81 protein-coding genes and 4 tRNA genes (1 of these 85 running past the window's edge) are annotated in these 86,321 nt (G+C 64.2%); 41 read left to right on the top strand and 44 right to left on the bottom strand.

Features of this window, described 5'->3' with window-relative positions:
• Positions 1 to 101: 101 nt before the first annotated feature.
• The 3 genes from dnaA to mutM form a co-directional block, all read right to left on the bottom strand.
• Complete coding sequence (dnaA, locus tag B8446_RS03870) at positions 102 to 1,547, bottom strand: chromosomal replication initiator protein DnaA (protein WP_048847334.1); 1,446 nt, start codon at positions 1,545 to 1,547, stop codon at positions 102 to 104.
• Between the two features lie 313 nt (positions 1,548 to 1,860).
• Positions 1,861 to 2,130 carry a 30S ribosomal protein S20 gene (gene rpsT, locus B8446_RS03865; protein ID WP_048847331.1) on the bottom strand — a complete coding sequence of 90 codons (270 nt, stop codon included), beginning with the start codon at positions 2,128 to 2,130 and terminating at the stop codon, positions 1,861 to 1,863.
• Between the two features lie 171 nt (positions 2,131 to 2,301).
• Positions 2,302 to 3,165, bottom strand: coding sequence for a bifunctional DNA-formamidopyrimidine glycosylase/DNA-(apurinic or apyrimidinic site) lyase (mutM, locus tag B8446_RS03860; protein ID WP_048847329.1), 864 nt, complete (start codon positions 3,163 to 3,165; stop codon positions 2,302 to 2,304).
• 30 nt (positions 3,166 to 3,195) lie between these two features.
• Here mutM and B8446_RS03855 point away from each other — a divergent pair, with 30 nt between their 5' ends.
• From B8446_RS03855 to dut, 4 genes are read left to right on the top strand one after another with little or no spacing between them, the layout of a single operon-like run.
• The gene (locus B8446_RS03855) at positions 3,196 to 3,966 is read left to right on the top strand and encodes a class I SAM-dependent methyltransferase (protein WP_048847327.1); all 771 of its coding nucleotides are present in this window, start codon (positions 3,196 to 3,198) and stop codon (positions 3,964 to 3,966) included.
• A gap of 4 nt (positions 3,967 to 3,970) precedes the next feature.
• On the top strand, positions 3,971 to 5,188 hold the full coding sequence (gene coaBC, locus B8446_RS03850; RefSeq protein WP_048847325.1) for a bifunctional phosphopantothenoylcysteine decarboxylase/phosphopantothenate--cysteine ligase CoaBC: 1,218 nt from the start codon (positions 3,971 to 3,973) through the stop codon (positions 5,186 to 5,188).
• Between the two features lie 53 nt (positions 5,189 to 5,241).
• Positions 5,242 to 6,297, top strand: a complete 1,056-nt coding sequence (locus B8446_RS03845; RefSeq protein WP_048847463.1) for an L-dopachrome tautomerase-related protein — start codon at positions 5,242 to 5,244, stop codon at positions 6,295 to 6,297.
• Positions 6,298 to 6,334: 37 nt separating this feature from the next.
• Complete coding sequence (gene dut, locus B8446_RS03840) at positions 6,335 to 6,790, top strand: dUTP diphosphatase (protein ID WP_048847323.1); 456 nt, start codon at positions 6,335 to 6,337, stop codon at positions 6,788 to 6,790.
• Between the two features lie 7 nt (positions 6,791 to 6,797).
• Here dut and B8446_RS16220 read toward each other — a convergent pair whose 3' ends face one another.
• On the bottom strand, positions 6,798 to 6,947 hold the full coding sequence (locus tag B8446_RS16220) for a hypothetical protein (RefSeq protein WP_158507519.1): 150 nt from the start codon (positions 6,945 to 6,947) through the stop codon (positions 6,798 to 6,800).
• A gap of 166 nt (positions 6,948 to 7,113) precedes the next feature.
• Between B8446_RS16220 and B8446_RS03835 the strand changes: the two genes are divergently transcribed.
• Positions 7,114 to 8,859, top strand: coding sequence for an ABC transporter permease (locus tag B8446_RS03835; protein ID WP_048847321.1), 1,746 nt, complete (start codon positions 7,114 to 7,116; stop codon positions 8,857 to 8,859).
• Entirely contained in the window at positions 8,856 to 10,202 is a 1,347-nt protein-coding gene (locus tag B8446_RS03830; RefSeq protein WP_048847319.1) for an ABC transporter ATP-binding protein, read from the top strand. The genes B8446_RS03835 and B8446_RS03830 overlap by 4 nt, the downstream gene beginning before the upstream one ends.
• Here B8446_RS03830 and B8446_RS03825 read toward each other — a convergent pair.
• Complete coding sequence (locus B8446_RS03825) at positions 10,192 to 10,404, bottom strand: helix-turn-helix transcriptional regulator (RefSeq protein WP_048847461.1); 213 nt, start codon at positions 10,402 to 10,404, stop codon at positions 10,192 to 10,194. The genes B8446_RS03830 and B8446_RS03825 overlap by 11 nt on opposite strands.
• Before the next feature lie 55 nt (positions 10,405 to 10,459).
• Positions 10,460 to 10,879, bottom strand: a complete 420-nt coding sequence (locus B8446_RS03820; RefSeq protein ID WP_048847317.1) for a hypothetical protein — start codon at positions 10,877 to 10,879, stop codon at positions 10,460 to 10,462.
• Between the two features lie 156 nt (positions 10,880 to 11,035).
• Here B8446_RS03820 and B8446_RS03815 point away from each other — a divergent pair, with 156 nt between their 5' ends.
• Positions 11,036 to 11,797 (top strand): SDR family oxidoreductase, encoded by a 762-nt coding sequence (locus tag B8446_RS03815; protein WP_048847316.1) that lies wholly within the window; start codon positions 11,036 to 11,038, stop codon positions 11,795 to 11,797.
• Positions 11,798 to 12,351: 554 nt separating this feature from the next.
• Here B8446_RS03815 and B8446_RS03810 read toward each other — a convergent pair.
• The 3 genes from B8446_RS03810 to B8446_RS03800 all read right to left on the bottom strand — a co-directional run bounded on the left by B8446_RS03810 (position 12,352) and on the right by B8446_RS03800 (position 16,341).
• On the bottom strand, positions 12,352 to 13,710 hold the full coding sequence (locus tag B8446_RS03810; protein WP_048847314.1) for a DUF2252 domain-containing protein: 1,359 nt from the start codon (positions 13,708 to 13,710) through the stop codon (positions 12,352 to 12,354).
• Positions 13,711 to 13,713: 3 nt separating this feature from the next.
• A complete protein-coding gene (gene msrA, locus B8446_RS03805; protein ID WP_048847312.1) occupies positions 13,714 to 14,265 on the bottom strand; it encodes a peptide-methionine (S)-S-oxide reductase MsrA in 552 nt (183 codons plus the stop codon).
• Positions 14,266 to 14,385: 120 nt separating this feature from the next.
• Complete coding sequence (locus B8446_RS03800; protein WP_148505829.1) at positions 14,386 to 16,341, bottom strand: CocE/NonD family hydrolase; 1,956 nt, start codon at positions 16,339 to 16,341, stop codon at positions 14,386 to 14,388.
• A gap of 109 nt (positions 16,342 to 16,450) precedes the next feature.
• On the opposite strand from B8446_RS03800, the gene B8446_RS03795 reads away from it, so the two are divergent.
• Together B8446_RS03795 and ilvD are read left to right on the top strand one after the other, a co-directional pair.
• On the top strand, positions 16,451 to 16,618 hold the full coding sequence (locus tag B8446_RS03795) for a hypothetical protein (RefSeq protein WP_048847456.1): 168 nt from the start codon (positions 16,451 to 16,453) through the stop codon (positions 16,616 to 16,618).
• 136 nt (positions 16,619 to 16,754) lie between these two features.
• Positions 16,755 to 18,608, top strand: a complete 1,854-nt coding sequence (gene ilvD / locus B8446_RS03790; RefSeq protein WP_048847310.1) for a dihydroxy-acid dehydratase — start codon at positions 16,755 to 16,757, stop codon at positions 18,606 to 18,608.
• Positions 18,609 to 18,630: 22 nt separating this feature from the next.
• Here ilvD and B8446_RS03785 read toward each other — a convergent pair whose 3' ends face one another.
• From B8446_RS03785 to B8446_RS03770, 4 genes are all read right to left on the bottom strand, one after another.
• The gene (locus B8446_RS03785) at positions 18,631 to 19,479 is read right to left on the bottom strand and encodes an alpha/beta hydrolase (protein WP_048847307.1); all 849 of its coding nucleotides are present in this window, start codon (positions 19,477 to 19,479) and stop codon (positions 18,631 to 18,633) included.
• 3 nt (positions 19,480 to 19,482) lie between these two features.
• A complete protein-coding gene (locus tag B8446_RS03780; RefSeq protein WP_048847306.1) occupies positions 19,483 to 22,167 on the bottom strand; it encodes a valine--tRNA ligase in 2,685 nt (894 codons plus the stop codon).
• Positions 22,168 to 22,252: 85 nt separating this feature from the next.
• On the bottom strand, positions 22,253 to 22,930 hold the full coding sequence (locus tag B8446_RS03775; RefSeq protein ID WP_053053677.1) for a DUF2497 domain-containing protein: 678 nt from the start codon (positions 22,928 to 22,930) through the stop codon (positions 22,253 to 22,255).
• 39 nt (positions 22,931 to 22,969) lie between these two features.
• Positions 22,970 to 24,427: a TolC family outer membrane protein gene (locus B8446_RS03770; RefSeq protein WP_048847304.1), complete on the bottom strand. Its 1,458-nt coding sequence runs from the start codon at positions 24,425 to 24,427 to the stop codon at positions 22,970 to 22,972.
• A 172-nt stretch (positions 24,428 to 24,599) separates the two neighbouring features.
• Here B8446_RS03770 and B8446_RS03765 point away from each other — a divergent pair.
• A tRNA-Cys gene (locus B8446_RS03765) sits at positions 24,600 to 24,673 on the top strand.
• Positions 24,674 to 24,686: 13 nt separating this feature from the next.
• On the opposite strand, the gene glk is transcribed toward B8446_RS03765, so the two are convergent.
• Complete coding sequence (glk, locus tag B8446_RS03760) at positions 24,687 to 25,679, bottom strand: glucokinase (RefSeq protein WP_264921736.1); 993 nt, start codon at positions 25,677 to 25,679, stop codon at positions 24,687 to 24,689.
• Between the two features lie 130 nt (positions 25,680 to 25,809).
• Entirely contained in the window at positions 25,810 to 26,601 is a 792-nt protein-coding gene (locus tag B8446_RS03755; protein ID WP_048847299.1) for an SDR family NAD(P)-dependent oxidoreductase, read from the bottom strand.
• A gap of 127 nt (positions 26,602 to 26,728) precedes the next feature.
• Here B8446_RS03755 and B8446_RS03750 point away from each other — a divergent pair, with 127 nt between their 5' ends.
• Together B8446_RS03750 and B8446_RS03745 are read left to right on the top strand one after the other, a co-directional pair.
• On the top strand, positions 26,729 to 27,919 hold the full coding sequence (locus tag B8446_RS03750) for a hypothetical protein (protein ID WP_048847452.1): 1,191 nt from the start codon (positions 26,729 to 26,731) through the stop codon (positions 27,917 to 27,919).
• Between the two features lie 15 nt (positions 27,920 to 27,934).
• Entirely contained in the window at positions 27,935 to 28,570 is a 636-nt protein-coding gene (locus B8446_RS03745) for a CatB-related O-acetyltransferase (RefSeq protein ID WP_048847297.1), read from the top strand.
• Here B8446_RS03745 and thiL read toward each other — a convergent pair.
• The 3 genes from thiL to nrdR are packed head-to-tail and all read right to left on the bottom strand — an operon-like array spanning position 28,536 to position 30,520.
• On the bottom strand, positions 28,536 to 29,501 hold the full coding sequence (thiL, locus tag B8446_RS03740; protein ID WP_048847295.1) for a thiamine-phosphate kinase: 966 nt from the start codon (positions 29,499 to 29,501) through the stop codon (positions 28,536 to 28,538). The two genes, B8446_RS03745 and thiL, sit on opposite strands and share 35 nt — an antisense overlap.
• Positions 29,494 to 29,991, bottom strand: a complete 498-nt coding sequence (gene nusB, locus B8446_RS03735; RefSeq protein ID WP_048847293.1) for a transcription antitermination factor NusB — start codon at positions 29,989 to 29,991, stop codon at positions 29,494 to 29,496. Before nusB ends, thiL begins: the two co-directional genes overlap by 8 nt.
• Before the next feature lie 34 nt (positions 29,992 to 30,025).
• Positions 30,026 to 30,520 (bottom strand): transcriptional regulator NrdR, encoded by a 495-nt coding sequence (nrdR, locus tag B8446_RS03730; protein ID WP_048847291.1) that lies wholly within the window; start codon positions 30,518 to 30,520, stop codon positions 30,026 to 30,028.
• Between the two features lie 169 nt (positions 30,521 to 30,689).
• On the opposite strand from nrdR, the gene B8446_RS03725 reads away from it, so the two are divergent.
• Positions 30,690 to 31,232, top strand: a complete 543-nt coding sequence (locus tag B8446_RS03725) for a copper chaperone PCu(A)C (RefSeq protein ID WP_148505828.1) — start codon at positions 30,690 to 30,692, stop codon at positions 31,230 to 31,232.
• Between the two features lie 22 nt (positions 31,233 to 31,254).
• Here B8446_RS03725 and recQ read toward each other — a convergent pair whose 3' ends face one another.
• From recQ to B8446_RS03685, 8 genes are all read right to left on the bottom strand, one after another.
• On the bottom strand, positions 31,255 to 33,120 hold the full coding sequence (gene recQ / locus B8446_RS03720; RefSeq protein ID WP_048847289.1) for a DNA helicase RecQ: 1,866 nt from the start codon (positions 33,118 to 33,120) through the stop codon (positions 31,255 to 31,257).
• 19 nt (positions 33,121 to 33,139) lie between these two features.
• Positions 33,140 to 33,541 (bottom strand): OmpA family protein, encoded by a 402-nt coding sequence (locus B8446_RS03715; RefSeq protein ID WP_048847287.1) that lies wholly within the window; start codon positions 33,539 to 33,541, stop codon positions 33,140 to 33,142.
• A 134-nt stretch (positions 33,542 to 33,675) separates the two neighbouring features.
• Positions 33,676 to 35,349, bottom strand: coding sequence for a thiol reductant ABC exporter subunit CydC (cydC, locus tag B8446_RS03710; RefSeq protein WP_048847284.1), 1,674 nt, complete (start codon positions 35,347 to 35,349; stop codon positions 33,676 to 33,678).
• Entirely contained in the window at positions 35,346 to 37,037 is a 1,692-nt protein-coding gene (gene cydD, locus B8446_RS03705) for a thiol reductant ABC exporter subunit CydD (RefSeq protein WP_048847447.1), read from the bottom strand. The genes cydC and cydD overlap by 4 nt, the downstream gene beginning before the upstream one ends.
• Before the next feature lie 70 nt (positions 37,038 to 37,107).
• Positions 37,108 to 38,799, bottom strand: coding sequence for a sensor histidine kinase (locus tag B8446_RS03700; protein WP_148505827.1), 1,692 nt, complete (start codon positions 38,797 to 38,799; stop codon positions 37,108 to 37,110).
• A 168-nt stretch (positions 38,800 to 38,967) separates the two neighbouring features.
• Positions 38,968 to 39,153 (bottom strand): NepR family anti-sigma factor, encoded by a 186-nt coding sequence (locus tag B8446_RS03695; RefSeq protein ID WP_048847280.1) that lies wholly within the window; start codon positions 39,151 to 39,153, stop codon positions 38,968 to 38,970.
• 296 nt (positions 39,154 to 39,449) lie between these two features.
• The gene (locus B8446_RS03690) at positions 39,450 to 40,025 is read right to left on the bottom strand and encodes a sigma-70 family RNA polymerase sigma factor (protein ID WP_048847277.1); all 576 of its coding nucleotides are present in this window, start codon (positions 40,023 to 40,025) and stop codon (positions 39,450 to 39,452) included.
• A 154-nt stretch (positions 40,026 to 40,179) separates the two neighbouring features.
• On the bottom strand, positions 40,180 to 40,695 hold the full coding sequence (locus B8446_RS03685) for a sigma-70 family RNA polymerase sigma factor (RefSeq protein ID WP_241767615.1): 516 nt from the start codon (positions 40,693 to 40,695) through the stop codon (positions 40,180 to 40,182).
• Positions 40,696 to 40,826: 131 nt separating this feature from the next.
• Here B8446_RS03685 and B8446_RS03680 point away from each other — a divergent pair, with 131 nt between their 5' ends.
• Both B8446_RS03680 and B8446_RS03675 read left to right on the top strand, forming a co-directional pair.
• The gene (locus B8446_RS03680) at positions 40,827 to 41,561 is read left to right on the top strand and encodes a PhyR family response regulator anti-anti-sigma factor (protein ID WP_048847275.1); all 735 of its coding nucleotides are present in this window, start codon (positions 40,827 to 40,829) and stop codon (positions 41,559 to 41,561) included.
• Between the two features lie 55 nt (positions 41,562 to 41,616).
• Positions 41,617 to 43,413 (top strand): ABC-F family ATP-binding cassette domain-containing protein, encoded by a 1,797-nt coding sequence (locus B8446_RS03675; RefSeq protein ID WP_048847273.1) that lies wholly within the window; start codon positions 41,617 to 41,619, stop codon positions 43,411 to 43,413.
• On the opposite strand, the gene B8446_RS03670 is transcribed toward B8446_RS03675, so the two are convergent.
• Positions 43,410 to 44,417 carry a Gfo/Idh/MocA family protein gene (locus B8446_RS03670; RefSeq protein WP_048847271.1) on the bottom strand — a complete coding sequence of 336 codons (1,008 nt, stop codon included), beginning with the start codon at positions 44,415 to 44,417 and terminating at the stop codon, positions 43,410 to 43,412. The genes B8446_RS03675 and B8446_RS03670 overlap by 4 nt on opposite strands.
• A 171-nt stretch (positions 44,418 to 44,588) precedes the next feature.
• Here B8446_RS03670 and secD point away from each other — a divergent pair, with 171 nt between their 5' ends.
• Positions 44,589 to 46,124: a protein translocase subunit SecD gene (gene secD, locus B8446_RS03665; protein ID WP_048847269.1), complete on the top strand. Its 1,536-nt coding sequence runs from the start codon at positions 44,589 to 44,591 to the stop codon at positions 46,122 to 46,124.
• A gap of 14 nt (positions 46,125 to 46,138) precedes the next feature.
• A complete protein-coding gene (secF, locus tag B8446_RS03660; RefSeq protein ID WP_048847443.1) occupies positions 46,139 to 47,074 on the top strand; it encodes a protein translocase subunit SecF in 936 nt (311 codons plus the stop codon).
• A 19-nt stretch (positions 47,075 to 47,093) separates the two neighbouring features.
• Here the strand turns inward: secF and B8446_RS03655 are convergent, their stop codons facing one another.
• The gene (locus B8446_RS03655; protein ID WP_048847267.1) at positions 47,094 to 47,447 is read right to left on the bottom strand and encodes a hypothetical protein; all 354 of its coding nucleotides are present in this window, start codon (positions 47,445 to 47,447) and stop codon (positions 47,094 to 47,096) included.
• Between the two features lie 128 nt (positions 47,448 to 47,575).
• Entirely contained in the window at positions 47,576 to 48,055 is a 480-nt protein-coding gene (gene mscL, locus B8446_RS03650) for a large-conductance mechanosensitive channel protein MscL (RefSeq protein WP_048847265.1), read from the bottom strand.
• Between the two features lie 245 nt (positions 48,056 to 48,300).
• Between mscL and rpmE the strand changes: the two genes are divergently transcribed.
• The 6 genes from rpmE to B8446_RS03620 all read left to right on the top strand — a co-directional run bounded on the left by rpmE (position 48,301) and on the right by B8446_RS03620 (position 52,023).
• On the top strand, positions 48,301 to 48,531 hold the full coding sequence (gene rpmE / locus B8446_RS03645) for a 50S ribosomal protein L31 (RefSeq protein WP_048847262.1): 231 nt from the start codon (positions 48,301 to 48,303) through the stop codon (positions 48,529 to 48,531).
• Between the two features lie 242 nt (positions 48,532 to 48,773).
• Positions 48,774 to 49,256 (top strand): Hsp20 family protein, encoded by a 483-nt coding sequence (locus B8446_RS03640; protein WP_048847440.1) that lies wholly within the window; start codon positions 48,774 to 48,776, stop codon positions 49,254 to 49,256.
• Between the two features lie 230 nt (positions 49,257 to 49,486).
• A complete protein-coding gene (locus tag B8446_RS03635; protein WP_048847260.1) occupies positions 49,487 to 50,068 on the top strand; it encodes a DUF1013 domain-containing protein in 582 nt (193 codons plus the stop codon).
• Positions 50,069 to 50,168: 100 nt separating this feature from the next.
• Positions 50,169 to 50,369: a DUF465 domain-containing protein gene (locus B8446_RS03630; RefSeq protein ID WP_048847257.1), complete on the top strand. Its 201-nt coding sequence runs from the start codon at positions 50,169 to 50,171 to the stop codon at positions 50,367 to 50,369.
• Entirely contained in the window at positions 50,366 to 50,902 is a 537-nt protein-coding gene (gene purE / locus B8446_RS03625) for a 5-(carboxyamino)imidazole ribonucleotide mutase (protein WP_048847254.1), read from the top strand. The genes B8446_RS03630 and purE overlap by 4 nt, the downstream gene beginning before the upstream one ends.
• Positions 50,899 to 52,023 carry a 5-(carboxyamino)imidazole ribonucleotide synthase gene (locus tag B8446_RS03620; protein ID WP_048847252.1) on the top strand — a complete coding sequence of 375 codons (1,125 nt, stop codon included), beginning with the start codon at positions 50,899 to 50,901 and terminating at the stop codon, positions 52,021 to 52,023. The genes purE and B8446_RS03620 overlap by 4 nt, the downstream gene beginning before the upstream one ends.
• Here B8446_RS03620 and radC read toward each other — a convergent pair.
• Positions 52,018 to 52,794, bottom strand: a complete 777-nt coding sequence (gene radC / locus B8446_RS03615) for a RadC family protein (RefSeq protein WP_306301100.1) — start codon at positions 52,792 to 52,794, stop codon at positions 52,018 to 52,020. The genes B8446_RS03620 and radC overlap by 6 nt on opposite strands.
• 60 nt (positions 52,795 to 52,854) lie before the next feature.
• Here radC and B8446_RS03610 point away from each other — a divergent pair, with 60 nt between their 5' ends.
• Positions 52,855 to 53,556, top strand: a complete 702-nt coding sequence (locus tag B8446_RS03610) for an HAD hydrolase-like protein (RefSeq protein WP_048847251.1) — start codon at positions 52,855 to 52,857, stop codon at positions 53,554 to 53,556.
• Between the two features lie 129 nt (positions 53,557 to 53,685).
• Here the strand turns inward: B8446_RS03610 and B8446_RS03605 are convergent, their stop codons facing one another.
• Entirely contained in the window at positions 53,686 to 54,357 is a 672-nt protein-coding gene (locus tag B8446_RS03605; RefSeq protein ID WP_241767613.1) for a JAB domain-containing protein, read from the bottom strand.
• A 49-nt stretch (positions 54,358 to 54,406) separates the two neighbouring features.
• Here B8446_RS03605 and B8446_RS03600 point away from each other — a divergent pair, with 49 nt between their 5' ends.
• The 8 genes from B8446_RS03600 to B8446_RS03565 all read left to right on the top strand — a co-directional run bounded on the left by B8446_RS03600 (position 54,407) and on the right by B8446_RS03565 (position 64,357).
• A complete protein-coding gene (locus B8446_RS03600; RefSeq protein WP_048847437.1) occupies positions 54,407 to 56,680 on the top strand; it encodes an ATP-dependent helicase in 2,274 nt (757 codons plus the stop codon).
• Between the two features lie 2 nt (positions 56,681 to 56,682).
• Positions 56,683 to 57,588: a 50S ribosomal protein L11 methyltransferase gene (locus tag B8446_RS03595; protein WP_048847435.1), complete on the top strand. Its 906-nt coding sequence runs from the start codon at positions 56,683 to 56,685 to the stop codon at positions 57,586 to 57,588.
• A 4-nt stretch (positions 57,589 to 57,592) separates the two neighbouring features.
• Complete coding sequence (locus B8446_RS03590) at positions 57,593 to 58,126, top strand: GNAT family N-acetyltransferase (RefSeq protein ID WP_306301099.1); 534 nt, start codon at positions 57,593 to 57,595, stop codon at positions 58,124 to 58,126.
• Positions 58,123 to 59,883 carry an aminopeptidase P family protein gene (locus B8446_RS03585; RefSeq protein ID WP_048847247.1) on the top strand — a complete coding sequence of 587 codons (1,761 nt, stop codon included), beginning with the start codon at positions 58,123 to 58,125 and terminating at the stop codon, positions 59,881 to 59,883. The genes B8446_RS03590 and B8446_RS03585 overlap by 4 nt, the downstream gene beginning before the upstream one ends.
• A 25-nt stretch (positions 59,884 to 59,908) precedes the next feature.
• Positions 59,909 to 60,931, top strand: coding sequence for an isocitrate/isopropylmalate dehydrogenase family protein (locus B8446_RS03580; protein ID WP_084712038.1), 1,023 nt, complete (start codon positions 59,909 to 59,911; stop codon positions 60,929 to 60,931).
• Positions 60,932 to 60,974: 43 nt separating this feature from the next.
• A complete protein-coding gene (locus B8446_RS03575) occupies positions 60,975 to 61,787 on the top strand; it encodes a lytic transglycosylase domain-containing protein (protein ID WP_053053672.1) in 813 nt (270 codons plus the stop codon).
• 383 nt (positions 61,788 to 62,170) lie between these two features.
• Complete coding sequence (locus B8446_RS03570) at positions 62,171 to 63,910, top strand: putative bifunctional diguanylate cyclase/phosphodiesterase (RefSeq protein ID WP_084712037.1); 1,740 nt, start codon at positions 62,171 to 62,173, stop codon at positions 63,908 to 63,910.
• 12 nt (positions 63,911 to 63,922) lie between these two features.
• Entirely contained in the window at positions 63,923 to 64,357 is a 435-nt protein-coding gene (locus tag B8446_RS03565) for a BLUF domain-containing protein (protein ID WP_053053668.1), read from the top strand.
• Positions 64,358 to 64,514: 157 nt separating this feature from the next.
• On the opposite strand, the gene B8446_RS03560 is transcribed toward B8446_RS03565, so the two are convergent.
• From B8446_RS03560 to gatC, 4 genes are all read right to left on the bottom strand, one after another.
• Positions 64,515 to 64,607: transfer RNA gene (locus B8446_RS03560), tRNA-Ser, on the bottom strand.
• A gap of 91 nt (positions 64,608 to 64,698) precedes the next feature.
• Entirely contained in the window at positions 64,699 to 66,156 is a 1,458-nt protein-coding gene (gene gatB, locus B8446_RS03555) for an Asp-tRNA(Asn)/Glu-tRNA(Gln) amidotransferase subunit GatB (protein WP_048847243.1), read from the bottom strand.
• Positions 66,153 to 67,631 (bottom strand): Asp-tRNA(Asn)/Glu-tRNA(Gln) amidotransferase subunit GatA, encoded by a 1,479-nt coding sequence (gene gatA, locus B8446_RS03550; protein WP_048847241.1) that lies wholly within the window; start codon positions 67,629 to 67,631, stop codon positions 66,153 to 66,155. The genes gatB and gatA overlap by 4 nt, the downstream gene beginning before the upstream one ends.
• The gene (gene gatC / locus B8446_RS03545) at positions 67,631 to 67,918 is read right to left on the bottom strand and encodes an Asp-tRNA(Asn)/Glu-tRNA(Gln) amidotransferase subunit GatC (protein ID WP_048847240.1); all 288 of its coding nucleotides are present in this window, start codon (positions 67,916 to 67,918) and stop codon (positions 67,631 to 67,633) included. Before gatC ends, gatA begins: the two co-directional genes overlap by 1 nt.
• 70 nt (positions 67,919 to 67,988) lie before the next feature.
• On the opposite strand from gatC, the gene ruvX reads away from it, so the two are divergent.
• Complete coding sequence (gene ruvX, locus B8446_RS03540; RefSeq protein WP_048847238.1) at positions 67,989 to 68,459, top strand: Holliday junction resolvase RuvX; 471 nt, start codon at positions 67,989 to 67,991, stop codon at positions 68,457 to 68,459.
• Between the two features lie 28 nt (positions 68,460 to 68,487).
• Here the strand turns inward: ruvX and B8446_RS03535 are convergent.
• Positions 68,488 to 68,562 (bottom strand) — tRNA-Val (locus B8446_RS03535).
• 103 nt (positions 68,563 to 68,665) lie between these two features.
• Between B8446_RS03535 and B8446_RS03530 the strand changes: the two genes are divergently transcribed.
• The gene (locus B8446_RS03530) at positions 68,666 to 69,562 is read left to right on the top strand and encodes an N-formylglutamate amidohydrolase (protein WP_048847236.1); all 897 of its coding nucleotides are present in this window, start codon (positions 68,666 to 68,668) and stop codon (positions 69,560 to 69,562) included.
• 46 nt (positions 69,563 to 69,608) lie between these two features.
• Here the strand turns inward: B8446_RS03530 and B8446_RS03525 are convergent, their stop codons facing one another.
• The 3 genes from B8446_RS03525 to B8446_RS03515 form a co-directional block, all read right to left on the bottom strand.
• The gene (locus tag B8446_RS03525; RefSeq protein WP_048847234.1) at positions 69,609 to 70,139 is read right to left on the bottom strand and encodes a hypothetical protein; all 531 of its coding nucleotides are present in this window, start codon (positions 70,137 to 70,139) and stop codon (positions 69,609 to 69,611) included.
• A complete protein-coding gene (locus tag B8446_RS03520; RefSeq protein ID WP_084712036.1) occupies positions 70,136 to 71,497 on the bottom strand; it encodes a glycoside hydrolase family 68 protein in 1,362 nt (453 codons plus the stop codon). The genes B8446_RS03525 and B8446_RS03520 overlap by 4 nt, the downstream gene beginning before the upstream one ends.
• A 179-nt stretch (positions 71,498 to 71,676) precedes the next feature.
• A tRNA-Val gene (locus B8446_RS03515) sits at positions 71,677 to 71,751 on the bottom strand.
• Positions 71,752 to 71,892: 141 nt separating this feature from the next.
• Between B8446_RS03515 and B8446_RS03510 the strand changes: the two genes are divergently transcribed.
• Positions 71,893 to 73,050, top strand: a complete 1,158-nt coding sequence (locus B8446_RS03510) for an acyltransferase family protein (protein ID WP_148505826.1) — start codon at positions 71,893 to 71,895, stop codon at positions 73,048 to 73,050.
• On the opposite strand, the gene B8446_RS03505 is transcribed toward B8446_RS03510, so the two are convergent.
• Positions 73,032 to 74,909: a hypothetical protein gene (locus B8446_RS03505; protein WP_048847232.1), complete on the bottom strand. Its 1,878-nt coding sequence runs from the start codon at positions 74,907 to 74,909 to the stop codon at positions 73,032 to 73,034. The genes B8446_RS03510 and B8446_RS03505 overlap by 19 nt on opposite strands.
• Positions 74,910 to 74,950: 41 nt before the next feature.
• Positions 74,951 to 75,925, bottom strand: coding sequence for a mitochondrial fission ELM1 family protein (locus B8446_RS03500; RefSeq protein ID WP_048847229.1), 975 nt, complete (start codon positions 75,923 to 75,925; stop codon positions 74,951 to 74,953).
• Between the two features lie 76 nt (positions 75,926 to 76,001).
• Between B8446_RS03500 and B8446_RS03495 the strand changes: the two genes are divergently transcribed.
• Entirely contained in the window at positions 76,002 to 77,156 is a 1,155-nt protein-coding gene (locus tag B8446_RS03495; RefSeq protein WP_048847228.1) for a DEAD/DEAH box helicase, read from the top strand.
• On the opposite strand, the gene B8446_RS16525 is transcribed toward B8446_RS03495, so the two are convergent.
• Entirely contained in the window at positions 77,145 to 79,463 is a 2,319-nt protein-coding gene (locus tag B8446_RS16525) for a glycosyltransferase family 4 protein (protein WP_241767612.1), read from the bottom strand. The genes B8446_RS03495 and B8446_RS16525 overlap by 12 nt on opposite strands.
• A gap of 120 nt (positions 79,464 to 79,583) precedes the next feature.
• Here B8446_RS16525 and argE point away from each other — a divergent pair, with 120 nt between their 5' ends.
• The gene (gene argE, locus B8446_RS03485; protein WP_048847226.1) at positions 79,584 to 80,780 is read left to right on the top strand and encodes an acetylornithine deacetylase; all 1,197 of its coding nucleotides are present in this window, start codon (positions 79,584 to 79,586) and stop codon (positions 80,778 to 80,780) included.
• Positions 80,777 to 81,790: a M14 family metallopeptidase gene (locus B8446_RS03480; protein WP_084712035.1), complete on the top strand. Its 1,014-nt coding sequence runs from the start codon at positions 80,777 to 80,779 to the stop codon at positions 81,788 to 81,790. The genes argE and B8446_RS03480 overlap by 4 nt, the downstream gene beginning before the upstream one ends.
• A 101-nt stretch (positions 81,791 to 81,891) precedes the next feature.
• Here B8446_RS03480 and glyA read toward each other — a convergent pair whose 3' ends face one another.
• On the bottom strand, positions 81,892 to 83,184 hold the full coding sequence (glyA, locus tag B8446_RS03475; protein ID WP_048847223.1) for a serine hydroxymethyltransferase: 1,293 nt from the start codon (positions 83,182 to 83,184) through the stop codon (positions 81,892 to 81,894).
• Positions 83,185 to 83,366: 182 nt separating this feature from the next.
• On the opposite strand from glyA, the gene B8446_RS03470 reads away from it, so the two are divergent.
• Genes B8446_RS03470 through B8446_RS03460 form a run of 3 tightly spaced genes read left to right on the top strand, consistent with a single transcriptional unit; the run spans position 83,367 to position 86,236 of the window.
• Positions 83,367 to 84,812 (top strand): amino acid permease, encoded by a 1,446-nt coding sequence (locus B8446_RS03470; protein WP_048847221.1) that lies wholly within the window; start codon positions 83,367 to 83,369, stop codon positions 84,810 to 84,812.
• Positions 84,813 to 84,839: 27 nt separating this feature from the next.
• Positions 84,840 to 85,838 (top strand): porphobilinogen synthase, encoded by a 999-nt coding sequence (gene hemB / locus B8446_RS03465; protein WP_048847219.1) that lies wholly within the window; start codon positions 84,840 to 84,842, stop codon positions 85,836 to 85,838.
• A gap of 2 nt (positions 85,839 to 85,840) precedes the next feature.
• Positions 85,841 to 86,236 carry a YraN family protein gene (locus B8446_RS03460; protein WP_084712034.1) on the top strand — a complete coding sequence of 132 codons (396 nt, stop codon included), beginning with the start codon at positions 85,841 to 85,843 and terminating at the stop codon, positions 86,234 to 86,236.
• Here the strand turns inward: B8446_RS03460 and B8446_RS03455 are convergent.
• Positions 86,227 to 86,321, bottom strand: partial view of a hypothetical protein gene (locus tag B8446_RS03455; protein ID WP_148505825.1) — the 3' end only. 220 nt of this gene lie beyond the right edge of the window; 95 of the gene's 315 nt are visible here — the last part of the coding sequence; its start codon lies off the right edge, out of view; the stop codon is at positions 86,227 to 86,229. The genes B8446_RS03460 and B8446_RS03455 overlap by 10 nt on opposite strands.

The following is an 86,321-nucleotide window of genomic DNA, read 5'->3' as shown; positions in this document are numbered from 1 at the left end:
CACATCACCAACGAGTCAGCAGCTATGCCCTTTGGTATTAGGCCATTGGAGAGCTGCTGAATGGTGCGGAGGCGTGACAGGCTCCTGCCGAGCGAGCTGCCTCAGCTTTCCAGCATCCGCTGCATCAGCTCCACATCTTCGGCGAATGCGGAATCACGTTCCATCAGTGCCGCAATGCTCTTGCAGGCATGCATCACCGTCGTGTGGTCGCGATTACCGAACTTGCGGCCGATTTCCGGAAGCGAGCGGCTGGTGAGCTGCTTCGCCAGATACATTGCCACCTGACGCGGGCGCGCGACGGCCCGGGCCCGCCGCGCGGACGACATGTCCGTCAGACGGATGTTCCAGTGTTCCGCAACCTTGCGCTGGATTTCCTCGATCGTCACACGGCGATCGTGCGCCTTCAGGATGTCGTGCAGGACTTCCTGCGTGCTTTCGAGGGTAATGGGCCGGCCGAACAGGTTTGCATGGGCGATCAGGCGATTGAGCGCGCCTTCGAGCTCACGCACGTTGGACGTGATCTTGTGCGCCAGGAATTCCAGAACCTTGGCCGGCACGATGACGCCCGATGCCAGGGCCTTGGCTTCCAGGATCGAGATACGCAGCTCGAATGTCGTCGCGTGAATATCGGCGACCATGCCGCAGCCGAGACGCGTGCGCAGACGATCCTCGAGGCCGGACAGGTCGGACGGGCTCTTGTCGGCACTGACGACGATCTGGCGTCCGGCGTCGACGAGCGCGTTGAACGTATGGAAGAATTCTTCCTGCGTGTTGTCCTTGCCGATCAGGAACTGCAGATCGTCGATCATCAGGACGTCGACCGAGCGCAGCTGCTCCTTGAATTCCATGGTCGACTGCGACCGGATTGCCGCGATGAAGCGGTACATGAACTTCTCGGCCGACATGTAGGCGACCGAAACACGGCCGCCGCGTGTCAGCTCTGATCCGATCGCGTGCATGAGATGCGTCTTGCCCAGGCCGACACCGCCATAGAGGAACAGCGGATTGAAGCCGGGGCTCGATGGCTTCTCGGCGACCCGGCGTGCGCAGGCGTAGGCGAATTCGTTGGGCTTGCCGACGACAAAGCTGTCGAACGTGAACCGTGGATCGAGCGGCGCTGCGAGATCGGACGTCTTGTCGGTGGCAGCCGCACGCACAGGCTCTTCGACAACGGCCTCGATCCGCGCGGCAGGCATGACTTCGCCGTCATCGGCCACCACGGCCTTGTTCCGCTGGACCTGCAGTTCGATCCGGCGGACGAAACCCGTCTCGCCTTGCCAGAGCTGCTGAAGCCGGTCGCCATACTGCCCACGGACCCAGTCCCGCAGAAAGCGTGTCGGCAGAAACAGGACGAGCTCGTCCTCATCCAGAGGGCCGAGCGTGATCTGGCGCAGCCACGTTCGGTATTCGACCTCGCCGACTTCCGTCTTCAGGCGTCCGCTGATTGCAGCCCAATGTGACCCCAGCACGGCATCCGAAACCGTATCCGATGCATCCGCGACCGTTGCTCCGAATGGTGCGCCGTGCGTTCCGCCTTCATCCGCCATTCACGCCCCCTCTTTCCAGCAGACAAGACAAAGCCACGAGCTTCTGGCAGGCGGAAAAGTCTCCACCGTGCCGTATCCCCTTGGGCAATTCCGATCGTTCGACGATGGGGCCAAGATAGAAGAGCTGCCCGTCCGAGGCAAGGATATCATCGCATCATCCGCCCGAATTCTGCCAAACTTGGAACAAGAGGCGAACTAAATACGTGGCCTATAAATGCAAAAAAGCCGGTAGCAACTTGAAATCAAGTTACTCCGGCTTTTACTTGACTTGCGAAAGTCATAACCGGGGCAGAAAAGCCCCAGTATCGCGCAATCAGGCGCTCGCGAGTGCCTTCACGCGCGCAGAGAGGCGCGAGATCTTGCGGCTGATCGTGTTGGCGTGAACGACGCCCTTGCCGACCGCGCGCTGCATCTCGGGTTGTGCCGCACGAAGAGCCTCGGCTGCCTGCGTCTTGTCGCCGCTGGAGATTGCCAGCTCGACCTTCTTGATGAAGGTGCGCATGCGGGACATGCGAGCCGTGTTCCGAGCGTTGCGGCGTTCGTTCTGACGGATGCGCTTGCGCGCTGAAGCGGTGTTGGCCATGTCTTCTCAGTCGGTCCAGTGTAATGCGTTGTGCGATCTGTCGCGTGATCTTTCGGGCCGGACGATCCGGCTTCAGGACCGCATTGAGCAGGTCGAGAGCCTTGGCATCGGCAATAGAGCGCCGGGTCTAGTCCAGGCGGTGCCCCGACGTCAAGCGCGGAAATCCTTGGCTCATGGAGTCTGTCGCCTGGGGCAGAAGAATGTGGATCGACCGGACTGGACGATCCGCTGAACGCCGGGACAGTCGGGCATTCCGGGACATGTCGGGCATCCTTCGCCTTCCCGGCCATAGACGCGCCAGGCCGTCTGAAAATAGCCCAGTTCGCCATCGGGTTGCCTGTAGTCCCGCAAGGACGATCCACCGGCGCTGATGGCTTCCTGCAACACGGGCGGCACGGCCTTGGCAAGGGCCTGTACCTCCTGCGGGGCCAGTGATCCTGCGAGGCGGGCGGGATGAATGCCCGCACGGTACAGGGCCTCGCAAACATAGATGTTACCAAGGCCCGCGATCAGCCGCTGGTCCAGCAATGCTGCCTTGATGGGGGTTCGTCGTCCGGCCAGAAGCGCGCCCAACGCTTTTGCATTGAAGTCCCGGCTGAGGGGCTCGATCCCCAAGGGCGCCAGAAGCTTGTGTGTCTCCTCCCCGGCCGTCGTCACGAGGTCGACCGCGCCGAAGCGACGGGGATCCGTCAGCCCGACACGCGTGCCCTCGACCGTCCGCAGGACGACATGCTCATGTGTCAGCGCTTGCGCATCCTTTCCATCAGGATTGGGCGTGGTCACGTCCGACAGGCCGATCCGGCCGGACATGCCGAGATGCCAGAGCATGGTCTGGCCGCCCGCTATGCGCATGAGGATGTATTTCCCGCGCCGTGCGAATCCCTCGATCCGGCGACCGGTCAGGACGCCTGGCAGGGCCGGCGGGATCGGCCAGCGCAGGTCGGCCCGTCGCAGCAGGACATGGGCGACCTCCTGGCCTTCGAGACGGGCACGCATGGCGCGCATGATGGTTTCGACTTCGGGGAGCTCTGGCATCGCAGCGCCTGAGCCTATATCGGTGGTGCCATGACCGACAACGCCCCCATCGCTCCCCGCCCGTACGACGACACGACCGATTTCGGATACCGGGACGTCCCGACCGCCGACAAGAAATCTCTCGTGCGCGGCGTGTTCGACAGTGTCGCCAAGCGCTACGATGTCATGAACGACGTGATGTCGCTGGGTGTGCACCGGGTCTGGAAGCGGATCTTCGCGACGCAGCTCGCGCCCGCGCCGCATCTACGGCTGCTGGATCTGGCCGGGGGCACCGGCGACATCAGCTTCGGCTGGCTCGCCGGTGGTGGCGGGCCCGCGATCCTTTCCGATATCAATGCAGCCATGCTGTCGGTCGGGCGCGACCGGGCTGCGACACGTGGCTATCTCCCGGATCTCGAGTTCTGCGTGATCGACGCGGAGGCCATTCCGCTTGCCGATTGCAGCGTCGATCGTGTGTCGATCGCATTCGGCCTGCGCAACTGCACGGACAAGTCGGCCGTGCTGCGCGAGGCGCGTCGCGTCCTTCGCCCGGGCGGCAAGTTCCTGTGTCTGGAATTCTCGAAGGTGCAGGTCGCGGCCCTCGCGCCGATCTACGACGCGTGGTCTTTCGGTGTCCTGCCTCGGATGGGCCAGATGATCGCAAAGGACAGCGAGAGCTATCAGTATCTCGCGGAAAGCATCCGGATGTTCCCAGATCAGGAGACGCTGGCCGAGATGATGCGCGAAGCCGGCCTCGAGCAGGTGCGCTATCGCAGCCTGTCCGGCGGTATCGCTGCGATCCATTCCGGCTGGCGTCTCTGATCCGATGACCAGGGCGCAGCCCGCGCGCGTCCTGCTGATCGTCGGTGGGGGCATTGCGGCCTACAAAAGCCTCGAACTGATCCGGCTGCTCCGGGCGCGATCCGTCGATGTGCCATGCGTCATGACGGATGCGGCCGAGCAGTTCGTCACCCCGCTTTCGATTCAGGCCCTGTCCGGCGAGCCGGTGCACCGGGCGCTGTTCTCCCTGTCGGAAGACAGCGAGATCGACCATATCGCGCTGTCGCGTTCGGCCGATCTGCTCGTCGTCTGCCCGGCCAGCGCCAACCTGCTGGCCCGCATGGCGGCCGGCATCGCCGACGATCTTGCAACGACCGTTCTCCTTGCGACCGACAAGCCCGTGCTCGTGGCCCCCGCCATGAACGTGCGCATGTGGCTCCACCCGGCAACACAAGCCAATGTCGCCCTGCTGAAAGCCCGCGGCGTGCGGTTCGTGGGGCCCGAAGATGGCGGCATGGCATGCGGGGAATATGGGCCCGGGCGTCTGTCGGAACCGGCCGCCATTCTCGAGGCCATCGTCGGATTGCCGAAGCAGCCCCTGAAGGGGCGACATGTGCTCGTCACCGCCGGCCCGACACGCGAGCCCATCGATCCCGTCCGCGCCATCACGAACCATTCGTCCGGCCGCCAGGGCTATGCGATTGCCGAAGTTCTTGCCGAAGCCGGTGCGCGGGTCACGCTGGTCAGCGGGCCGACGGCCCTGCCCGCCCCACCCGGTTGCACGCGGATCGATGTCGAGACGGCACGCGAGATGCTTGCCGCCTGCGAAAGCGCGCTGCCGGCGGACGCGGCCATCTGCGTGGCGGCAGTGGCCGACTGGCGCGTGCGCGAGGCCAGCGCCACGAAGCTGAAGAAGCGTCCGGATGCGTCTCCGCCAACGCTCACGCTCGAAGCTAATCCCGACATTCTGGCAACGCTTGCGGCCCACATTGAGCGTCCGTCCCTTGTGATCGGCTTTGCCGCCGAAACCGGCGATGTCGTGCGGGAGGCCACGGCCAAGCGCGCGCGCAAGGGATGCGACTGGATCGTGGCGAACGACGTCAGCCCGGGTACGACGACATTCGGCGGCGCGCGCAATCAGGTCGATGTGATCGACGAGAACGGTTGCGAAGTGTGGCCGGAGCTGGACAAGCACGCCGTGGCGCGGAGACTGGTCGCCCGAATGGTGGAGTGGTTCGCCAGCAGGAAAGGACAGCGGATTTGAAGAGAAAGCGGCGCTGGATTGCCTTCGCTCCGTTCGCAGGAGCTGTCGCACTGATGCTTCTCTCTTCGGCCCGCGCGGCCCCGGCCCTTCAGACGATCATCACCTCCGATCGGGTCATGAACGCTGTCACCGTATCGGATGACGGACGGATCTTTATCTCGTTTCCCTACTGGGGCGGCGGCAAGGCAACAGGGCCCTCCGTCACCGAGCTGGACCATCGAAACCGGCCTCACCCTTATCCCGATGCGAACTGGAATGCCTGGCCCCGGACGCATGATGCGGCCCACAGTTTCGTTCGGGTCAATGCGATCCGGATCGGGCCGGATGGCAAGCTCTGGGTCGTGGATTCCGGTGAAGCCAATGTCGGTGGCAAGGAAAACCCACCTGATGGTGCCAGGCCGAAGCTCGTGGCGATCGATCTTTCGCACAATACTGTCGACCATGTGATCCCGCTGGATCGGGCCGTCACGCCACACTCCTACATCGATGATCTGCGGTTCGCAGGCCCATTCCTTTTCCTGACGGATGCAGGCGATCCGGCGCTGGTCGTCATCGATACGCGCGACGGATCTGAACGCCGTGTCCTGCAGCATGCCCGTTCAACGACGGACGAGCGGGACATGATGGCTGAAGGCCACGTCCTGACGACCGGCGGCAAACCGGCCCGTATTCAAGCCGACCAGATCGAAACGGCGCCGGATGGTCACACAGTCTATTTTCAGCCGAGTTCGGGACCACTGTTCGCAGCCCCCGCCGCGGCCCTCGAGGACCCGAACCTGTCGGAGGCCCAGCTCGAGGCGCAGGTGCGTCAGGTCTATGACACGCCGACGACCGGCGGGACCGCCATCGATGGAAACGGCAACCTCTACGTTTCGGACGTGGACCATCTGAAGATCCTGAAGATTTCACCGGACGGGCGCGCTTCGACGTTGATTGCCGACCCGCGTCTGGTCTGGGCGGATGCAATGTGGATCGACTCCCACGGGCGGCTGTGGATACCGGCGGTCCAGCTCGACCGGACGGCAACGTTTCAGCCGGACGGCCAGTCCCGGGTGAAACTGCCGGTTGCGATCTATCGCATGGACATGCATCTCAAACCCGCCCGATAGGCTTGCAGCCGGCCGGTCTCCGAGGCAGACAGACGCGATGACTGCTCCGACAATTCCGGTCCGTGTTTCCCGTCTGGCACATGCGCACGACCTGCCCTTGCCGGCCTATGCGAGCGATGGCGCGGCCGGCATGGATCTGCTGGCGGCTGTCACAGATGCGCTCGAGCTTGCCCCCGGTGCCCGCGCGCTGGTGCCGACCGGCCTGCGGATCGCGCTGCCGCCGGGCTACGAGCTTCAAATCCGCCCGCGTTCGGGGCTCGCCCTGAAGAACGGCATCATGCTCCCTAACAGCCCCGGCACGATCGACGAGGATTATCGCGGCGAGCTCGGTGTGATCGTCTTCAACGGGGGTAGCGAGACGTTCGTCATCACGCGGGGGCTGCGGATCGCGCAGGCCGTCATCGCGCCCGTGATGCGCGTATCATGGGACGAGCGCGATACGCTCGATGACACCGTCCGGGGTCAGGGCGGCTTCGGCAGCACGGGCCGATAACGCAACCTCAAAGGTGCGCGATGAAATGGGCCATGGCTCCGACCAGCACCCAGGCGAGCGGCCAGAGCATCCAGCCTGCCCGCTCGAACAGGTAATGAACCGTGGGATTGACGCCGGGCGCCCCCCGGTCGGACGCGTCGGCATGAAGATCGTTCATCGCGGCTAACTCCTGTCAGAACCTGCTTTCCGGTAGCAGCTGCCGAAACCCGGCCGTAGTGATCGATGTCACCACGCGGGCATGATGTCGGACTCGCGCGATTGCCGATCCTGCTCGGGCCGAGCTAGGGTGCTGTCACAGTCGAAAACGATAGCTTGGGGAGAGGATGACGACGCAGGGCCTGACCATGAGGGTGGCTGCCCCCGCGCGCCCTAACCTCGCCGATCTGGCCGCGTTTCTCTGCCTGCTGGTGCTGGCGCTGTCGTTCGCGGACGTTGCGCGCCACACGCTCGCGCCGATCGCGCCGGCCGGCATGTCCACGATCCGCCTCTCGCCGCTTTACCTGCCGGAATACGCCCTGCGCACGACCTTGCGCATGTTCACGGCCCTCGGCGCATCGCTCGTCTTCACCTTCACCTATGCGGTGATCGCAGCGAAAAGCCGGCTTGCAGGCCGGATCATGATCCCGCTGCTCGACATCCTTCAGTCGACACCGATTCTCGGCTTCCTGACATTCACCTACGTGTTCTTCATGGGGTTGTTCCCGGGCCGGATTCTCGGCGCGGAATGTGCTGCGGTTTTCGTGATCTTCACGAGCCAGGCCTGGAATATGGGCTTTGCGATGATCCAGTCGCTCAGAACGGTGCCGCCGGACCTGATCGAGGCGGCCCGTGGCTTCGGCCTCACGTCATGGCAGAGATTCTGGCGGCTCGAAGTGCCGTCGGCGGTGCCTTCTCTGGTCTGGAATGCCATGATGTCCATGTCAGGCGGCTGGTTCATGCTGGTGGCCGCCGAGACCATTGCCGTAGGCCACACGACGGTCGCCCTTCCCGGCATCGGCTCATATGTCGGAGAGGCGATCGCCCGGCGCGACGGGCTTGCGATCGTCTATGCCATCATTGCCATGGCGCTCGTCATCTTGGCCTACGATCAGCTTATCTTTCGTCCGCTGGTCGCCTGGTCGGGCCGGTTCCGTGTCGGGCAGTCGCCCGAGGGTGCGGCCCCGGATCCATGGGTGCTGACGGCATGGCGCCGGACCCGGCTCCTGCGTCAGTTCGGCGAGCGGATCGCGGAAAGCCTTGCAAGTCTCGGAACACTTCGTATTGGCGGCAGCCCGCGCTGGACGGCGCCTGATGCGTTGGAGACGCCTGTTGGCCGCAACCTCTGGCGCATGGGCATCGCCCTGCTCTGCGTGATCTGCGCCTACGGGGTCTGGACGCTGGCCGATGGTCGCGTGGCGCCGGCGGATTTCTGGAATGCGGCAATCTGTGGCGCGCTGACGCTGGCACGGGTCGTCAGCATGGTGGTCCTCGCCTGTGCCGTCTGGATCCCGGCGGGTGTGTGGCTTGGCCTGCGACCGCGCTGGGCGCGCCGGGCGCAGACGCTTGCACAATTCATGGCCGCCTTCCCCGCCAACCTTTTCTTTCCCGTCTTCGTGGTCGTCATCGTACGCTTCCACCTCAACGCCAACATCTGGCTGACGCCGCTCATGGTGCTCGGCACGCAGTGGTACATCCTGTTCAACGTGGTGGCCGGCACATCTGTGTTCCCGTCGGAACTCCTCGAAGCCGCCCGCAATCTCGACCTGCGCGGCACCCTGTGGTGGCGCTCGGTCATGCTGCCGGGCATCGCGCCCTATATTGCGACCGGCGCCGTGACAGCCGCAGGTGGTGCATGGAATGCATCGATCCTGGCCGAAATGGCGCGCTGGGGAGACGTGACGTTGCATGCCAAGGGTCTGGGCGATTTCATCGCGACCGCCACGCAGGATGGGAATACGGCGCATGTGGCGCTCGGCGTTGCGATGATGGCGGCCTATGTGGTTGCCATCAATCAGCTGGTCTGGCTGCCCTTGCAGACCTATGTCGGCCGACGCTTCGCCAATCGCGATCCGTCCGGGGGCATTGCATGAGCGCGTCGATATACGAGGAGCGTCGCATGGATGCCGCCACGCGTGAGGAACTGGTCTCTCTGCGTCACTGCCGGCAGGCCTATCACAAGGAGAGCGCCACGGACCTCGTGGTGCTGGACGACGTGAACCTGACGCTGGACGCGGGCGAGATCGTGGGCCTCCTGGGCCGTTCGGGTTCGGGGAAGTCCACGCTCCTGCGGATCATATCGGGCCTGATCGCGCCGACGTCCGGCGAGGTGTCATGGCGCGGACGCGTGCTCGACGGGCCGGTTTCCGACGTCGCGATGGTGTTCCAGTCGTTCGCCCTGTTTCCGTGGCTGACGGTGCGGGACAACGTGGAACTCGGCCTCAAGGCGCGCGGCATGAAGCGGAGCGAGCGCGAGAAGCGTGCGAACGACGCCATCGATCTGATCGGGCTCGGCGGTTACGAGAACGCCTATCCGCGCGAGCTCTCGGGTGGCATGTGCCAGCGCGTCGGTCTTGCCCGTGCGCTCGTCGTGCACCCCGATCTTCTGCTGATGGACGAGCCGTTCTCCTCACTCGATGTGCTGACGGCCGAGAACCTGCGCACCGATCTCATCGAGCTGTGGTCGGAACGCAAGCTGCCGATCAAGTCGATGCTGATCGTGACGCACAATATCGAGGAGGCCGTGCTGATGTGCGACCGCATCCTCGTCTTCTCGTCCAATCCGGGCCGGGTTTCCCATGAGCTCGTGGTGCCGTTCGCCCATCCCCGCAACCGGGCCGATCCGGCGTTTCGCCAGTTCGTGGACGAGATTTATTCGCTTATGACCCGTCGCGCGCCGATTGTGTCTGAAGCGACCGGAGCCGTGTCCCAGGCACCGCCGCCGCTGTCCGTCGTCCTGCCGGATCTGCCGATCAACGTGATGGTGGGATTGCTGGAAACGCTCGCGGCGGCACCGCTGAATGGCCGCGCCGACCTGCCGCTGCTGGCCGAGCGGTTACAGATGGCGCTCGACGACCTGTTTCCGCTGTGTGAGTCGCTCGAGCTGCTCCAGCTCGCGGAGCTGGAAGACGGCGACATCCTGCTGACCTCGGAAGGCGCGCGCTTCGTGCAGGCCGAACTCGACGAACGCAAGGAGATCATGCGCGCAGCCTTGCTGCATTACGTGCCGCTGGTGCGTGCGATCCGGGCCGTGCTCGACGAACGACCGAACCACAGCGCCGATGCCGACCGCTTCCGCAGCGAGCTGGAAGACACGATGTCGCCCGACTACGCGCAGCAGACGTTGCACACGGCGATCAACTGGGCACGCTATGCCGAACTGTTCGATTTCGACGAGGAAGCCGACCAGTTCGAGCTGGAAGAGGTCAAGGAGTAGACTCGATCCTGAACAGCGCCTCGACCGGCCGGTCGAGCGCTGCCGCAAGCTTCAGCGCAAGGATCGTGGACGGAACGAAGACCCCGTTCTCCACCGTATTGATCGTTTTGCGGCTGACGCCGCAGCGCTCCGCGAGTGCGGCCTGTGTCAGTCCCAGCCGGTCACGTTCAGACCTGAGCGTATTGAGAAGTGTCTCGGCCATCAGCGGCTCGGCACCATCTGACGGTCCGGCAATGCGCGGTCCGCGCGTTCGGGCATCATGCGGCCCGAAGTTCCAGCGTTGCATTGGCAATCAAGGTGGCGGCGATCCCAGCCCCCGTCACGATGCGAAGCGCCTGAAATGCGGAGAGAGGCACAATGAAGCCGTCGACACAGACCAGTGCACCCGCGGATGCGAGTGATGCCCAGAACCCGACCGCCAATGCATCGCGCCTGAAATCCCGGGCCGTCTCGTCATAAAAGAAATGGGACCGTGACGCCGGCATGATGCGGTGCGGCAGCCCTGAGAAAATGAATGCGTAGGTCGCGCTGATCGTCATGAACGAGGCGATCAGCGCAGGGCTCGCCGTCTCGTTGAATGCCGACACTTCCATGAGGACGATGGCTACCGCGCAGATGTAGAACGTGATCGCCATGGTCGTCCGCCCCCGCTCCGCCCGTTCGATCTCCGTGAGCATGCCTCTCTCCATTACCCGGCCAATAAAACACAGGGTGTAACCCTCAGGTGACATGTAACCTTGAGGTATCACACGAGACAAGTGAATTCATGCCTCATGAACCAATCGCCATGCGCCGCTTTCTGTCCTCGTCTTTGAACGGACAGGAGCAGCCCCATGAGCAAGAGTATCGCTGATCAGGCCATTCCACCGGTTGCCCTTGTAACGGGAGGCTCGCGCGGGATCGGACGCGCGATCTGCGACCGTCTGGCGCAGGACGGTTATGCGGTCGGCGTCGGCTATGGCAGCAGCCGCGCCAAGGCCGAGGAAGTCGTGGACCGGATTCGCGAAGCCGGCGGCATGGCGGCCGCGTTCCATGCGGATCTTGGCGACCACGCGGCAATCCCGGGCCTGTTCGTCCAGGTCGAACGTGAGCTGGGGCCACTCCGGGCGCTGGTTGCCAATGCCGGTATCCTCGGCACGCAGGCCAGGGTGGACGAGCAGACGGCGGAAGATCTGACCGCGCTGTTCAATGTCAACGTGCTTGGCGTGATGCTGTGCGCGGGGGAAGCCATTCGTCGGCTCTCGACCCGTTATGGCGGCCCGGGCGGCGGTATCGTGCTTCTGTCGTCAGTAGCGGGCCGTCTGGGCGGGCTCGGTGGGCTGGTGCCCTACGCCGCCACCAAGGGCGCTATCGATACGCTGGCCAAGGGACTGGCAGCCGAGGTTGCGCGGGAAGGCATTCGTGTGAACGCGGTGGCTCCCGGCATTGTGGAGACCGGCATGACGTCGGATCACATGCGCGAGACTGCGGAAAAATCCGTTCCGATCGGCCGCGTCGGTCAGCCCGACGAGATCGCGGAAGCTGTTGCATGGCTCCTGTCGCCAGCCTCCTCCTTTGTGCTTGGCACGACACTGACGGCCTCCGGGGGGCGATAAGCGGCACCCGTCATATGCGAGCGGACAGCTTCCTGTCTGAACGCCTGATATGACGAGTGCCGACAGACCCTCGTGCTTCCAGACAATCCGCATATGCTCCCTCACCCTGTCCGGCGCGATGCCGGATCGGTAACCGGCGGTCGGCCTCATGATACGCAGCCGGACCAGCATCACGCCGGACAGCAAAAAACCGGACGCGACGTGCGTGACAGTTCTTGACCGGCAGATGACGTTCGACACTACACTGCAGCGAATGACTGTCGGCAGCCGGGATGTTCCAGGGGGCCATGCAGTGGCCAGTGCAGATCGCAGGGCAATCCGGCTTAAGCTATCGTTAATGTGGACAGCTCAGAATGGCCAGGTCTAATGCCGAAGAGAGGCGGTCCGTGCGCGGTCGTGGCCGCCCGCTCCACCTGTATATGTCTTGCAGCGTTCAGGCGTGTGCCCTCAAGCAACACGACGCGCGCAACGCTTTTGGACAATGCGCCTGCAATGAACAGGCCGCGTCTGAAAGCTGCCCCGGGACGACTGGACGCTGGCTGCGATATAGCCGCCTACAGCCGCCCATGCTCACAGGCAGCAATGAACTGCTTGTAATCGCGTTCCGTCTGGTCGGCATAAAGAACCGCGAAACTTGCAATCGCATCGGAAAACGACCGGCCGCGCCCGAGATAACCGGACAACAGCGCAGTATCGCCCGATCTGGCATGCGCGCGTCCCAGCGCCCGACCGCACAACGGAGCATAGACGTCGAGCAGATCGGCCTCGATCTGCTCGCTCAGGGAGGCCAGGCGTGAATCCTTGGCCTGTCGCACGTAGAACTCCCGGCCCGCGCCGGCGCTGTCCTTCGTCTGTGTCTTCGTGCCCTGACTGCGCGTCCATCCGAGAAAGACGTCCGAGGCCGCCTGCATCACGCGCTGCCCCGTAACCACGCGCTCGCCCATGTTCGAAAAATCGGATGGCGCTGTGTAAGGCTCCAGCACGGAATGCTGCGCTTCCTTGATCTGCAGGATCAGCGACTGCCCATCTTCCGTCGTATAGAGCCCCAGCGCACAGAACGTGCCGACGCTGCCGACGCCGACCACCTTGAACACGATGTCCCGCAGCCGGTAGCGCTCGACCACCATTCGGCGCTCCGGGGGAAGCTGGGCAACGTAACGAGCAAATGCCGCGCGCAGTGTCTCGTCATGGCTCGGCAGGCGTTCGATCAGCGGTGGCCGGTCGACCAGCCGGGGCAGCCGGCCATGATCGACGATGCCGAACTGACCGCGGACGCTTGCGATCTGCTGACTGAACCGACGCTGCAGATGCGTGCGGACGCGATGCTTCGGGATAGCCTCGATAACCGATTCGAGATCGATGCGCGTGTACCAGGCGGCCAGCGGAGACAGGCCGGCCAATCGCCTGATCTCGGCGACATAGGCGTGCGCCGCCGACAGGGCCAGATCCCGTGCTCCGCGGGATGAAGCCCCGGCCTGACGTCCCGCCAGGACGAGACTGGTTGCGAGCCGCTTGAGATCCCATTCGAACGGCGCCGGATGCGTCTCGTCGAAATCGTTGATATCGAAAACAGCTATGCCTTCCGGCGTGGCATAGCTCCCGAAATTGTTGAGATGGCAGTCGCCGCAAGCCTGAACCGGGATGCCGGCTACCGGCGTCGTGGCGAGATCGGACGCCATGACCGCCGCAGCTCCGCGCAGGAAGGCCAGCGGCGATGTCTGCATGCGGCCATAGCGGATCGGCAGCAGCTCCGCGATCCGGCTCTCGCCCTGTCTGATCAGGATATCGATCGGGTCGCGGCGCCCGGGGGCCGCCAGCCAGTCGGCGTTCTCGCGCCGCCGCACCGCGCCGCGCAGCGCACGGCCGCGTGTCCTGCGTTCGTCGCGGGTTTCGAGCTCACGGCGCAGGATCACGCCTCAGGCCGCTTTCAGGCGGTCGCGATAGAGCTTGCGCGCCTTCGCCACCTTCGGCGCCACCACGACCCGGCAGTAACCGGACTCCGGATTGCGCGCGAAATAGTCGTGATGCTTGGCTTCCGCCTCCCAGAAATGTGCGGGTCCCGCAATTTCGGTCACGATCGGCGCAGGCCAGATGCCTTCCGCATCGATTTCGTCCCGTACGCGCCGGGCCGTCTCGGCCTGACCGTCGTCGAGCGCGAAGACAACGGAGCGATACTGCGGCCCGATGTCGTTGCCTTGGGCATCGACCGTCGTCGGATCGTGCGTCGTGAAAAACACCCGGAGCAGATCGGCATAGGATATTTCGTCCGGGTCGAAGGCGATCTCGACTGCTTCGGCATGTCCGGTACGACCAGTGCAGACGGCCTCGTAGCTCGGGTGATCCACATGACCCCCGGCATATCCCGGCTTGACGCTGCTGACACCGCGCAGGTCCTTGAAGACGGCTTCGACACACCAGAAGCAGCCGCCACCGAATATCGCCCGTGCAGGCGCCGTGTTGTTTGTCATGCGGGTCAGATCCTCTTGTGCGATGTCAGACGCACCCACCGTCACGCGGCGTGCCGGGCGCAGATACAGGAACAGCGAACGCGCAGCGGTTTTCGCCGCACGTCCGCATGCCCAGCACTATTACGGGACGACCGGCAGGTCGATCGCGCTGGCCTGCGCGCCGCCACGATGAATCGTCTGGGTCGCAGATATGTAGTCGGCCGGTTTGGCATCAAAGATGTTCGGCACGAACTTTTGGGGGTTGCGATCATAGAGCGGGAACCAGCTCGACTGGATCTGCACCATGATCCGGTGGCCCGGCTGGAAGACGTGATTGATGGCCGGCAGCGTGAAGCGATATTCCTGAACGCTGTTGGACGGGATGGCTGCTGGATGCGCGAAATCATGCGCATAGCGGCCGCGGAAGATGTCCATCGACATCGGCAGTTCATAGCCGCCCATCGCAGGCGTATCGGGCGTCACGCCGGGATAGACATCGATGACCTTCACCACCCAGTCCGCATCCGTCCCGGTGGTCGCGGCAAACAGGTCCGCTGTCGGCACACCGCTCACGTGTACGGGATGATCGAGCACCGGCGTTTCATATGTCAGCACATCGGGGCGTGATTCCGCGAAACGCTGGTCCGATGTCAGCCAGGGCTTCCAGCGGGCACTGTTCGCGAACGCATAGGGGCGCGTCACGAACGGCACCGGGTGCGCCGGATCCGAGACATAGCTGTCCGCGCCTTCGGTCGCGTTGCCGAAACCGAGGCCATGATCGGCCTGCAGATAAAGCCTGCGGCCCTCGCCGATGCAGGTCGTGGTGCAGTGATCGAGCCAGTGCGGCAGGAAATCCCAGTGATCCGCGCCGGGGTTGTAGATGATCGCCTGCGGGAAGGACGCCTGCTTCGAGCCGGGCTTCAGATAGGTGTCGAAGAACGGCCGCATGACGTTCCTGCGATACCAGAGCGCCGTGTCGCCCGAGAAATGGAGCGGGCCGAGTTCGCTGCCGTTGTAGTTGACCTGGCTGTGGCGCCACGGTCCCATGACAAGAATGTTCGGCACTGACGGGTGGTTGGCCTTGATCGCGAGCCAGGAATGGATCGCACCCCACATGTCTTCCTGATCCCACAGCCCCTGTTCCCAGATCGTGGGCACGGTCAGCGGCCGCCTGGCGATCAGGTGATCCAGCGCCTGCTCCTGCCAGAACGCGTCGTATGACGGATTGGCGTGAACGCGTTGCCACCACGGGAACTGATCGAGGCCGACGCGCTTTGCGAAACCTTCGGCCGAGCCGTCACGCAGGAAGGTCGTGTAATCGTCCGCGTCGTCGCGCGGGATCGGGTCGCCACTTCCCGCCCGCATCATCTGCATCGAGAAATAATCGAAGCTCGCCTGGCGATAGGCCCCGTAATGGAACCAGTCGTCGCCCATCCAGCCGTCCACCATGGGGCTCTCGGGTGCGGCCACCTTCAGCGCCGGATGCGGATTCAGCAACGCCATGACGACCGTCCAGCCCTCATAGGACGATCCGGTCATCCCGACGCGGCCATTGCTCTGGTGCACGTTCTTCACGAGCCAGTCGATCGTGTCCCACGCATCGGTCGTGTCGTCGGTCTTCGAATGATTGAGCGGCCCGATCGGCGGCCGGGTCATCACATAGTCGCCCTCCGAACCGTACTTGCCGCGCACGTCCTGAAACACGCGGATGTAGCCCTCGTCCACGAATACGCCATCACCTTCCGGCAGGATGGACCGGATCGAATTGGCGCCCGGGATACGCTCCGCGCGCTCGGACGCATGATAGGGCGTGCGCGTCAGCAGGATTGGCGCATCGTGTGCGTTCTTAGGGATGACGATGACGGTGTGCAGTTTCACGCCGTCCCGCATCGGGATCATGACGTCCTGCTTGATATAGTCCCGTGCATCGGTCGGCAGGGCTGCGTGCTGCGGAATGTCGCTGCCGTCCTGCATCATCGAGGGATCGACCTGCCCTTGGGCGGGAGCGGACCAGCCGGCGGCGCCCAACGCCACCGAACAGAGGAGAGCGAGAACGCCTGAGCGTTTGCGACGGGATGCAATCATGAGAATGAGCATGCCATGCGTCCGCGTGATCGACCAGCACCTCCGGACTGAACCGCAACCGACGCGAGGTCGCATCGTTCCCATCTCGGGACATCTGTTCAGAGGAGCTTGTCTTTCGATGATTCGCCTGTTGATCGCACTCCTGGTGCCGTGGCTCCTATTCTTCACCATCGGGCGCCCGTTCGCCGGGATCCTGTGTGTGCTTCTTCATCTGACGATCATCGGCTGGCTGCCGGCCGCGGTCTGGGCGGTGCTTGCCTGGCGCGATTACGAGGCGAAAATGGCCTGACCTCCTCGTATTCGCACGATTGTTTCGTAGAACATGGATCGGCCTTGCTGAAAATTACTTGATCGGTCCGGGAATCGGCACTACCTCCCGGCACTCGCAGATTCGATAGCCAATCCGAAACGAGAGTGTCAGGACCATGCCGCAACTTCGCTCCCGCACGACGACCCACGGCCGCAACATGGCGGGCGCGCGGGCCCTCTGGCGCGCGACCGGCATGACGGACGGCGATTTCGGAAAGCCGATCGTCGCCATCGCCAATTCGTTCACGCAGTTCGTCCCGGGCCACGTCCATCTCAAGGACATGGGCCAGTTGGTCGGCGAGGCGGTGGCGGAGGCCGGCGGTATCGGGCGCGAGTTCAACACGATCGCGGTCGACGACGGCATCGCCATGGGCCACGGAGGAATGCTCTATTCCCTGCCCTCGCGCGAGCTGATCGCGGATTCGATCGAATACATGGTCAACGCCCATTGTGCCGATGCGCTGGTCTGCATCAGCAACTGCGACAAGATTACGCCGGGCATGCTGATGGCGGCGCTGCGCCTGAACATTCCGACCGTCTTCGTCTCGGGCGGCCCCATGGAAGCCGGCAAGATCGACGGACCGGGCGTGGACCGCAAGCTCGACCTTGTCGATTCCATGGTTGCCGCCGCGAACCCGAACGTGACGGACGCTGAATCGGAACAGATCGAGCGATCCGCCTGTCCGACCTGCGGGTCGTGCTCGGGCATGTTCACCGCCAACTCGATGAACTGCCTGACGGAAGCGCTTGGTCTCGCCCTCCCGGGCAATGGCAGCCTGCTGGCGACCCACGCCGCCCGGCGCGAGTTGTTCCAGAAGGCCGGCCGTCTGTCTGTTGAGCTCGCGCGCCGGTGGTATGAGCAGGATGACGCAACCGCCCTGCCCCGCGGCATCGCAACGCGCAGCGCCTTCCGCAACGCCATGACGCTCGACATCGCGATGGGCGGATCGACGAACACAGTCTTGCATCTGCTGGCCGCGGCGCGCGAGGCTGAAGTGGATTTTGCGATGGTCGATATCGACCGTCTGTCGCGGGAGACGCCCAACCTCTGCAAGGTCGCCCCGGCAAAAGCGAACGTGCATATGGAAGACGTGCACCGCGCCGGTGGCATTCCTGCAATTTTGGGCGAACTGGACCGCTGCGGCCTGCTCGACACGACGGTGCCGACTGTCCACGCGCCGACCATGGCTGCAGCTCTTGCCAAGTGGGACGTGATGAATGGCGACGCCGAAGCGGAGGCGCTGTTCCGCGCGGCGCCCGGCGGCGTTCGGACCACACAGGCATTCTCTCAGTCGAGCGTGTATCACGAGCTTGATCGCGACCGCATGGCGGGGGTCCTGCGCGACCGTGCCAATGCCTTCAGTCAGGATGGCGGTCTGGCCGTGCTCTACGGCAATCTCGCGGAAGACGGCGCGATCGTGAAGACCGCGGGCGTCTCGGACAAGGTGCTGACATTCACCGGAACCGCGCGGGTGTTCGAGAGCCAGGACGATGCCGTGTCCGGCATCCTCGGTGGGCGGATCGCCGCAGGCGATGTCGTCGTGATCCGGTATGAGGGCCCGCGTGGCGGACCGGGCATGCAGGAAATGCTCTATCCAACGAGCTATCTGAAGTCGAAGGGGCTTGCGGAGTCCTGCGCACTGATCACCGATGGCCGCTTCTCCGGCGGATCATCCGGGCTGTCGATCGGCCATATCTCTCCGGAAGCTGCCGAGGGCGGACTGATCGGCCTGATCGAGGATGGCGATGCGATCGAAATCGACATTCCGTCGCGCCGCCTCCACCTCGCGGTTGACGGTGCGGAGATTGCGCGTCGTCGGGACGTCATGTCCGGTCGGGGCGAGGCAGCCTGGATGCCCGATCGCGTGCGTTCGGTGTCGCCGGCCCTGCGTGCCTATGCAGCAATGACCACCAGCGCGGCGCATGGTGCTGTGCGTGACGTCAGCCAGGTTTCGAAGCGCGCGCGCTGAAAGCCACGCGCGCGGCAGGTTTTCAGGGGCTCCTGAAAACGGCGCGTGCGATATCCCTCATCTGGGATGACGCAAACATCGCGGCGGCATCGTGCCCGACACCTGGCACGATCGCCTTTTGCCATGCGCATGGGCGCCCGATCCGTCGGGCTGCCGCCTGACCCAGCGCAAAGGCCGTCTGACCACGTGTCAGGCGGTTTGATCCTTGTGCCCGAGCCTGAGGTGTTTCCGACAGGTGATGGTTGTCGGTTACGTCATTTGCCCCCAACACGATGAAAATTGGCCGTGATAGATAGGCGGCAAGCCAGCCGGGGTCAGGCGATGTGAACCCGCCGCCAAAGGGTGCCGCAACAGCCGGATCGGGCATGACATAAGTGGATGGATCGGCCAGCACGATGGCGCGCGCCGCGGTGGGCACGTAAGCTGCAACGCGACTAAGAAACTGCGCACCTGCCGAATGCCCCACCAGCATTGTGGGCAGCGGCGAGCCCGATCGGGCCTGCGCCCAACGGATCAGGTCCGGGACCATTGCCACCGGGGCCGATGTCAGCGTCGCCCGATCCGGTGTCACGCCGCCATGCTGATAGGCGGAAGACGGAAACCGGGTGGCATCGAACTGTGGCGCATAGACGAGCGCGCAAGCCGCATCCGCAAGCGGGATCGTCGCATCCCGATAGTGCCGCGCATTCCGCGCTATGCCGTGGAACACCAGAATGATGCCGCGCGGCTCGCAACTCGGACGATACGTAAAGACGGTCAGCGACGTACCGTCCACATGTGCGGTCAATCGCTGCTTCGCAGACGTGTGTGCATGCGCGGCTGGAGAGAAGATGGCGAGCAGCAGCAGAACAAGCGCTGCTCGCCATGTCATAAGTCAGGCGTCCGTAATGCGCGCAAGTGCTGCACGAAGGCGCGTGAGATCTGCGCTGAACGATGCGAGACGCTCGCGATTTTCCTCGACGACCTCGGGCTTCGCGCGCGCCACGAAGTCTGCATTGCCAAGCTTGCGTTCCACCTTGGTGATTTCTCCCTCGATCTTCGCACAATCCTTCTCCAGACGTGCACGCTCTGCCGCGAGATCGATCAGGCCCTCAAGCGGAAGGACAAGGGTGGCTTCGTCGAGCACGGCCTGGGCCGATGCCTTGGGCGCCGCGCCGTTTAGCGGCCCGATCTCGCTGACGCGCGCCATCCGGCCGATCGCTTCCGACCATGCCGTTGCGCGCGCGAGCGAGATAGCGTTGGCATCGCGCAGCCAGACCGGGGCCTTCTGCGCCGGCGGGACGTTCATTTCGGAACGAACCGCGCGCACCTCGCCAATCAGCCGGATCACCCAGTCGAGTTCCGCGCCGGCGTCACCGACCTCTGTCTTCTGCGGAAGGCTCGGCCATTTCGGTCCGTCGATGGCGTCGCTGTAACCGAAGGATTCCCAGAGTGTTGCGGTCACGAACGGGATGACCGGGTGCATCAGCCGCAGGATGACGGCGAACACGTGGGCTGCCACATCACGGATTTCCTGTGCTTCGGCATCCTCCGCACTCAGGACCGGCTTTGCGAATTCAAGGAACCAGTCGCAGAACCGGCTCCAGACGAAGCGATAGCAGCACGATGCATACTCATCGAACCGATGTGCGGCGATGGCGCGCTCGGCCTCGGCGACAGCCTGCGCCGCTTCTTCCAGGATCCAGCGGCCGAGCGTTGATGTCACGGCATCGGGCGAGAACGAACTGCTTGGCCGCACATTGTTCATTTCGCAGAACCGGGCCGCGTTCCACAGCTTGGTGACGAACGCGCGGTGTTCCTCGACCCGCTTCGGGCCGAGCTTGATGTCGCGGCCGGGTCCGGTCGCCGCACAAATAGTCAGGCGCAGCGCATCGGCGCCATATTCCTCGATCAGATCGATCGGATCGAGCCCGTTGCCCTTGCTCTTGGACATCTTCTGCCCGCGCTCGTCGCGCACCAACCCGTGCACCAGCACCGTGCGGAACGGTACATCGCCCATGAAGTGCAGGCCCATCATCATCATCCGGGCAACCCAGAAGAAGATGATGTCGAACCCGGTCACCAGGATCGAAGTCGGGTAATAGCGCGAAAGTTCGGCCGTGCTGTCTGGCCAGCCCAGCGTCGAGAAAGGCCACAGGGCGGACGAGAACCAGGTGTCGAGAACGTCCGCGTCCTGCGTCAGCGTCACGTCGTCGCCGAACTGCGCACGTGCCTGCTCGAGCGCGCCGTCCTCATCGTGTGCAACGAACACCGTGCCATCAGGTGTGTACCACGCCGGAATGCGATGCCCCCACCAGAGCTGGCGGCTGATGCACCAGGGCTGGATGTCACGCATCCACGCGAAGAACGTGTTCTCCCAGGATTTCGGTTCGAAGGCGACGCGTCCATCCTCGACCGAGGCGATTGCGGGGCCTGCCAGCGTCTTCGCATCGCAATACCATTGCGTGGTCAGCCTCGGCTCGACGATGGCGCCCCCACGTTCGGCATGCGGCACCTGCAATGTGTGTGCCTCGACCTTTTCCAGCAGGTCGAGCGTCTCAAGTTCGGCGACAATGACCTTGCGCGCCGCGTCGCGCGGCTGACCGGCGAGGGATTCCACGAACTGCTGCGATGCGACGCCGGGCACGTCGCGCAGATCGGCTCCGATGTCATCGAGGTTGATGCACGCTGTCTCGTCCAGCATCGTCAGCTGCGGAAGATCGTGACGCTTGCCGACCTCGAAATCATTGAAATCATGGGCAGGCGTGATCTTGACGGCGCCAGTGCCCTTCTCGGGGTCGCAATAGCTGTCGGCTATGATCGGGATCTGCCGCCCGACCAGCGGAACGGTCGCGAATTTGCCGATAAGCGCCGTGTAGCGTTCATCTTCAGGGTGAACGGCAATCGCCACGTCGCCCAGCATCGTCTCGGGGCGGGTCGTGGCGATCGTGATCGAGTGGCCGCCCTCGACGGGATAGCGAATGTGCCACATATGGCCGCGCGTCTCGCGGTTCTCGACCTCGAGATCGGAAATCGCGGACCGGAAAGCCGGATCCCAGTTGACCAGACGGCGATCACGATAGATCAGCCCTTCACGGTGAAGCGAGACGAACACTTCCCGCACGGCGCGGGACAGTCCCTCGTCCATCGTAAAGCGCTCGCGCGACCAGTCCGGCGACGCGCCGAGGCGGCGAAGCTGCTGCGTGATCTGGCCACCGGATTCGCGTTTCCAGTCCCACACGCGTTCGACGAACGCCTCGCGGCCAAGCGCCTTGCGGCTGACGCCTTCCTTGTCGAGCGCACGCTCCACGACCATCTGCGTCGCAATACCGGCATGATCGGTTCCCGGCTGCCACAGGACATTATCACCGGCCATCCGGTGCCATCGCACGAGGATATCCTGCAGCGTGCTGTTGAGCGCATGGCCGAGATGCAGCGAACCCGTAACGTTCGGCGGCGGGATTACGACCGAGAACGGGTGGCCGTTTGCCGAAACGTCGGCCTTGAAAGCGCCGCCGGATTCCCAACGGGCGTAGAGGTCCGCCTCAGCGGCGCCGGGGGTAAAGCTCTTATCCAGCATCGGTTCGCACTCCGGGTCCTTGCAATCCTTGGCGTGCGCTTGTGTCCCAGCCGGCGCAGAATTGCCACCCCCAGAAGACTCTCTCTCAGCGCTGCGCCATCTTCGAAATCTCTGCGCGGACCATGATCTCGACGAGAGATGGAAGATGAGCATCGAGCCAGGTGCGCACCATGGCGCGGACCTCTTGCCGCACCATGTCCTCGATCGTGATGCTTCCGACGCTAACGGGGGTCGCCCCTGTAATGGTCGTCCGGCGCTCGTGGCGGGAGAGCGCTTCGTGCAGGGCATCCAGCGAACGCTCGGCCGCGGCTCGCGTCTCATCGCCGATCAGACGATCGTCCGGGATCTGCTGCTTCGGCAGATCGTCCGGTGCGTCGAAACGCGTTGTCGGCGGCTCAGGCTGTACCGCCGACGCAGCGGATATCGGCGCAGAGGAACTGGCTAGCTCCGGATTTGTCTCGGGTCTGCCCAGCGCAGGCGGCCGCTCGCGCTCCTGCGCGCGTTGGGCAATTGCGAGAAGGCTGTGATCCGGCTTGGACATCGGGGACGCGTCCGAAGCCGGTTCATCGGGTGCAACGAGCATGGATCGATCAAGCATAAGCGTGTCGCCGTCCGGCTCGCGATCCGTATCAATGTCATTGGCGACATCGTCACGCGCGGGCTGATCTTCTTTCAGAATCCGGCGGATCGAGTGCAGAACGCTTTCGATCGACTGCTCGTCCGAATCCGTATCGCTGCCGATCGTCTTTGGCTGCACCGTCATTAAATGTCGACCTTTCCAGAATTGCCTGCAGTTAGCCCGTCAACGGCCCGGCTGTCCCACCGCATAGTCGTTGATGCCCCAGAGACGGTCTTTCACCGCCTTGTAATAAGCCTTCTCGTCATAGAGAGGTACCTGGAGCTGGAGATCGACTGCTGTCAGTCGCCCGATCGCGGCCGCAACATTGTAGGACGCCTGAACAAGACTGCTGAGGCTCTGTACCAGCGCAATCTGTGACTGGAGCAGCGTCTCCTGCTGCTGCAGAACAGCAAGCGTCGTGCTCGTGCCGACGATTGCCTGGCGCTCGACGCCATCCAGCGCGACCACATTGGCGGAAATCGCAACGCGGTTGCTGGAGATGGCGGCCTGATAGGCCATCATCTGCTGCCAGTTGGAGGCTGCGAGCTGAAGAGCCGCACGACGCTGGACATCGACGTCGCGATGCGAAGCCATCGCCTGCTGGCGCGCCTGACGCACCGCCGCGTATTCGGATCCACCCTGATAAATCGGAATATTGAAGTTCAGCAGGGCGTATTTGTTATCCGTTCCATAGCCCGAATAGCCTTGGTTGATGGAGTGCGTGTAAGCTGCTTCAGCGGATATCTTGGGCATGATCGCGGACACGGCCACGGCGACAGCATCTTTCTGGGACGCCTCGGTAAACAGCGCGTTCACGACGTTCGGATTGTTCTGGACGGCCAGACCCACAGCTTCCTGCTCGGACTTGACCGGCAATGCGAGCGGCTGCGGCGGAATGAGATTGGGCGGCGGCGCCTGGCCTACGATCTGCAGATAGGTCGCCTGCGCCGTCTGAAGCGTGCCTTCCGCCTGCTGACGCGTGGCGCGCGCGCTGGCAAGCGCCGCGCGGGCCTGTGCCACATCCGTCTGGGTAATCTCGCCTGCGTGGAACCGGGTCTCGGTTGCCGCAACCTGCTGTTCGAGCACGTGCTCGTTGTTGATATCGAGCTGGAGAAGCTGCTCGTCCTCGACCACGCCGATATAGGCCTGAACGACGTTGCTGAAGACCTGCTGTTCGGTCGCGATCAGCCGCGCCCGTTCGGCCATGACGCGATTGACCGCCTGATGGGTCGCGGCCGTCGTATGGCCGCCACTGTAAAGCGGCTGGGTGATGCTGAGCTGACCGGCGTATCCGGGCGTCGCATACGTACGCGGAGGCTGAACGACCCCACCATATGTGCCGTAGCTCGTCGAGCCCTGATAATAAGACAGCGCCATGCTGCCCTGGATTGTCGGGCGCCAGCCCGCAAGGGCCGTCGGTACCTGTTCGTCCGTCGCGCGCAGCGTCGCGCGTTCTTCCTGCAGGGTCGGATTGGTCAGGTAGGCATTGGCCAGAGCCTGCTGCAGCGTATGGGGAATCGCCGTCGGCGAGCCCGAGCCGTCATATTTCTGGGCCAGGGCCGTGGAACCGCAAAGCCCGGCAGCCAGTCCGATGCCTGCCGGGGCATAGCGCGCAAAGATGCGTCCTGCGGAAGAAGTCATGCCGATCCCTGTCGATAGCAGCGCCGAGGATGGCGCAATCCGGTGAACCGGACGTTAACAGGCTGGCGCAATCTCGAAAAGAAACTACAGCGAGACGCCTGTGAGCATCAGATCGATCGGAGTGACTTGACCTCTTCTGCGGGACAGTCGATATAGCCACCGGCCTCGCTCCGGTCCGGTGGCAGAATGGTGATGTAGCGGACTGCAAATCCGCGAATGTGGGTTCGATTCCCGCCCGGACCTCCAGCGATGGCCGCCTTCAGCTATGCGCCTCGGCGTAAGCTGCCGCTGCGCCGAAGAGACCCGGCTGCGGATGCGTGATGATCTTCACGGGCATGTCCGTCATCATCGCTTCGAAACGCCCCTTCGCGACGAAGCGCTCTGCAAATCCTGAATTCGCAAGCTGATCCGCCAGGCGCAGACCCAAGCCTCCTGCAATCACGACGCTATGCGCACCATGAGCCAGGGCCAGATCGCCGGCGATGGACCCAAGGCTCAGACAGAAACGCTCGAGAGCCGCTTCCGCCAACGTATCGCGACGTTCCAGCGCCATGGTCCAGAGCTGCCGGTTGTCGCGCACCGTGATTGGCAGCGACTGGATGTCGGCAATGATCTCGTAAAGATTGCTGAGGCCGGGTCCCGACACGACCCGCTCGGCCGACACGCGGCGGAACCGCTTGCGCAGGGCGGAGAGGATCTTGTCCTCAAGCTCGTCAACTGGCGGGAAGTCGATGTGTCCGCCTTCCGTCTCCATGACAAAATACCGGCTTCCGCGACGCAGCAGGCACGCGGCGCCAAGCCCGGTTCCCGGCCCGACAATGGTCGTCGCACCTGACGAGGGCATCGCGCGGTCAGGGCCGCAGAGATGCTTGAGATGCTCCGGGCCGACCTGCGCCACGGCATGACCGACAGCACCGAAATCGTTGACGAGGACGAAGTGGTCGAGATGCAGTCGGGATGCGAGCTGACCGGGCTGGATGATCCACGGATTGTTGGTCATCTTCAGGACTTCGCCCTGGATCGGACAGGCGACCGCGATCCCGGCTTCACGCGGAAGAGGACGTCCGAGACGGCGGCCGAACGCCTCCCAGGCAAGTGCGAAGCTCGCATGTTCCGCACAGCGCAGCGTGGTTTCTTCCGCAAGGCTCAGCACCTTGCCATCCTCGACTTCGGCCAGCGCGAAACGCGCATGAGTGCCGCCAATATCGACCGCTACGATTTCTTTCATGATACTGACGTCCTTGGCATCGATTGAGCGGGCCCGTGGCCCGAGAGACCTTTTCCACCCTGATCATCACGGAATGATGATCAGGTTGAAACATTCATGCGCGATCACTCGCAGTCTCTCACGAACGCGTCAAGAAGCGTCGGGATCGTATCGGTCAGGGACTTTGGGTCACCTTCACGCGCCCAAGAAGAGCCGCGCGGAGCCGATAGGGCGCCAGCATGTCGATGATGCGCAACACGTGGAACGGCCATGGGAAGACGATGTGCCGTTTCCCCTGCGCACTCGCTTCCACGATCAGTCGCGCCGCGCGCGCCGGCTTGACAAGGAACGGACGCGCACCGCTGAGCCGCCGGCTCATGGGGGTATCGATGAAGCCGGGCGAGACGAGAAGAACCGGCACGCTGCGCGGACGCGTGTAGAGGTCGAGCGCCGTCGAGAACCGGGCGAGACCCGCCTTGGATCCTGAATAGGCCGTCCCGAATGGGAGGTCGTGGAATGCCGCGACAGAACCGATCATGATGATGCGTCCGCCGCGCGGCAGCATCTTTCCGGCGGCGACGGTCGCGAGCACGCTGGGCGTCACGTAGTTGACCAGGCCCAGTGCCCGCACACGCTCCGGATCTTCGGTCAGTGCATCGGGCGCGCGAATATCCGAAAGTCCGGCGTTGAAGATTGCGATGTCGACCGGATCGCGCGCGTCATCTTCCAGATAGGCATGCTCGGCGGCCGTCGGGTTCTCCAGGTCGACGATGCGCGTAACGACCATGGCGCCAAGCGCCCGGCAGGAACCGGCCACGGCGTTCAGCCGCTCCTCGTTTCGCCCCCAAAGCGTCAGGCGATGGCCAAGCGCTGCATGGTGGCGGGCAAGTGCCGCTCCAAGTCCGCCTGATGCCCCTGTGACCAGGACGTGTGGTTCCCGGGTCTGCGACCGCTGTGCGCCGTTCATGCTGTCGCCTCCTTTGCGAATCCGTTCGTGACGTGACATCTATCGCGGCTTGGCCAAGCTGGAAAACAGCCGCCCCTCCCGATCATGGAAGTTCGAGACCACCGTGCCACAGCCCGAATCTGACCTCGTGCGCTCCGACTCCCCCGCTGATGCGGTGTCGGTGACCCCGGTTGCGGACAAGGCTGGTATCGCGCTCTTCATCAGTCTTCCGCGGCGCCTGTATGCGGGACTTGCAGGCTTCGTGCCGCCCCTCGACCTGGAACAGGCCGATCTCCTGCATCCCGCGAAATCGGCGTTTTACCGGCATGCATCGGTCCAGATGTTCATCGCATGGCGCAGCGGCGCGCCGGTGGGCCGGATCTGCGCGCAGGTCGATTTCGTGGCACAGTCGCAGGACGCAAACGCGCCCGGATATTTCGGTGCGCTCGATGCGATCGACGATCGTGCTGTCGTTCATGCGTTGCTGGACGCGGCGCAGGACTGGCTGAGGGCTCAGGGAATGCGCGGGATGCGCGGCCCCCTCACGCCTAGCCCGAATGGCGAATCGGGCCTGATGATCGAAGGACAGTCCGAGCCGGCGATGATTGCCATGCCGTGGCACCCTGTATGGCTTGCGGATCATGTTGCCGCCTTCGGGTTCGACGAGACCAACGATCTTCTGAGTTACCGCATGCCGTTGGACGGGACGACCGAGCTGGCGCACGCGGTCCCGGACGGCATGAAGCCGGGCCAGGGTGCGTTGCGCAACATCGCCATCAAGAGCCTGTCGAAGAAGGAAATCGCCCAGCAGGGCGAGGTCCTGCGGACGCTGTATAATGACGCGTGGAAGAACACTTGGAATTTCGTGCCGCTGCAGTCCTACGAAATCGAATCGATGATCAAGCAGCTTGCTCCCCTGCTGCGGTCGGAACATTACGTTCAGATCGAACAGAACGGCGTTCCGGTCGCCATGGCGCTCGTCGTGCCCAATCTCTATGACATTGCCGGCGATCTCGGCGGGGCTCCCTCGCCTTTCGGGTGGGCCCGGCTCGGCATACGGCTGCTGCGACACCGCTTCACATCGGCCCGGGTGATCCTGCTGGGCGTGTCATCCAGGCTGCAGGGGACACTGCTCGGCGCGCTGATGCCGGGCGTCGCGATCGCGGAACTGTTTCAGCGCGGACACAGCCTGCCCTACAATCATGTGGATCTGGGCTGGATCCGCGAACATGATATGCCGATGCGGCGGCTGATCGAGCGCATCGCGCCTCTGCCCAACAAGCGGTATCGCGTCTACGAGCGCGCCATCGAACGCCCGGCGCCCGACACTGGCCCCTGAAGCCCGGAGCACCGGATGGAACACGTGTCCTCGCCTCGTCGTCCCAAACCGGTCTTCGCGGCGCTGACGCGTTACCAGCTGGCAGCCGACATCGAACAATGGGGTTGGCGCATCGGGCCGCACACCTATGGCCGCCCCCGCGTGCTGGAGCCTGAAATGGCACCACTCGAAATCGGCGATTTCTGCTCGATCGGTCCCGACGTCACAATCATTCTCGGCAATCACCGCATGGATACGGCGACGACCTATCCGTTCGGCGTGCTCGGATCGTTCTGGGGCCTGACCGGCGAAGCACCGCGCGACCATGAGGGGCGCGGTGCCGTCTCGATCGGACACGATGTCTGGATCGGGCTCGGTGCGACCATTCTTCCCGGCACGCGGATCGGTACAGGCAGCGTCATCGGTGCGCAGACCACGGCGCGCGGCGACATTCCGCCCTACAGTATCGTGGCGGGCAATCCAGGCCGCATCGTCCGACGCCGGTTCGACGAGCAGACCATCACGCGCCTGCTCGCGCTGGGCTGGTGGGATTGGCCCGAGGACAAGATCCGTGCGGCGTTGCCGCTGATGACGGGCGACGATCTGCAGGCGTTTCTTTCGGCTTATGAAACGCCCGTCAGAAGTGCTGCCAGCCCGGACGGGCAAAGCTGATGCCCCGTCCTGCCTGATCCAGCACCACGACACCCTGCCCCGGCTCGACGGCACCGATGCGGGTCAGTGCGGTGCCACTGGCGGACGCAGCCGCCAGAAGCGCATCGGTTCGATCGGCGGGACATGTCAGCAGGAGTTCGTAGTCGTCTCCACCGGTCAATCTGGTCTCGAGCCAGTCGCCGCCGGCCGCCCGTGCTGCCGCTGACGAGGGCACGCAATCCGCATCGATCGTGATCCGGACGTTGCTTGCACGTGCGAGATGGCCCGCGTCCTGCACCAGGCCGTCAGAGATATCCATGGCGGCATGGGCAATGTCGCGGACAGCGAGACCCAGGCCCATCCGCGGATGCGGCAGGAGATAACGGTCGCGCAGCATGCCATCAGGATCGGGCAGCTTCCCTTGCCGTGCCAGCAGCCCCAGCGCAGCATCGCCGATCGTTCCGCTGGCCCAGACCGAATCGCCTGGTCGAGCGCCGGATCGGCGAAGCGCGGCGCCCGCCGGGACATCGCCGAGGATTGTCAGCGACAGCACCAGAGGTCCGGTAGAACGCGTCGTATCGCCCCCGAACAGGGTAAGACCGAATGTCGCCTGGTCAGTCGCAAGACCGCGAGCGAACTCTGAAAACCATGCGTCATGCAGACGATCGGGTTTTGCAATCGCAAGCAGATAGCCCCGAGGTACTGCGCCCATGGCCGCAAGGTCGGACAGATTGCATCGGAGCAGTTTGCGGGCGATCAGGTCGGGCGGATCGTCCGGGAAAAAATGAACCGCCTCCACCATCATGTCGGCGGAAATGACCGTTTCCATGCCGGCGGATGGTCGAAAGAGGGCGGCGTCATCGCCGAGCCCGAGCCCCTCCGGGCCGGCAAGCGGCGCGAAGTGCCGGGCGATGAAGCCGAATTCGCCCGGCGCCTGCGGATCGTCAGTCATCCGTGTCCGGTGTCTGAAGGGCGCGCGCCTTGGCCAGAGCGTCCAGCACCCCGTTCACCAGCTTGGGTTCGTCGCCCGAGAAGAAACCGTGCGCGACATCCAGATACTCGTTGATGACCACGCGCGGCGGCGTATCGCTGCCGAATTCGAAGACGGCCGCGCGCAGGAGCGCACGCAGGACCGGATCGAGGCGATGGAGCGGCCAGGCTTCCGGCAGCGCGCCGGAAAGCTCGGCATCGATACGGTCCTGCGCCACGGTCGTGCCACGCACGATCATGCCGAACAGGCGGAAATCCGCATCGGGCATCTGCCCTTCGTCGATGTCTTCGGTGCTGGTTCCGCCAAGGCGATGGCGCGTGAATTGGTCGGCAACGGTCTCTGCGGTCTCGCCGGCCTGCTCGCACTGGAAAAGCGCCTGAACGGCGGCGACGCGCGCGGTCGTGCGCGAACGGGCTTTCGGCGGGCGTCCGGGCGCAGTTGAATCGGTCATGGGGGCGTCCTCTCAGCCTGTATGGGCCAGCGTGTCAGTCCAACGGATCCGCGCGGTCGGGCAGCCGTTCGGACACGCCTTCGGGCTGCATGTCCGTCAAGATGTCCGAGAATTCGCCGATCTCGTGGAAGTCACGGTAGACGCTGGCGAAGCGGACATAGGCCACCCCGTCGATGTCATGCAAGGCGTCCATCGCCAGCTCGCCAATTCGCTTCGATGCGATCTCGGGCTCACCGGAGGCTTCGAGCTGTCTGACAAGGCCGTTGACCACACGCTCGATACGTTCCTCCTGAACCGGACGCTTGCGCAGGGCGATGCGGATCGAGCGCATCAGCTTGTCCCGATCGAACGGGACCCGGCGGCCATCGGCCTTGATGACGACGAGTTCGCGCAACTGGACCCGCTCGATCGTCGTGAAACGCTGCGCGCATCCGGCGCAGACGCGGCGCCTGCGGATGGACGCGCCGTCGTCGTTCGGGCGGCTGTCTTTGACCTGGGTGTCTTCGTGGCCGCAAAACGGGCAACGCATCGCGAGGGGTATCTCCTGGAACCGACCGGACAAACCGGCCTAGCCCGATTATCCCACAGATCACAGCGTCGCGCCAAAGCATCGTGGCAGTCGGAAACGGCGCGAACATTGAGCCTGATGATACAATACCGCATGATGTCATGAAATCAGAGGCTTCGGAGTTCGCAGAGTGACGAAACACCCCCGCCCGGCTGGCATGATCCACCGGGGTACGATCCGCGCCGGGTATATCGGTGCCCTGTTTTCGGGATTGGCACTTCTGGTCTCAGCCGCCGCCTTGGCACAGACGCCTCGACCCGACGCGGACACCGATCTGCCGGGACAGCGCAACGCCGGTGCCGACATCTCGGTGACGGCGCCGAGCTTTCAGCTCGTGCCGGGACATTCGGATCTGGCGGATGGCTATTTCACGATCGAGAACCACAGCAGCCAGACCCATCTTCTGACGGGGATCACGGCACCCGCGTGCCAGCAGATCATCGCGCGCCATACCGATCAGGAGCCGACGGAAAAGACGAGCGCGCTGTTCACGCACCTTGCCCTGCCGAAGCACACGGCCATGGTGTTTTCAGTCGGTGGCTATCATTTCGTCTGTCTCGGCCTGAAGTCCGGGATCCTGCCTGGCGGTTCGGTCCCGGTGACGTTCGTGTTTCTCGGCGGCTCAAGCAGAACGCTGCAGTTTCCCGTCGAACAGGCCGCCCGTCAGGAGTGACGGCGGACGCATCAAGGGCGGCTCAGAGAGCGCCCAGTGCGGTCAGGATCGCGTCCGCATAGCGATCGAGCTTGGATGCGCCGACGCCCTTGATGCGGCCGAGCGAGGCCCGGTCCTGTGGATTGTCCCGCGCGATGTCCCGCAGGACGCTGTCGTGAAAGATGACGTAGGGCGGGATCGTCTGTTCCCGCGCCTCCGACAGACGCCATGCGCGCAAGGCATCGAACAGCGCCTCGGACGCAGGATCGAGCGCAGGCTCGGTATCGCGACCGCCGTCTCGCGCAGTGTCACGCCCGCGCGACGAACGTCCACGGGCTAGTGCCGCCGTCTGGTCGTCACGCAGGAGAACGGGCTCTTCTCCGCGCAGAATGGGGCGTGCGACGTCAGGATCGAGCGCCAGGGCACCATGTTCGCCGACCGTGCGAATGGCGCCGCGTGCGATCAGTTGCCGGATCACGCCACGCCACCATGTCGCATCGTGATCCTTCCCGACCCCGAATACGGACAGGTGCTGGTGCGCGTTGCGCGTGACCGCGTCGTCCGCCTTGCCGCGCAGCACGTTGGTAAGATGAACGGCGCCGAACCGTTGCCCGGTTCGATAGATGGCAGAGAGCACCTTCTGTGCGGCCTGCGTTCCGTCGAACGTCGCGACCGGATTGCGGCAGTTGTCACAATGGCCACATGACTCCGCCAGCGTTTCCCCGAAACAGGCCAGGAGCGCGCGCGTGCGGCAACCCGTCGTCTCGGTGAGCGCGATCATGCTTTCCAGCCGCTGGCCCATGATGCGGCGTTCGCTCTCGGGCGCGTTGGACTGCTCCAGCCAGTGGCGCGCGCGAGCCATGTCCTCGCCGCCGTAGAGCAGGACGGTGTCGGCCATAGCCCCGTCGCGGCCCGCGCGTCCGATCTGCTGATAATACGCCTCCGGCGAACCCGGCATGTCGAGATGGACGACGCAGCGCACGTCCGGGCGGTCGATGCCCATGCCGAAGGCGATGGTCGCCGCGATGACCATCGGCTCCCCTGCACGAAAGCGCGTCAGCGCCGCACGCTTTTCCATCGGCGACAGACCGGCATGAAACGCAAGTGCCGTGATGTTGCGCTGTCGCAGGGAATTGGCGACCCGTTCGGTCTTCGCGCGCGACCCGCAATAGACGATGCAGGCGCCCGTCGCTCCAGGTCCCGTGTGAGCGGCGAGCGCATCCTGAAGCTGTCGTGTCTCGCCGGTTTTCGGCAACGCCGCGATCATCAGGTTGGGGCGGTGAAAGCTCGCCGTCAGTACACGCGCGTGACGCATGTCGAGGGCTGCAAGAATGTCGTCGCGTGTTCGTGGATCGGCAGTTGCGGTCAGGGCAATGCGCGGAACGCCGGGGAAGATGTCGCGTAGCGTGGACAGGCCGCGATATTCCGGCCGGAATTCATGGCCCCATGCGGAGATGCAGTGCGCCTCGTCGATCGCGATGACCGAGAGCTTGCGGCGGGCGAGCCAGTCGCGCGTTCCGGGCGACAGCAACCGCTCGGGCGAGACATACAGGATGTCGATGCGATCGTTCGACAGATCGGCCCGGATCTGGGCCGCCTCGTCGGTTTCCAGCTCGGAATGAAGTGCAGCCGCACGGACGCCCACCTGCCGGAGAGCTGCCACCTGATCGTCCATCAGGGCGATCAGGGGGGAGACGACAAGGCCCATGCCGGGGCGGCAGAGCGCCGGAACCTGATAGCAGAGGCTCTTGCCTCCACCTGTTGGCATCAGGACGAGCACGTCCTCGCCGCGCATGACACTTTCGACCGCGTCTTCCTGCAGGCTCCGGAATGCCGGAAAGCCGAACACGCGGGCGAGCACCGCCTGCGGTGTCTCCCGTCCGGCCTGAAGAATGTCGCTTTCGGTCAAGGGTTACGGAACGTCCGTATCAGGGATCGACGTCAATCATCACGCGGCGTGCGGCGACCGCGGCTTCGGCGTCATTCCTGGGCGCATGCGCCGTCTGGTGAATGACGGCCGATCCGACGCCGTCCTGCCGCAGCGTGTCGGCCACGAGCTTCGCCCGCTGCATGGCCAGCATTTCGTCAGCCGACAGATTGCCGTGGGCCGCGGCATAGCCTTCGACCTCGATCGAGCTCGAATGCTTCGTGCGCGCGTCGGCAGCGGCGGCGGCAACCGTGTTGGCGGCAGCACTCTCGAGCTGGGTGGACCCCGTCGTGAAGAACACCACGAACTTGTCCCGATCGGACCCCGTCGTCGTGCAGCCAGCGACAGACAATGCCGCGATGCTGGCGAAACCGAACAAGGCGGCGGGAGACAGACGGAACATCAAAGCTTCCTCAGTTCTTGCGGCCGGACCGGCCTGGCGTGGCGCCGCAACCGTCGAAGGTTCGCGCGTCTGAGGGTTGGTGCCTCGCGCGGTGGCAGCCGTCAATCCCGCGAACCGGCAACCGAGCCATCCGCTCATACGGGTTGTGCTGCAAGATGGCCGTTCTGCAGCAGCCAGACCTTGTCGAGGCGCTCCGCCCCGGTCAGCCGGTGAGCGATCAGAAGCACCGTGCGACCGGTCGTCGTCTCGTAAAGTGTGGTCAGGAACGCCCGTTCAGTTTCGGCATCGAGTCCGGTCGCCGGCTCGTCAAGGATGAGAATCGGCGCATCGGAAAGCAGCGTGCGCGCCAGAGCGATGCGTCGCCCCTGCCCGCCCGAGAGCGTCATGCCGCCCTCTCCGAGCCAGGTATCGAGACCTTCGGGCAGGCTCCGCACCACGTCGCCCACAGCCGCCCGGTCAAGCGCTGCAAACAGGGCGTCGTCGGACATATCGGGCCGACCGAGCGTGAGGTTGCGCCGGATCGTGTCGGCGAACAGATGCGTATGCTGCGACAGCCAGGCGACGCGGCTGCGCAAAGCATCATCATCGAGAGCCGCAATATCCACGCCGTCGAGCAGGATCCGACCCGATTGCGGGGCTGCGGCCTTGAGAAGCAGAGCCGCGAGACTGGACTTGCCGGCACCCGACGGGCCGATGATTGCAAGCCGTTCGCCCGGCGCAATTGTCAGGGACAGATCGTCGAACACCGGCGCCCGGTCGGCTGCCCATCGGAACGTCACATGCTCGAGTGCAAGAGCCGTGCCGCTCGGCAGGGGCGCAGTTCCCTTCGCGGCGGGGGCCTCATGTGCGATTTCGACGATCCGCTGGGCCGCATGAGAGACTTCGCCCGCCAGAACGCCTGCGCGGACCAGGCCGGACACGCTCTCGAACGCCGCAACCGTCAGGAACAGGAGCGCGATCGTGGCGAGTGGGGAGGTTCTCGGCAGGCCCAGTCCGAGCGCCGAGAGCACCACGGCAATCAGGGCGATTTGACCGATGAGATAGGAAAAGCCGCCGGCCAGCGCGAGCTGCCCAGCCCTTGTGCGCTGGGCCGCGAACAGACGCTCCTGCCGTTGCGTGACAGCCCGGGCCAACATGCGTTCGGCACCGAAAGCCCGCGCTTCACGCAGCCCTTGCGCAAGGTCAAGCGCGCTTTCCCGAAGCGCGCTCTCGCGCGTCAGGATCAGTTCGCCCGACGGACGCGTTGCGCGGGCGGCGACGTAGGGCGCAACAAACGCGGCCAGGATGAACAGGATTACGACGACGATACCGATCGCAGGTCCTGTCGTGAGACCAACCCACATCAGGATCGGCAGGGTGATGACGGCGCCTGCCAGCGGGATCGCCAGGCGCAGATAGAGGTTATCCAGCGTTTCGATATCGGAAACGAGACGTGTCAGGAGATCGCCTGTACGACGAAAGCCCAGACCTGCCGCCGCTCCGCGGGCCAGTTGCCGAAAAAACCAGACGCGCAAGGCTGCCAGCGCCCTGAACGTCACGTCATGTGTATAGAGCCGTTCGGCATAACGCAGGATGATCCGACCCAGGCCGATGGCGCGAAGACCGTAGAATGCCAGTCCGGCCCCGAGCGCCATGCCGCTCAGCCGTGCGCCGGCATTCGCCATCAGCGCAAGACCTGCAGCAACGGCCGCGAGCGACAGGATCATGCCGAAGGCAAGGCGCCCGAAGAAAGGCCGCCAGACCTCGAGAATTTCCCGCAGTGGACCCTGCGACGGCGCGTTTCCGCGCGAGCTCACGTGCTCGCTCATGCCACTGCCCTCAGCTCTGACATACGCCCATGCGACAGTTCCAGAACCTGGCCCCCAAAGCCGCGCGTCGCAGCGGAATGGCCGCACAGGATGACCGTCCGCCCGGCAGCAAGTGTATGCAGCGTGACCAGAATCTCGGCTTCCGTCTCGGGATCCAGATGAGCCGTCGGCTCATCCAGCAGCAGCAAGGGGGCATCTTTCAGAAATGCGCGCGCAATGGCGACACGCTGCGCCTGACCGCCGGACAACCCGAACCCGCCTTCTCCGAGGTGCGTGTCGAGCCCCTGAGGCAACAGCTCGATGACCCTGTCGAGTGCCGCAGCCGAGACGGCGGCCCGCAGTTCGGCGTCGGTTGCGTCAGGGCGCGCAAAAAGGATGTTTTCCCGCACGGTCGCGGCGAACAGCATAGGCCGCTGACCGACCCAGGCGCTTGCAGTGGCGATGTCGCGCGGCTGGAGCGTCGCAAGATCCGTGGTGTCGAACAGGATCTGGCCATGGTCGGGCCGAATGAATCCGAGCAGCATCTCGATCAGCGTTGATTTGCCCGAGCCCGAGGGCCCTGTCAGGATCAGTGTCTGACCGGCAGGAATCTTGACGTCTATATGCTCGAGTGTCGGCCCGCGTTTCTCGTCCCACGAAAAGGCGACATCCCTGAGCGTCACGGACAATCCGGCACGTGCCCGGACGGGCTGCGCAGGCTCGGGAATGCTTGCCTCGGGCCCGAGATCCTGCATCGCCTCCGCGGCATTCGCAGCCTGTGCACGGTCCTGATAGGCAAGAGCCAGCGAACGGAGAGGCGCGAAAAACTCCGGTACGAGCAACAGCGCAAATAATGCGGATGCTACGGCCTCGACATCGGTCGTGCCCGTTTCGGCCAGAACCAGCAACGTCCGGCCCTGCGAGATCACGATGGCGACGATTGCAATCACCATGGCGGCATCGATCGCAGCCGACGACAGGAAGGCGACACGCAGAATCCGCATTGTGCGGCGGCGCAGCTCGTCAGCCGCTTCAGCCAGCGCTTCGGCTTCGCGCTCCGCAGCGCCCGAAAGGACGATGGTCGCGATGCCCCTGATACGATCGAGAAAGCGCGACTGAAGCCGTGTCAGCGCCTGAAACTGATTGCGCGACGCGACCCCCGCCCCGATCCCGAAAACGGCCTGCGCGACCGGTACCACGAACCCGCAGACGGCAAGCACGAGTGCCGCATCGATGTTGCGGGTCGCAACGCCGATCAGAATGATGGCAGGTGATGCGATCCAGAGGACGGATGCAGGGACCCAGCGGGAAAAGTAGCTGTCGAGCGCCTCGATACGGTCGACCAGCACCGCTGCGATTTCAGCGCTGTGCTGCCGACGCAGCAAGGCCGGCCCCTCGCCCGTGATCCGGCCAAGGACGCGCTCGCGGAGGCTTCGCCGCGCACGAATTCCGGCGGCAGCGGCTGCCCGCTCCTGCGCATAGGTCAGGCCCGCGCGAATGAATGCGAAGAACGCGAACATCATGATCGCGTGCGTTGCATTGCCACGATGCAGCAACGCGTCTGCCAGGCTCTCGGCAAGAGCATAGGCCTGCCCCAGCGCCATGACGCTGCCACACAGTCCAAGCATCATCACGGGACCGGCCGCGCGTCGCGCTGCCTTCGATTCAGCGCGCGTCCACGCGCGAACCACGGATCTGTCAGCCTTCATGAACTGGCCATATAGGCCCCGAACGCTGCCAGACATAGTGCGATGCGCGATTGTTGCTGAACATTTAAGTTCAGGTAATGTTTTCGGTCCGCCGTACATTTTCAGGGGTGAACCGGAGCCGATAACGGGTCCCGTGTTCTGTCTCGATATCCAGAGACGCCCGGATCTGGCGCGCAAATCCCCGGATGAGTTGCAGGCCAATGCCCGGTCGTCGCCCGTCATCCGTTCGGGTCGCCGCAATGCCGACGCCATTGTCGGCAACGATCAACTCGGCCTGATCACCGTCCATGGCGAGCCGCACCAGCACGCGTCCCGTTCCGTCATCCGGATAGGCATGGCGCAGTGCGTTACTGAGCACCTCGGTCACGATCAGGGCGAGCGGCACGGCCTGATCGGGTGAGATCGCAACCGTCTGGACGTCGAGGTCCAGGCGAACACGGCCGGTTTCAGTAAAGCCATTGGCCGTGAAAATCTGTCGGCAGAGTTCATCCATGAACGACCGGACGTCGAGCTGAGAAATGCCGCCATCAGGGTAGAGATAGCGATGCAGCGTTGCCAGTGCCCGGACACGGTCGCGCACGAGCCGAAACTCCTCGCGCGCTTCCGGGGATCGCACGCGGCTGGCCTGAAGGTTCAGAAGCGAGGCGACAACCTGAAGGTTGTTTTTGACCCGATGATGGATCTCCCGGATCAGCAGCGTCTGGTTCTGGGCGGCGCGCCGCAGCCGCGCTTCATGCCGGTTCAGCCGCATCGTGGCACGCGTCATGGCGCGTTCCAGATGACGAAGCTCCAGCGGCACGGCGCGCCCGAGATCCGGCGCGAAAGCCCCGCCCCGTCGCCATTCCATGACGGCGCTGGCCAGCGTCTCCATGGGATCGACGAGGAACGCATGCGCCGCGATGGCCACAAGGACGAGTTCGAGCGCCAGAAATGTCGTGATCAGGAAAACACGCCAAACGAACAGGCGCAGCGCATGCGCTTCGTCCTGTGTGGGCATGGTTGCGACCACGACCCGGGCCGGGCCGAAGGCCGGTCCCATCGCCCACGTGCCGCCATGTGTTTTCGTGTAGACGATTTCGCCGGAATGCTGCTTGCGCGCTTCCTGTCGCTCGAGCCTGGCCACGACGCCCGGATCCAGGGCATCTCCGCCGGCCTGGTTGATAATGACCGGAAACGGAGCGTTGCCTGGAGTAACGAACCACGCATGCCCGGCGAGAGCTGTCAGCAGCGTATGACGTGAGTCATCGCGCGGCAGAGCGTCGTTCTGCCAGCCGAGCGTCCTGATGCCGAGCATGACACCGCGTGCATCGTGCCCCGCGTTGTCCCGATAGTGGCAAGGTAGTTTCACGAGGGACAGCAGCTGACCGCGAACGTTGATGATGCCCGTCTGTCCTACCGAGCCGGTCATGGGCTCGGAGCCGGTCAGGCCGCCCGGACATCCGTCGGAACTGGTTCCGCGAACCGAGACGAGCGGCACGCCACTCTCGTCACGCAGTTCCATCAGGCAATACCGATGTAGCGTCACCGACTGGATCAGCGCGAACTGTCCAGCCATGGCACTGGTGTTTGACGCCATCTCCGAAATAACGGTCAGTGTGTCGGTCGTGCGATCGATATCGCGCTCGATCTCGCCGTTGATCTGCGAGGCAAGTCCGACAGCGGAGCCGGTCGCCTGGCTTGCAACCGACACGTAGGCTCTCCAGGCAAGCAGGGCTGCGATGATGGCAAGCGGCATGGTCGCGCCCAGCATGAGGCTGACCACGCGCGATCCGACCGTATCAAACCACGCAGCCGACTTTAGCGGCCATTTGGACCAGGGCCACCGCCGGGCGCTACCGTTCAAAAGAATACGGTCCTTACTTAGCTGATTATGACATGCCGAAAGAGCAGATTGGACTGCAGGCGCCCACGCGTGCAGCCCGGAGACTGTTCAGGACTGGGTCTTGTCCCTGTCATCCTCGATCAGACGCAGTAACTCCTCCGGGATCGGCTCGTTGGCGACGTCGTCAAACAACTGATGCAGACCGCGCCTTAGCCACAACCCAAATGCAGTTTCGTCCTCCGGCGCGTCGGAATTGGGAGGATCAGGCTGTTCGCCGCCAGGTCCCCGGTTCATCGCATCACCCTGTCTTCAAAAACCGATATTCAAACAACCGCTGATCGGACCGATGGTTGCCCTTGCCAATATGGCGGATCGGGACCGAGCGTCGATGAAGGCAGAATTCGCACAGGCATCGAATGACGAGCCTTCGGAACTGCCACGGTGCTGGCTTACCCGGATAACGTTTCAAAACCGGCTTTATATCAGCATCGTTTCTGATTGTGTCGTCAAATTCGGACGCATACACGCAAAAAACCGGACGCCACTGCACGGCGCCCGGCTTGTTGCTGTTTTATGTCGATCGTAACAGATCAGCCCAGCAGATCTTCACCCCGCTGACCTGAACGCTGGCGTGCGTCCATTGCGGCCCGCAGAGCGGACACCTTGACGCGAAGCTTGTCATTGGCCGGAAGATCGCCGGTCATCCAGGCTTCAAGCTGACGACGGGCACGGAACACACGACTCTTCGCCGTGCCGACTGCACAGCCAGTCGCTTCGGCCAGCGCCTCGTAGCTCATGCCCTGGACCACGACCATGACGAGCGCTTCGCGCTGGTCGGCCGGGAGACGGGACAGCGCCATCGAGAGGTCCTTCAGCGCGAGGTTGTCCTCGTGCGTCGGGTTGGTTGCGAACGATGCCGCGGGCACATCGTCGATGTCCGTGGTATCACGACGCTTGCGGAGATCCGAGATGAACCGGTTGCGCAGGATGCGATGCATCCATGCCGAGAAATTGGTGCCGGGAATGAAACTATCCTGCGCGGCGAGCGCATTGCAGACAGCGTCCTGCACCAGATCTTCAGCGGCTGCGCGATTGCGGGTCAGAGAAAGGGCCTGAACCCGCAGCTTCGGCAGAATGGCAATGACCTGGCTGTGGAAGGTCGTCATGTCTTTGTCTCCCGTGTTTCTGCCCAATCAATGAACGGCAGAAAAAAAGGGTTGCCGGGAAGACGAAAAAATCGCGCGAAAAAAGCGGATGCGGTGAAGGCGTGGCGGAATTCCGCCGATTTTTTGCGAAAGAAAATCTGTGCAGGCGGAAGATTCAGCCCGTAGCGAGCTGCGGCGCTGCCAGTTCCGCAAGCTGCGCCCGCGCCCGCGAGACACGGGCTTTCATGGTGCCGACGGGCACGCCGCAGACCGTGGCCGCCTCTTCGTGCGTCATTTCCTGGGCGCCGACCAGAATGAGTGCTTCGCGAAAGATGTCAGGCAGTTTCCATAGAAGGGTCGTCAGATCGGAGACGTCGTCATGGCGGCCGGGCTCGGAGAGCGGATGACCGGCAAGGCTGCCGTCCTGTCCCATCCCATCGAGAATTTCGTCTTCACGTTTGCGTCTGCGGCGCTGCTCGTAAAACGCATTGCGTTGAATTGTGAAGAGCCACGCCTTCAGACTGGTACCGGGACGAAACTGGGCCTGCGATGCAAGAGCACGCACAATCGTCTCCTGCACGAGATCGTCCGCCGCAGAGACGTCGCGCGTCAGGAAACGGGCAAAACCACGGAGATCCGGCAGTATGGCCACGAGCCCACGCCGCACTGTCACCGGTGCATCGGTCGGCACCGGCTTCGGATCCTGGACATCGGTTATCAGAGGAACATCCCTATACTTGCCACGTCCCTTTTCGGCGATGCCGGGTCGTGGCATTGTCACCTCATGCATGTGGACCGTCTTTGCCTGGAGTCAACCGGATCATGATCGATATGAGGCGACAGGATCTGGTCCGCGCCCTTCCGATGGCGCGGCGTTTCGCCCGTGCCCTTTCAGGCGACCAGCCCGCCGGCGATCGGCTGGTTGCCGCCGCCATTCCCGAACTTCTGGCAGAAGCTTCCTCCGACACCCCGGCGCGCCAGGCGCTCTATGCACACATCATTGCACGCTATCGCGACAATGCGACGGTTGCCGAGGGTACACTTGGTTTTGACCAGCGTGTGCTTCTTCTGCTGACCGGCCTCGAGGAACTGACGCTGCCGACGGCCGCGGCCATTCTCGACATTCCCGTCGAGACTGCCGAACTCGAAATCGCCAAGGCGCGAACGGGTCTCCGGTCGGTTGCCGAGACCTCCGTTCTCATCATCGAGGACGAGCCGGTCATCGCCATGGACATCCAGGATCTGGTCGAGCAGTGCGGTCACAATGTGGTGGGCATCGCACAGACCGAGGCGGAAGCCGTTGCCCTCGCGGAGGAGCACAAGCCGGGGCTCATCCTTGCCGACATCAATCTCGGACACGGCAACGATGGCATGCAGGCAGTTGGACGCATCATGAAGACGCACCGGGCGCCGGTGATCTTCGTAACCGCCTATCCGGAGCGTCTGTTGACGGGTGCAGCCGAGGAGCCGCCGTTCGTCATCACCAAGCCGTTCGAGCCGATGATGCTTGCCATCACGACCTATCAGGCGGTGACCGGGGGCATCCCGACGATCTAGGCGTCGAAGGACGCCCGGCTTGCACGGCGCTGTCCATCGCGCGACATAGCGGGGCATGGCCGCTCCGATCCTGCTTCTCTCAGACATTACTCTTACTCTCGGCGGAAAGCCGCTCCTGGACGGCGCCGAACTCGGCGTCACACAGGGCGAGCGGCTCTGCCTCGTGGGCCGCAACGGCTCCGGCAAATCCACGCTCCTGCGCATCGCTGCAGGACAAATTGTGGCTGATTCAGGTACGCGCTTCGTCCAGCCGGGCACGAAAGTCGTTTATCTTCCGCAGGATCCCGACCTGTCCGCCTTTCCGACGACCTTGGCGTATGCGTCCCAAGGGCTTGCAGAGGACGAAACTTATCGTGCCCGCGCCATGCTCGCCGAGCTGGGGCTGACCGGCGAAGAGCCGACTGCGACACTTTCCGGTGGCGAGACCCGTCGGTGCGCGCTGGCCTGGGCACTTGCCGCGGAGCCCGACCTGCTCCTGCTGGATGAGCCGACCAATCACCTCGATCTCCCGAGCATCGAATGGCTCGAACGCGAGCTTCTGGCGTCGCGGTCCGCCATGATCGTCATCAGCCACGACAGGCGCCTGCTGGAGACGTTGTCTCGCGGGGTGGTCTGGCTGGATCGCGGTATCACTCGCAGGCTCGATCAGGGCTTCGCGCGTTATGAGGCCTGGCGTGAGGAGATCATCGAGCAGGAGGAACTGGCTGCTCACAAGCTCGATCGCCAGATCGCGCACGAGGAAGACTGGATGCGCTATGGCGTCACGGCCCGGCGCAAACGCAACGTCCGCCGTGTGGCCGAACTGGCTGCCTTGCGTCAGCAGCGGCGTGACACGCGTTTCGCGAGCACCGATGGTCCGAAGATGGACGCGCAAGGCGCATCGGGCGCTGCCAAGATCGTGGTGACGGCAGAGCACGTGGGACGCTCGTTCGGCGAACGCACGGTCATCGACGATCTGAGCCTGCGCGTTCTTCGTGGCGATCGCCTTGCGATCGTCGGGCCGAACGGTGCGGGAAAGACGACGCTTCTGCGCCTGCTCACCGGCGTGGACGCTCCTGACCAAGGCAGGATCGAGATCGGGGCCTCCCTCTCGACCGTCTCTCTCGATCAGCGGCGCGCTGAGCTCGACCTGTCAAAGACGCTGGCCGACACCTTGACGGGTGGTGCTGGCGACATGGTTCAGGTTGGCGACCAGAAGCGGCATGTGATCGGCTACATGAAGGACTTCCTGTTCCGCCCGGAGCAGGCGCGGACACCGGTCGCCCATCTGTCCGGCGGAGAGCGGGGCCGACTGGCACTCGCATGCGCACTGGCGAAGCCGTCCAATCTCATGGTGCTCGACGAGCCGACCAATGATCTCGATATCGAAACGCTGGACCTGCTGCAGGAGATGCTGGACGAATATCCGGGTACCGTCCTTCTCGTCAGCCATGATCGCGATTTCCTTGATCGTGTAGCGACGTCCGTTCTGGTTTCCGAAGGTGATGGTCATTGGCAGGATTATGCCGGCGGCTATTCCGACATGCTGGCGCAAGGCGGAGCCGGCGTCAAAGAACGTACGGCCGATGTTGCGGCGACTGAAAAGAAAAATACTGCAAAACCAAAGAGCGACAGTCGAAAGCTCACCTACAAAGACAAGCTTGCGCTGGAAAAGCTGCCACAGCGTATGGCTGAACTCGAAGAGACAATCGTCAAGACGCGGGCGAGCCTTTCGGATCCCGGCCTGTATGCCCGCGACCCCAAGATGTTCACGCGCCAGACCGATGCGTTGACCGAGGCCGAAGCCGCGCTCACGGCGGCAGAGGAAGAATGGCTGGAACTCGAGATGAAGCGGGAAGCGATCGAGAGCTAGGCGCCGATCAGGCCCGACAGCTCCATACGCGCGCGACTATCCGCGATGCTGGCATGAACGCGGAGCGCTGCATCGAGCGCCCGGCGCCCGGCCTCTGCATCTACAAGCACGGGCGCACCATCGAGACAGGCTGCGGCGAAGGTGAGATGCTCGGCGGCCAGATTGTCGTGATCCTGCCAGGACACGGCTTCGCGCCGGAACCCACCGGTTCCGGGCAGTGGCAGGCCACGCTCGCGTCCGATGAAGCTCAACTCACGAGCCATGAAATCGGCCGAGAGATAGCCCTCTTCCGAGAACAGGCGCATCCGGCGCTCGGTTTTCAGTGAAATCCGGCTGGCCGTGATGGTGCAGACGCAGCCATTCTCAAACCGAACGCGGGCGTTGGCGATATCCTCGTGCTGGCTGGATACGGCCGCCCCGAGCGCATCGATGCTCTCGATCGGACTGTCCACGATAGCCAGCACGAGATCGAGATCATGGATCATCAGATCCAGGATCACCGAAACGTCGGTGCCGCGTGGCTTATAGGGCGCGATTCGGGTGGCTTCGATGTAAAGCGGCCGACCGATGCGTTCGGTGATCGCCGCGTGTTCCGCCGAATAGCGCAGCAGGTGCCCGACCTGCAGCACGCATTGTGTTCTACGCGCCGTTTCGGCGAGAGCGGTCGCTTCATCCAGCGTGGCCGCGATCGGCTTTTCCACCAGAACGTGTCGGCCCGCATTGAGGCATGCCGTCGCAAGCGGGAAGTGTTGCTCGGCGGGTGCCGCAATGATGACGGCATCCACTGCCTCGATCAGTGCATCGAGACTGGGGACGACGTCGCAGCCAGCTTCCAGGGCCACCTGCTGCGCCCGTGCCGAATCGGGGTCATGGAGTGCGACGAGCGTTTCGCGCGGGCAATCGCGTGCCTTGAGCGCATGAAAGCGCCCGAAATGCCCTGCGCCCACGATACCCACCCGAAGCGTTCGAGCCTCGGTCTGGGTCCGGCGTGTCCCGAAGATCATCAGCGTCTCTCCCCTGCTCCCGTCCTAGCCTCCGGACCGCGCGCGGCCAAGGTTGCATCGCGGGCTGCATGACGGCATGTTCCGCGACCGATAACGACTTGGTGTGAACGTGGGGCGAGAGGCCGGAGACAACGGGCTCGACGTCCGCGAGAGGCGACCCGATCCGACATGATGTATTATAGCCGGCTGAGGATGCTTGGGACGGTGGGCATATGCCTGCTCGGGCTTCTGCTCTGCCTGCCCAATGCCCTGAACCGGCCCATGCCGTCCCTGCCCTGGCGACAGATCCATCTGGGGCTCGACCTTCGTGGCGGCTCCTATCTGCTGCTGCGGATCGACCTGCAGAGCCTGACGGCCGCCCGGCTGCAGTCCCTGGAGGACAATGCCCGCCGCACCCTGCTCGACAAGGGGCTCGGGTATCGCGATTTCCAACGTGATGCCGCTTCGGCGCGCCTGACCTTCCTGCCGCGCGATACGGGCGAGCGTGAGGCCGATATCGCAGCATTGTCCGACATGCCTCGCGCCGTGCCGGGCGAGTTCTCGGTGCAGACGGGCGCCGATGGCCGTATCGCGGTCGTTCTGTCTCATGATGCGATGGTGCAGCGCGGACGCGACGCGATCGGCCAGTCGATCGAGATCGTGCGCCGCCGCATCGACGCGACAGGCGCAATCGACCCGAGCATCACTCGCCAGGGTGATGACCGTATTGCAGTCGAGCTGCCGGGCATTTCGGACCCCGAGCGCATCAAGGCGCTGCTTGGAACCACCGCCCGCATGACTTTCCAGCTCGTGGGTGAAAGCGGCAGCGGGACCACCATGCTGCCGATGGTCAACAATCCCGAGCAGCAGCTGCCGATCTCCAATCACGTCGATGCCGATGGCGCGGACCTGACCAATGCGGGCGCCGTGATCGACCAGCAGAGCGGCCAGTGGGCGGTCACGCTCACGTTCGACCGTGTGGGAGCCGCGGAGTTCGGCGCCCTGACGCGCGCCAATGTCGGCAAGCGTTTCGCGATCGTCCTCGACAACAAGGTCATCGAAGCACCCGTGGTCCAGAGCCCGATCACGACCGGCACCGGACAGATCACCGGCAGCTTCACCGCCCAGCAGGCGACCGATCTGGCGCTCCTGCTCCGCGCAGGCGCCCTGCCCGCGCCGCTCGCGGTCATCGAGCAGCGGTCGATCGGGCCGTCGCTCGGAGCCGACTCGATCCGGGCCGGTGCGATCTCGCTGGCGGTCGGGTTCGTGCTGGTCGTCATCTTCATGGCGCTGTTCTACGGCCGCTTCGGGCTCTACGCCGACATCGCCCTGCTCGCGAACCTGATCCTGATGATGGCGATCCTGTCGCTCTTCGAGGCAACGCTGACGCTGCCGGGCATGGCGGGCATCCTGCTCACGCTCGGCATGGCGGTCGATGCGAACATCCTGATCAACGAGCGCATCCGCGAGGAGGTCAAGCGCGGGCGCGGGCCGCTTCAGGCCATGCAGGTCGGCTTCGAGCGCGCGACCGGTACCGTCATCGACAGTAACGCGACGGCCTTTCTGGCCCATGTCATGCTGTTCGTCTTCGGGGCCGGACCCGTTCGCAACTTCGCGCTGACGATCACGATCGGCATTGCCACCACGCTGTTCACGACGCTCGTGCTGTCGCGCCTGCTGATGGTGCGCTGGTATGCCAACACCCGTCCGCAAACCCTTCCCGTCTGATGTCGAGCACAGCCATGTCCCCCCGCTTCCGCTTCGTGCGCGACGATCACCGCATCGGCTTCATGCGCGGTCGCAAGGCCGGTCTCGCGACCTCGGCCGTTCTCTCGGTCCTGTCGCTGATCCTGTTCTTCTACCCCGGCCTGTCGCTGGGCCTGGATTTTCGGGGCGGAATCGTCATCGAGGCCCGCACGCAAGGCCCCGCCGATTTCGGCAAGCTGCGCACGGTGCTGGCGGAACATCATGTTTCGGCGGCCGGCATCCAGAAATTCGGCGCCGATAACGACGTCCTGATCCAGATCGACGCACCGCGCGAAGGTCCGGATCACGAGGCCCAGACACAGAACATCGAGCACGCCGTGCGCGATGCTGTGGCACAGGCGCAGCCGGGTGCCGAAGTGGTGCGCGCCGATGCTGTCGGTGCGTCCGTCTCGTCGGAGCTGTTCCGGGACGGGATCCTGGCGCTGGTGTGCAGCCTTGCCATGATCCTCGTCTATATCTGGGTCCGCTTCGAATGGGAGTTCGCGGTCTCCGCCGTGATCACGCTCATCCTCGATCTGACCAAGACGATCGGATTTCTCGCGCTGACCCGCTTCCAGTTCGATCTGGTGATGGTGGCCGCGATCCTGACGATCCTCGGCTATTCGACCAACGACAAGGTCGTGGTCTATGACCGCGTGCGCGAGAATCTGCGTAAATATCGCACCATGCCGCTGCGTGAACTGCTCGACCTCTCGATCAACGAGACGCTGAACCGCACGCTCGGCACGTCATCGACCGTGTTCCTCGCGGCCCTGCCGCTGGCGCTGTTCGGCGGTCATTCGCTGTCGGGATTTGCGACCGTCATGCTCTTCGGCATCGTCGTCGGCACGTCGTCATCGATCTTCATCGCAGCCCCGCTCCTGCTGCTCATGGGCGAAAAGCGCCTGCGTCGGGACGCGGCACGCCCCTGACGAGACGCACCGTGGCCCGTCAGCGTGGGCCGCGGTGATCGACGGTCGGTGCCGTGTCCGGCGGCGTGACGGCCGCAATCAGCCTGTCGACGGCCCCGTTCGCCTGAGCGAGATGTCGGTTGCTGGGTGCCTTGAGTTCGTTGAGAACCAGCATCCAGGCATTGTGGTCGAGCGCCACGAGAATGTTCAGATTAGGCGTGTTCGGGCCGCTTGCCATCACGTACCCGTAAGCCATGCCGTGCGCCATGAGATACGTGTAGACGAGGCTGTGCGGCGATGTGGGCTCCGTCGCCACGCGTTCCGCGCCCGGCGCGGCACATCCCGAGAGCCCGATCAGTGTGGCGATCAGGGTCAGGATCCTGCGCGATGCCATGGGGCCTCCTGAAGGTGCTGTAGCAGATGGAATGATGGCCGACACAATTCGCCCGGCCCCCGCGAAATGCAAGGACCGGGCGCATGCGGGCCTGTGCCGCACCATGCGGTGCGGCGATCGACTGGCGATCAGACGCGCGGCGGGAGCGTCTCGCCCGTACGGGTCGCGAGCAGGTCGCGGATTTCGCTGAGGAGCACTTCGCTCTTGCTCGGCTCCGGCGGCGTCGCGGGCGCGGGCTGCGGCTTGGCGCGGGCCATGGACACGAGCTTCACCAGCCAGAACACCACGAAGGACACGATCAGGAACTGGATCACCGCATTCAGGAAGACGCCGACATTGACGGTGACGGCGCCGACCTTCTGGGCATCCGCGAGCGTCGCGGCGTGCGGCCCCTTCAGCGTGATAAAGATGTTCGAGAAGTCGATGCCGCCGGTGAGGAGACCGATGAACGGCGTCAGGATATCCTTGACGAGGCTCGAGACGATCGCAGTGAACGCCGCGCCGATGATGATACCGACGGCGAGATCGACCACGTTGCCGCGGACGAGAAACTTCTGGAATTCTCCAACCCAGCCGGGCTTCTGGATATGGTGACTGTGTCCACTCATGCGTGGGTCCTTACGCTGCTTGCGGCGCTGTGTTGGCCGCATGTTTCGATGATCAAAAGGTTGCCGTGTTCCCTTTCGGGGGCCAAGCGAAATAACGCGGCAAAAGTTCAGTGGCCCGACGCCCGCCGGTTTTCGACGTCTATCCTGTCGTTCCTGTTTGATCCGGCGACGGAGTTCCGTTATAGGCCGCGTCTTCTGCTCCGGTCGGCATCGGAGCCCTCCAAGGCCAGAAGGTTCGAGATTCCATGAAGTCCGGCATCCACCCCGATTACCACGACATCACCGTCATCATGACCGATGGCACCGAATACGTCACACGGTCCTGCTACGGCACACCGGGCGCGACCCTGCGCCTCGACGTGGACCCGAAGTCCCATCCCGCGTGGACCGGCGTGCAGCGCATCCTCGACACGGGTGGCCAGATCGCGAAGTTCAACAAGCGCTTCGCCGGCATCAGCGGCCGCGGCTCGAAGTAAGTCTTCGCCCGGCCCCGCGCCTGCAGGAACGCCGATCCGGTCTCCGGGTCGGCGTTTTTTGTTGTCCGGACTTAGGAAAATAATCCGAAATCCCGGGTTGTGGGCCTTGAAAGGGTCGTTGCCTGTGAACATGTCCTGTCTGTCGCGGTGCCATACCGGGCCGTGACAGAATTCAAGAAGCGCGTCTTGCCGGAATGCCGGGAGACGCCAGCAGCAAGACCTGCCTGAAGGAGGTTTTTATCATGACCTATGATTTCGCACCCCTCTTCCGCACTGCAATCGGCTTTGATCGCCTTGCGCGCCTTGTGGACACGGCATCCCAGAGCCAGGGGTCGTCCGGCTATCCGCCCTACAACATCGAGAAGACCGGTGATGCGACCTACACGCTCACCATGGCGCTCGCGGGGTTCGGCCCCGATGATGTGGAACTGACGCTTGCCGACAACACCCTGACGATCAAGGGCAGCGTCCCGACACAGTCGACGACCGGCGAATGGCTGCATCGCGGGATTGCCACGCGCGCCTTCGAGCGCCGCTTCGTGCTCGCGGATCACATCGAGATCGGCGATGCGCAGTTGGTGAACGGACTGCTGACCGTGTCCGTCCGTCGGGTGACGCCCGAGGCTCTCAAGCCGCGTCGGATCCCGGTGACCGTCGGTGAAGCGCCGCGTGTCGAGACGACAGCGCCGTCCGAAGCGCCGGCGGAGCTTGACCACGCCGCCTGAGGGTTCGGTGACAAGGGAAAGGGCCGCCTTCGGGCGGCCCTTTTTCGTCCGGTGCTCCGATCAGGCTTGACCGGCACACGTGCCGCGCTCCATATGACCGCCATATCGCTTGTGCATCTGCAGGTGCCGCGATGGTCGGTCTGGTCAGGCTGGCCGCTCTTCCCTCGGAGTCGGGATAAGGTCCGGTGCCTGCGCGTCAGTCGCAAAGCATCCTGGCACATAGGACCATCATGACCCTGCCTCTCATGCCGAAAGCCACCGCAGTGTGGCTGATCGAGAAGACCGGCCTCACTTTCACGCAGATCGCGGAATTCTGCGGGATGCACCCGCTCGAGATCCAGGCGATTGCGGATGGCGAAGTGGCAGCCGGCATCGTCGGATACGATCCGGTCAAGAACCACCAGGTCTCGCAGGACGACATCGCCCGCTGCGAAAAGAATCCCGACCTGCGTCTGAAGATGCTGGCCAACCACAGTCCGGTTGCACGCCGCTCCAAAGGGGCGCGGTATACCCCGATTGCCAAGCGCAATGACCGTCCCGACGCGATCGCGTTCCTGCTGCGCCAGTTCCCGCAGCTGTCGGAAGCGCAGATCATCAAGCTTCTCGGCACGACGAAGGATACCATCGCGAAGGTTCGCGATCGCCAGCATTGGAACTCGGCCAACATCAAGCCGCGCGATCCCGTGATCCTGGGCCTGTGCAGCCAGACCGATCTCAACGCTTCGGTGCAGTCGGCCAACGAGCGCCTGACGCGTGAGGGTCAGGCCGTTCCGGTCAGCATCCCCGACAGCTTCGAAGACGCCGACGTCTGATCGGCATCCTCGAAGTGATGAACAGGCCGTGCTATGCGGCCCGTAAGGCTTCGGCGTCCTCGCGCCGGATCGACTGACCGATTGCAATCATAGGGTGGCGATGCTGACAGACCGCGAGACCATGCTGCGCAAGCTGCACGAGCTGCGCAGCGAGCATCGCGACCTCGATACGGTGATCGAGCGGCTGGTGACCCATCCGCTCAACCAGCTCCAGCTCCAGCGTCTGAAGAAGCGCAAGCTGCTGCTGAAGGACGAGATCTCCTGGATCGAGACCCGCATGATTCCGGATGACATCGCATGAGCGAAACACAGACCCTGTCCGACCCCGCTGATCCCACGATCGATGGTGATGTCACGCCGCTTGTCGGCGTGATCATGGGATCCCAGTCCGACTGGGAAACGATGCGTCACTGCGTGGGTGTTCTGGATGAACTCGAGATCGCGCATGAGCGCCGGATCGTCTCGGCCCATCGCACGCCTGACCGGATGATGAGCTATGCCCGCGATGCGCGTGGCCGCGGTCTTCGTGTCCTTATCGCCGGTGCCGGGGGTGCCGCCCACCTGCCGGGCATGTGCGCGGCCTGGACTCATCTGCCGGTGCTTGGCGTGCCCGTTGAGAGTGCGGCATTGAAGGGTATGGACAGCCTGCTGTCGATCGTCCAGATGCCCGGCGGCGTTCCGGTCGGCACGCTTGCCATCGGCAAGGCCGGCGCGATCAACGCGGCCCTGCTGGCGGCATCCATCCTGTCGCTGTCCAACCCTGTGCTCGAGGCCCGTCTCGAGGCCTGGCGCGCCATGCGCACGGCATCCGTTGCGGACGAACCCGAGGCGTGACGTCGACTGTTCGCACCATCGGGATTATCGGTGGCGGTCAACTGGGACGTATGTCGGCGGTCGCTGCCCAACGGCTGGGCCTGCGTGTGCATATCCTGACGCCCGAAGCCGATGCACCTGCCCTGCAGGTCGCCTCCAGCGCGACGATCGGCGCTTATGACGACCCTGACGTGCTGCGCCGGTTCGCGGAAGCGGTCGATGTCGTGACGTTTGAATTCGAGAACATCAGCGCAGAAGGGCTCGAACTGCTCGAGACCATGCGTCCGGTGCGGCCCGCAGGCCGGATCCTTGCGCTCAGCCAGGATCGGATCATCGAAAAGCAGTCCCTGGAAGCAGCGGGTCTTCGGATCGCGCCATGGAAGCCGGTCCACGAAGAAGCCGACATCGACACTGCAGTGGCGACACTGGGCCTGCCGCTGATCCTGAAGTCGGCGCGTGGCGGCTACGACGGAAAAGGGCAGTTCCGCATTCGCTCGGCGGATGATCTGGCCTGCCTCGATCACGGCGCGCTGCCTTACCCGATGGTGGCCGAGGCCGTCGTCGATTTTGCCCGTGAACTGAGCGTCATGGTGGCCCGAGGAACGGACGGCAATTGCCGCACATTCGCCGTCACCGAGAACCATCACGCCAATGGAATTCTCGACCTGAGCCTGGCACCGGCTCAGGTGACGAACGACGTCGCGGCCGATGCCGCTGCACTGGCCATGCAGTTGGCCGTGGCACTCGATCTGGTCGGCATCATGGGCGTCGAGATGTTCCAGACGTCGGACGATGCCCTGTTGGTCAACGAGATCGCGCCGCGTCCGCATAACTCCGGACACTGGACGATGAATGCCTGTCTCATCGACCAGTTCGAGATGCATGTCCGGGCCGTTGCCAATCTGCCGATGCCCGATCCGTCGCGTTTTGCCGACGCAGCGATGAAAAACCTGGTGGGGCCGGATGCGATGGCCTTGTGCCCGGAAATCCTTCAAACCGAAGGACTTGCGCTGCATCTTTATGGCAAGGACTCAGCAAGGCCGGGGCGCAAGATGGGCCATGTCAATCTGATCTTCCCAAAAGGCGGATTGCCGGGACTGTTCGGCATCGCTGATGCGCTGGGTCCGCTCGCGGCGCTATAATGCGCCGAGTTCGCGGAAGCTTACATGGCGGCCGTTGCCGATGATCAGGTGATCGACGACTTCGACACCGATGGTATCGGCTGCGTTTCGGACCATGGTCGTCATCTGGAAATCCGCCTCCGAGGGTGTCGGATCGCCGCTAGGGTGGTTGTGGACCAAGACGATGCTGGCCGCATTCAGCTCCATTGCCCGGCGCGCGACTTCACGGGGATAGACCGGCGTGTGGTTCACGGTGCCTCGGGCCTGTGCCTCGTCGGCGAGAAGCGCGCCGCGTGCGTCGAGAAACACGATCCGGAACTGTTCGACGCTTTCGCGTGCCAGACGTGCAGTCAGATAATCCAGCAAGGTCTGTGGGTTGGACAGGATATCCGATGCGTCCAGACGTGCCCGGTTGTACCGGAGTGCTGCCTCCTGCAACAGGCGCAGTCCCGGCACGACGTGACGCCCAAGTTGGCTGACGCCTGCCAGCGCCTGCTCGCTCGCGGATAACGTGCCGGCCGCCGAGCCGAACCGCTCGAGAAGCGTGCCGGCCAGAATTTCCGGAGACTGTGAGGTGCTGCGCGCGCTCGCAGTCACAATCTCGAGCGTCAGGGCCAGGATGTCTGCGTCATCCAGATAACGCGCGCGTCCGGTCAGCAGGGCCTGTTTCGGATCAGGCGGCGGTGCCTCGTCAGGCAAGGCCGCCTGCAGGGTCGTGATATTGCCGCGAAAGCCGCCCGCATCTCGAAAGCCGCTGGCGGGGACCGGTCGATCGGGAGGTGTATCGCTCAAGATTCGGCTCTGCTGTCGGGCACTGGCGCAAGATCAGATCATGCGTGCTAGGATGGCATCATGACAATATTTACGTCGCTGCCCGAGCGGACAGCCGTTCTGTTCGATCTCGATGGCACGATCATTGATAGTCGCGCAGGAATCATCGCGACCATTCATCGTGTGATTGCGGAACTCGGTCATGAGCCGGACCGCTCCGTGGACCTCACCTGGGTCGTTGGGCCACCGCTGGCCGATTTGATCGGTCAGGTCATCGCGCATTACGGCGATACCCGGACTGACCACGCTATCGCACTCTACCGCGCGTTCTATCAGGATGTCGGCGTTCCGAGCACGCCGCTGTTCCCGCACATGGCAAGCTATCTCGAAGCACTGTCCGCCTCGGAGACCAAGCTTTATCTTGCGACGTCGAAGCCGGCGGTGCTGGCGCGCCAGATCCTGGCCCGGCATGGCCTCGATGCCTGTTTCGACGCCATCTGCGGAGCGAACCCGGACGATACGGGTGCCGAAAAGCCGGAAATGATCGCAGGCATCCTGCGCGATCACGACCTGCGCCCGGAGCGCTGCGTCATGATCGGCGATCGTCGCTTCGATATCTCCGGCGCGCATGCGAACGCTATGCGCGCGATCGGTGTCCTGTGGGGCTATGGTGGGGAAGCGGAGCTTACCGAGGCCGGGGCGGATGCGATCGTCACGGTGCCCGACGGCCTGCCCGATGCGATCGAGCGGCAGTTGCGGCTGTCTGCGGCGCACACCGCCTGAGAGCCGTTGCGAAGGCCGATTCGTCGTTGGCCGCTTTACTGCCGGACCACACGCATCATCGCTGCCTGCTGACGAGACGGTTTGTTGGCGGACCGGTCTGCCAGGTCGCACCTGTCCTGTCGGGGCGTCCTACAGGCGGCCTTCCTGCCGCAGGCTGAGCCAGTTTCCCGGTCCGACGATCATGACGTCATGGACCGTGATCGACAGCGCCCCGGACCGCAGTGCCATCTTCGAGACGAGGTCGGCGCGGGCATCAGCCTGATCGGACAGATCCGTGCCGTCGCTCGGCTGGATTGCAATCAGGGCCGTTGCATGCAGCGCCAGCGCACGCCGGAAGATCGCACGGGTCATGTCGTCCCGATCGGCCTCGGCAATCGCCTCATCGGCCAGCAGCATGTTCCGGTTGTCAAGGAACAGGACCCGGAACTGACCAGAGACGGCGCCCTGCAACGCCAGATCGAGATAGCCGAGCAACTGGTCCCAGTTGCCGAGAGGCGGACGGGCGCGGGCCTCCGCGCCGGCAAGGCGCTCGGCCATGACCGGAACCAGCCTGAGGGCCCGGATCGCATCGTCCGACAGGGACGCCGCCCTGAGCGCGCGTGTCGGCGCCCGCAATACGGCGAACAGGCTGCCGAATTCATTGATCAGCGCCTTGGCCAGCGGCTTGGTGTCGCGCCGGGGAATGCCGAAGAACAGCAGCATTTCCAGCACTTCATAGTCGGCAAGCGACTGGGCGCCTGCGGCAAGGACGCGTGCGCGCATCCGGGCACGGTGGCCTTGCGGGCCGGTATTGCTGAACATGCTTGCAGCCGATCCTGCGTTGGCCATGCGGGCGGGTGCCTCTATGATGATGGGCGTGACCCAACTTTCCGACATCTTCTCCGGCCTGACCAGTCAGGATCCGGCTCCGGCGCCAGCCAGCGACTATCTCGATCGGCTGAATCCCGAGCAGCGTCTCGCGATCGAGACGACCGAAGGCCCGCTCCTGATTCTCGCAGGTGCCGGCACCGGCAAGACTCGCGTGCTGACGACGCGTTTCGCCCACATCCTGCTGACCGGACGCGCGCGGCCGAACCAGATCCTGGCCGTGACCTTCACGAACAAGGCAGCGCGCGAGATGCGCGAGCGCGTGGGCGCTCTTCTCGGTACGCCGCCGGAGGGGCTTTGGCTCGGCACGTTCCATGCGATCTGCGCGCGCATGCTGCGGCGTCATGCCGAATACGTAGGCCTGCGCCAGAACTTCACGATCCTCGACACCGACGATCAGATCCGCCTGCTCAAGCAGATCATGGAGCCCTATCGGATCGATACCAAGCGTTGGCCTCCGCAGGGTTTGCTTGGTGTCATCCAGCGCTGGAAGGACCGTGGCCTGACGCCTGCGCGGATCACGCCGGCCGAGGATACGGATTACGCGGGCAACGGCATCGCGCGGCGGATCTATGGTGAATATCAGGACCGGCTGGTTGCGCTGAATGCGTGCGATTTCGGCGATCTGATGCTGCACATGCTGGAGATCCTGCGGACACAGCCGGATGTGCTGGCACAGTATCACCGCTATTTCCGCTATATCCTGGTGGACGAGTATCAGGACACCAACACGATCCAGCATCTGTGGCTGCGTCTTCTGGCGAAACGCGACCAGGGCCCGTCCAATATCGCCTGCGTCGGCGATGACGACCAGTCGATCTATTCCTGGCGCGGGGCCGAAGTCGAAAACATCCTGCGGTTCGAGCACGACTATCCGGGCGCGAAGATTGTCCGTCTGGAGCGCAATTATCGGTCGACCGAGCAGATCCTTGCCGCTGCGGCCGGGCTGATCGCCCACAACGACGGACGTCTCGGCAAGACGCTCCGCTCCGGACGCGAGGACGCGACCGGCGAGCGCGTGCAGGTCATCGGGGTCTGGGATTCGGATGAGGAAGCGCGGATCGTGGCGGGCGCCATCGAGCAACTGCGCGCCGATGGCCATCCTCTGTCCGAGATTGCGATCCTGATGCGGGCCGGTTTCCAGACGCGCCCCTTCGAGGAACGGCTGATGACGCTCGGCTTGCCCTATCGCGTCGTCGGGGGCCTGCGGTTCTATGAGCGTGCCGAAATCCGCGATGCGATGGCCTACATGCGCGTCCTTGCTCAGCCGGCGGACGATCTTGCGTTCGAGCGGATCATCAATGTGCCGCGTCGGGGCGTCGGCACCGCCGCGCTGCAGAAACTCTACGTGCAGGCGCGCGCGCTTGGCGTGCCGCTGAGTGCCGCTGTCGCGCATCAGCTCGAGACCAACGCAATCAAGGGCAAGGCCCGCGAGGCGCTGCGCGAACTCATGGATGTCTTCGATCACGCACGCGACCGGCTGTCGTCCGACGGGCATGTCGTCGTGGTCGAGCGGATGCTGGAGGATAGCCAGTATCTGGCCATGTGGCGCAACGACAAGTCGCCCGAAGCGCCGGGGCGGCTGGACAATATTCGCGAACTGATCCGCGCCCTGACCGATTTCGGCTCGCTGGCGGGCTTTCTCGAGCATGTCTCCCTCGTCATGGACGCCGAGGACAACTCGGGCAACGACAAGATCAGCCTGATGACGCTGCATGGTGCCAAGGGCCTGGAGTTCGACACCGTGTTCCTGCCCGGCTGGGAGGAAGGCGTATTCCCGTCCCAGCGCACGATGGATGAAGGCGGCAACAAGGGCCTCGAGGAAGAACGCAGGCTCGCCTATGTCGGCCTGACGCGTGCCCGCAAGCGTGCGATCATTCTTCATGCTGCGAACCGCCGCATCTATGCCAACTGGCAGAGCGCGATCCCCTCGCGTTTCATCGAGGAAATTCCGTCCGAGCATGTCGAGCATCGCGGCCAGGCGATGACCGAGCGGCGTCAGCTTGCCAATGCCCCTTCGGTCTTCACGGCCGGGCCGATCCATGCGCGGGCCGCAAGCCGGAACGAACCGCGCATACCGCGCGTGACCGACGTGCTGCCGAAACCCTCCACAAACATTCCGCTTGGCGCACGTGTGTTTCATCAGAAATTCGGCTACGGCGTCGTCATCGGGGTCGATGACGACCGGTTGGCAATCAATTTCGAGAAGGCGGGTGAGAAGCGGGTGATGGCGGGTTTCGTGGAGCTGGCATCGTGAGGCTGCTCGGCCCGGGGGAAGTGCGACGGCACGCCTCGGCTCTGGAGACGATATCGGTCACCGTGCTGGAAGCGGCCGTGCCCCTGTTCGAGGAGGCGTTGTCGGTCGCCTGCACGACGATCGGCATTTTCGAGGCGGACGACGCCCAGAAATACTGGCGCATCGAGGGCGTGAAGGACATCGGCCACGGCGAGGAGCTACTGGCCGACGCGCTGTCCATCGCGCGCACCATCACGGGCGAAGATGCCGAGCTGACCCGCACGCGCACCGAGGCCGAAGGCTGGCTGGCACGCACCTATGATGCCTTCCCGCAGCAGGATGTCGGCCGCAGATTTGCCATACGCGGCACGCATCTGCCACCCGAGCGTGCCTCACGCCGACTGACGATCGTGCTGGATGCGGGTGTCGCCTTCGGCTCGGGCGAGCACGGTTCGACGCGCGGCTGCCTCCGCGCGCTCGAGATGGTGGCATATCGCAATCCGTCGCGGATTCTCGACATGGGCTGCGGCTCGGGCATTCTCGCGATGGCTGCCGCGATGTTCCTGCGCAAGCCGGTGCTCGCGGTCGACATCGAACCATGGTCGGTTCGGGTCGCACGCAGCAACGCCCGCCTGAATGGCATCGGAACGCTGGTGCGTGCGGAACTCGGGAACGGGTGGCGGACGCAGGCGGTCGCGCAGAACGCGCCCTATGATCTCGTGTTCGCAAATATCCTCGCGCGCCCGCTGTGCCGCATGGCGGCCGACCTCGCGCAGCACTTGGCGCCCGGCGGCACGGCGATCCTGGCCGGGCTTTTGCGCAGTCAGGGACGCATGGTGCTGGCCGCCCATCGCAGGCAAGGGCTCGTGCTGGAACGCTGGCTGCACGAAGGGGAATGGAGCACGCTCGTGCTGCGTCGCCGTGGCTGATGCCGTGATTGGCACCGTAATCCTGCGCGCTGCCCGTGATGGGGATCTGGATGCGATCCTCACTATTACGAACGATGCGATCGCCCATTCCGATGCAATCTGGGCGATCAGCCCTATGACGCGTGACCAGCGGGCCGCGTGGTTTGCCGACCGCACAAAGGCGGGGCTGCCGGTTCTGGTCGCAACCGACGCGGCTGAGACGGTTCTCGGCTTCGGATCCTACGGTCCGTTCCGGTTGTACGAGGGTTATCGCCGCACGATCGAGCATTCGGTCTATGTCGCGGCCAATGCGCGCGGATGCGGCATCGGGCGAATGCTGCTGGACGCCCTGATCGCGGAGGCGACGGCACAGGGTTTTCACATCATGATCGGGGCGATCACGGCGGACAACGCACCGTCCATCGCATTGCATCGCGCGGCAGGCTTCACCGAGTCGGCCGTCCTGCCTCAGGTGGGCCAGAAGTTCGGCCGTTGGCTCGATCTTCTCTTGATGTATCGTCTGCTCGATCAGTCACAGCCGGAGCCACATCAGCCATGACCCAGCTTGCCGAACGCCCTGCCCTGGTGCGCGACCGGCTCGCCGCAGCCGGTGTCGACGGATTCATCCTGCCGCGCGGCGACGAGCATCTGGGCGAGTACGTCCCGGCCTGCGCCGAGCGCCTTGCGTGGCTGACGGGCTTCACCGGCAGCGCGGGCCTCGCGATCCTCCTGCGCGATGCCGGCGCCGTATTTTCGGACGGCCGCTACGTGACGCAGATGGCGGATCAGGTGGACGATGCGATCTGGCAGCGACGCCATGTCACGCTGGAGCCGCCGTCGGCATGGCTTGCGGAACACGCGAAGGGCCTGAAGGTCGGCTACGATCCGAAGCTCATGAGCGAGTCCATGCTCGATATCGTTCGAGCACCCGGGGTCGAACTCGTGCCGCTCGATGCGAACCCGATCGACGCCGTGTGGGCGGACCGCCCTGCGCCGCCCGCCAGCCGGGTCACGTTGCAGCCGGACGACCTCAGCGGCGAATCGAGTGCATCCAAGCGGGCGCGACTGGCTGGAGAACTCAAGGCCGCAGGAGAGCAGGCCTTCGTTCTGTGCGACACCACGTCGGTCGCGTGGCTCCTGAATATCCGCGCCGACGATGTGCCCTGCACGCCCGTCGCGCTGGCCTTCGCCATCCTGCGCGACGATGCCTCCGTGGATGTGTTCATCGACCGCAACCGTCTCGATGAGGACGTTCTCGCGAGCTTCGGCGACAGCGTACGCGTCCATGCACCGGACCATCTGGAGCTGTCGCTGGACGCCCTGTGCCACAAGACCGTGCGCCTCGATCGCGCGACGACGCCGCAATGGTTCGCGCATCGCCTGGAAACGGCTGCGGCCCATCCCAAGGCAGGCGGCGATCCGTGCACCCTGCCGAAGGCCCGCAAGAATGCCGTCGAACAGGAAGGCGCCCGTGCGGCCCATGCACTGGACAGCGTGGCCCTGGTGCGGTTCCTGTACTGGTTTGAACGGCATGGCACCGGGCAGCACGAGACGGCACTGTCGGCGAAGCTCAACGCATTCCGGGCCCAGTCGCCGCGGTATCTAGGCGAAAGCTTCGAGGCGATCTCGGGCGCGGGGCCGAACGGCGCCGTGATCCATTACCGGGCGGCAGAAGGTCGTGACCGGGTGCTGGCCGAGAACGAGATCTATCTGATCGACAGCGGCGGCCAGTATCGCAGCGGCACGACCGACGTCACACGCACCCTGTGGTCGGGTCCCGGTCTGCCCGGCAACGATGTGCGGGAGGCCTATACGCGCGTGCTCAAGGGCAACATTGCCCTGTCACGTGCGCGCTTCCCGGCCGGCACGACCGGACACCGTCTCGATACGCTCGCCCGCATGGCGCTGTGGCAGGCCGGCCTCGACTATGATCATGGCACGGGTCACGGGATCGGGTCGTATCTCTCGGTTCACGAAGGGCCGTGCAACATCTCGGCCGTGCCGAGGCCGGTCGCGCTTGAACCGGGCATGATCATCTCGAACGAGCCGGGTTTCTACCGCCCCGGCGCGTTCGGCATGCGCATCGAGAACCTGCTGCTGGTGCGCGCCTCGAGCGTGGCACCGGAGAAGTTTCTTGAGTTCGAGACGCTGACTTTCGCGCCGTTCGCCCGAATTCTTATTGCGCCCGAACTGCTGTCTCCGGACGAGGTCCAGTGGATCGACGCCTATCACGCGCAGGTGCAGCGCCATCTTGCCGGGACGCTCGAGCCCGACGTCGCGGAATGGCTTGCCCGCGCCTGCGCTCCCCTTGCCTGACTGACCATCGATAGGACCGACACTGATGACTGATCGTATCCCCGCAACATTGATCGAAGGCGACGGCATCGGGCCGGAGATCATGCAGGCAACGCTGGCCGTCCTCGATGCGCTGGACGCCCCGTTCACCTGGGATCGTCAGGCAGCAGGCATGGCGGGCGTGGATGCGGCCGGCGATCCGCTGCCTGGTGCCACGATCGACAGCATCGCCCACACCGGGCTTGCCCTGAAAGGGCCGCTGACGACCCCGGTCGGCGGTGGTTTCAAGTCGATCAACGTGACGCTGCGTCAGCGCTTCGGCCTGTACGCGAATTTGCGTCCGACGCGCACCGTGGTGCCTGGCGGCCGGTTCGATAATGTGGATCTCGTCGTGGTGCGGGAGAACATCGAGGGGCTTTATGCCGCGATGGAGCACTATCTGCCGTGCGGCGACGACCCGCGCGGCCTGGCGTATGGCGCAGGCTTCAACAGCCGCGCGGAATGTCGCCGCATTGTGCGATTCGCGTTCGAGCACGCCGTGGCGAACGGCCGCAAGAAGGTCACGCTCGTTCACAAGGCCAATATTCTCAAGATCCTGAGCGGCATTTTCCTGGAAGAAGGTCGCAAGGTCGCTGCCGAATATGAAGGACGCGTGGCCGTCGACGAACGGATCGTCGATGCCTGTGCCATGCAGCTCGTCATCGCACCGCAGTCCTACGACGTGATCGTCACGACCAACCTGTTCGGCGATATTCTCTCCGATCTCGCGGCGGGTCTCGTGGGCGGGCTCGGCATGGCGCCGGGAGCGAATATCGGCGAGAAGGCGGCCATTTTCGAGGCGGTTCATGGCTCCGCTCCCGATATTGCGGGCCAGGGCATCGCCAATCCACTGGCGCTTCTGATGGCGGCAAGCCTGATGCTGGCCCATGTCGGCCGGCAGGATCTCGCGACGCGTCTGGATTCGGGTATCGACAAGGTAATCCGCAAGGATGGACTGCGGACGCGCGACCTCGGCGGTCAGGTCAACACGCATGAACTGACCGCAGCACTGGTTCAGGCGGTTTCCTGAGCCCTTAACTTCCAGTCAAGGTTCTTCGGGCAGAACAGCATGAATGACGCTGTTCTGCCGACTTCTCGGTCTCCTGACCTGCCTTGCGCTCCTGCTGCGTACTGCGTCGGCACACGACAGCAGCAGCATGATCGCAGCTGTGCCGCTGGGCGACCCCGCAGCACAGTGCGCCCGCGCTGCGGCGACTGCCGAGAGCGCGTTCCAGATCCCGACACGGCTGCTTGATGCGATAAGCCGGATAGAAAGCGGCCGCCGTGATCCCGAAAGCGGTGCGCTTCGCGCCTGGCCGTGGACCATCGATGCAAACGGACACGGCTACTTCTATGAAACGAAGGAAGAAGCGATTGCCGCCGCACGCGATTTCCTGAATCGCGGCGTCACATCGCTTGATGTCGGCTGCATGCAGATCAACCTGCGCAATCACCCCGACGCATTTGCGTCCCTCGACGCGGCGTTCGATCCCATGGCCAATGCCCGGTACGCAGCGGAGTTTCTGGGAACGCTTTTTCGAAAAAAGCACGGCTGGCCGGCAGCGGCCGGTGCCTATCACTCCCAGACACCGGGCATCGGCGATGACTACGCGCGGCGGGTCATGGCCCTGTGGACAGGAGGTGCCCTGCCCGGCTTCAGCCACATCATACCGCTTTCCGCCGGATTCCGGCCTGCGGAGCAGACGCCCCTTGGCTCGCCGTTCACGCCTCATCCGCCAACGGCTATCGCCTATGGTCCTCCTCCACGGATCATCCGGCGCGCAACTGCGCCCGGCAGTGCTTTCGGAGGCATGGCGGCATCCAGCGGCCGGACGTTGGCGGCCTACCGTGCCATGCCCGTCAGGATGGCGTGGCGGGGACGCTGACATTGCGCCTGGCCATCCCGATTGCTGCGGGGTTTTGGCAGGCTCACTGTGGAACAGATTCCTCGCCGGGCACATTTATGCTCATGCCTTGCAAGCAGGAAGACGTCGTTACTTCACGGTAACCGGCTGACAGGGCTGTTTCACAAACATCATCGAAAGATAAAAATCCGGCTTTTCTGGTAAATGTGTCTACAAAACGTTGGCAATATTATTCCCGAATATAATTGTTTTCACAATAAACAATCGAAGTTATCTCAGTAAATCGAGAATACGATCAAGTATCCGTGACCGAGCGTGGCCGCCTGTTAACGATTCTTCCATAAAACCGGTGTCTATTGCGCTGCAACACAGCCTAAAAAACCAGAAGGCGGAGCAGCTTGATCATGACGGTGTCGTTGTTGCAGCCCACGCAGGATACTCACGGCAGACCACGCCGTCCTGCTGCGATCATGCATCTGCGATCAGCGTTGAATGGCCTGCATCTGGGTCTGTTTACTTTCGACGACGCCTTGTGCGTCCAATTCATGAACGAGCAGCTCAGGATTGTGCTGGACCTGTCAGACGATGCTGCCGGAGCTGGCAGCGATTTGCAGACATTCATCGAAAGCAGCCCGATCCTCGCTTCGACCGCCGTTCAGCAGGTGCTGGCAGCCTGTCACGACGCGGTCCTCACGCGGCGGCTGAAGTTGCTGGAAATCAGCTCGAACGAAAAAGGAATTTTCTATTTTTCGATCAGGATTGAGCCCCTTCCCGATCAGACATTCCTCGCGACGATCGTCGACATGACCGCGCAGCGCGTCGCCGAAGCTCGCGCCGTCGAGGAGGCAATGTGTGATCCGCTGACCGGTCTGCCGAACAGGACGCTCTTCGAGGATCGGGTCGTCGCGGCGCTGGATCGCAATGCATCAGAGGGCGTCGATGGCCCCGCCGTCATGGTAATCGATCTCGATCGCTTCAAGAACGTCAACGACACGCTGGGTCATCTGACCGGAGACGGGCTGCTTCGACTTGTATCGAAGCGCCTTCAGGGCATGATGCGTCAGACCGACATTATAGCCCGGTTCGGCGGCGACGAGTTCGCAGCCCTTATCTCGCCGGCACCGGATCTTCAGTCCGTTTCCCTGCTTGCGTCGCGAATCGTCGACGTGCTCAGCCGCCCTTATCTGGTGGATGGTCACCTTGTGAATATCGGTGCCAGCGTCGGCGTCGCGGTAACCCCCCTGCGCGGGAGCACCTACGCGATCCTGCTGCGGAGCGCCGACCTGGCCCTCTATGATGCGAAATCCCGAGGGCGCGGGACCAGCAGCCTGTTTCAGCCGACCATGGACGTACGGGCGGCCGCAAGACGCCAGAATGAGAACGATCTGCGCAAAGCCTTGGCGCTGCGTGAATTCTCTCTTCACTTCCAACCTCAGATCGATCTTCAGAGAAACGTCATCGTCGGGTTTGAAGCGCTGCTACGCTGGCACCACCCGGAGCGCGGTCTCATCTCGCCCATGGAATTCATCCCTCTGGCTGAAGAGATCGGGCTGATCGTGCCTTTGGGAGAATGGGTTCTCTCGCAGGCCTGCCTCGCGGCAAGCTGCTGGCCAAGTGATATCTCTATTGCGGTCAACGTATCGCCTTGCCAGTTCGGGGATACAGATCGCCTGATCGACGCGGTCGCCGAGGCCCTTGCCGCGGCAGACATGCCAGGCAGCCGGCTTGAGCTCGAGATTACCGAAAGCGTTCTTCTTCAGGATGCCGACCGGGTGCTGGACGCTCTGCATCGCCTGCGTGCCATGGGTGTCCGTGTCGCGATGGACGATTTCGGGACGGGCTATTCGTCACTGAGCCAGTTGCACAGTTTTCCCTTCGACAAGATCAAGATCGATCGCTCCTTCGTGAAAGACCGCGCGGATGACCGTGGTCAGGATGCTGTCATCCGCGCGATCGCCGCGCTGGGCGGGAGCCTGGGCATGGCGACCATCGCCGAAGGCGTAGAGACACCTGAGCAGCTTGCCCGTATCCGCGAAGGCGGTTGCAAGATTGTTCAAGGCTATCTGTTCAGTCGCCCCATCCCTGTGGAGGAGGTCGATCTGATGATCGCTCGCCACAACAGCAAAAAAAACACTGATAACTGACAAGGAATAGCGATGTCCGCACTCTATCAGGTTCTCTATTGCAGTCGGAACCGCATGTCGGGCGGCTCGAAGCTGGTTTCCGACAATATAGAGACGATTCTGGCGATATCGCGCCAGAACAATGCGCGCGATCAGGTGCCGGGTGGGCTCATCTTCAGCGACGGATGCTTCGCCCAGGTTCTGGAAGGTCCGATGGATGCCGTGGTGGCGGCCTTCGAGCGCATCCAATGCGATGAGCGCCACAGCGAAGTCATTGTATTGCGGTCCGGCCCTATCCAGGCCCGGAGTTTCGCCGACTGGTCGATGGCTTTTACAGGCTCGAGCGACACCACGCTGTCGTCGCAACTGCCAATTTCAGCGGTATCGGAAGACGGCGATGCCGTTCTGGCGCTGCTGAAATCGGTGGTGGTCCGGGAGACGGAATGGCTGCGACGACGCGTCAACTGACACGTGCCACGACGATCGCACATACGCCAAACGGATGCTGACACGGTCCATAACGCGATGCCGACGCAAAATTAGCAATCGGACAGGCAGCAGGCCTGACAAAGCACGTTCAGGCGGCCTCTATCAGGGCGGCAGACGTTCGGAAATTTCGGTTTGTTGGCGGAGGGGATGAGATTCGAACTCACGGTACGGCTTGACACCGTACAACGGTTTAGCAAACCGCCGCCTTCAGCCACTCGGCCACCCCTCCGCCGGAGAGACGCAGTTTAACACGGCGTTTGCAGGGTGCTTTTACGAGGGAACGACGGCTGCGTAAAGAGCCGCCGCTCCCTTTTTCGCGGCTATTCCGCGAGCTGCTTCTTCAGTGCGTCATTCACCATGGCCGGGTTCGCCTTGCCCTTCATGGCCTTCATGGTCTGCCCCACGAAGAACCCGAACAGCTTGTCCTTGCCCGAGCGGTATTCCGCGACCTTGTCCGCATTGGCCGCCAGAATGTCGGCGATGGCGGCATCGATCGCGCCCGTGTCCGTCACCTGACGCAGACCCTCGCGATCCACGATCTGGAGCGGCGCCTCGCCCGTCTCGACCATGATTTCCAGGACGTCCTTGGCAATCTTGCCGTTGATGGTCTGATCCGAGATCAGCCCCAGCAGCTCGCGCAGGGCCTGAGCGCTGACAGGGCTGTTCTCGATCGAACGACCGGTCCGGTTCAGGGCTGCGAAGAAATCGCCGAGGATCCAGTTGGTCGCGAGGCGTGCGTCCGCATCACGGGCCACTGTTTCGTAGAAGTCAGCAACGGCCTGTTCGACCGTCAACACACCCGATTCGTAGCGTGTGATGCCATATTCGGCCTCAAGACGGGCTCGTTTGGCCTCCGGCAATTCCGGCAGGGCCGCTTTCAGCGCGTCGATCCATGGCTGCTCGATCACGAGCGGCAGCAGGTCCGGATCCGGGAAATAGCGGTAATCGTGCGCGTCTTCCTTGCTGCGCAGCGAGCGTGTCTCGCCCCGCGCGGAATCGAACAGGCGCGTTTCCTGATCGACCGTCCCGCCCGACTCCCAGACCTCGATCTGCCGCGCGGCTTCGACCTCGATCGCCTGCATGACGAAGCGAATCGAATTGACGTTCTTGATCTCGCAGCGTGTGCGGAATTCTTCGCCCGGCTTGCGCACCGAAACGTTCACGTCGGCCCGCATGGAGCCTTCTTCCATATTGCCGTCGCACGTGCCGAGATAACGCAGGATCTGACGCAGCTTGCGCAGATAGGCGCCCGCTTCCTCCGGCGAGCGAATGTCCGGCTCGCTGACGATCTCCATCAAGGCAACGCCTGCACGATTGAGATCGATGAAGGATCGCGTCGGATCCTGGTCATGCATCGACTTGCCGGCATCCTGCTCGAGATGCAGTCGTGTCACGCCGATGTGGCGCACGGTCCCGTCGGCGAGTTCGATCTCGACCGTGCCCGTGCCGATGATCGGATGCGCGAACTGGCTGATCTGATAGCCGGTCGGCAGATCAGCATAGAAATAGTTCTTCCGGTCGAACCGGCTGAACAGGTTGATTTCCGCATTCAGACCAAGACCCGTGCGGACGGCCTGTGCCACGCATTCGGCATTGAGCACCGGCAGCATCCCGGGGAAGCCCGCATCGATCAGACTCACATGGGTGTTCGGCTCACCGCCATAGGATGCGGACGCGCCCGAAAACAGCTTGGCCTGGCTGATGACCTGCGCGTGAACCTCGAGACCGACGACGATCTCCCAAAGCCCCGTGCTGCCTTCGATCCGATACCCGCTCATGCCGCTGCTCCTGCCCACAAGGCCGGAACATGCGTAAAGCCCGCGGAGCGCTCCAGCACGCGCGCTGCCGCATAAAGCGTTTCCTCGTCGAAGAACTTTCCGATCAGCTGCAGACCCAGCGGCAGCCCCTGCCCGTCCAGACCGGCCGGCACAGAGATCGCCGGCACGCCGGCCATGCTTGCAGGCACCGTGAAGATGTCGTTGAGATACATCTGCACCGGATCATCCGGCACTTCGTTCGTCGCGAACGCAGCGGACGGCGCAGTCGGCGTCAGCAACACATCCACGTTCTCGAAAGCGCTCAGGAAGTCACGCTGGATCAGCGTGCGGACCTTCTGGGCGCGCAGGTAGTAGGCATCGTAATACCCGGCCGACAGCACATAGGTGCCAAGCAGGACACGACGGCGCACCTCGGCACCGAAGCCTGCCGCGCGCGTCGCCTCATACAGCGCATCCAGCGTTTCGGCAGGAACGCGCTTGCCGAACCGCACACCGTCGTATCGGGCGAGGTTGGAGGACGCCTCCGCCAGCGCCACGATATAATAGGTCGGCAGGCCGTATTTCGTGTGAGGCAGCGAAACGTCCACGATTTCGGCGCCCTCGGCGCGCAGCCAGTCGATACCTTGCGTCCACAGCGCCTCGATCTCCGGCGACATGCCCGGCGCGTGATATTCCTTGGGAATGCCGACACGCATGCCGCGCACGCCGCGCTCGAGTGCCGCGCGATAATCCGGCACTGCCCGGTCGACGCTCGTCGAATCGCGAGGATCGAAGCCTGCCATCGCGCCCAGCATGATCGCGCTGTCCGTCACGTCGCGCGTCATCGGGCCCGCCTGATCGAGCGAGCTTGCAAACGCGATCGTGCCGAAGCGCGAGCAACGGCCATAGGTCGGCTTCATGCCCACGATGCCGCAAAACGACGCCGGCTGCCGGATCGAACCGCCGGTATCGGTGCCGGTCGCACCCAGAACCAGGCCGCCCGCGACGGCCGCCGCCGACCCGCCCGATGAGCCGCCCGGCACCAGAGCCGCCTCCGAGCCGGTGCGCTTCCACGGGTTCTGAACCGGGCCGAACGCGGACGTCAGGTTGCCCGATCCCATCGCGAACTCGTCGAGATTGGTCTTGCCGGCGAAGACCGCGCCGGCGTCGAGCAGGTTCTGCGTGACCGTGCTCTCATATGGCGGCACGAAATCGCCCAGGATCCTGCTTGCAGCCGTCGTACGGACACCCGTCGTGCAGAACAGGTCCTTGATGCCAAGCGGGATGCCGAGCAGCGGGCCCGTCTTGCCCTGTGCACGCGCGTCGTCCGCTGCCTTGGCATGGGCGCGACCCTGCTCGAGCGTCGGCGTGATGAAGCTGTTCAGCGTCCCGTCATGCGTTGTGATCGCGTTCGCACATGTGTCGAACAGCCAGGAGGCGGTTATCTCGCGCTTGTCGAGTGCTTCGAGTGCCGTTGCGATAGTAAAGCCGCGCATCACTCGACCACCTTTGGCACCGTGAAATAGGCGTCGACCCGGTCGGGCGCATTCGACAGCACGTCCTCGCGCCGGTTGCCGTCGGTCACCGCATCCTCGCGCAGGCGCGGCATCGCAAGGCCGGTGCCGATCATGGGCGGCACACCGTCGACGTCCACTTCCCCGAGTTGTTCGACCCAGCCGATGATTCCGTCGAGCTCGTGGCCAAGGGGGACGAGTTCGTCGTCCGCGACACCTATTCGCGCCAATCTGGCGATGCGACGGACCGTCTGCGCGTCGAGCGGCATGAGGCGGTTTACTCCTGCTTGTCGGGAAAAATCTGGCGTTCCAGCCGTTGCCTCAGCATAACGCGGACCCATGGCCCTGTTCAATCCGCACGAGCTTCGTGCGTCCCTCGCTCCGAACGCACGCCTGCTCGGGCTCGATCCGGGCAGCCGGACGATCGGGCTCGCGCTGTCCGACGTCTCGCTGATGCTTGCCTCGCCGTTCGCTACCGTGAAGCGGGACAAGCTCGGCAAGGTCGCGGATGCGCTTGCGAAGATCGTTCGTGCCCAGGATGTCGGAGGGATTGTGACGGGGCTTCCGCTTTCGCTCGATGGCAGTTTCGGGCCGGCGGCGCGGGCGGCACAGGACTGGACGGAGGCTCTGAGCGATCGTCTGGGCGTGCCGGCCTGCGCCTGGGACGAGCGGCTGTCCTCGAGCGCAGTCAATCGCTTCCTGATCAGCGACATGGACATGACGCGCAAGCGTCGCGCAGAGGTCGTGGACAAGATGGCAGCGGCTTACACGCTCCAGAGCTATCTGGACGCGACACGCGAAACGATCTGATTTTTTTGGGGAGTTTCGCCGGACCAGATGGTGGGCGCAACAGGGATTGAACCTGTGACCCCTACCATGTCAAGGTAGTGCTCTACCGCTGAGCTATGCGCCCATCCGGTCCGGTGACGCGCTTCTAGCGTCGTGCGATCGGGCTTGCAAGAGCCTAGCGGACCAAAAAAATTGCAGCGTGGGTTCGCACGGGTTACCAGCAAAAAATGGATGCCGGCCCAATCTCTGCTCCGCCGCCGATGCGGATTGCCTATCCGCCGGCTTTGACACCGGTGGTGGTCGCATCTCCTCATTCGGGCATGCACTATCCGGCGGCGTTTCTGGAAACAGCCAGGCTCGATCTGGCGATGCTGCGTCGATCCGAGGACTGCTTCGTCGATTCGCTGCTGGCCGATGCGCCGGCCTGCGGTGCGCCGCTGATCGCAGCGACGTTCCCACGTGTGTTCTGCGACGTGAACCGCGCGAAATGGGAACTCGACCCTGCGATGTTCGATGGCCGTCTGCCGGTCGATGCCATCACCGATTCGCCCAAACTGCGCGCCGGATTCGGGATGATGGCGCGGCGCGCGGGTCCCGGTCGGGACATCTACCGCAAGCCGCTCCCGGTAGCCGAGGCAGCCTATCGGCAGACCATGTTCTGGCAGCCCTACCACGACGCCCTGCGTTCGCTGATCGATCGCGCACTCGACCGGTTCGGGCGCTGCCTTCTGCTGGACGGGCATTCGATGCCGAAAAGTCCCTTCCGGAACGCGCCCGACATCGTGCTGGGCGACGCCCATGGCACGGCCTGCGACCCCAGGCTGGTCGCGATCGTCGAGAATGCGCTCCGGGCAAGGAACTACACGGTCGCACGAAACAATCCGTATGCCGGTGGCTACGTCACACGTCATTATGGACGACCGCATTTCGGCGTTCATGTGCTGCAGATCGAGATCAGTCGCAGTCTTTATATGGATGAGGAAACACTGCTGCCACTGTCGTCTTTCGAGCGTGTCCGTCATGACCTGACGAGCGTGATGGCCGAAGTCGTGGATGCGGCGGAAGCGATGCACGCACTGGGTCTGGGTCGATCAGCCGGGCGCAGTATCCCCGGCGCGGCATGAGATGGCTGGCATCGCGTGGAAGCACGCGATGCCAGCCTGTTCCTGGTCAGAGACCGCGCGCAATGATCGCACGCGCCTGCGGCGCCGAGAATATCGGCGCGGCAGGCTTGGCGCTTACCAGTTCGACAGCGGCCTCGACGACTGGCAGCAGGGCCTGAATTGCCGCGACGATCGTGCCGACGGGCGTCGGCAACAAACTCAGGAACGGCGTCACCAAAGCCAGGGCCGCAGATACGCTGCTTTCCAGCGTCTTGACCCATCCCTGCCCGGTCGTGATTGCAATCGTCCCGCCGGAATTGGCGGCAACCGTGGTGGCCACGTTCCGAATCGAGGTCAGTGCCTCATTGAACGTGCTCACCGAATCGGCCGACAGCACGCTCTGAACGACCGGCGCGGCATCGAGCGCGAGCACGCCCGATTCAATCGCCGCCACGTTCTCGGAGATGATCGCCACATTGAGCGTCACGACGCCGTTGCTTTCGCTGCACGCTGCAAGCAGTGGCGCAGCGACAAGCGCAGATGCGCCGCACAGAAACGCGCGGCGTGATGCCGAAGTGGCCACGGGGGCGCCGCTCACGACGCCACCTGCCGCGCATCGGGTGTATTGCTGACCGGCCAGGCGCTTTGCGCGAAGATCTGACCGTAGCCATGAACTTCCGTGAGGAACGTCTGCTCGCCGTTCAACGCGATCCGCACCGTCGGCATCAGAGTGCCGCCGATCCGATAGGTCGCAGGGTTGTCCGGAGCCGGGACCGGAGCCGGGACCGTATTGATGAATGCCTGCACATAGCCCTGCGGATCGACGAAATGCGAATACGTGCAGTAGGGCTGGCTTGAAGGATTGCCCAGTACGAGACCCGAACCGTTCAGCGGCACGTAAGGCCCGAAAATGCCGTCGCGCGAGACGAACCCGTACAGGCCGTCGGGGCCCTGCAGACCGCCGGAATAGGTGGAGTGATGGCTGATCGTGAAGATGTAGGTCAGGCCATCCCTGAACACGGCATGCGGCCGTTCCGTCTGGTCGTTCACCCCCAGCGACGTGATCAGCGCCGGAAGCAGTTCCCAGTTCTCGCCCGAAAATGCGCCCTGCTCATAGGCGCCTTCCTTCAGCCGCGCGATCCCGATCGCAGCGGCCCCATACTGCGCGCCCGATCCGACCTGATAGCCGGGTGGCACCGGCCCCATTTCGCGGTCGCCGATGATGAAATCGCCGCGCATGCCGGGCACGTTGCCCTCGAACAGGGCGTAGATGCGACCGTCATCGGGGTTGCGGAATATATGCGGGTCGCGGAAATCCCAGTAGGCGTCCTCGGCCTCGTTGGCGTAGTTCACGCCATCAGCCTGAAACATCTCGGTCGTCGTGGAAAAGCCGTCGAACCAGACGCCGGTTTCATCCGAGCGAATCGTGCCGGTCGAGACGGAAACCACGCTTTCGAAATCCGTCCGGGCGGTGTCGGCGTAGCCGCAGGACGTATAGAACATGTCCAGCGTCGCATCCGTGCCCTCGCGCATCACGAGGCTTCCGGACCATTCCCAGGGACGCAGATCCGCCGATTGCTGCAGAAGCCGCCCGCCCCACGTCCAGGCCAGTCCGTCACGCGAATACCAGTAGCCGATGAAGGCCGAGTTGTTTCTGGACTGCCATTCCTGCGCAATGTTCGAATCGGCATGACTGATACAGGTCGCGGCCAGCGACCACATCACGTGCCAGCCCTTGAAGGTCACGGTGCGACCATGAATGTCCCGCAGCGCACCCGTGTCCCAGATCAGGACCTTGTCATCCATGACCGGGAAGTTCTGGGCGATCGGCGGCAGCGTGGTGGTCGGATCGTCGGTGCGGACCTTGAGTGCGTCAGCAATGGTCCAGCGGGAGCCGTAATGCCTGAGGATCGGATGCGGCTTCTGGATGCTCAAATCGACAATCTGAAAATTCATGCGGACCCCATAAAAAAAGCCGCCCGAAATGGGGCGGCTTCAAAGCGAATGCACAACGCACGCTCGAGTGTCGTTGGCATTATGCCATAGATACGACAAAATGTGATTGAGCGCAAGATCGCGCATGACACACGTCCGACAATGCCGGGCAAACATCAGAATTTGAATAAAGTATCGGATGGTGGGCGCGACAGGGATTGAACCTGTGACCCCCGCCGTGTGAAGGCGATGCTCTACCGCTGAGCTACGCGCCCATCCGATGGATCGGGCTTCTAGCAACGACCCTTACCGAGCGCAAGGCCCGGTTTCTCCAAACGGACATCGTTACGCCTTCATATCGCCTTCCAGACAGGCGACCGTCGGCGGATATCAGCCTGCCGGAACCTGCCAAAACGATGATGCCCTCTTCCCCGGCCCTGCCGCAAAGAAATGCCGGGATCGACCTCCTGCGCGGACTCTCGATCGTGATCGTCGTCTGTCACCACCTGAGCCTGCGCATTCCGCTTGCCCATACCGTGATCGGCCATATCCTCCCTCACCCGCTCGTCGCGATGTTCGCCTGGGGTGGCGGGGATGCCGTGACAATGTTCTTCGTCATCTCGGGCTTCCTCATTACCCGCCGGACTTTCACGAAATACGGCGACTTCCGGACGATCGATGCTGCCGGATTCCTCCTGCATCGGGCGGCGCGAATCCTGCCGCTGCTCTGCGCCCTCATGCTCGTCCTCGGTGTGCTGTCCCTGACAGGCCTGAAAGACTTCTCATTCCGCCCGGCCCAGTCGTGGTCTGCCGCCGTGTTCGCCGTGCTGACTTGCCATTTCAACTGGTACGAGGCCCAGACCGGCTGGCCACCACCCGGCTGGGATGTCCTGTGGTCGCTTTCGATCGAAGAGGCCTTCTATCTCGCCTTTCCAATCCTTTGCCTGATCGGCGCGGGCCCACGCCTGTTTCTTCTGGCTGCTCTGGTCATACTCGGCCCGATCGACCACGGCCTGCTGCACGCATCATCCGAGATATGGCAGGAGAAAGCCTATCTGCCGGGCTTCGGCGCCATCGCCACTGGCGTTCTCGCAGCGTGGCTTACACAGCGCCTGGAGCAGCCAGACCTCCGCACTGCGACATGTCTCATCGGCTTGGGTATTGCATCGGCCTGCGTGGAGCTGCTCGACACGGGGCCGGTCTTTCGTCATGTCGGCGAGAGCGAGAGCCTGTTCCTCACACTTGGCACTGCCATGATGTTGCTGTGCTTTCACTGGCGCGAAACGAGCAGAGCCGCCTCGGCGCCTGCTCGAGGCACCGGATGGATCCGTCACTGTGGCCAGCACGGCTACGAGATCTATCTGACGCACATGTTCATCGTCATGCCGGCCGTCCATCTCTGGCGGCTGACCGGACTGCCGACCACCGTCGGGATCGTCATGTATCCGCCCGTACTGATGATCTGTGCCTGTCTTGGTGCTCAGGTCGCACGATATGCGTCGCGTCCCTGGGCCGCGCGTCTGGATGCGCTCGCGCCGCAACCGACGCGCTGGCGTCAGAAGCCGAACATGTGATCCAGCGAGAATGCGGCTGTGTCGTTCTCGACGCCGTGATAGCCGAACAGCCGGCAGGTGGCATCCCGGATCAGGACATAGCCACCCAGGCCCGCCTGCCCGATCCCGTCAGGGCCGAAGATCTGCTCGGGCCGCACCATGTGCGAGCCGGATGCCGGGATCGACAGCGTCTCCTCCGCAATAATCCGACCTGACCCGTCATGCAGTTGCAGAACGGTCTGCGATGGCGACAGCCCGTCGATCGAGGCCGGATAGATCAGGCAGCAGAAGCTCCGCCGATCGGGCCGATCGCCGAGCTTGAGGAACAGGCGCGTGCTCAGTCCCGGCGGCGGCCCGGCATAGGATTGCGGTTCGGACCGCCACGTCATGAGCGTGTTGAAGATGTGCGCACCAAAGCTCGTCTCGGCGGCGTGCCCGCTGTCGTGACGGCGATAGCGCATCAGGGCATGCAGCCATCCATCGGCATCGCCGCCGTCCCGGAAGTCATAAACCAGCTCGGCGTGCCCGGCCTGCTGCGTGAGTTCCGCCAGATCGAGCGCCAGATCGTGGTTGCGCGGCAGGTTTCCGAGGAATCGCTGCCCGACCAGCGCGCCATCGGCCGAGAACACATCCAGCCGCAGCGGCATGGTCTCCAATCCTTCCGACATGGGCGTCGGCTGCACGACCGTCCGGAAAATGGCGGGATCGAGAATCGGGAACGGCAGGAGAAAGCCACGTCCCATGGATGGCGGGAGCGCGCGGATCGCAGGATCGGGCCGAAGATCCGCGCGCTCGACATTCAGATGCGCGATCCGTGTACGCGGCCCTTCCGTGACCTCGTAACGCGGCCGGACCATATGATGACCCGCCCGCAGTTCGAGCTGAGCCGGCCACGACACGTGGGGCACGATGTCCGCGATATCGACAGCAATGCTCGCGAACCCGGGCACCTCCGCCGGTATCGGAAACGACCGTTCCTCCCCCATGCGGTTCAGCGTCAGCACACCCGACGGGATAGGCGCGGCATGGCTGTTCTGGACCCACAGCACGATCCGCTCGCCGGGCGCGGGCGCGGGGAGTGTCGCATAGCGATCGGATGGCCACGCATTGGCATCATGCGTGACGGAGAGGCTGGGGTTGCCGTCGCGGCCGACCGTATCGAGCGCATATTTTACGACGTCATGGCCGCGTGCGCCGACCGCGTGGATGAACAACTGTCCGCAGAACGGCCCGAGGCCAAACCGCGCGCGAATTTCAGCGCTGTCGATGACGATGCCTGCGCCGTCTCCCTCGATCGGTTGTTCCCACTGCGCCAGAACATGTCCGTCCGCATCGAACAGGCGCATCCAGTATCGCACGTCATGGGCACCGTAATTCGACCAGTAGTTGGCCGTGACGAGCCGTGTGGAGAAATGGTCGTCGTCGCGGAACAGCGCGAAGTTCGTCGCGAAATTGTGGCGATCAAGATATTGGCGCGGATTGGACAGCATACCGTCGGGAAGCCTGGCAGGCGCCAGCGTCTCAATGGCCAGCGCGCCCGGCAGATGAGCCAGACGGGCCCGCATCCTGCCATCCTCGAACGAGGCCACCAGAACAACGGCGGCACCCGCCCCCGGGAGCTCCGTCAGCGACCGGGCCTCATGGCCTGCGACGGCCTCGCCCACACGTTCGGTGTCATGCACGAAGAGACCGGCATCCGGCGCGAAGCCCGGATAGAGCGCCAGCAGCGTCCGGGCGGCGCCGTCCGGATCATACAGGGCAAGAGGACGCGGCAGCTTGGCCGCGAGCCTGCTCAGCGCGTCCGCGGCAACCGGATGAGCGAGCGCCTTGTAGAGCACGTTGCCGCCCGCCCGGGCGTCGAAAGTGCGGATATCAAGCATGATCGCCTCGCCGTAACCAGTTCACGCCACAAACCTCCGCGTCAGTGCAGGCCCAGACGCGCGCGCATTTCTTCTGCCGCCATCGCGGTATCGTCAAGCGGGCTGACCTGCCACGATGCGAAGCGGGGCTCCAGCATCCTGACACGCCCGGCCGAGCGGAGCGTCTCGAGAAAACGGTTGATCCGCTTCGATGACCCCGGCAGGGGCGCCACCATGACGGGTGCGGCGGTCGCGACGGCTTCCGATACCATGGAAACGCTGTCCATCGTGACCACGATCATGTCGGCGCAGGCCAGAAGGCCGAGATAAGGGTTGTCGCCCTCCCCATTCCAGACGACGCCGCCCAACGGCTCCAGCGCGGCCCGCAGGACAGCAACGGCCTGGGGATCCGTACGGCGCGACGGCGTCAGCACAATCCGAGCGCCATCCCGTTCGGCCATGGCCCGCAGGTCCGCCCCCAGCGTCACGGCCTCAGACACACCGAAGCGAAAGCGCCCGTTCGCCCCGCCAACCAAAACCGACACGAGCGGCCGCCCATCGGGCCGAAGACGTGCGGACCATGCGTGTCTGGCATGGGCGAGCACATCCAGGGTGACGCCATGCAAGGCATTGCGCACGGAGACGACATTGGGACCGCGCAACCCGTCATGCACGTTGGCCACGATCAGATCGAATGCATCCAGACGCATGCGCGGATTCTGGATCTGAACGAGCGCCTGATGATCGCGACGCTTCAGGGCCCGTCCGATTCGGCCGCCGAGACCGCCGACACTGATGAGAAGCTCATCATGCGCGCCGCCTTCGATCGGGTGGACAGCCCGCAGCGGCAGCGGCCAGAGTTTCTGCGGGACACGGTGCCAGAGGCGGCGCACCCTGACCGGCGCCAGCACGGCGTCCAGTCCGGCCCGGTGCGCCAGACCGAACCCCTGCGCCCGCATGCCGGCAAAATCCTCGGCAACGATCCGGGCCTTGCAGGCGAAATCAGGCGACAGGTCGGCAGGCGCGGGGCATGTCATGTCGCGCTGTTTCCAATGATGCGCCATTTTTGGCAAGAAACCCGATGAAACAGCGCCAGACGGAGCACGCAGCACCTTGGATTCGACCGCCTCTTCCGATGATTTCGCAAGCCTCGGCCTGTCAGCCCCGCTTCTGGCAGCCCTGAAGCGCGCGGGTCACGCGCGGCCGAGCCCGATCCAGCAGGCGGCGATTCCCGCCCTTCTGGCCGGCCGCGACCTGATCGCGACCGCCCAGACCGGGAGCGGCAAGACCGCTGCCTACGCGTTGCCTATCCTGCACGAGCTGTCACAAATGCCGGCCGCAGCGCCGGACCAGCCCGATGTGCGTCCGATCAGAGCCCTCGTGCTGGTGCCGACCCGGGAGCTCGCCTCGCAGGTTGCCGCGACATTCCGCACGTTCGGCCGCGACCTGTCGCTGCGCACGCGAATCATCGCAGGCGGCATGAAGCGGGCGGCCCAGCTCGCGTCGGTGCTCGATGGCTGCGACATTGCGGTCGCGACGTGCGGGCGGCTTCTGGATCTGCTCGATGGCGGCGAACTGCAGCTCGACGCGCTTCGCATTCTCGTCCTGGACGAAGCGGACCAGATGCTGGATCAGGACAGCCTGCAGGCGATGGCCTCGATCTCGGCCTACCTTCCAGCACGGCGTCAGACGATCCTGTGCTCGGCCACCATGCCGGATGCCGTGCTGCAGATCGCGCGGCGCCTGATGCACGATCCGCTCCCGGTCGATGCGGGGCCGGAAACCACGACACCGAAAAAGATCGCACAGGGCGCCATCTTCCTCGACCCGGACGACAAGCCCAGAGCAGCGCTCGCCATCCTGCGCGAGACCGCCGGACGCGCACTCGTCTTCGTGCGCACCCGCGCGCAGGCCGAGCGGGTCTGCAAGGCGCTCAGGAGTGCCGGCATCGGCGCGGAATCGTTGCATGGCGATCGGACGCAAAGCGCACGCAACCGCGCCCTCGATGCATTTCGCAAGGGAACGGCGCCGGTGCTGGTCGCAACGGACATCGCGGCGCGGGGACTGGATGTCGAGGACGTGGCCCTCGTCCTGAATTGCGACATGCCAGACACGCCGGAAACCTATGTTCACCGCATCGGGCGCACGGCCCGTGCCGGCAAACGCGGACGCGCCATCACGCTCTGCGGTCTGGAGGAGCGCGCCGCGCTGCGCGAGATCGAGAAGCATATCGGGCTGAAGCTGAAGATCCTGCCTCTACCGGTCTAGAACCTTTTCGATTCGGGCCATCAGGTCGGTCGCCATCTCGCGCCACATAGCGGCCTGATCGATCGGCGGGGGCAGTTCCGGCGGCGCATCCAGCACATCTCCGAGCGCGCGCGCGATCGCAGCGGCATCCGGGGCGCACAGTACGGCATGAGGCGCATCGCGAAACTGCTCGACGAGGCCGCCCACGGCGGTTGCGACGACATGGCGCCCGCTCGCAAGAGCCACGGCACCCACACCGCTCTGGCTCGCCTCGCGATAGGGCAACACCACGATGTCCGCCCATGCGACGGTCTGCTGGATGGCATCTTCGGGCACCCACATGTTCTCGACATGCACGCCCGGCAATCCGGCCAGAACGTCGAGAGCCAGGCTGGGCGGCCCGCTGCCGACCACACGGCATTCGAACGAATGGTGCCCACGCAGCAGTGTCAGTGCCGGGCCGAGAAGATCGATCCCCTTGTAGGGCAGCAGTCGGCCGAACATCAGGATACGCGGCGCTCCGCCATGTGCGAATGGCGGCGCCGCCCGGACGTCGCTGGCGGCAAACGGGGGCAATGTTGCAACCAATGGCACACGTCCGCGCATGAGCAGGCGCTGGCTGTGAAGCTGCCGCGCCACATGCGCGCTCAGTGCCACGACGACGTCCGCGCGACTGACAAGAAGCCGCTGCAGCGTCATCTGCAACGGCAGGCCGTCTCCCGGATGCCGCATGGCATCGTGGACGATCACGACGATCTTCACGCCGATCCGCCGCAACGCCGATGCCATGAGCAGATCGATCAGGCCCGGCATGGCGCAGATCGCCATATCGGGCCGGAGTGCTGCGATCCGTCGCGCAAGCCACGAAACCATGGACGGCGCATGAAACAGACGGGCCAGGAACTGGGCCGCCCCATTATATGTCGGGACCGTCAGTGCGCAGTCACCGGGCCCGATCTGCGACAGCACTTCCGCGCGATCCGACAGCGAAAGCAGTGGCTGTACACCCGGTACCGCGCGCAGGCCCTCGAACAGATCGACCGCAAACCGCGGCCCGCCGCCCCGCCTTCCCCATTGCCAGATCAGGACACGCCGCGGCTTCGACCGGACCCGATCCGGCTGAGCCGCGCCGACACCGATTCCGGGCAGTGCCGCACGCAGATCCGCACCATCGAACACGGCCTTGGCCCGGGCTTGCGCCGCCGAGCCAAGCCGCCTGCGAAGGTCGGGATCGTCGGCTGCGATGCGAAGCAATCGGGCAGCCTCGTCGAGGTCCGGATCGGCCCAGACCGCGCCCGGCGCCTCGAAAACGCCCCGCGGATCGCGCGCACGGATGGTGCGAACAGGAACAGGCAGTCCACAGTCCGCATCGAGAAATTCGGCCGTCGCCGACCAGTCGGACGCAATCACGCATCGACCCAGCATCATGGCTTCTGCCACCACAAGGCCGAAGCCTTCGCTCCGATGAAGCGCAAGAACAATGTCGGATGCGCCAATGAGGGCGCGCGATTCGGGACCCGGATAAAGGGTCGTGTCGAGCCGGATATTGGGCGCATCCGCGATTGCCGTGCGGATTGCCGCCAGGTCGTCCTCGTAAGCTGCGACATGCCCGACCTTGAGCACGAGTATGCGGTCCATCCGCATGCCGAATGCCGCACGGAACGCAGCGATCGACCCGAGCGGGTTCTTGCGCTCGAAGCTCGATGCCAGACTGAAGGACACCAGCACGATCACCGCGTCCGCCGGCAGTCCGAACGCTGACCGGTCAACTTGCGCCACGGCGAGATCCGCTGCGGCGAGCGGATGTCGCACGACGGTCGGCCTCTGATCGCAGGCCGCGGCCAAGGCCCCTGCCGTGAAACGAGACGGGCACCAGACATCGTGAACGCAGGCCCGCGCATAAAGCCACGCGCGCGGCACGGTCGGCAGTTCCCAGGCCCAGTAGCCGATGACCCGACGGTTTTCGCGCAGTGCCCTCGGCAGGCGCATCAGCACGCGCGGCAGCTCCGGCGCATTCACGTGCAGGATCAGCGGCGCGCGCCCAGTCCCGTCAACGGCAGCCAGATCAGGCGGAAGAGGCTTGGCAATGTCGATGCCTGCGGCCGGAATACCCTGCTTGCGCAAGGCATCGAGCATCAGGCGCGCACCTTCCCCAAGACCCGACGCCCGTGACAGCTCCCCCACGACGATCACGCCAGGTGCGCATCCATCCGCGATATGGCCCGCTTTCGGTGCAAGGCGGGCGGTCGCCCATGCCAGCGCGAGGCGGCGCGGGCCGCGCGGCAGGCGGCGCCAGAGCCGATGCGGAAGAGAGAGCGAGACGGCCAAGACAGGGTCCGGAGCAGTTTCGGGAAGCTGACCTCGGTAAGACGATCATGCCCCGGCGGCAAGACATCCGTCGTCGCCAAGCATTGCCCGGCGGGCGCAGGGGTATAAAGTCATCCCATCATGAGCGCTGATGTCGATCCGGACCGAACGCCCCGCACCACGCCCGAGATCCTGCGCGCGCTGGTCGCCTTCGACACTACGAGCGATCGGCCGACGGCCTCGATCATCGACTGGATCGAGGACCATCTGGCAACGTCCGGCGTGCGATGCTCGCGCAGCCATGGTCCCGAGGACGGCAAATGGAACCTCCATGCCATCATCGGCCCCGATCGCGCCGGCGGCATCGCATTTTCCGGGCATGTCGACTGCGTGACCGTCGCAGGTCAGGACTGGACGTCCGATCCGTTCACGTTGCGTGAGGAGTCCGGCCGGCTTTACGGGCGCGGCAGCGCGGACATGAAGGGCTTCGTCGCGGCCATGCTGGCTGCCGTGCCTGACTTCCAGACAATTGCGACTCAGGCGCCGATCCATCTGTTCTTCACGTTCGATGAGGAAGTGACGTGCGACGGCGCACGGCACCTCATGACGGATGTGCAGGCGCGAGACCGGCTTCCGTCAGTCTGCATCGTGGGCGAGCCGACGATGCTTCAGCCGGTGATCGCCCATAAAGGACGTCTGGCAGCGCGCCTGACGTTCCGGGGCCGCTCGGCGCATTCCTCCACACCGGACGGCGGCGTAAATGCGATCCACGCCATGGGCCGTGCGATCGTGGCGATCGAGAATTCCGCCGCGCGCTTTGCGACAGCCGGACGCCGCGCGGAGGGGTTCAAGCCGCCCTACACGACGACGCAGGCCGGACTGGCCTCGGGTGGTCAGGTTCTCAACATCGTCCCCGAACGTGCGACACTGGAGATCGAATGGCGCACCGTGCCCGGCGACGACGCGCACGCGGAACTGACCGCGCTGCTGGAAGAACTGGCTCCCGTGGACGCAGCCATGAGGCACGCTCATCCCGAATGCGGCATCGACCATGAGGTGATGTGCGACCTGCCGCCGCTTGCACTGCCCGAGACATACGCGCTGACCGACCTGATCCGGCAGGTCACGGGTGCCAACCGGACCGGCCACGTCTCCTATGGCACGGAGGCTGGAATCTACCAGCGTGCCGGCGTCCCGACGATCGTCTGCGGCCCGGGAGACATCGCCCAGGCGCACAAACCCGACGAGTGGATCGCACGTTCCCAGCTCGATGCCTGCGACGCGTTCCTGAGAACCGTCGCCACACGCGCCTGCTGCGCGGGAGGACTCCCCGCGTGACCTGCGTTGCCGTGCCACGGGACCATCATCGCGTCCGCGTTCGCCGCACGGCCCTCGCCACCAGCCTCTATACGCCGCAATCGCCCCTGCCCGCGTTCGAGCAGTCGCTTCCTCCGCCGGATCTCTCGCGCTGGCTGACGGGTAACGACGGCATACCCGGCGTCATCACGCAGCGCTCCGGTCATGCCGGTCCAACGGTGGTCATAGTCTCGCTGGTCCATGGCAATGAATATGCCGGTGCCACGGCGCTGGATCGCCTGCTTCGCAGCGGCCTGACCCCGCCGGTCGGGACGCTCAGCGTCATTTTCGCCAATCTCGCAGCCTTTGCGCGCTTCGATCCGGAAAACCCCGTCGCCTCGCGCTTCGTCGATGAAGATCTCAACCGTGTCTGGTCGGCGGAGCGGCTGCACTCGAACGCCCAGTCCTGCGAACTCGACCGCGCCCGGGAACTCGCGCCGCTGATCGAGCGTGCGGATATCCTGCTCGATCTGCACTCCATGCTCTGGGACTCCGAGCCGCTTCTGCTTGCGCCGAACACGGAAAGCTCGCTGACATTCGCGGCGGCTCTGGCGGATCCGGACGGGCCGGACCTGATCGTGACCGACCTTGGTCATCGCGGCGGCAATCGCCTGATCGAACATCCGCGCTTCACGACGCATGGCGGCGGTTGCGCATGCCTGCTCGAAGCCGGTGGCCATTGGCAGAGACGGACTGCGGATACGGCCGAAGCCGTCACCATGAAGGCGCTGGAGTTCGCCTGGGGCCAGAGGCCTGCGCGACGCGTCATGCTGCGACGCGCCATCGTCACCGACAATGTCGTGGCCCAGAGCGCGAATTTTGCCTTTACCGAATCCTACCGCGGCGGCGCATTCATCAGACATGGCGGCACGATCATCGCCCAGGATGGCCCGGACGATATCTGTACCCCATACGACGATTGTTTGCTGATCATGCCGAACCATCGCCCGGCGCGCGGGCATATGGCCGTGCGTCTGGCCAAGCTGATCTGACGGCAACGCCCGGGCCGAGCGGTCTCTCGCCCGGAGCCGCTGGCCGCGCCCCCCTGCCCCTTGTTGGGCGGGAGGCAGCAGGGCACGCAGCCCGGCTTTTTTCAGTTGTAGATCGGGAAGGCGCGGCAGAGGGCGAGGACCTGCTCACGCACCTGCGCTTCGGCCGGCGCGCTGTCGCCGCCGTCGAGAGTGGCGCTCAGCACTTCGTCGATCATGCCACCGATGGCACGGAATTCGGCTTCGCCGAAGCCGCGCGCCGTTCCCGCCGGGCTGCCCAGACGAATGCCCGACGTTACCGCGGGCTTCTCCGGATCGAACGGGATCGCGTTCTTGTTCGCCGTAATTCCGGCGCGCTCGAGAGCAGCCTCCGCGAACTTGCCGGTAACCTTCTTGGGACGAAGATCGACCAGAAGCAGATGCGAATCGGTGCCGCCCGTCACGATGTCGAAACCGCGCTTGCCCAGCTCGTCGGCAAGGGCACGCGCATTGTCGCGCACGGCACGCTGATAGTCCTTGAACTCCGGCGCCAGCGCTTCGCCGAATGCCACGGCCTTGGCTGCGATCACGTGCATGAGCGGGCCACCCTGCAGCCCCGGGAACACGGCGGAATTGATCTTCTTCGCCAGATCCGGATCGTTCGTCAGGATGACGCCGCCACGCGGCCCGCGCAGCGTCTTGTGGGTCGTGGACGTCACGATATGCGCATGCGGGATAGGGCTCGGATAGAGCCCGGCTGCGACCAGACCGGCGAAATGCGCCATGTCGACCATCAGGAACGCGCCGACCTCGTCGGCAATCCGGCGGAACCGCGCGAAGTCGATCTCGCGGGGATAGGCCGATCCACCCGCCACGATGATCTTCGGCTGGTTGGCGCGGGCTAGTTCTTCCATCTGGTCGTAGTCGAGCAGCCCGTCCTGCGCACGTACGCCATACTGCACGGCATTGAACCACTTGCCGGAGTAGTTGGGTGCCGCGCCATGCGTCAGATGACCGCCGGCAGCCAGGCTCATGCCGAGAATGGTGTCGCCGGGCTTGGCCATCGCCATGAAAGCCGCCTGGTTGGCGTTCGCGCCGGAATGCGGCTGAACGTTGGCGAATTCCGCCCCGAACAGTCGCTTCACCCGCTCGATCGCGAGCGTCTCCGCCCGGTCGACCTCGACGCAGCCACCATAATAACGCTTGCCCGGCAGGCCCTCGGCATACTTGTTCGTCAGCACCGAGCCCTGGGCCTCGAGCACTGCGCGCGAGACGATGTTCTCGGACGCAATCAGCTCGATGCCGTCCTGCTGGCGCACCAGTTCGTCATGAATGATCGCGGCAATCTCGGGATCGACCTTCGCGAGCGGAGCATGGAAGAAGGCCTCGGTCCCGGCTCGGCTTGTCTGTTCCGACATCGTATTCTACTCCCACATTCCACTGGCATGCCGCGGCCGTCATATCCGGCTCGTGCACGTCTGCGTGCTCGATCCGTTTCCGGCGCGGTTGTTTCCCGGTATTCGTGCCGAGCCCTTACAATAAGTCGTGCGCGCCCGCAAAGCATCGTCCGCGCGCAACATCGTTTCGGAGAGATCGTCCCATGGCCGCATTCAGGACCGCGCTGTTCCGCCGCCGCGACTTGTCGGCTGGCGCGGATGGCCATGGCGGGGCCCGCCTCGCCCGCGTTCTCGGGCCCTGGCATCTCGTGGCACTCGGGATCGGCTGCACGATCGGCGCGGGCCTGTTCTCGCTGACCGGGATCGCAGCGTCGCAGAGCGCAGGGCCTGCCGTCTCGCTGTCCTATGTCATTGCAGCCGTCGCCTGCGGGTTTGCCGGCCTCTGCTACAGCGAACTCGCAGGCGCCATTCCGATCTCCGGCTCGGCCTACACCTATGCCTATATCGCGTTCGGTGAACTGCTCGCCTGGATCATCGGCTGGGATCTCGTGCTCGAATATACCGTGGGGGCCGCGACCGTTGCCGTCAGCTGGTCAAGCTATGCCGCATCCCTCGCGCGCGGCTGGGGGATCGCCATAGACCCGCGGATCGTCGCCTCTCCATTCGAAATCGTCACGCTGGCCGACGGCACCAAGGCCCATGGGCTCGTGAACCTGCCGGCCGCCGCCATCATCTGGATCGTGACTGCCCTGCTCGTCCGCGGGATCAGCGAATCCGCCCGGGTGAATGCCGTGATCGTCGTGATCAAGCTCGCGGTCATTGCCGCGGTGATCGCGTTCGCATCACCCTATATCCATACGGCGAATTACCACCCCTTCATCCCGCCCAATGACGGCACGTTCGGCCATTTCGGCCCCTCGGGCGTCATGCGGGCCGCAGGCATGGTGTTCTTCGCCTATATCGGCTTTGACGTCGTCTCCGCCATGGCCGGCGAGACGCGCAACCCCGCCCGCGACATGCCTGTCGGAATCCTGGGCAGCCTCATCATCTGCGCGGTCGCCTATGTCGCGTTCGCGCTCGTGCTGACGGGCGTCGTGAACTTCCATGACATGCTGGGCGACGCGAGCCCCGTCGCGACGGCGATCGACCGCACGCCGTTCAACTGGCTCAAGCCGCTCGTGAAGCTCGGCGTGATCTGCGGCTTCACATCGGTCCTGCTCGTGCTTCTGCTCGGACAGGCGCGCGTGTTCTTCGCCATGGCGCGCGACGGTCTCCTGCCTGCCCTGTTCGCACGGCTCAATGCGCGGACAAAGGCCCCTGCCGTGACCCATGTGTTCTTCGGCATCATCACGTCCCTGCTCTCGGCATTCCTGCCGATTGCCGAGCTCGGGAACATGACGTCGATCGGCACGCTGTTCGCATTCGTGCTCGTGTGCATCGGGGTCTTGGTGCTGCGTCGTCGCGCTCCGGAGATGGAGCGGCGCTTCAAAGTGCCTGGTGGCGCCATCATTCCGGTCTGCGGCATCGTCGTGTGCTCGGCGCTCATGGTGTCGCTGGACGGCCTGACCTGGGCGCGGCTGATCGTGTGGCTGATCGTCGGGCTGGCCATTTACTTCGGGTATGGCATGCGCAACAGCCGCCTTGCCTGAGCGCGCGGCGAGCGCATACTGCTCGCCATGACACCCATCGGCTCCTATCCCCAGACCCGCCTGCGCCGGAACCGGCGCGATATCTTCACGCGCCGGCTCGTGGCCGAGCACCGGCTCAGCATCGACGACCTGATCTGGCCGATTTTCGTGACCGAAGGCGAAGGTCGCGTGGAGCCCATCGCGTCCATGCCCGGTGTGAACCGCGTCAGCCTGGACCGTCTCGAAGCGCACGTCGCCGAAGCGGCGGATCTCGGCATCCCGGCTCTCGCCCTGTTCCCCGTCACGCCGACCGACATCCGCGACGCAGGCGGCACCGAGGCGCTCAATCCAGACAACCTGATGTGCCGCGCGGCACGCCTCCTCAAACAGGCCTATCCGCAGATCGGGCTCATCGGCGACGTAGCACTCGATCCCTATACGGATCACGGTCATGACGGCCTGATCGAGAACGACTACGTCGTCAACGACGCATCCGTGGAAGTCCTGAAGCGGCAGGCAGTCAATCAGGCCGCGGCCGGAATAGACGTGATCGCACCATCGGACATGATGGACGGCCGGATCGGCGCCATCCGCGCGGCTCTGGATGAGGCTGGACTGGTCGATACACGGATCATGTCCTATGCCGCCAAATATGCGAGCGCATTCTACGGCCCGTTCCGCGATGCGCTCGGATCGGGCGCCCGTCTGACCGGCGACAAGAAGACCTACCAGATGGACCCCGCCAATACCGACGAGGCCCTTCGCGAAACGGCCCTCGATCTTGCCGAGGGCGCGGACATGGTGATGGTCAAGCCCGGCATGCCTTATCTGGACATCGTCCGTCGCGTGCATGAACGGTTCGCGGTCCCGACTTTCGCGTACCAGGTGTCCGGCGAGTACGCGATGCTGATGGGGGCGATCAATAACGGCTGGCTTGATCGGGACCGCACCATTCTTGAAAGCCTGCTGGCATTCAAGCGTGCAGGAGCGAGTGGCGTTCTGACCTACTTCGCTCCGGAAGCCGCACGCCTTCTGCGTAACGGCTGATTATGAGTGCGCCCCCTGCCCGTGCGGCGCGCGTTGCGCGGGGGGCCGTCTCGTTCGGCAGTGGCATCCATGCGGAACGCCTCGTCTCGGCAGCGCTTGAACGAGACGGGTTCGAGATTCTGGCGTGTCGCCGCAGAACGCCGTTTGGCGAGATCGACATCATCGCCTCCAACGAAGACCTGTTGTGCTTCGTTGAAGTCAAACATCGTCCGACACTGGCCGATGCCGCGGTAGCGCTCACGCCGCGTCAGGCACGACGGCTATACCGGGCTGCCGATTTTCTGCTGCAGACCGAAACGACATGGGCCCGAAGCGCCATCCGTTTCGATCTTATTGTCGTTGACCGGTCCGGCGACATGCGCCGGGTGAAGGATGTCCTGCGCGCCGATCAGGTGTGATGACGATGGCTTGCCCGATGAACGGCCACCGTCCGAACCGCAGCGTGGGGATGATAGGCTACCTGATGGATCAGCGCATGGCGGC

Source organism: Tanticharoenia sakaeratensis NBRC 103193, assembly GCF_000963885.1.
GTDB lineage: Bacteria > Pseudomonadota > Alphaproteobacteria > Acetobacterales > Acetobacteraceae > Tanticharoenia > Tanticharoenia sakaeratensis.
Note: the sequence above shows the minus strand (reverse complement) of the source record. Positions and strands in the feature narration are given on the sequence as shown.

Excerpts from the sequence above, each read along its gene's own strand:
- B8446_RS03670 (WP_048847271.1), bottom strand. The coding sequence starts at position 44,417 with ATGATCTTCGGGACACGCCGGACCCAGACCGAGGCTCGAACGCTTCGG.
- glyA (WP_048847223.1), bottom strand. The coding sequence starts at position 83,184 with ATGTCGGAACAGACAAGCCGAGCCGGGACCGAGGCCTTCTTCCATGCT.
- mutM (WP_048847329.1), bottom strand. The coding sequence starts at position 3,165 with ATGCCAGAGCTCCCCGAAGTCGAAACCATCATGCGCGCCATGCGTGCC.
- B8446_RS03640 (WP_048847440.1), top strand. The coding sequence starts at position 48,774 with ATGACCTATGATTTCGCACCCCTCTTCCGCACTGCAATCGGCTTTGAT.
- B8446_RS03830 (WP_048847319.1), top strand. The coding sequence starts at position 8,856 with ATGAGCGCGTCGATATACGAGGAGCGTCGCATGGATGCCGCCACGCGT.
- rpmE (WP_048847262.1), top strand. The coding sequence starts at position 48,301 with ATGAAGTCCGGCATCCACCCCGATTACCACGACATCACCGTCATCATG.
- B8446_RS03505 (WP_048847232.1), bottom strand. The coding sequence starts at position 74,909 with ATGCTTGATATCCGCACTTTCGACGCCCGGGCGGGCGGCAACGTGCTC.
- B8446_RS03575 (WP_053053672.1), top strand. The coding sequence starts at position 60,975 with ATGACGCTGTTCTGCCGACTTCTCGGTCTCCTGACCTGCCTTGCGCTC.
- B8446_RS03680 (WP_048847275.1), top strand. The coding sequence starts at position 40,827 with ATGATCGATATGAGGCGACAGGATCTGGTCCGCGCCCTTCCGATGGCG.
- B8446_RS03605 (WP_241767613.1), bottom strand. The coding sequence starts at position 54,357 with ATGTTCAGCAATACCGGCCCGCAAGGCCACCGTGCCCGGATGCGCGCA.
- B8446_RS03635 (WP_048847260.1), top strand. The coding sequence starts at position 49,487 with ATGACCCTGCCTCTCATGCCGAAAGCCACCGCAGTGTGGCTGATCGAG.
- B8446_RS03770 (WP_048847304.1), bottom strand. The coding sequence starts at position 24,427 with ATGACTTCTTCCGCAGGACGCATCTTTGCGCGCTATGCCCCGGCAGGC.
- B8446_RS03675 (WP_048847273.1), top strand. The coding sequence starts at position 41,617 with ATGGCCGCTCCGATCCTGCTTCTCTCAGACATTACTCTTACTCTCGGC.
- argE (WP_048847226.1), top strand. The coding sequence starts at position 79,584 with ATGAGCGCTGATGTCGATCCGGACCGAACGCCCCGCACCACGCCCGAG.
- B8446_RS03585 (WP_048847247.1), top strand. The coding sequence starts at position 58,123 with ATGACCCAGCTTGCCGAACGCCCTGCCCTGGTGCGCGACCGGCTCGCC.
- thiL (WP_048847295.1), bottom strand. The coding sequence starts at position 29,501 with ATGACTGACGATCCGCAGGCGCCGGGCGAATTCGGCTTCATCGCCCGG.
- B8446_RS03780 (WP_048847306.1), bottom strand. The coding sequence starts at position 22,167 with ATGCTGGATAAGAGCTTTACCCCCGGCGCCGCTGAGGCGGACCTCTAC.
- B8446_RS03800 (WP_148505829.1), bottom strand. The coding sequence starts at position 16,341 with ATGCTCATTCTCATGATTGCATCCCGTCGCAAACGCTCAGGCGTTCTC.
- B8446_RS03600 (WP_048847437.1), top strand. The coding sequence starts at position 54,407 with ATGGGCGTGACCCAACTTTCCGACATCTTCTCCGGCCTGACCAGTCAG.
- B8446_RS03630 (WP_048847257.1), top strand. The coding sequence starts at position 50,169 with ATGCTGACAGACCGCGAGACCATGCTGCGCAAGCTGCACGAGCTGCGC.
- hemB (WP_048847219.1), top strand. The coding sequence starts at position 84,840 with ATGACACCCATCGGCTCCTATCCCCAGACCCGCCTGCGCCGGAACCGG.
- B8446_RS03845 (WP_048847463.1), top strand. The coding sequence starts at position 5,242 with ATGCTTCTCTCTTCGGCCCGCGCGGCCCCGGCCCTTCAGACGATCATC.
- gatA (WP_048847241.1), bottom strand. The coding sequence starts at position 67,631 with ATGCGCGGCTTTACTATCGCAACGGCACTCGAAGCACTCGACAAGCGC.
- B8446_RS03690 (WP_048847277.1), bottom strand. The coding sequence starts at position 40,025 with ATGACGACCTTCCACAGCCAGGTCATTGCCATTCTGCCGAAGCTGCGG.
- ruvX (WP_048847238.1), top strand. The coding sequence starts at position 67,989 with ATGGCCCTGTTCAATCCGCACGAGCTTCGTGCGTCCCTCGCTCCGAAC.
- B8446_RS03785 (WP_048847307.1), bottom strand. The coding sequence starts at position 19,479 with ATGACATGGCGAGCAGCGCTTGTTCTGCTGCTGCTCGCCATCTTCTCT.
- B8446_RS16220 (WP_158507519.1), bottom strand. The coding sequence starts at position 6,947 with ATGAACGATCTTCATGCCGACGCGTCCGACCGGGGGGCGCCCGGCGTC.
- B8446_RS03815 (WP_048847316.1), top strand. The coding sequence starts at position 11,036 with ATGAGCAAGAGTATCGCTGATCAGGCCATTCCACCGGTTGCCCTTGTA.
- B8446_RS03580 (WP_084712038.1), top strand. The coding sequence starts at position 59,909 with ATGACTGATCGTATCCCCGCAACATTGATCGAAGGCGACGGCATCGGG.
- secD (WP_048847269.1), top strand. The coding sequence starts at position 44,589 with ATGTATTATAGCCGGCTGAGGATGCTTGGGACGGTGGGCATATGCCTG.
- B8446_RS03510 (WP_148505826.1), top strand. The coding sequence starts at position 71,893 with ATGATGCCCTCTTCCCCGGCCCTGCCGCAAAGAAATGCCGGGATCGAC.
- gatB (WP_048847243.1), bottom strand. The coding sequence starts at position 66,156 with ATGAGCGGGTATCGGATCGAAGGCAGCACGGGGCTTTGGGAGATCGTC.
- B8446_RS03695 (WP_048847280.1), bottom strand. The coding sequence starts at position 39,153 with ATGAACCGGGGACCTGGCGGCGAACAGCCTGATCCTCCCAATTCCGAC.
- B8446_RS03610 (WP_048847251.1), top strand. The coding sequence starts at position 52,855 with ATGACAATATTTACGTCGCTGCCCGAGCGGACAGCCGTTCTGTTCGAT.
- dnaA (WP_048847334.1), bottom strand. The coding sequence starts at position 1,547 with ATGGCGGATGAAGGCGGAACGCACGGCGCACCATTCGGAGCAACGGTC.
- B8446_RS03570 (WP_084712037.1), top strand. The coding sequence starts at position 62,171 with ATGACGGTGTCGTTGTTGCAGCCCACGCAGGATACTCACGGCAGACCA.
- nusB (WP_048847293.1), bottom strand. The coding sequence starts at position 29,991 with ATGACCGATTCAACTGCGCCCGGACGCCCGCCGAAAGCCCGTTCGCGC.
- ilvD (WP_048847310.1), top strand. The coding sequence starts at position 16,755 with ATGCCGCAACTTCGCTCCCGCACGACGACCCACGGCCGCAACATGGCG.
- B8446_RS03565 (WP_053053668.1), top strand. The coding sequence starts at position 63,923 with ATGTCCGCACTCTATCAGGTTCTCTATTGCAGTCGGAACCGCATGTCG.
- B8446_RS03825 (WP_048847461.1), bottom strand. The coding sequence starts at position 10,404 with ATGGCCGAGACACTTCTCAATACGCTCAGGTCTGAACGTGACCGGCTG.
- B8446_RS03855 (WP_048847327.1), top strand. The coding sequence starts at position 3,196 with ATGACCGACAACGCCCCCATCGCTCCCCGCCCGTACGACGACACGACC.
- cydC (WP_048847284.1), bottom strand. The coding sequence starts at position 35,349 with ATGAGCGAGCACGTGAGCTCGCGCGGAAACGCGCCGTCGCAGGGTCCA.
- purE (WP_048847254.1), top strand. The coding sequence starts at position 50,366 with ATGAGCGAAACACAGACCCTGTCCGACCCCGCTGATCCCACGATCGAT.
- cydD (WP_048847447.1), bottom strand. The coding sequence starts at position 37,037 with ATGAAGGCTGACAGATCCGTGGTTCGCGCGTGGACGCGCGCTGAATCG.
- B8446_RS03530 (WP_048847236.1), top strand. The coding sequence starts at position 68,666 with ATGGATGCCGGCCCAATCTCTGCTCCGCCGCCGATGCGGATTGCCTAT.
- coaBC (WP_048847325.1), top strand. The coding sequence starts at position 3,971 with ATGACCAGGGCGCAGCCCGCGCGCGTCCTGCTGATCGTCGGTGGGGGC.
- B8446_RS03500 (WP_048847229.1), bottom strand. The coding sequence starts at position 75,925 with ATGACATGCCCCGCGCCTGCCGACCTGTCGCCTGATTTCGCCTGCAAG.
- B8446_RS03460 (WP_084712034.1), top strand. The coding sequence starts at position 85,841 with ATGAGTGCGCCCCCTGCCCGTGCGGCGCGCGTTGCGCGGGGGGCCGTC.
- B8446_RS03470 (WP_048847221.1), top strand. The coding sequence starts at position 83,367 with ATGGCCGCATTCAGGACCGCGCTGTTCCGCCGCCGCGACTTGTCGGCT.
- rpsT (WP_048847331.1), bottom strand. The coding sequence starts at position 2,130 with ATGGCCAACACCGCTTCAGCGCGCAAGCGCATCCGTCAGAACGAACGC.
- B8446_RS03745 (WP_048847297.1), top strand. The coding sequence starts at position 27,935 with ATGGAACACGTGTCCTCGCCTCGTCGTCCCAAACCGGTCTTCGCGGCG.
- nrdR (WP_048847291.1), bottom strand. The coding sequence starts at position 30,520 with ATGCGTTGCCCGTTTTGCGGCCACGAAGACACCCAGGTCAAAGACAGC.
- gatC (WP_048847240.1), bottom strand. The coding sequence starts at position 67,918 with ATGCCGCTCGACGCGCAGACGGTCCGTCGCATCGCCAGATTGGCGCGA.
- B8446_RS03835 (WP_048847321.1), top strand. The coding sequence starts at position 7,114 with ATGACGACGCAGGGCCTGACCATGAGGGTGGCTGCCCCCGCGCGCCCT.
- B8446_RS03755 (WP_048847299.1), bottom strand. The coding sequence starts at position 26,601 with ATGAACGGCGCACAGCGGTCGCAGACCCGGGAACCACACGTCCTGGTC.
- B8446_RS03820 (WP_048847317.1), bottom strand. The coding sequence starts at position 10,879 with ATGCTCACGGAGATCGAACGGGCGGAGCGGGGGCGGACGACCATGGCG.
- B8446_RS03775 (WP_053053677.1), bottom strand. The coding sequence starts at position 22,930 with ATGACGGTGCAGCCAAAGACGATCGGCAGCGATACGGATTCGGACGAG.
- B8446_RS03715 (WP_048847287.1), bottom strand. The coding sequence starts at position 33,541 with ATGTTCCGTCTGTCTCCCGCCGCCTTGTTCGGTTTCGCCAGCATCGCG.
- secF (WP_048847443.1), top strand. The coding sequence starts at position 46,139 with ATGTCCCCCCGCTTCCGCTTCGTGCGCGACGATCACCGCATCGGCTTC.
- mscL (WP_048847265.1), bottom strand. The coding sequence starts at position 48,055 with ATGAGTGGACACAGTCACCATATCCAGAAGCCCGGCTGGGTTGGAGAA.
- msrA (WP_048847312.1), bottom strand. The coding sequence starts at position 14,265 with ATGACAAACAACACGGCGCCTGCACGGGCGATATTCGGTGGCGGCTGC.
- B8446_RS03520 (WP_084712036.1), bottom strand. The coding sequence starts at position 71,497 with ATGAATTTTCAGATTGTCGATTTGAGCATCCAGAAGCCGCATCCGATC.
- B8446_RS03655 (WP_048847267.1), bottom strand. The coding sequence starts at position 47,447 with ATGGCATCGCGCAGGATCCTGACCCTGATCGCCACACTGATCGGGCTC.
- dut (WP_048847323.1), top strand. The coding sequence starts at position 6,335 with ATGACTGCTCCGACAATTCCGGTCCGTGTTTCCCGTCTGGCACATGCG.